The sequence below is a fragment of the Ruegeria sp. AM9 genome (assembly GCF_056540565.1).
Genome location: NZ_JBQFWY010000003.1, coordinates 113,163 through 224,984, shown reverse-complemented (window position 1 = coordinate 224,984; position 111,822 = coordinate 113,163). Strand labels below are relative to the sequence as shown.

General features: G+C 60.5%; 109 protein-coding genes, 3 tRNA genes and 2 riboswitches (2 of these 114 running past the window's edge). Of the genes, 49 read left to right on the top strand and 63 right to left on the bottom strand.

Annotated elements, in window-relative coordinates; genetic code table 11:
• Positions 1 to 404, top strand: partial view of a HigA family addiction module antitoxin gene (locus ACR0DO_RS08325; protein WP_480557839.1) — the 3' end only. Its footprint begins 730 nt before the window's first position; 404 of the gene's 1,134 nt are visible here — the last part of the coding sequence; the start codon falls outside the window, past its left edge; it ends in the stop codon at positions 402 to 404.
• 398 nt (positions 405 to 802) lie between these two features.
• Here ACR0DO_RS08325 and ACR0DO_RS08320 read toward each other — a convergent pair.
• A tRNA-Lys gene (locus ACR0DO_RS08320) sits at positions 803 to 878 on the bottom strand.
• Positions 879 to 1,099: 221 nt separating this feature from the next.
• Between ACR0DO_RS08320 and dapF the strand changes: the two genes are divergently transcribed.
• Together dapF and mtaB are read left to right on the top strand one after the other, a co-directional pair.
• The gene (gene dapF / locus ACR0DO_RS08315; RefSeq protein ID WP_480557837.1) at positions 1,100 to 1,933 is read left to right on the top strand and encodes a diaminopimelate epimerase; all 834 of its coding nucleotides are present in this window, start codon (positions 1,100 to 1,102) and stop codon (positions 1,931 to 1,933) included.
• Entirely contained in the window at positions 1,930 to 3,186 is a 1,257-nt protein-coding gene (mtaB, locus tag ACR0DO_RS08310) for a tRNA (N(6)-L-threonylcarbamoyladenosine(37)-C(2))-methylthiotransferase MtaB (RefSeq protein ID WP_480557835.1), read from the top strand. Before dapF ends, mtaB begins: the two co-directional genes overlap by 4 nt.
• A 201-nt stretch (positions 3,187 to 3,387) precedes the next feature.
• On the opposite strand, the gene ACR0DO_RS08305 is transcribed toward mtaB, so the two are convergent.
• The 3 genes from ACR0DO_RS08305 to petA are packed head-to-tail and all read right to left on the bottom strand — an operon-like array spanning position 3,388 to position 6,118.
• Positions 3,388 to 4,173, bottom strand: a complete 786-nt coding sequence (locus ACR0DO_RS08305) for a cytochrome c1 (RefSeq protein ID WP_170444405.1) — start codon at positions 4,171 to 4,173, stop codon at positions 3,388 to 3,390.
• A 17-nt stretch (positions 4,174 to 4,190) separates the two neighbouring features.
• Positions 4,191 to 5,522 carry a cytochrome b gene (gene petB, locus ACR0DO_RS08300; RefSeq protein WP_170444408.1) on the bottom strand — a complete coding sequence of 444 codons (1,332 nt, stop codon included), beginning with the start codon at positions 5,520 to 5,522 and terminating at the stop codon, positions 4,191 to 4,193.
• Positions 5,523 to 5,533: 11 nt separating this feature from the next.
• Positions 5,534 to 6,118, bottom strand: a complete 585-nt coding sequence (gene petA / locus ACR0DO_RS08295; protein ID WP_170444411.1) for a ubiquinol-cytochrome c reductase iron-sulfur subunit — start codon at positions 6,116 to 6,118, stop codon at positions 5,534 to 5,536.
• A 485-nt stretch (positions 6,119 to 6,603) separates the two neighbouring features.
• Here petA and ACR0DO_RS08290 point away from each other — a divergent pair, with 485 nt between their 5' ends.
• On the top strand, positions 6,604 to 7,050 hold the full coding sequence (locus ACR0DO_RS08290) for a c-type cytochrome (protein ID WP_480557832.1): 447 nt from the start codon (positions 6,604 to 6,606) through the stop codon (positions 7,048 to 7,050).
• Between the two features lie 53 nt (positions 7,051 to 7,103).
• Here ACR0DO_RS08290 and ACR0DO_RS08285 read toward each other — a convergent pair whose 3' ends face one another.
• Positions 7,104 to 7,712 (bottom strand): glutathione S-transferase, encoded by a 609-nt coding sequence (locus tag ACR0DO_RS08285; RefSeq protein WP_480557830.1) that lies wholly within the window; start codon positions 7,710 to 7,712, stop codon positions 7,104 to 7,106.
• A 113-nt stretch (positions 7,713 to 7,825) separates the two neighbouring features.
• Positions 7,826 to 8,024, top strand: a riboswitch (FMN riboswitch).
• A gap of 72 nt (positions 8,025 to 8,096) precedes the next feature.
• Here ACR0DO_RS08285 and ACR0DO_RS08280 point away from each other — a divergent pair.
• From ACR0DO_RS08280 to cobO, 5 genes are all read left to right on the top strand, one after another.
• Positions 8,097 to 8,537, top strand: coding sequence for a 6,7-dimethyl-8-ribityllumazine synthase (locus tag ACR0DO_RS08280; RefSeq protein WP_480557828.1), 441 nt, complete (start codon positions 8,097 to 8,099; stop codon positions 8,535 to 8,537).
• 125 nt (positions 8,538 to 8,662) lie between these two features.
• Positions 8,663 to 9,763 (top strand): chorismate synthase, encoded by a 1,101-nt coding sequence (aroC, locus tag ACR0DO_RS08275; RefSeq protein WP_480557826.1) that lies wholly within the window; start codon positions 8,663 to 8,665, stop codon positions 9,761 to 9,763.
• Positions 9,747 to 10,421: an HD domain-containing protein gene (locus ACR0DO_RS08270; RefSeq protein WP_480557824.1), complete on the top strand. Its 675-nt coding sequence runs from the start codon at positions 9,747 to 9,749 to the stop codon at positions 10,419 to 10,421. Before aroC ends, ACR0DO_RS08270 begins: the two co-directional genes overlap by 17 nt.
• Before the next feature lie 32 nt (positions 10,422 to 10,453).
• Positions 10,454 to 11,389 (top strand): DMT family transporter, encoded by a 936-nt coding sequence (locus tag ACR0DO_RS08265; RefSeq protein ID WP_480557822.1) that lies wholly within the window; start codon positions 10,454 to 10,456, stop codon positions 11,387 to 11,389.
• 58 nt (positions 11,390 to 11,447) lie between these two features.
• The gene (cobO, locus tag ACR0DO_RS08260) at positions 11,448 to 12,047 is read left to right on the top strand and encodes a cob(I)yrinic acid a,c-diamide adenosyltransferase (protein WP_480557820.1); all 600 of its coding nucleotides are present in this window, start codon (positions 11,448 to 11,450) and stop codon (positions 12,045 to 12,047) included.
• A gap of 34 nt (positions 12,048 to 12,081) precedes the next feature.
• Here cobO and ACR0DO_RS08255 read toward each other — a convergent pair whose 3' ends face one another.
• The 5 genes from ACR0DO_RS08255 to ACR0DO_RS08235 form a co-directional block, all read right to left on the bottom strand.
• Complete coding sequence (locus tag ACR0DO_RS08255; RefSeq protein ID WP_170672726.1) at positions 12,082 to 12,276, bottom strand: hypothetical protein; 195 nt, start codon at positions 12,274 to 12,276, stop codon at positions 12,082 to 12,084.
• Between the two features lie 194 nt (positions 12,277 to 12,470).
• Entirely contained in the window at positions 12,471 to 14,039 is a 1,569-nt protein-coding gene (locus ACR0DO_RS08250) for an alkaline phosphatase D family protein (protein ID WP_480557818.1), read from the bottom strand.
• A 133-nt stretch (positions 14,040 to 14,172) separates the two neighbouring features.
• Positions 14,173 to 14,538: a hypothetical protein gene (locus tag ACR0DO_RS08245; RefSeq protein ID WP_480557816.1), complete on the bottom strand. Its 366-nt coding sequence runs from the start codon at positions 14,536 to 14,538 to the stop codon at positions 14,173 to 14,175.
• Between the two features lie 109 nt (positions 14,539 to 14,647).
• Positions 14,648 to 15,598: an AraC family transcriptional regulator gene (locus ACR0DO_RS08240; protein ID WP_170444440.1), complete on the bottom strand. Its 951-nt coding sequence runs from the start codon at positions 15,596 to 15,598 to the stop codon at positions 14,648 to 14,650.
• 124 nt (positions 15,599 to 15,722) lie between these two features.
• Positions 15,723 to 16,589: a branched-chain amino acid aminotransferase gene (locus ACR0DO_RS08235; protein WP_480557814.1), complete on the bottom strand. Its 867-nt coding sequence runs from the start codon at positions 16,587 to 16,589 to the stop codon at positions 15,723 to 15,725.
• Between the two features lie 159 nt (positions 16,590 to 16,748).
• Here ACR0DO_RS08235 and ACR0DO_RS08230 point away from each other — a divergent pair, with 159 nt between their 5' ends.
• The 7 genes from ACR0DO_RS08230 (at position 16,749) to ACR0DO_RS08200 (ending at position 22,688) form a co-directional block, all read left to right on the top strand.
• Entirely contained in the window at positions 16,749 to 17,261 is a 513-nt protein-coding gene (locus tag ACR0DO_RS08230) for a MarR family transcriptional regulator (RefSeq protein WP_170444446.1), read from the top strand.
• Positions 17,258 to 17,959 (top strand): response regulator, encoded by a 702-nt coding sequence (locus ACR0DO_RS08225; protein WP_480557811.1) that lies wholly within the window; start codon positions 17,258 to 17,260, stop codon positions 17,957 to 17,959. Before ACR0DO_RS08230 ends, ACR0DO_RS08225 begins: the two co-directional genes overlap by 4 nt.
• A 66-nt stretch (positions 17,960 to 18,025) precedes the next feature.
• On the top strand, positions 18,026 to 18,952 hold the full coding sequence (locus ACR0DO_RS08220; protein WP_480557809.1) for a histone deacetylase family protein: 927 nt from the start codon (positions 18,026 to 18,028) through the stop codon (positions 18,950 to 18,952).
• Positions 18,949 to 19,191 carry an exodeoxyribonuclease VII small subunit gene (locus ACR0DO_RS08215; RefSeq protein WP_058272726.1) on the top strand — a complete coding sequence of 81 codons (243 nt, stop codon included), beginning with the start codon at positions 18,949 to 18,951 and terminating at the stop codon, positions 19,189 to 19,191. Before ACR0DO_RS08220 ends, ACR0DO_RS08215 begins: the two co-directional genes overlap by 4 nt.
• Positions 19,192 to 20,058: a polyprenyl synthetase family protein gene (locus ACR0DO_RS08210; protein ID WP_480557807.1), complete on the top strand. Its 867-nt coding sequence runs from the start codon at positions 19,192 to 19,194 to the stop codon at positions 20,056 to 20,058. It begins immediately after the preceding gene.
• Positions 20,059 to 20,074: 16 nt separating this feature from the next.
• On the top strand, positions 20,075 to 22,003 hold the full coding sequence (gene dxs, locus ACR0DO_RS08205) for a 1-deoxy-D-xylulose-5-phosphate synthase (RefSeq protein ID WP_480557805.1): 1,929 nt from the start codon (positions 20,075 to 20,077) through the stop codon (positions 22,001 to 22,003).
• A 250-nt stretch (positions 22,004 to 22,253) separates the two neighbouring features.
• Positions 22,254 to 22,688: a hypothetical protein gene (locus ACR0DO_RS08200; RefSeq protein ID WP_480557803.1), complete on the top strand. Its 435-nt coding sequence runs from the start codon at positions 22,254 to 22,256 to the stop codon at positions 22,686 to 22,688.
• Between the two features lie 47 nt (positions 22,689 to 22,735).
• Here the strand turns inward: ACR0DO_RS08200 and ACR0DO_RS08195 are convergent.
• Positions 22,736 to 22,811 (bottom strand) — tRNA-Thr (locus ACR0DO_RS08195).
• 205 nt (positions 22,812 to 23,016) lie between these two features.
• Between ACR0DO_RS08195 and ACR0DO_RS08190 the strand changes: the two genes are divergently transcribed.
• From ACR0DO_RS08190 to arsJ, 3 genes are read left to right on the top strand one after another with little or no spacing between them, the layout of a single operon-like run.
• Positions 23,017 to 23,850 (top strand): arsenate reductase/protein-tyrosine-phosphatase family protein, encoded by an 834-nt coding sequence (locus ACR0DO_RS08190; RefSeq protein WP_480557801.1) that lies wholly within the window; start codon positions 23,017 to 23,019, stop codon positions 23,848 to 23,850.
• Entirely contained in the window at positions 23,847 to 24,845 is a 999-nt protein-coding gene (locus ACR0DO_RS08185) for an ArsJ-associated glyceraldehyde-3-phosphate dehydrogenase (RefSeq protein ID WP_480557799.1), read from the top strand. The genes ACR0DO_RS08190 and ACR0DO_RS08185 overlap by 4 nt, the downstream gene beginning before the upstream one ends.
• Positions 24,842 to 26,107: an organoarsenical effux MFS transporter ArsJ gene (gene arsJ / locus ACR0DO_RS08180; protein ID WP_480557797.1), complete on the top strand. Its 1,266-nt coding sequence runs from the start codon at positions 24,842 to 24,844 to the stop codon at positions 26,105 to 26,107. Before ACR0DO_RS08185 ends, arsJ begins: the two co-directional genes overlap by 4 nt.
• 12 nt (positions 26,108 to 26,119) lie before the next feature.
• On the opposite strand, the gene ACR0DO_RS08175 is transcribed toward arsJ, so the two are convergent.
• Entirely contained in the window at positions 26,120 to 26,671 is a 552-nt protein-coding gene (locus ACR0DO_RS08175; RefSeq protein ID WP_480557795.1) for a substrate-binding domain-containing protein, read from the bottom strand.
• Positions 26,672 to 26,975: 304 nt separating this feature from the next.
• On the opposite strand from ACR0DO_RS08175, the gene ACR0DO_RS08170 reads away from it, so the two are divergent.
• From ACR0DO_RS08170 to ACR0DO_RS08160, 3 genes are all read left to right on the top strand, one after another.
• Positions 26,976 to 27,743 carry a hypothetical protein gene (locus ACR0DO_RS08170; protein ID WP_480557793.1) on the top strand — a complete coding sequence of 256 codons (768 nt, stop codon included), beginning with the start codon at positions 26,976 to 26,978 and terminating at the stop codon, positions 27,741 to 27,743.
• Between the two features lie 182 nt (positions 27,744 to 27,925).
• Positions 27,926 to 28,492, top strand: a complete 567-nt coding sequence (locus ACR0DO_RS08165; protein ID WP_480557791.1) for a metallophosphoesterase — start codon at positions 27,926 to 27,928, stop codon at positions 28,490 to 28,492.
• 1 nt (position 28,493) lies between these two features.
• Complete coding sequence (locus tag ACR0DO_RS08160; RefSeq protein ID WP_480557789.1) at positions 28,494 to 28,721, top strand: hypothetical protein; 228 nt, start codon at positions 28,494 to 28,496, stop codon at positions 28,719 to 28,721.
• Between the two features lie 398 nt (positions 28,722 to 29,119).
• Here the strand turns inward: ACR0DO_RS08160 and ACR0DO_RS08155 are convergent, their stop codons facing one another.
• Together ACR0DO_RS08155 and ACR0DO_RS08150 are read right to left on the bottom strand one after the other, a co-directional pair.
• Positions 29,120 to 29,440, bottom strand: coding sequence for a hypothetical protein (locus ACR0DO_RS08155; protein WP_480557787.1), 321 nt, complete (start codon positions 29,438 to 29,440; stop codon positions 29,120 to 29,122).
• A 302-nt stretch (positions 29,441 to 29,742) separates the two neighbouring features.
• A tRNA-Arg gene (locus tag ACR0DO_RS08150) sits at positions 29,743 to 29,819 on the bottom strand.
• A gap of 115 nt (positions 29,820 to 29,934) precedes the next feature.
• On the opposite strand from ACR0DO_RS08150, the gene ACR0DO_RS08145 reads away from it, so the two are divergent.
• Positions 29,935 to 30,960, top strand: coding sequence for a LacI family DNA-binding transcriptional regulator (locus ACR0DO_RS08145; protein ID WP_480557785.1), 1,026 nt, complete (start codon positions 29,935 to 29,937; stop codon positions 30,958 to 30,960).
• Positions 30,961 to 30,964: 4 nt separating this feature from the next.
• Complete coding sequence (locus ACR0DO_RS08140) at positions 30,965 to 32,173, top strand: winged helix-turn-helix domain-containing protein (RefSeq protein ID WP_480557783.1); 1,209 nt, start codon at positions 30,965 to 30,967, stop codon at positions 32,171 to 32,173.
• A 3-nt stretch (positions 32,174 to 32,176) separates the two neighbouring features.
• Here ACR0DO_RS08140 and ACR0DO_RS08135 read toward each other — a convergent pair whose 3' ends face one another.
• Positions 32,177 to 32,875, bottom strand: coding sequence for a fumarylacetoacetate hydrolase family protein (locus ACR0DO_RS08135; protein WP_480557781.1), 699 nt, complete (start codon positions 32,873 to 32,875; stop codon positions 32,177 to 32,179).
• Positions 32,876 to 33,406: 531 nt separating this feature from the next.
• A complete protein-coding gene (hpaR, locus tag ACR0DO_RS08130) occupies positions 33,407 to 33,841 on the bottom strand; it encodes a homoprotocatechuate degradation operon regulator HpaR (RefSeq protein WP_480557779.1) in 435 nt (144 codons plus the stop codon).
• Positions 33,842 to 34,076: 235 nt separating this feature from the next.
• Here hpaR and ACR0DO_RS08125 point away from each other — a divergent pair, with 235 nt between their 5' ends.
• Positions 34,077 to 35,489, top strand: a complete 1,413-nt coding sequence (locus ACR0DO_RS08125) for a pyridoxal phosphate-dependent decarboxylase family protein (protein WP_480557777.1) — start codon at positions 34,077 to 34,079, stop codon at positions 35,487 to 35,489.
• Positions 35,490 to 35,499: 10 nt separating this feature from the next.
• Entirely contained in the window at positions 35,500 to 36,270 is a 771-nt protein-coding gene (locus tag ACR0DO_RS08120) for an HpcH/HpaI aldolase family protein (protein ID WP_480557775.1), read from the top strand.
• Positions 36,271 to 36,274: 4 nt separating this feature from the next.
• Here ACR0DO_RS08120 and ACR0DO_RS08115 read toward each other — a convergent pair whose 3' ends face one another.
• Complete coding sequence (locus ACR0DO_RS08115; protein ID WP_480557773.1) at positions 36,275 to 37,417, bottom strand: DUF3095 domain-containing protein; 1,143 nt, start codon at positions 37,415 to 37,417, stop codon at positions 36,275 to 36,277.
• A gap of 142 nt (positions 37,418 to 37,559) precedes the next feature.
• Between ACR0DO_RS08115 and ACR0DO_RS08110 the strand changes: the two genes are divergently transcribed.
• The 3 genes from ACR0DO_RS08110 to ACR0DO_RS08100 all read left to right on the top strand — a co-directional run bounded on the left by ACR0DO_RS08110 (position 37,560) and on the right by ACR0DO_RS08100 (position 40,924).
• Entirely contained in the window at positions 37,560 to 38,732 is a 1,173-nt protein-coding gene (locus tag ACR0DO_RS08110) for an MFS transporter (protein WP_480557771.1), read from the top strand.
• A 23-nt stretch (positions 38,733 to 38,755) separates the two neighbouring features.
• On the top strand, positions 38,756 to 39,790 hold the full coding sequence (locus ACR0DO_RS08105; RefSeq protein ID WP_480557769.1) for a glycosyltransferase family 4 protein: 1,035 nt from the start codon (positions 38,756 to 38,758) through the stop codon (positions 39,788 to 39,790).
• A 111-nt stretch (positions 39,791 to 39,901) separates the two neighbouring features.
• Positions 39,902 to 40,924, top strand: coding sequence for an aspartate-semialdehyde dehydrogenase (locus ACR0DO_RS08100; protein ID WP_480557767.1), 1,023 nt, complete (start codon positions 39,902 to 39,904; stop codon positions 40,922 to 40,924).
• A gap of 596 nt (positions 40,925 to 41,520) precedes the next feature.
• Here ACR0DO_RS08100 and ACR0DO_RS08095 read toward each other — a convergent pair.
• The 8 genes from ACR0DO_RS08095 to ACR0DO_RS08060 all read right to left on the bottom strand — a co-directional run bounded on the left by ACR0DO_RS08095 (position 41,521) and on the right by ACR0DO_RS08060 (position 50,250).
• Complete coding sequence (locus tag ACR0DO_RS08095; protein ID WP_480557765.1) at positions 41,521 to 42,567, bottom strand: ABC transporter ATP-binding protein; 1,047 nt, start codon at positions 42,565 to 42,567, stop codon at positions 41,521 to 41,523.
• The gene (locus ACR0DO_RS08090; protein WP_480557763.1) at positions 42,567 to 43,814 is read right to left on the bottom strand and encodes an MGH1-like glycoside hydrolase domain-containing protein; all 1,248 of its coding nucleotides are present in this window, start codon (positions 43,812 to 43,814) and stop codon (positions 42,567 to 42,569) included. Before ACR0DO_RS08090 ends, ACR0DO_RS08095 begins: the two co-directional genes overlap by 1 nt.
• Before the next feature lie 5 nt (positions 43,815 to 43,819).
• Complete coding sequence (locus ACR0DO_RS08085; RefSeq protein ID WP_480557761.1) at positions 43,820 to 45,028, bottom strand: carbohydrate ABC transporter permease; 1,209 nt, start codon at positions 45,026 to 45,028, stop codon at positions 43,820 to 43,822.
• Positions 45,028 to 46,260 (bottom strand): carbohydrate ABC transporter permease, encoded by a 1,233-nt coding sequence (locus tag ACR0DO_RS08080; protein WP_480557759.1) that lies wholly within the window; start codon positions 46,258 to 46,260, stop codon positions 45,028 to 45,030. The genes ACR0DO_RS08085 and ACR0DO_RS08080 overlap by 1 nt, the downstream gene beginning before the upstream one ends.
• A 57-nt stretch (positions 46,261 to 46,317) precedes the next feature.
• Complete coding sequence (locus ACR0DO_RS08075; RefSeq protein ID WP_480557757.1) at positions 46,318 to 47,673, bottom strand: ABC transporter substrate-binding protein; 1,356 nt, start codon at positions 47,671 to 47,673, stop codon at positions 46,318 to 46,320.
• 17 nt (positions 47,674 to 47,690) lie between these two features.
• The gene (locus ACR0DO_RS08070; RefSeq protein ID WP_480557755.1) at positions 47,691 to 48,827 is read right to left on the bottom strand and encodes a LacI family DNA-binding transcriptional regulator; all 1,137 of its coding nucleotides are present in this window, start codon (positions 48,825 to 48,827) and stop codon (positions 47,691 to 47,693) included.
• Positions 48,828 to 48,957: 130 nt separating this feature from the next.
• On the bottom strand, positions 48,958 to 49,494 hold the full coding sequence (locus ACR0DO_RS08065; RefSeq protein ID WP_480557753.1) for an SRPBCC family protein: 537 nt from the start codon (positions 49,492 to 49,494) through the stop codon (positions 48,958 to 48,960).
• 105 nt (positions 49,495 to 49,599) lie between these two features.
• Entirely contained in the window at positions 49,600 to 50,250 is a 651-nt protein-coding gene (locus ACR0DO_RS08060) for a carbonic anhydrase (RefSeq protein ID WP_170444539.1), read from the bottom strand.
• A 146-nt stretch (positions 50,251 to 50,396) separates the two neighbouring features.
• Between ACR0DO_RS08060 and ACR0DO_RS08055 the strand changes: the two genes are divergently transcribed.
• From ACR0DO_RS08055 to ACR0DO_RS08045, 3 genes are all read left to right on the top strand, one after another.
• Positions 50,397 to 50,786, top strand: coding sequence for a hypothetical protein (locus ACR0DO_RS08055; RefSeq protein ID WP_421597780.1), 390 nt, complete (start codon positions 50,397 to 50,399; stop codon positions 50,784 to 50,786).
• 63 nt (positions 50,787 to 50,849) lie between these two features.
• Positions 50,850 to 52,232 (top strand): leucyl aminopeptidase family protein, encoded by a 1,383-nt coding sequence (locus tag ACR0DO_RS08050; protein WP_480557751.1) that lies wholly within the window; start codon positions 50,850 to 50,852, stop codon positions 52,230 to 52,232.
• A complete protein-coding gene (locus ACR0DO_RS08045) occupies positions 52,229 to 52,966 on the top strand; it encodes a C40 family peptidase (RefSeq protein ID WP_480557749.1) in 738 nt (245 codons plus the stop codon). Before ACR0DO_RS08050 ends, ACR0DO_RS08045 begins: the two co-directional genes overlap by 4 nt.
• On the opposite strand, the gene ACR0DO_RS08040 is transcribed toward ACR0DO_RS08045, so the two are convergent.
• Together ACR0DO_RS08040 and ACR0DO_RS08035 are read right to left on the bottom strand one after the other, a co-directional pair.
• On the bottom strand, positions 52,963 to 53,313 hold the full coding sequence (locus tag ACR0DO_RS08040) for a DUF2794 domain-containing protein (RefSeq protein WP_170444551.1): 351 nt from the start codon (positions 53,311 to 53,313) through the stop codon (positions 52,963 to 52,965). The genes ACR0DO_RS08045 and ACR0DO_RS08040 overlap by 4 nt on opposite strands.
• Positions 53,314 to 53,389: 76 nt before the next feature.
• A complete protein-coding gene (locus ACR0DO_RS08035; protein ID WP_480557747.1) occupies positions 53,390 to 55,054 on the bottom strand; it encodes an ABC transporter permease in 1,665 nt (554 codons plus the stop codon).
• A gap of 185 nt (positions 55,055 to 55,239) precedes the next feature.
• Between ACR0DO_RS08035 and ACR0DO_RS08030 the strand changes: the two genes are divergently transcribed.
• Positions 55,240 to 55,704, top strand: coding sequence for a hypothetical protein (locus tag ACR0DO_RS08030; RefSeq protein ID WP_480557745.1), 465 nt, complete (start codon positions 55,240 to 55,242; stop codon positions 55,702 to 55,704).
• 67 nt (positions 55,705 to 55,771) lie between these two features.
• Here ACR0DO_RS08030 and ACR0DO_RS08025 read toward each other — a convergent pair whose 3' ends face one another.
• The 11 genes from ACR0DO_RS08025 to ACR0DO_RS07975 form a co-directional block, all read right to left on the bottom strand.
• Positions 55,772 to 56,998, bottom strand: a complete 1,227-nt coding sequence (locus ACR0DO_RS08025; RefSeq protein ID WP_480557743.1) for a phenylacetate--CoA ligase family protein — start codon at positions 56,996 to 56,998, stop codon at positions 55,772 to 55,774.
• Between the two features lie 13 nt (positions 56,999 to 57,011).
• Positions 57,012 to 57,845, bottom strand: coding sequence for an ABC transporter ATP-binding protein (locus ACR0DO_RS08020; RefSeq protein WP_170444559.1), 834 nt, complete (start codon positions 57,843 to 57,845; stop codon positions 57,012 to 57,014).
• Positions 57,846 to 57,916: 71 nt separating this feature from the next.
• Positions 57,917 to 59,200 (bottom strand): ABC transporter substrate-binding protein, encoded by a 1,284-nt coding sequence (locus ACR0DO_RS08015; protein WP_480557741.1) that lies wholly within the window; start codon positions 59,198 to 59,200, stop codon positions 57,917 to 57,919.
• 74 nt (positions 59,201 to 59,274) lie between these two features.
• On the bottom strand, positions 59,275 to 60,351 hold the full coding sequence (locus ACR0DO_RS08010) for a branched-chain amino acid ABC transporter permease (RefSeq protein ID WP_480557739.1): 1,077 nt from the start codon (positions 60,349 to 60,351) through the stop codon (positions 59,275 to 59,277).
• A gap of 3 nt (positions 60,352 to 60,354) precedes the next feature.
• Positions 60,355 to 60,612, bottom strand: a complete 258-nt coding sequence (locus ACR0DO_RS08005; protein WP_170444568.1) for a hypothetical protein — start codon at positions 60,610 to 60,612, stop codon at positions 60,355 to 60,357.
• 3 nt (positions 60,613 to 60,615) lie between these two features.
• Positions 60,616 to 61,602: a branched-chain amino acid ABC transporter permease gene (locus ACR0DO_RS08000; protein ID WP_480557737.1), complete on the bottom strand. Its 987-nt coding sequence runs from the start codon at positions 61,600 to 61,602 to the stop codon at positions 60,616 to 60,618.
• Between the two features lie 29 nt (positions 61,603 to 61,631).
• Entirely contained in the window at positions 61,632 to 62,450 is an 819-nt protein-coding gene (locus tag ACR0DO_RS07995) for an ABC transporter ATP-binding protein (RefSeq protein WP_170444577.1), read from the bottom strand.
• A 78-nt stretch (positions 62,451 to 62,528) separates the two neighbouring features.
• Positions 62,529 to 64,472: an AMP-binding protein gene (locus ACR0DO_RS07990; RefSeq protein WP_480558169.1), complete on the bottom strand. Its 1,944-nt coding sequence runs from the start codon at positions 64,470 to 64,472 to the stop codon at positions 62,529 to 62,531.
• 879 nt (positions 64,473 to 65,351) lie between these two features.
• A complete protein-coding gene (gene mutT / locus ACR0DO_RS07985; protein ID WP_480557735.1) occupies positions 65,352 to 65,750 on the bottom strand; it encodes an 8-oxo-dGTP diphosphatase MutT in 399 nt (132 codons plus the stop codon).
• Positions 65,747 to 66,973, bottom strand: coding sequence for a bifunctional glutamate N-acetyltransferase/amino-acid acetyltransferase ArgJ (argJ, locus tag ACR0DO_RS07980; RefSeq protein WP_480557733.1), 1,227 nt, complete (start codon positions 66,971 to 66,973; stop codon positions 65,747 to 65,749). Before argJ ends, mutT begins: the two co-directional genes overlap by 4 nt.
• Positions 66,974 to 66,979: 6 nt before the next feature.
• Positions 66,980 to 67,828, bottom strand: a complete 849-nt coding sequence (locus ACR0DO_RS07975; RefSeq protein WP_480557731.1) for a peptidylprolyl isomerase — start codon at positions 67,826 to 67,828, stop codon at positions 66,980 to 66,982.
• Between the two features lie 176 nt (positions 67,829 to 68,004).
• On the opposite strand from ACR0DO_RS07975, the gene secA reads away from it, so the two are divergent.
• From secA to ACR0DO_RS07960, 3 genes are all read left to right on the top strand, one after another.
• On the top strand, positions 68,005 to 70,722 hold the full coding sequence (secA, locus tag ACR0DO_RS07970; RefSeq protein WP_480557729.1) for a preprotein translocase subunit SecA: 2,718 nt from the start codon (positions 68,005 to 68,007) through the stop codon (positions 70,720 to 70,722).
• A gap of 100 nt (positions 70,723 to 70,822) precedes the next feature.
• The gene (locus ACR0DO_RS07965; RefSeq protein WP_480557727.1) at positions 70,823 to 71,746 is read left to right on the top strand and encodes a hypothetical protein; all 924 of its coding nucleotides are present in this window, start codon (positions 70,823 to 70,825) and stop codon (positions 71,744 to 71,746) included.
• Between the two features lie 25 nt (positions 71,747 to 71,771).
• Positions 71,772 to 73,325, top strand: a complete 1,554-nt coding sequence (locus ACR0DO_RS07960; RefSeq protein ID WP_480557725.1) for a substrate-binding domain-containing protein — start codon at positions 71,772 to 71,774, stop codon at positions 73,323 to 73,325.
• 4 nt (positions 73,326 to 73,329) lie between these two features.
• Here ACR0DO_RS07960 and radC read toward each other — a convergent pair whose 3' ends face one another.
• The 13 genes from radC to dnaK all read right to left on the bottom strand — a co-directional run bounded on the left by radC (position 73,330) and on the right by dnaK (position 85,049).
• Positions 73,330 to 74,085 carry a RadC family protein gene (gene radC / locus ACR0DO_RS07955; RefSeq protein ID WP_480557723.1) on the bottom strand — a complete coding sequence of 252 codons (756 nt, stop codon included), beginning with the start codon at positions 74,083 to 74,085 and terminating at the stop codon, positions 73,330 to 73,332.
• Between the two features lie 35 nt (positions 74,086 to 74,120).
• On the bottom strand, positions 74,121 to 74,855 hold the full coding sequence (locus ACR0DO_RS07950) for an ABC transporter permease (RefSeq protein WP_480557721.1): 735 nt from the start codon (positions 74,853 to 74,855) through the stop codon (positions 74,121 to 74,123).
• Positions 74,852 to 75,580 carry an ABC transporter ATP-binding protein gene (locus ACR0DO_RS07945; protein WP_480557719.1) on the bottom strand — a complete coding sequence of 243 codons (729 nt, stop codon included), beginning with the start codon at positions 75,578 to 75,580 and terminating at the stop codon, positions 74,852 to 74,854. The genes ACR0DO_RS07950 and ACR0DO_RS07945 overlap by 4 nt, the downstream gene beginning before the upstream one ends.
• Positions 75,577 to 76,251: a thiaminase II gene (gene tenA / locus ACR0DO_RS07940; RefSeq protein WP_480557717.1), complete on the bottom strand. Its 675-nt coding sequence runs from the start codon at positions 76,249 to 76,251 to the stop codon at positions 75,577 to 75,579. The genes ACR0DO_RS07945 and tenA overlap by 4 nt, the downstream gene beginning before the upstream one ends.
• Complete coding sequence (locus tag ACR0DO_RS07935; protein ID WP_480557715.1) at positions 76,248 to 77,183, bottom strand: ABC transporter substrate-binding protein; 936 nt, start codon at positions 77,181 to 77,183, stop codon at positions 76,248 to 76,250. Before ACR0DO_RS07935 ends, tenA begins: the two co-directional genes overlap by 4 nt.
• Before the next feature lie 20 nt (positions 77,184 to 77,203).
• Positions 77,204 to 78,169, bottom strand: a complete 966-nt coding sequence (locus ACR0DO_RS07930; protein WP_480557713.1) for a ThiF family adenylyltransferase — start codon at positions 78,167 to 78,169, stop codon at positions 77,204 to 77,206.
• Positions 78,166 to 78,762, bottom strand: a complete 597-nt coding sequence (locus ACR0DO_RS07925) for a thiamine phosphate synthase (protein WP_480557711.1) — start codon at positions 78,760 to 78,762, stop codon at positions 78,166 to 78,168. Before ACR0DO_RS07925 ends, ACR0DO_RS07930 begins: the two co-directional genes overlap by 4 nt.
• The gene (locus ACR0DO_RS07920; protein WP_480557709.1) at positions 78,759 to 79,523 is read right to left on the bottom strand and encodes a thiazole synthase; all 765 of its coding nucleotides are present in this window, start codon (positions 79,521 to 79,523) and stop codon (positions 78,759 to 78,761) included. Before ACR0DO_RS07920 ends, ACR0DO_RS07925 begins: the two co-directional genes overlap by 4 nt.
• 2 nt (positions 79,524 to 79,525) lie before the next feature.
• Positions 79,526 to 79,720, bottom strand: coding sequence for a sulfur carrier protein ThiS (thiS, locus tag ACR0DO_RS07915; protein WP_480557707.1), 195 nt, complete (start codon positions 79,718 to 79,720; stop codon positions 79,526 to 79,528).
• Entirely contained in the window at positions 79,704 to 80,681 is a 978-nt protein-coding gene (locus ACR0DO_RS07910; protein ID WP_480557705.1) for an FAD-dependent oxidoreductase, read from the bottom strand. The genes thiS and ACR0DO_RS07910 overlap by 17 nt, the downstream gene beginning before the upstream one ends.
• Positions 80,678 to 81,481 carry a bifunctional hydroxymethylpyrimidine kinase/phosphomethylpyrimidine kinase gene (thiD, locus tag ACR0DO_RS07905; RefSeq protein ID WP_480557703.1) on the bottom strand — a complete coding sequence of 268 codons (804 nt, stop codon included), beginning with the start codon at positions 81,479 to 81,481 and terminating at the stop codon, positions 80,678 to 80,680. Before thiD ends, ACR0DO_RS07910 begins: the two co-directional genes overlap by 4 nt.
• A gap of 45 nt (positions 81,482 to 81,526) precedes the next feature.
• Positions 81,527 to 81,633: riboswitch (TPP riboswitch) on the bottom strand.
• Positions 81,634 to 81,909: 276 nt separating this feature from the next.
• On the bottom strand, positions 81,910 to 83,064 hold the full coding sequence (dnaJ, locus tag ACR0DO_RS07900) for a molecular chaperone DnaJ (protein WP_480557701.1): 1,155 nt from the start codon (positions 83,062 to 83,064) through the stop codon (positions 81,910 to 81,912).
• Between the two features lie 74 nt (positions 83,065 to 83,138).
• Positions 83,139 to 85,049: a molecular chaperone DnaK gene (dnaK, locus tag ACR0DO_RS07895; RefSeq protein WP_480557699.1), complete on the bottom strand. Its 1,911-nt coding sequence runs from the start codon at positions 85,047 to 85,049 to the stop codon at positions 83,139 to 83,141.
• 213 nt (positions 85,050 to 85,262) lie between these two features.
• Here dnaK and ACR0DO_RS07890 point away from each other — a divergent pair, with 213 nt between their 5' ends.
• Positions 85,263 to 85,865 (top strand): alpha-ketoglutarate-dependent dioxygenase AlkB family protein, encoded by a 603-nt coding sequence (locus ACR0DO_RS07890; RefSeq protein ID WP_480557697.1) that lies wholly within the window; start codon positions 85,263 to 85,265, stop codon positions 85,863 to 85,865.
• Here the strand turns inward: ACR0DO_RS07890 and ACR0DO_RS07885 are convergent.
• Positions 85,862 to 86,683 (bottom strand): ABC-2 transporter permease, encoded by an 822-nt coding sequence (locus ACR0DO_RS07885; RefSeq protein WP_170444642.1) that lies wholly within the window; start codon positions 86,681 to 86,683, stop codon positions 85,862 to 85,864. The genes ACR0DO_RS07890 and ACR0DO_RS07885 overlap by 4 nt on opposite strands.
• 122 nt (positions 86,684 to 86,805) lie before the next feature.
• On the opposite strand from ACR0DO_RS07885, the gene cysQ reads away from it, so the two are divergent.
• The 7 genes from cysQ (at position 86,806) to ACR0DO_RS07850 (ending at position 94,800) form a co-directional block, all read left to right on the top strand.
• A complete protein-coding gene (gene cysQ / locus ACR0DO_RS07880; protein ID WP_480557694.1) occupies positions 86,806 to 87,603 on the top strand; it encodes a 3'(2'),5'-bisphosphate nucleotidase CysQ in 798 nt (265 codons plus the stop codon).
• Positions 87,603 to 88,403, top strand: coding sequence for a 3-deoxy-manno-octulosonate cytidylyltransferase family protein (locus tag ACR0DO_RS07875; RefSeq protein ID WP_170444649.1), 801 nt, complete (start codon positions 87,603 to 87,605; stop codon positions 88,401 to 88,403). Before cysQ ends, ACR0DO_RS07875 begins: the two co-directional genes overlap by 1 nt.
• A gap of 66 nt (positions 88,404 to 88,469) precedes the next feature.
• A complete protein-coding gene (galE, locus tag ACR0DO_RS07870; protein WP_480557692.1) occupies positions 88,470 to 89,453 on the top strand; it encodes a UDP-glucose 4-epimerase GalE in 984 nt (327 codons plus the stop codon).
• Positions 89,454 to 89,460: 7 nt separating this feature from the next.
• Entirely contained in the window at positions 89,461 to 90,498 is a 1,038-nt protein-coding gene (locus ACR0DO_RS07865; RefSeq protein ID WP_480557690.1) for a glycosyltransferase family 2 protein, read from the top strand.
• A gap of 166 nt (positions 90,499 to 90,664) precedes the next feature.
• Positions 90,665 to 91,651, top strand: coding sequence for a glycosyltransferase family 2 protein (locus ACR0DO_RS07860; protein ID WP_480558167.1), 987 nt, complete (start codon positions 90,665 to 90,667; stop codon positions 91,649 to 91,651).
• The gene (locus ACR0DO_RS07855; RefSeq protein ID WP_480557688.1) at positions 91,648 to 93,348 is read left to right on the top strand and encodes a DUF5927 domain-containing protein; all 1,701 of its coding nucleotides are present in this window, start codon (positions 91,648 to 91,650) and stop codon (positions 93,346 to 93,348) included. The genes ACR0DO_RS07860 and ACR0DO_RS07855 overlap by 4 nt, the downstream gene beginning before the upstream one ends.
• A gap of 6 nt (positions 93,349 to 93,354) precedes the next feature.
• Positions 93,355 to 94,800 carry a nodulation protein NodH gene (locus ACR0DO_RS07850; RefSeq protein ID WP_480557686.1) on the top strand — a complete coding sequence of 482 codons (1,446 nt, stop codon included), beginning with the start codon at positions 93,355 to 93,357 and terminating at the stop codon, positions 94,798 to 94,800.
• Here the strand turns inward: ACR0DO_RS07850 and ACR0DO_RS07845 are convergent.
• The 8 genes from ACR0DO_RS07845 to hslO form a co-directional block, all read right to left on the bottom strand.
• Positions 94,784 to 95,302 (bottom strand): L,D-transpeptidase family protein, encoded by a 519-nt coding sequence (locus ACR0DO_RS07845; protein ID WP_170444665.1) that lies wholly within the window; start codon positions 95,300 to 95,302, stop codon positions 94,784 to 94,786. The genes ACR0DO_RS07850 and ACR0DO_RS07845 overlap by 17 nt on opposite strands.
• 56 nt (positions 95,303 to 95,358) lie before the next feature.
• Positions 95,359 to 96,144: an ion transporter gene (locus tag ACR0DO_RS07840; protein ID WP_170444668.1), complete on the bottom strand. Its 786-nt coding sequence runs from the start codon at positions 96,142 to 96,144 to the stop codon at positions 95,359 to 95,361.
• A gap of 20 nt (positions 96,145 to 96,164) precedes the next feature.
• Entirely contained in the window at positions 96,165 to 97,394 is a 1,230-nt protein-coding gene (locus tag ACR0DO_RS07835) for a class I SAM-dependent RNA methyltransferase (protein WP_480557684.1), read from the bottom strand.
• A 48-nt stretch (positions 97,395 to 97,442) separates the two neighbouring features.
• Entirely contained in the window at positions 97,443 to 99,275 is a 1,833-nt protein-coding gene (locus ACR0DO_RS07830; RefSeq protein WP_480557682.1) for an ABC transporter ATP-binding protein, read from the bottom strand.
• On the bottom strand, positions 99,272 to 101,110 hold the full coding sequence (locus ACR0DO_RS07825) for an ABC transporter ATP-binding protein (protein WP_480557680.1): 1,839 nt from the start codon (positions 101,108 to 101,110) through the stop codon (positions 99,272 to 99,274). Before ACR0DO_RS07825 ends, ACR0DO_RS07830 begins: the two co-directional genes overlap by 4 nt.
• Before the next feature lie 199 nt (positions 101,111 to 101,309).
• The gene (locus ACR0DO_RS07820) at positions 101,310 to 102,464 is read right to left on the bottom strand and encodes a CCA tRNA nucleotidyltransferase (protein WP_480557678.1); all 1,155 of its coding nucleotides are present in this window, start codon (positions 102,462 to 102,464) and stop codon (positions 101,310 to 101,312) included.
• Entirely contained in the window at positions 102,461 to 103,066 is a 606-nt protein-coding gene (locus ACR0DO_RS07815) for a CoA pyrophosphatase (RefSeq protein ID WP_170444683.1), read from the bottom strand. The genes ACR0DO_RS07820 and ACR0DO_RS07815 overlap by 4 nt, the downstream gene beginning before the upstream one ends.
• Positions 103,050 to 104,027 carry an Hsp33 family molecular chaperone HslO gene (gene hslO, locus ACR0DO_RS07810; RefSeq protein WP_480557676.1) on the bottom strand — a complete coding sequence of 326 codons (978 nt, stop codon included), beginning with the start codon at positions 104,025 to 104,027 and terminating at the stop codon, positions 103,050 to 103,052. The genes ACR0DO_RS07815 and hslO overlap by 17 nt, the downstream gene beginning before the upstream one ends.
• A gap of 76 nt (positions 104,028 to 104,103) precedes the next feature.
• Here hslO and ACR0DO_RS07805 point away from each other — a divergent pair, with 76 nt between their 5' ends.
• On the top strand, positions 104,104 to 104,547 hold the full coding sequence (locus ACR0DO_RS07805; RefSeq protein WP_170444689.1) for an NUDIX hydrolase: 444 nt from the start codon (positions 104,104 to 104,106) through the stop codon (positions 104,545 to 104,547).
• On the opposite strand, the gene ACR0DO_RS07800 is transcribed toward ACR0DO_RS07805, so the two are convergent.
• Positions 104,544 to 105,839: a PP2C family protein-serine/threonine phosphatase gene (locus tag ACR0DO_RS07800; protein WP_480557674.1), complete on the bottom strand. Its 1,296-nt coding sequence runs from the start codon at positions 105,837 to 105,839 to the stop codon at positions 104,544 to 104,546. The two genes, ACR0DO_RS07805 and ACR0DO_RS07800, sit on opposite strands and share 4 nt — an antisense overlap.
• A 131-nt stretch (positions 105,840 to 105,970) precedes the next feature.
• On the opposite strand from ACR0DO_RS07800, the gene ACR0DO_RS07795 reads away from it, so the two are divergent.
• Complete coding sequence (locus ACR0DO_RS07795) at positions 105,971 to 106,300, top strand: Hpt domain-containing protein (protein WP_480557672.1); 330 nt, start codon at positions 105,971 to 105,973, stop codon at positions 106,298 to 106,300.
• Here the strand turns inward: ACR0DO_RS07795 and ilvA are convergent.
• A complete protein-coding gene (ilvA, locus tag ACR0DO_RS07790) occupies positions 106,297 to 107,523 on the bottom strand; it encodes a threonine ammonia-lyase IlvA (RefSeq protein WP_170672609.1) in 1,227 nt (408 codons plus the stop codon). The genes ACR0DO_RS07795 and ilvA overlap by 4 nt on opposite strands.
• A gap of 58 nt (positions 107,524 to 107,581) precedes the next feature.
• Positions 107,582 to 108,361, bottom strand: coding sequence for a hypothetical protein (locus tag ACR0DO_RS07785; protein ID WP_480557670.1), 780 nt, complete (start codon positions 108,359 to 108,361; stop codon positions 107,582 to 107,584).
• Positions 108,362 to 108,502: 141 nt separating this feature from the next.
• Between ACR0DO_RS07785 and ACR0DO_RS07780 the strand changes: the two genes are divergently transcribed.
• The 3 genes from ACR0DO_RS07780 to ACR0DO_RS07770 all read left to right on the top strand — a co-directional run.
• A complete protein-coding gene (locus tag ACR0DO_RS07780; protein ID WP_170444704.1) occupies positions 108,503 to 109,726 on the top strand; it encodes an argininosuccinate synthase in 1,224 nt (407 codons plus the stop codon).
• 140 nt (positions 109,727 to 109,866) lie between these two features.
• On the top strand, positions 109,867 to 110,934 hold the full coding sequence (locus ACR0DO_RS07775) for a YjgN family protein (RefSeq protein ID WP_480557668.1): 1,068 nt from the start codon (positions 109,867 to 109,869) through the stop codon (positions 110,932 to 110,934).
• A 3-nt stretch (positions 110,935 to 110,937) separates the two neighbouring features.
• Positions 110,938 to 111,822 carry the 5' portion of a M48 family metallopeptidase gene (locus ACR0DO_RS07770; RefSeq protein WP_480557666.1) on the top strand. Its footprint extends 159 nt past the window's final position, so the window shows 885 of its 1,044 coding nt (coding positions 1–885); the start codon lies at positions 110,938 to 110,940; the stop codon falls past the right edge of the window.

Below are 111,822 nucleotides of genomic sequence, written 5' to 3'. Positions count from 1 at the left end.
GGGCGACAAAAGACAAAGCAGTAATAGTTCTCAGTGATCGCCTAAAGCGTGAAGCAAATGTTTGGTTCTCATTCTTTCACGAGGCGTGCCACATCTTAGAGCACAGCAAAAAAGCGGTGTTTATCGACCAAGAAGATAGTGGAACCGGAGGACGTGACATTGAGGCCGAGGCGGATCAGTTTTCGGCTGAAATATTGGTCCCAGAGGATGTTCTAGAGAGCTTTGTCAGCAAATTCGGAAACTACGTCCCTAGAATGAAAGCCGAAACTTTCAAAGGTTTCGCACGCCAACACGCCGTTCCTCCAGGGTTACTTCTGACCAGGTTGCAGCATCACAAAATTATTCCTCAAAGAACTTCATTGGTGAGCGTTAAGCGCAAGGTCGAGTTCACAGTCGTAGACTAATACTCACTTCGGAGTAACGACTTTGAGCACTTTGCTAACATGCTATGACGCTGACAAATACTGAGATGTTGAGCATACAACAATTCTCTTCGCCCCTCTCCTTGAGCAATTCTGCGGTAGCGTTCGTGCCGGGCGTGTCGGACTCGCTGTTCAAGCACTGCGGTTCCCACCCTAAGGGCGCGTTTCGCTGGGAAGACTAACCCGGCAAGAAAGCTGGCTAAAACTATCAAACTCATGACCTGCGAGGGCAAAGGGCAAGAACCTCAGCAATCGTGACCCCAAAGGCTACGTAGTAAGTTTGTTCACGTTCTGATCTCAAGAGCCGCCTTCAGGCGAGCGAATTCGCAAGCTTATGCTCCAAATTCGCACTCTTATGGTTCATTCACAATCGGTTAAAGTGGTGAGCCGTGCAGGATTCGAACCTGCGACCCACTGATTAAAAGTCAGTTGCTCTACCAACTGAGCTAACGGCCCACTCTTTTGTCTGGATCTTGTCGATCCGTGGCGCTCTCTAAGGCATTTTCCCAACTGGGTTCAAGCCCTTATTTTGCACCTCGTTTCGCCTTAACCTAACTTGTTTCCGGCGCCCCGATAGGCGGCCTAATTAGGCAGGTGGCGCGGGGGGGTCAACCCCTTTTTTCAGGAATCTTCTCCGCAGGGTGGATTCCTTTCCAACGCAGGGTTATACGCGCGCCATGCAACGAATACTGACCTCGGGTTTGCCCTTCATGAAGATGCACGGGCTGGGCAATGACTTTGTCATTGTCGATGCGCGCACGCAAAGCGTTGAGATTACGCCTGCCCTGGCGCGGGGAATCGGGCATCGGCAGTTCGGCGTCGGATTCGACCAGTTGGCAGTGATCGAAAGCGGCGAATCGGATGCGCATCTGGTGTTCTACAATGCCGACGGGTCGACCTCGGCCGCGTGCGGGAATGCCACGCGCTGTATTGCACGGTTCCTGATGGAGGAAACCGGCAAATCCGAGCTGACCCTGACCACAGAACGCGGCACCCTGTACGCTTGCGATGCGGGTGAGGGGCTGACCTCGGTCAACATGGGGCCGCCGCAGTTGGACTGGCAGGAGATCCCGCTGGCCGAAGAAGCCGACACGCTGGAACTGCCGATTGAAGGCGGACCAACCGCCACCGGCATGGGCAACCCGCACTGCACCTTCTTTGTCGAGGATGCCGAAGCCATCCCCTTGACGGAATTTGGCGCGCGCTACGAATACCACCCGCTGTATCCCGAACGCACCAATGTGCAGGTGGCACAGGTCGTAGGCCCCGACCACATCCGGATGCGTGTCTGGGAGCGGGGCGTGGGCATCACGCTGGCCTCGGGGTCGTCTTCCTGCGCAACCGCCGTTGCCGCTGCACGACGCGGCCTGACCGGGCGCAAGGTGCAGATCGATCTGGACGGCGGCACGATCTGGATTGACTGGCGCGAGGACGGCGTCTGGATGACCGGACCCACCTGCCAAGTGTTTTCGGGCACCCTGACCCCGGAATTCCTGAGGACGCTGAGATGAGCGCGCCCAAATTCACCACTCTGGGCTGCCGCCTGAACGCCTATGAGACCGAGGCGATGAAGGAGTTGTCGCAACAGGCCGGCCTGACCGATGCCGTTGTGGTAAACACCTGCGCAGTGACGGCCGAGGCGGTACGCAAGGCTCGGCAGGAAATTCGCAAGCTGCGCCGTGAAAACCCGAATGCACGGCTGATCGTGACCGGCTGTGCAGCACAGACCGAACCCGAAACCTTTTCCGGAATGGAAGAGGTCGATGCCGTTATCGGCAATACCGAGAAGATGCAGCCCGACACATGGAAAGGCATGGCGGCGGATTTCATCGGCCAGACCGAAGCCGTACAGGTCGACGACATCATGTCGGTCACCGAAACCGCCGGACATCTAATCGATGGATTCGGTACCCGTTCACGCGCCTATGTGCAGGTCCAGAATGGATGCGATCACCGCTGCACCTTCTGCATTATCCCCTACGGCCGCGGCAACTCGCGCAGCGTCCCTGCGGGCGTGGTGGTGGATCAGATCAAGCGGCTGGTGGACCGGGGCTATAACGAGGTCGTTCTGACCGGCGTGGACCTGACCTCATGGGGCGCGGATCTGCCCGCGCAGCCCAAACTGGGCGATCTGGTCATGCGTATCCTGAAACTGGTGCCGGACCTGCCGCGCCTGCGGATCAGTTCCATCGACTCGATCGAAGTGGACGAGAACCTGATGCAGGCCATCGCTACCGAGCCGCGCCTGATGCCGCATCTGCACCTGTCGCTGCAACATGGCGACGACCTGATCCTGAAACGGATGAAACGCCGCCACCTGCGCGACGATGCCATCCGATTTACCGAAGAAGCTCGCAAACTGCGCCCCGAGATGACCTTTGGTGCGGATATCATCGCCGGGTTCCCAACCGAATCCGACGCGCATTTCGAGAACTCGCTGAAACTGGTCACCGACTGCGATCTGACCTGGTTGCACGTCTTCCCCTATTCCAAGCGTGAAGGCACCCCAGCGGCCCGGATTCCACAGCAGATCAACGGCAATATCATCAAAGCCCGTGCCGCCCGCCTGCGCGCCGCAGGCGATGCTCAGGTCGCCAAACACCTGACCGCCCAGATCGGCAAAACCCATCACATCCTGATGGAAACCCCCCATATGGGCCGCACCGAGCAATTCACCGAGGTTACTTTCACCACCCCCCAGCCTGAAGGCCAGATCGTGACCGCCAAAATCATAAGCGCCACCGCGACTCAGCTCACAACCTGATCCGCACTTCATCTGGCCAAAAAATTCCCGGCGGAGTGAGCGGTGAAAAAGAAATCGTCCAGTGGACGATTTCAACCGCGAGCGGGCGGAGCCCCGGAATTGGCCGCAGGCCAAGAAGGGGCTGGCCCCTTCACCCCTCGAAAACAAAAAACCCCCGCAGCCGATGGCGCGGGGGTTTTTTGTTTTTAGGAAGATCAGCGCTTAGTGCTTCTTCTTGCCCTTCACAGCAGCCCACAGGCGCTTGTTGACCAGATACAGCAGCACCGACAGCACCGACAGGAAGATCACGCCGACGAAGCCCGAGTATTTGCGCTCCATCATCTTCGGCTCGGCTGTCCACATCAGGAAGGCGGCGACATCCTCGGACATGGCCTCGACCGTGGCCGGGTGACCATCGGTGAACTCGACCTGATCGTCGGACAGCGGCGGTGCCATCGAAATCCAGCCGCCCGGGAAGGCGGTGTTTTCGTACAGGACCGTGCCGGCCTCTTCCTTTTCGTGGCCGGTATAGCCATCCAGCAACGAGGCTATGTATTCCGCACCACCCATGCCTTTGAACAGCTGGTTGATACCCAGACCGTAGGGGCCGTGGAACCCGGCGCGGGCCTTGGCCATCAGGCTCAGGTCCGGTGCGCCGACACCGTCATTGGCCGGGAAGTGATCGGTCGGGATCGCCGGGCGGAAATCGTCCAGCTCGGGATCGAACACTTCAAAGTTGCCCGCCGCGTAGGCGATGACTTCTTCTTCCGAATAACCCAGCGCCTCAAGATCGCGCAGAGGCACGTATCTCAGACCGTGGCAGGCTGCACAGACCTCGGTATAGATCTGAAGGCCGCGCTGCAGCTGGTGCTTGTCCCAGGTGCCGAAGGGCCCCTCGAACGAAAAGTGGAAGTCCTCGATATGCTGCTCGCCGCCACCTGCTGCGAAAGACGCAGCAGGAGCAAGGGCCAGAGCAAACGCGGCACCGATTGCAAGTTTCTTGAACATGTTTCCGGTCCCTCTTCTTACTCGGCCGGCGTGGCGTCGGCGTCAGCCTTGCCATAATGCGCGTTGAAGTCTTCTTCGATGGTCTCGGGCTGTGCCAGAGGTTTCTCGATCACACCGAGGATCGGCAGGATCACGAAGAAATAGGCGAACCAGTAGGCGGACGCGATCAGCGAGAAGGTCGCATAGGGCTCCTCGGCAGGCATCGCACCCAGCCACATCAGGGCAAAGAAGTCGATGATCAGCAGGTAGAACCACCATTTGAACATCGGACGGTACTTGCCCGAACGCACGCTCGAGGTGTCCAGCCATGGCGCCAGGGCCATGGCCAGGATCGCACCGAACATCGCGATCACACCAAAGAACTTGGCGTCGACGATGCCGCCGGTGATGAAGCTGGCGAACTGAACGACCCAGACCTCACCGGTGAAGGCGCGCAGGATCGCGTAGAACGGCAGGAAGTACCATTCGGGCACGATATGCGCAGGTGTCACCAGCGGGTTGGCTTCGATGTAGTTGTCCGGGTGGCCCAGATAGTTCGGCATGAAGCCGACAACTGCCCAGAACACGACCAAGATCACGGCCAGCGCGAACAGGTCCTTGATCACGAAGTAAGGCCAGAACGGCAGCGTGTCTTTCTCGGCCTCGGCTTTCGAGCCACGGCGCACTTCAACACCCGTGGGGTTGTTGTTGCCGGTGGTGTGGAAAGCCCAGATGTGCACGATCACCAGCGCCGCGATAACGAACGGCAGCAGATAGTGCAGCGAGAAGAAGCGGTTCAGCGTGGCGTTGTCCACCGCGGGTCCGCCCAGCAGCCAGGTCTGGATCGCGTCGCCTACGAAGGGGATCGCGCCAAACAGGCCGGTGATCACGGTCGCGCCCCAGAAGGACATCTGACCCCAGGGCAGAACGTAGCCCATGAAGGCGGTGCCCATCATCATCAGGTAGATCAGCATCCCGATGATCCAGGTGATCTCACGCGGGGCTTTGTACGAGCCGTAGAACAGGCCACGGAAGATGTGGATGTAAACCGCAACAAAGAACAGCGACGCGCCGTTCATGTGCAGGTAGCGCAGCATATAGCCGCCATTCACGTTGCGCATGATGTGTTCGATGCTGGCGAAGGCCAGATCAACATGCGGGGTGTAGTGCATCACCAGAACGATACCGGTGACGATCTGCAGCGCCAGGCAGAACGCCAGGACGATGCCCCAGATCCACCACCAGTTCAGGTTCTTGGGGGTGGGGATCATGATGGTGTCGTAAATCAGGCCGACGATGGGCAGGCGGCTGTTCAGCCACTTCTCGCCGTTTGTCTTCGGCTCGTAATGATCGTGGGGAATTCCGGACATCTGGGTCTCCCTTAGCCGAGCTTGATGGTTGTCGCATCCACCCATTCAACGGGCGGAACGGGCAGGTTTTCAGGCGCGGGGCCTTTGCGGATACGACCGGCAAGGTCATAGTGCGAGCCGTGGCAGGGGCAGAACCAGCCGCCGAAATCACCGGCATCGCCCAGAGGTACGCAACCCAGGTGGGTGCAAACGCCCATCTGGACGATCCATGCACCGGGCGCTTCGCCTTCGGGCGACGGCATCACGCGGTTGGCGTCGGTCGCAGGGGCATCGGCAGGCAGGTTGAAGTTGCGCGCCAACGGATCAGGCAGCGCATCTACGCCTTCAGCGTCCTGCTCCTTGGCCTCTTGAATCTCGGCACCGGTACGGTGACGGATGAATACGGGCTTACCCAGCCATTTCACCGTCAGCTGCGTGCCCGGCTCGACACCGCTGACGTCCTGGCGAATCGAGGACAGCGCCTGAACGTCTGCCGATGGGTTCATTTGGTTGATCAGGGGCCATACGGCTGCACCCGTCGCAACGACACCTGCGCCGCCAGCGACGTAGTAGAGGAAATCTCTGCGGGTGCCTTCGTTGTCTTCTGCGTGGGACACGAGGTTTTCTCCGATTCCGGCGCCCGCGATTGCGGGCAAACATGCATCAGCACCGCATCAAAGCGGCGTCTCATCGCGGCTATCTAGCCGGGAGAAATCGGTTCGTCCAGCGGTCATAGGCGCGCACTACGCCGCATCTGGGCATTCATGTCACAACGAAGGGGTGATTTTTCAAGTTTTGGACAGGTTTAAGCGGGGAAATCCGCCGGTCACCGGCCATCGGGGCCAATGTGATTCGCGTCAGATGCGCCTCGCCGGAAAAACCCGCGCCGGGCCGGATTCCACCTGACTGGCGATGCCGGATCTGCAAGATTCTGACCCAGTTTCGCCACGCAATTTTCACCTTTCGGGAAATCCGTGGCCCCGAAAAAACTGAGTTGAAAATAGATATTTTGTAGCGGCTTATGCGGGTTGGTTTTCGATTGCACTTTTAACGGGAATCTACCAAGGGCCGGAGTAAGCCCAACCTCAGCAGGACATTTCCCATGCCAAAGTTCATTCCAATTGCGCTGACCCTCACCCTAACCCTTGCGTCCCAGGCGTCGGCCGCCGGTGACCCGGCCAAAGGTGAAAAACTCTATAACCGCTGCTCGTCCTGCCACGCGATCATCAAAGATGGCGAGGTTCTGGTCAAAGGCGGCATTACCGGACCGAATCTGTACGGTGTGGTGGGCCGCGTCGCAGGAGCCGAAAATGATTACCGCTATGGCAGCGAGCGCCTGCCGGTCGGCATGTTCACCGACGACATGATCCGCGCCGGCGATGAAGGGCTGGTCTGGACCGAAGATAACATTGCCGCCTATTCGAAAGACCCGATCGGTTTCATTCGGGAATTTCTCGATGACGAAAGCGCGCGCCCGAACATGAGCGTGAAGCTGAAAAAAGGCGCCGACGACATCGCCGCCTATCTCGCCACGTTCAGCGCCCCCTGATCAACCATGCGCTGGCCCTGCTCGTCACCACGGCCAGCGCATCTGAATCAGGCTCAGCCCTCGGGGCGGGTCGCAACCATGCTGGGCCGTTCGTTGAACGCAGCAAACCAGTCACTCAGCGCGTCATTGCCCTTGCGCCAATTCCGCGCATCGTGGCGCAGGTCCAGATAGCCCAGCGCACAGGCCACGGCCACCTGCCCCATATCCAGCGGCCCCGACAGATGCGCCATCCAGCGCTGGTTCAGCGCGGCACAAGCCCGGTCGATCTTGCCCCATTGCGCATCCAGCCAGGTGTCCCACTGCTTGTCCTCGGGACGCAGGCGCGCCTCATAGGCCATCCCCACCGCCGAATCCAGAATACCGTCGGCCAGCGCCTCCAGCGTCAGCACGTCCCAGCGCCCGGCCCCCTCGGGGTACATCCCCGCCTTGGCCCGCGCATCCAGAAACGCGCAGATCACGCGGCTGTCGAACAGGGTCGGACCATCCGACCGCTCCAGCGCCGGAATGCGTCTCAGCGGCACCTTGCCCTGCAGCTCGTCCGCCGGAGCCAACGGAGTGGTGGCGACGTTTAACACCTCGACGTCCTCAAGCTGGCCGGTTTCGTGCAGCAAAACCATCACCTTGCGCACATAGGGCGAGGTTGGACTGTGATAGAGTTTCATTCGCGCTCTCCTTAGGTTGCAGCGACCTTACAGGACGGTCATGGAAACAAAACCCGTCAATTGGGTGGGGCGCAAAGCCTCTTGCACAAGTGACCGGGCCTTGGCACAGTCCACCCCGTTCTCAGGGCGGGGTGAAATTCCCCACCGGCGGTATGCGGGCATGATCCGTAAGCCCGCGAGCGGCCCCGCAGTGTCCACGATCCGAAAAGTGGGAACCGGTTTTCGGACAAATCGTGAAACCACCAAAGGGTGTCAGCAGATCTGGTGAGAGGCCAGAGCCGACGGTTACAGTCCGGATGAAAGAGAACGTGCAGCGTGCCGGTGATGCGGCGCGCCTGCCCGTGATCGCCTTGGGTGACGTGTCTGTTACGAAAGGAGATCATGATGACACACACCCGCTATGCTTTTATCAAAGCCAACTGGCATTCCGATATCGTGGACCGTGCGCTGGACGGGTTTCTTGAACTTATCCCCGCCGAGCAAGTCGATGTCTTCGACGTCCCCGGCGCGTTCGAGATGCCCTTGCTGGCCCGCGATCTGGCCCAGACCGGCCAATACGCTGCCATCGCCTGTGCCGCTTTTGTGGTGGATGGCGGCATCTACCGGCACGATTTTGTGGCCCAAGCCGTGGTCGATGGGTTGATGCGCGCAGGCATGGATACCGGCGTTCCGGTCCTGTCGGTGTCGCTGACCCCGCATCAATATCAGGAAACCGAACACCACAACGCAATCTATCGCGCGCATTTCGTGGAAAAGGGGCGCGAGGCCGCGCAGGCCGCGCTGACGATCACCAAAACCCGCGCAAAAGTCGCGCAGGCGGCCTGATCTTCATCTTTTCACAAATACTCAAACGCGCTGCCCACCGGGCAGCGCATCCCGCCCCAAACCGCAAATCCGCTTGAGGCCCCGGGCCTTGCCCGCTAATCACAACCCTCAAAGGAGCACGCCCCATGTCGATGAACAGCTTTGGACACCTCTTCCGCGTCACCACCTGGGGTGAAAGCCACGGGCCCGCTTTGGGTGCGACCGTCGACGGCTGCCCGCCGGGCGTTGCGATTGACGAGACGATGATCCAACACTGGCTGGACAAGCGCAAACCGGGGCAGAACAAGTTCACCACTCAGCGGCGCGAACCCGATCAGGTGAAAATCCTGTCCGGCGTGTTCGAAGGCCAGACCACCGGTACGCCCGTCCAGCTGATGATCGAGAACACCGATCAGCGCTCGAAAGACTACGGCGATATCATGGACAAGTTCCGTCCGGGTCACGCCGATATCACCTATTGGCAGAAATACGGTATCCGCGACTATCGCGGTGGCGGGCGCAGCTCGGCCCGTGAAACCGCATCGCGGGTTGCCGCAGGTGGCTTGGCGCGCGAGGCGATCAAACAAATCGCACCAAATGTGCAGATCACCGGCTATATGACGCAGATCGGCCCGCACAAGATCGACCGCGCCAATTTCGACTGGTCGCAAATTGAACAGAACCCGTTCTGGACACCTGATGCCCAAGCCGCCGAAGACTGGGCCACCTATCTGGACGACCTGCGCAAGTCCGGCAACTCGGTCGGTGCGGTGGTCGAGGTTGTGGCGCGCGGCGTCCCCGCCGGGCTGGGTGCACCTGTTTACGCCAAGTTAGACACGGATCTGGCCGCTGCGATGATGTCGATCAACGCGGTGAAAGGCGTCGAGATCGGCGAAGGCATGGCCGCCGCTGAACTGACCGGCGAGGCCAATGCCGACGAGATTTTCATGGGTCAGGACGGCCCACAATACAGCAGCAACCACGCGGGTGGCATCCTCGGCGGCATCTCGACCGGGCAGGACGTTGTGGTACGGTTTGCGGTCAAACCGACCTCGTCGATCCTGACCACGCGCAAGACGATCACCAAGTCGGGCGAAGAAACCGAGATCATCACCAAAGGCCGCCACGACCCTTGCGTCGGCATCCGCGCCGTGCCGGTGGGCGAGGCGATGATGGCCTGCGTGATCCTTGACCACCTGCTGCTGCACCGCGGCCAGATCGGAGAGAACCGTGGACGGATCGGCTGATCTGCGCACCCGCCTGCGCGCGGTGGTCGCGCAGCGGATGGAAACCGATCCGGCACATGACCTGGCCCATCTGGACCGGGTCTGGGTGAATGCTCAGAACATCGCGGATGAGGCGACGGACCGGTCCGTATTGCTGGCCGCCTGTTACCTGCATGACCTGGTCAATCTGCCGAAAGACGACCCCGAACGCCATCTGGCCTCGCGCAAGTCGGCACAGGATTCAGAGCCTATTCTGCGGGAATTGGGCTATCACGATACCCAGATCAGCGCGATTCAGCACGCCATCGAAGCGCATAGTTTCTCGGCCAATATCACGCCCGAAACGCCCGAGGCCTGCATTCTGCGCGATGCGGACCGGCTGGATGCGCTTGGGGCGATCGGGGTGGCGCGGAACTTTTCCGTCTCGGGCGCATTGGGGCGGACACTCTATGATGCGGCTGATCCCTTTGCTGCGAACCGCCCACTGGACGATCTTGCCTTTTCGATCGACCATTGGAAGGTCAAACTGTTGGCCCTGCCGGATGACATGCTGACCGAGGGCGGCTCGGCGTTGGCGCGGCGACGCACCCAACGGATGGTCCGGTTTCTGGAAGAGTTCGCCGACGAGATCGGCCACCCGTTGCCCGCAGACTGGTCGAATTCCCGCGCCGGACATTGATCTTTGACAGCCAAAGGCGCAGGGTCGCGCCGATGGCAAAACCCTTAACATCGCATCGACCTGTGCTGGCCGTATCGCTGAAACTCAGCGCGCTGGTGCTGTTCACCGCAATGCAGGCGCTGGTCAAAGCCTTGTCGGACGATTTCCCGCCCGGAGAGATGGTGTTCTTCCGCTCGCTCTTTGCGGTTCCGGTGATCATCGGCTGGCTGGTCTATCGCGGTGAACTGGCGCAGGGGTTGGTCGTCAAAAAACCGATGGGGCATTTCTGGCGCGGGGTTCTGGGCACCAGCGCCATGGGTCTGACCTTTACCGGCCTCAGCCTGCTGCCCCTGCCCGAGGTCACCGCGATTGGCTATGCCACGCCGATCTTCACCCTGATTTTGGCGGCGGTCATGCTGGGCGAACGCATCCGCATGATCCGTATCGGCGCGGTTGCCATCGGCCTGCTTGGGGTTTTGATCATGATCTGGCCCCGGCTGGGTGGCAACAACATGGACACCGCCGCCACCATCGGCGCGCTCTGCGTGCTGGCGGCGACCATGGCGCGGGGCTTCGTGCAGATTCACATCCGGCAGCTGGTGCAAGTCGATCATCCCGCCGCCGTGGTGTTCTATTTCTCGCTGACCGCCACGCTGTTGTCGTCCCTGACCGCCTTTTGGGGCTGGACGATGCCGACGTGGGAACAGGCTCTAATACTGGCCTGCATGGGGTTAGTCGGTGGCGTGGCGCAAATTCTGGTGACTTCGTCCTATCGCTTTGGGCAGGCCTCGATGCTGGCCCCATACGATTACACGACCATGCTGTTTGCCATCGTCATCGGCTATGTCTGGTTCGACGAGTTGCCGACGCTTGTGATGCTGGGCGGCGCGGCTCTGGTGATCGCAGGCAACGTGCTGGTCATCCTGCGCGAACGCCAACTGGGTGTGGATCGGGGCAAGGACAAATCGGCCCCGGACCCTAAGGCCTGATCTTTACCTTTGCCGAACTTCGCTTAGGTTGGGCGCAACATCAGGAAAGGTTCCGCGCATGAGCGACGCACAAGATCACAAGGAAAAGATGCAGAAGGTGCAGGCCCAGCACCGGAAAAAGGTCTCCGAGGCCGTCGACCCGGAGCGCGGGCTGGTGCTGATCAACACCGGCAAGGGCAAGGGCAAATCCTCGGCCGCGTTTGGCGTTGTGATCCGGGCGCTTGGCTGGGGCCAGAAGGTGGCCGTGGTGCAGTTCATCAAGGGCAAGTGGAAAACCGGCGAGCGGCGCTTTTTCGAGGAACGCGATCTGGTGACTTGGCACACGATGGGCGAAGGCTTCACTTGGGACACGCAGGACAAGGAACGTGACATCGCCGCCGCCAACGCCGCCTTTGACAAGGCCCGCGCCCTGATGGCCAGCGGTGACTATGATCTGGTGGTTCTGGACGAGATCAACATCGCCCTGCGTTATGAATACCTGACAGTGGATCAGGTGATCGACGGACTGAATGAACGGTCCAACAAGACCAGCGTGTTCCTGACAGGCCGCGACGCGCCGCAAGCGCTGCGGGACTATGCCGATCTGGTCACCGAGATGACCGAGGAAAAGCACCCGTTCCAAGCCGGGATCAAAGCCCAGCGCGGCGTCGATTTCTAAATTTTAGAGCCTGAGCAGCCCCGCCCCGGGGCTGTTACCCCATCGGATTCTCATTGAGAAACCGAACCGATCCGCGGCGGCTTGCGGCGCTGGCTGGCAGAGTTTCCGGCAGGCCACGCTCTGCTTTGGGTGTCTTGTCGACATAGGCGCAGAAGTCATCGTCACAGCAGCAGCCGCAAGCTGTGGCTGCCTCGTGCCGTGCCATGATTTCGTCCAGCGGATCGCCCATGTCTTACCCCGATCATTCGTTTCCGAGGCGGCGGCAAGCTCTCACCGTTTCATGCGCTAAGCCCGCAAACCGCCTCGAAACCCTGTGCCGGATGCCTGCGCATCTGGCGCTATGCATTATCTGACTATTTTAGTCGGAATTTTCAAGGGCAAAAACGCGCCCCAAAATTCTTCGGGGCGCGATGTGACGAGCGATCAGGTCCCCTGCGGCTGCGGGTCCAGTGTGACCGACCACAATTCGGTATCGGCACGATCCATCAGGCGCACGGTCATCTGCTGGGTCGCGCCGTCAATATCGACCAGGCCAAAGAACTGCAGACCAGCGCTGGGGGGCAGATTGGCCCCCTGTTCCTTGGTCGGCGCTTTGACGAATTTCACCTCTGGTCCAAACGTGCCGTCCAGCGCATTCGGACCAAAGGTTCCGGCATGCAGCGGTCCGGACACAAACTCCCAAAACGGCTCAAAATCCTGAAATTGCGCTTTGTTAGGGTCATAGTAGTGCGCGGCGGTATAGTGAACATCCGCCGTGAACCACACCGTGTTGGCAACCTCTTCGGTTTTGATGAAGCGCAACAGGTCGGCGATCTCCAACTCACGGCCCTTCGCCGGGCCGTTGTCGCCATTCGCGATCGCTTCGACCCCTTTCCGGTCCTTCCACCGGTCCCAGACGGTCAATCCGATCGGCATGTCTGAGGCGATGACCTTCCACGTGGCCTGAGACGCAGCAAGCGCGCGTTTCAGCCACGCCAGCTGCTCGGCGCCCAGAATGCGCGACTTGTCGGTGGTTTCATCCTCCATCGACGGACCGTTCGGCCCGCGATAGCTGCGCAGATCCAGAAAGAAAACGTCCAGCATCGGACCGTATGAGATCTTGCGATACACTCGCCCCGGCTCGGCTGGCGTGATCCGCAGCGGTGTCATCTCGTGAAAGGCACGGCCCGCGCGGGATTGCAGAACATGTACCGATTTCTCAGTATAGCGGTTGTCCGAGATCAGGTCCTTGGCATCCGACCAGTTGTTAACAACCTCGTGGTCATCCCACTGGAAGAAGGTCGGGCAGACGGCATTCATCGCACGCACATGCTCGTCCATCATGTTGTATTTCCACTGGGCGCGAAATTCGTCCAGCGTTTCGGCCACCTTGCGTTTCTCGTCGATCAGAGTGGTGTTTTTCCAGATCAGCCGGCCGTCCTTCTCGACCTCGTCCTGCATCGGGCCATCGGCATAAACCGTGTCGCCCGAGTGGATGAAGAAATCGGGCCGGTGCTGCGCCATGGTGGCATAGGTGCGCATCCCTTCGTCATCAATGCCCCAGCCCTGCCCGGCGGTATCCCCCGACCAGACAAAGCGGATATTACGACGCTCGGACGGGGCAGTGCGGAATTGGCCAATAATAGGCTCTGATACGACATTGAAGTCGCTCAGATCAGCGGCCACGAAGCGATAGAAGATATCCTGATCCGGGGGCAGCCCGTCGACCAGTCTTTTCACTGCAAAATCACTGTTCGGGATGGCGTCCATCGGGCTCAGCTTGCGGGCGTCGGCAAAGCTCTCGGTGGTCGACACTTCCATCATCACCCGCGCGGGGCGATCCGTGCGGGTCCAGATCATGCCCGAGTTCATGTCCACATCGCCGGACTGCACGCCATGTGTGAACACCGGGCGCGACGCGGCACGACTGATCGCGGGCATGGACAGAGACGCGGCAAATGCGGTGCTGCGGGCCAGAAAAGCACGGCGGTTGGGGCGAAGGATCCGGGTCATGGGGGCTCTCCTGTCTGATGACCCTTGCGGGCCACGCAATTGGTGAGCGGCAGTGAGCCGCCTGTTTGTAAAACAAGCGGCTCAGAGTCTTGAAAGCATCACGATGGTATTGTGACACCTATGGATACCCTGCTCAGGCGGCAATCCTCTGTTCCGGCGTGCTGAGCGAGATGACGGCGACCACCGCCGCGCCGTTCAGCCAGTAGTATATCGCATCCAGGCCCGAAAACCCAAACAGGCTGGGTACGGCCAGGAACACGACGCCAACCAGCAGATCGACGGCCAGATGGAACTTGTAGGGCAGCACCCGCCAGATACCCAGATGGTGATCGGTCAGCACGGTCAGCACAAAGGCCGCAATGCCGGTTACCACAGACAGCCACAGGGCCATCGGGTTGGATTGCCCCAGCCCCAGAACAAAGGGCAGCCCCATCAGCGCAAAGGCGACGGGGTAATCCAGATAGGCGTGTATGGTGCGGTTAACGAAACGAACAGACATAGAAATTTCCTTTCCTTGCTTGGTATGATCTCAAATTAGGAAAGGACGTTCGGACGTTTAATTCCGGATCGTTCGTGAAAGCTTGCAGATCGTTCAGAAACGGCCCGGATCAGTGCATGGACCGGTAGGCCGCCGGGGACAGGCCGATCTGCTTCTTGAACACCCGCGAAAACGCAGCCTCAGAGGCATAGCCGACCTCGGCCGCCGCGTCAGCCACGTTCCAGCGCGCCTCGGTCAATCCGTGGCAGGCGATCTGCATCCGCCAGTCGGTCAGGTATTGCATCGGCGTGGCGCTCATCTTTTCGGCAAAGAGCTGCGCGAAGGCGGTGCGCGACATCCCGGCCTCACGCGCCAGCGACTCGACGCTCCACTCCTGTGCGGGGGTTTGGTGAAACGCGGTCAACGCGCGTGAAATGCGGGGATCCGCAAACCCGGCAAGCGCGGATTCGCTGGGGCTTTGGTGTTCCAGATGGGCGCGGATGGCTTGTGCAAACAGCACCTCGGACAGTTTCAGCGCAATCAGATCGCCGCCGATGCGGGCGCCATTGATTTCGGACCCGATCATGCGCAGGGTGGCTTCGATCCAGGCCCCGGCTTCCTCTCCGTAGTTTTCAATCAGGATGTAAGGCGGCAACCGGTCGATCAGCATATGCCCGGTGCCCTGTCGCCCCGGTGGACCGGTGAACGAGAAATGGCCGCAGATCAGTTGCGTGTCGCGGCTTTTGTCCTCACCACCGTAAATCAGCACGCCATCGCCTTGGTATCCGGCCTCGTCCAACACCCGCTCAAGCGGCAGTGCATCCATTGGTTTGACCTCATTGCACAGCAGCGCATGGGCGGCGCCATGTGGGATCAGGATCAGGTCGCCTTGCTTCAGACGCAGGATTTCGCCTGTGTTAGAGACTGAAACCTTCAGTTCTCCCCGTTGAACAAAATGAAACCGGGCCACGTTTTCGAAAGCGGGAACCTGAACGCCGAAGGGTGGCGTGAAGGAGGTGCGGAAATAGAATGTGCCCCGCAGGGACAGGCGGGTGAGGATATCGCTGAGCAGGTCCAACATGGGGTAAACCTAACCCCGGCTGCGCATTCGTCCAGCCATCTGAACGATCTGCACAAAATCTTGAACGGCAGGCAAAGAAAAACCCCCGCGAAAGGCGGGGGTCTGGATGACGTCCCGGACCGGATCAGGCGCGGACCAGCGCCTCATATTCTGCGGCGATCTCACGGGTCAGGTCGCCGACCTCGAAGGTATAATCGCCGATCTGCCCGACCGGAGTGACCTCGGCGGCGGTGCCGGTCAGCCAGCATTGTTCGAAATCGGCCATTTCTTCGGGCTTGATGCGGCGTTCATGGACGGTGATGCCCTTGTCTTTCAGCATCTGGATCACGGTCTGACGGGTGATGCCGTTCAGGAAGCAATCCGCCAGTGGCGTGTGCACCTCACCATCCTTGACGAAGAACACGTTGGCGCCGGTCGCCTCGGCCACGTAGCCGCGCCAATCCATGAACAGCGCGTCCGAGCAGCCCTTGGCCTCGGCCTTGTGCTTGGAAATGGTGCAGATCATGTAAAGGCCCGCCGCCTTGGCGTGGACCGGGATGGTTTCGGGGCTGGGGCGTTTCCATTCCGCAATGTCCAGCTTGGCACCCTGCATCTTGGCGTCACCGTAATAGGCACCCCAGGGCCAGACTGCCACGGCCATACGCACCGGGTTCTTGGCCGATGCCACGCCCATATCCTCGCCTGAGCCGCGCCAGACCAGCGCACGAACATAGGCGTCCTGCAACCCGCTGGCTCTCAGCGCCTCTTCCTTGGCGGCCTCGATTTCGTCCACCGAATAGGGTATCGGCATGTCCAGCGCCTCAGCCGAGGCAATCAGACGTTCGGAATGTTCGCGGCTTTTGAAGATCTTGCCGTTATAGGCGCGCTCTCCTTCAAAGACCGAGGACGCATAGTGCATCGCATGGGTCAGGATGTGCACATTGGCCTCGCGCCAGGGCACAAGTTTGCCATCCAACCAGATGGTGCCATCACGATCATCATACCCCGCCATGCGAAACCTCCAGCCTTGGGTTGAATTTTCCGATTGTTGCGCCAATTAAGTCCGATGCGGACATAAAGTTGCGCAGAAACTGCGATTCGATACCTGTCCACTCTTGGAATGTCAACAACGCTGACATAAACTCGGCACGAGTAACGAATGAGGCATACTATGTCGGATACGCGTCCCGCCCAAGTCTTTGGCGGTGAAAGCCTGCTGTTTTTGACCGACGAACAGCTTCGGCAGGGGATCGAGGCGATGTTTTTCGCCTATCGCGGCTTCACCGCGGACCCGGATCGCATTCTGACGCAGATGGCCTATGGCCGGGCGCATCACCGGGCCGTCCATTTCATCAACCGCGCGCCGGGGACAACGGTGAACAACCTGCTGGCCATTCTGGGCGTGACGAAACAGTCTCTGAACCGGGTGCTGCGGACGCTGATCGAGGATGGCCTGGTCGAAAGCCGCGTCGGCACGGTGGACAAGCGGGAACGGCATCTGTTCCTGACCGAAAAGGGCAAGGCGCTTGAGGCCAAGCTGTCCGAGGCCCAGCGCGTGCGCATGCGGGCGGCGTATAAAGATGCAGGCCCCGAGGCCGTGTCAGGATTTCGTAAAGTGCTTGAAGCGATGATGGATGCTGATATGCGTCATGCTTACACGAAACTGCGGGATACCACCTCATGAGCGAAATGGACGCCCATCTGCTGATCGTTGACGACGATGAGCGTATTCGTGATCTGCTCAAGAAGTTTCTGATGCGGAGCGGTTTTCTGGTTACGGCGGCCCGTGATGCGGCACACGCACGGCGTGTGTTGTCGGGGCTGGATTTCGACATGATCGTCATGGACGTGATGATGCCAGGCGAGGATGGCGTCAGTCTGACCCGAACGCTGCGCGAGACCCACTCTACGCCGATCCTGCTGTTGACCGCACGGGGCGAGACCGAGCATCGCATCGCCGGACTTGAGGCCGGGGCGGACGACTATCTGGCCAAACCGTTCGAGCCGAAAGAGCTGCTGCTGCGGATCAACGCAATCCTGCGGCGGATGCCGGAAACGCCCGCACAGGATACGGCGACCAAGATTCTGAACCTCGGGCCGATCCGCTATGACGTGGAACGCGGCGAGATGTGGCAGGGCGAAGAGCCTGTGCGTTTGACGGCAACCGAGAGCCAGTTGATGAAGATTTTCTCGGCACAGCCGGGTGAACCGATCAGCCGCGCCAAGCTGGTTGAGGATCTGGGCCGCGACAAGGGCCAGGCGCAGGAGCGCGCGGTGGATGTGCAGATCACCCGCCTGCGGCGCAAGATCGAGCAGGATCCGAAGCAGCCTCGGTATTTGCAGACCGTTCGGGGGGCCGGGTATATGTTGGCGCCGGATTAAAGGCCGCTGCGCGGCGATTTTTGCCTTCGGCGAGGATATTTTTAGACAGATGAAGATGGGATCCTGATGAAGACCGCCCTTTTGACCCATGCCGATTGTCTTGGACATGTGACACCGGACGGGCACCCTGAGCGCGTGGCGCGGCTGGAGCATATCCTGCATGCACTTGAGGGGTTGGACCTGAACCGCAAGACGGCTCCTCTGGCGGCGGATGATGACCTGCTGCGGGTGCATCCGGAAAGCTACATTCACGATATTCGCCGCGCCCGTCCTGCCGAGGGTTTTGTGCAAATCGACGGGGATACGTTCATGTCCCCCGGTTCCCTTGACGCCGCTTATCGGGCGGCGGGCGCTGTGGTGCGGGCGGTGGATATGGTTTTGGGCGGAGAGGCTCCGAACGCGTTTTGTGCCATCCGGCCGCCGGGACATCACGCCGAGACGGACACCGCCATGGGCTTCTGCCTGTTCGGCAATGCGGCGCTGGCGGCGAAACATGCGCTGGATCATCACGGGTTGAGTCGTGTGGCGGTTGTGGATTTCGATGTGCACCACGGCAACGGAACGCAAGACCTGCTGTGGGATGAGAAGCGCGCGCTGGTAATCACCAGCCAACAGATGCCGTTGTGGCCCGGATCGGGGCGCCCGGATGAAACAGGCGCCTATGATACCATTCTCAACATCCCTCTGGCCCCCGGAACAGGTGGCGTCGAGATGCGGGCGGCTTATGAAACGCTGGCCTTCCCACGCCTGCGTGCCTTCAAGCCGGAACTGATCATCATCTCAGCCGGGTTTGACGCGCATCAGGACGATCCGCTGGCCAATCTCAACTGGTCCACCGGCGATTTCGCTTGGGTCACGGCCGAGCTATGTAAACTTGCCGATGAGCTGTGCGCGGGACGTATCGTCTCGACTTTGGAAGGCGGGTATGATCTGAACGCACTGGCCGAGGCCACCCGCGCCCATGTGGAAGAATTGATGAAGGCAGCCCGATGACCGATACCCCCGTTGATCAGATGACATTCGAACAGGCGATGAAAGAGCTGGAGGCCGTAGTCGGCCAGCTGGAACGTGGCGACGTGGCACTGGACCAATCCATCGCGCTGTATGAACGCGGGGCGGCGTTGAAGAAGCGCTGCGAGGATGAGCTGAAACGGGCCGAGGAAAAAGTGGCCGCCATCACTCTGGACGCCAATGGTCAGCCGACCGGGACGACGCCTGTCGAAGGTCAGTAAATGTTTCGCGAAAGGTTAGCGCAGGATGCGGCGCGGATTCAGGGTCAGTTCGATCTGGTTCTGGGTGCGCTGGACGATCTGGATGTGACCCGGGCGATGGCCTACGCCACCGAGGGCGGCAAGCGGCTGCGCGGGTTTCTGGTGCTGGAAAGCGCGCGCCTGCATGGTGTGGACGAAGGATGTGCGATCCTGCCCGCCACCGCAATCGAGGCGCTGCACGCCTATTCTCTGGTCCATGACGATCTGCCCTGCATGGATGACGATGATCTGCGTCGGGGGCGTCCGACCGTGCATGTGAAATGGGATGACGGCACCGCTGTTCTGGCCGGCGATGCGCTGCAAACGCTGGCTTTTGAGCTGTGCACCCGGCCCGAGGTCGGAATAGCCGAGGTCCGCGCGGCCCTGGCCCTGACATTGGCCAAGGCCAGCGGGGCGCAAGGCATGGTGCTGGGTCAGGCGCAGGATATTGCGGCGGAGTCGGCCTCTGCCCCTCTGACGCTGGAGGAAATCACGCGCCTTCAGGCGGGCAAGACCGGCGCCCTGATCGAATGGTCCGCCTGTGCGGGGGCTCGGTTGGCGCAGGCCAACCCGGACCCCTTGCGCCAATATGCCCAAGCCCTTGGCCTTGCTTTTCAGATCGCGGATGACATCCTTGATGTGGAAGGTGATGCCGAAAAGGCCGGGAAACGCCTGCAGAAGGATGCCGAGGCCGGCAAGGCCACGTTTGTTTCCCTGCTGGGGCTCAGTGCTGCCAAGGCCCGCGCCGCCGAGCTGATTGATCAGGCCTGCGCTGCGCTGGATGGGTATGGTGCCTCGGCTGAAACCTTGAAGGACGCCGCCCGCTTCGTTATTGCCCGGGACAGCTAAGCCAGGAACGCGCCATATGTCTGACCGCCCGAACACGCCCCTGCTGGACCTTGTGAACCGCCCTGCGGATCTCAAGCAGTTTTCGGACGCACAGTTGCATCAGGTGGCGCAGGAATTGCGGGCCGAGACGATCTCGGCCGTGTCCGTCACCGGCGGCCATCTGGGCGCGGGTCTGGGTGTGGTCGAGCTGACCACCGCGCTGCACGCCGTCTTTGACACGCCGCGCGACAAGATCATCTGGGATGTCGGCCACCAGTGCTATCCGCACAAAATCCTGACCGAGCGGCGGGATCGTATCCGGACCCTGCGCATGAAAGACGGCCTGAGCGGGTTCACCAAACGCAGCGAAAGCCCTTATGACCCGTTCGGCGCGGCGCATAGTTCAACCTCGATCAGCGCGGCGCTGGGATTTGCCGTCGCTCGCGATCTGGGCGGTGTGACGCCCGAAGGTCTGGGTGATGCGATTGCTGTGATCGGGGATGGCTCGATGTCGGCGGGCATGGCATTCGAGGCGATGAATAACGCAGGTCACCTGCGCAAACGTCTGATCGTCATCCTCAACGACAATGAGATGAGCATCGCGCCCCCGGTCGGCGCGCTGTCCAGCTATCTGTCGCGAATCTATACCGAGGCCCCGTTCCACGACCTGAAAGCCGCGGCCAAGGGCGCGGTGTCGCTGCTTCCCGAACCGTTCCGTGAAGGGGCGAAACGCGCCAAGGAAATGCTGAAAGGCATGGCCGTGGGGGGTACGCTGTTCGAGGAACTGGGCTTTTCCTATATCGGCCCGCTGGACGGGCACGACATGGATCAGCTGCTGCCGGTTCTGCGCACCGTCAAGGCGCGGGCGACCGGTCCGATCCTGATCCACGTGCTGACCAAAAAGGGCAAGGGATATGCCCCCGCCGAGCAGGCCCGCGACAAAGGCCATGCAACGGCCAAGTTCGATGTGGTGACCGGCAAGCAGCAAAAGGCCCCGTCCAACGCGCCGTCCTATACTTCGGTCTTTGGCAAGACGCTGGTCGAAGAGGCCGGGCGCGATGACAAGATCGTCGCCGTCACCGCCGCGATGCCCGACGGCACCGGGTTGAGCCTGTTTGCGGAACGCTACCCCTCGCGCTGTTTCGACGTGGCGATTGCGGAACAGCACGGCGTGACGTTCGCCGCTGCATTGGCGGCCGGGGGGATGAAGCCGTTCTGCGCGATGTATTCGACCTTCCTGCAACGCGGTTACGATCAGGTCGTGCATGACGTCGCCATCCAGCGCCTGCCGGTACGTTTCGCCATTGATCGTGCGGGTCTGGTTGGGGCCGATGGCGCCACCCATGCGGGGTCGTTCGACATTGCCTATTTGGCCAACCTGCCCGGCATGGTCGTAATGGCCGCCGCGGATGAGGCCGAACTGGTGCATATGGTGGCCACTGCCGCGGCCCATGACGACGGCCCCATCGCCTTCCGCTATCCGCGCGGAGAAGGCGTTGGCGTCGATCTCCCCGAACGCGGTGAGGTACTGGAAATCGGCAAGGGCCGGATGATTCAGAAAGGCGCGCGCGTGGCGCTGTTGTCTTTCGGCACGCGTCTGGCCGAGGTGCAAAAAGCCGCAGAGGCACTCTCGGCCCGTGGGATCACGCCCACCATCGCCGATGCCCGCTTTGCCAAACCGCTGGACCGTGAACTGATCCTTGATCTGGCCGCGAACCACGAGGCCCTGATCACCATCGAAGAAGGCGCGGTTGGCGGGTTCGGCAGCCACGTGGCGCAACTGCTGGCGGATGAGGGCGTGTTCGATGACGGACTGAAATATCGCTCGATGGTGCTGCCGGATACTTTCATCGATCAGGCAAGCCCGGCGGATATGTACGCCGTCGCCGGTATGAACGCCGAACAGATCGAGGCCAAGGTGCTGTCGGTTCTGGGCGTGACAACCATCGGCGAGAAACGCGCCTGAGACCCAATGGGGCGATGCGCGCATCGCCCCGGTCTGGTGCATGACCAAGGCATGACACGCACTGCCGGTTTGAAATCCCGCAGAGCCGTTCCCTGCCATAAAATCCTTGGATAACCGCTTTTGGCTGCGCGCCGGGGGTGAGTTATTGTGAACACAGGATTAACTCGCGTTTCCGGGTGATATTTCTGCCCGCCTAAGGTTCTGCTATAGATAAGAAAAACGAAAACTCCACCCTTGAGCAGGCGGGCGGATGAGAAACATGATTGCGGCGTTGGCGGCACTCGTTCTGATGAGCGTTCCGGCGACATCAAAAGAACTTCGGATTGGCAACGACCCCGGCGGGCGCATTATGGATCGAATGGTCCAGATAGAAATCGCCAATCGAACCGACGTGCAGTTCCGGATTATCGGAGATTATTGCAACTCCAGCTGCACCATGTTGCTGGGCGCCGATGATGTTTGCGTATCCCCCGAAACGGTATTTGGGTTTCACGGCCCTCGCCGGTTGGATCGGAAACAAATGGCGATCGATGAATTCGATAGGAAAAGCGTGACGCTGTCTAGTTACTATCCAGGTCCGGTCAGCACCTGGTTCATGTCCAAAGCAAGGTTTGCCGGTCCGGATGAGCTTTACTTTGTATCGGGTGAATACCTGATCGGTCTTGGCATAAAGGAATGCGTGTAGAACTGCTGTTCAGAGCAAGTGGACCGCACCTGTTTCATGAGCAACGGTGGTGCCTCAAGAGGGACTCGAACCCCCGACCTTGTCCTTACGAAGGACCTGCTCTACCAGCTGAGCTATTGAGGCAAGCGAAGGTTCGTTTAAACGGTCGGGATTGTGCGCGCAAGTCTCGATCTTTGTGATTTTCATCAGCGGGCTTTCAGCGCGTCACGGTTTCGCACCCTGATCTTTTGGCTCGGGCTGTGGCGTCCGCATGTTTCGATTGTGAATTTTTTGTAACGGCGCGTTTCCCGGATTGCTGTATATTCAATACTTCTATAATTCATGAAATATGATAGAACAAATTACCGACCAACTCGCCATCCTCGGTCACCCGCAACGCATCTCGGTGTTTCGCATGTTGATGCGACGCTTTCCTGACACTGTGCCCGCCGGAGAGCTGGCGACCGAGCTGGATATCAAAGCCAGCACCCTGTCGAACTATCTGAACGCGCTGCAACGATCGGGTCTGGTGACGCAGGAGCGGTCGGGAACGTCTCTGCTCTATTCGGTTGATATGAAGAACGTGCAGCAAATGCTGGATTTTCTGGTCCTCGATTGCTGCCGCGGCCGCCCTGATATCTGCATGCCCTCCAGCCAAGGAAATGACGCCATGACGGACCGCAAGTTCAATGTACTGTTTCTGTGCGTGGGAAATTCCGCCCGCTCGATCTTTGCCGAATCTCTGCTGCGCGAACTGGGTGGCGACCGGTTCAATGTCTATTCCGCCGGGACCCAGCCAACATCGGCGCTCAATCCTTTCGCCGTGCAGGTATTGAAGGACAAAGGGCATGATACCTCGGTCCTGCGGTCCAAACATATGTCCGAGTTCGCCGCACCGGATGCGCCCGAGATGGATTTCGTCTTCACCGTCTGCAACCAGGCCGCAAACGAAGACTGCCCCGCCTGGGAAGGCCAGCCGATCAGTGGTCATTGGGGCATGGTGGACCCGGTCAAGGCCACCGGCACCGATGCCGAGAAAAGCCTGGCCTTCCAGAACGCCTATGGTGCGCTGAAACGGCGGATCGAGGCGTTTACCTCTCTGCCGGTCAGAAGCCTTGACCGGATCGCATTGCAAACTGCTGTCGATGACATCGGCAGAACACCCGTTGAGGACCGAAAATGACGACCTACGCACTGAACGGCCTGGGCCGGATGGGAAAACTGGCCCTGAAGCCGTTGCTGGAAACGGGCGCACAGATCGCCTGGATCAATGACGGGGTCGGTGACCCCGAGATGCACGCGCATCTGCTGGAATTCGACACGGTGCATGGTCGCTGGGATGCCGAATTTTTGCATGATGCCGACAGCGTCACCATCAACGGCACCCGCCTGCCCTTTATTGGCACCAAGGACCTGAACGACCTGCCTCTGGACGGTGTGGACGTGGTGATCGACTGCACGGGTGTGTTCAAGACCGAGGCCAAGCTGGCGCCCTATTTCGCAGCCGGTGTTAAAAAGGTTGTTGTCTCGGCCCCGGTCAAGGACGGGCCCACCGCCAATATCGTGATGGGCGTGAACGAAGAGACCTATGACCCCGCCACGCATCACATCGTGACGGCGGCGTCCTGCACCACCAACTGTCTGGCCCCCGTGGTCAAGGTGATCCACGAGAACCTGGGCATCCGTCACGGCTCAATGACCACGATCCATGATGTGACCAACACGCAGACCATCGTGGACCGCCCCGCCAAGGACCTGCGCCGCGCGCGTTCGGCACTGAACTCGCTGATCCCGACCACCACCGGATCGGCCACCGCGATCACGCTGATCTATCCGGAATTGAAAGGTCGGTTGAACGGTCATGCGGTCCGCGTGCCGCTGCTGAACGCCTCACTGACCGACTGTGTGTTCGAGGTGGATCGCGAAACCACTGCTGAAGAGGTTAACGCCTTTTTCAAAGCCGCCGCCGAGGGCGAGTTGAAGGGCATTCTGGGCTATGAGACCCGGCCGCTGGTCTCGACCGATTACACCAATGATGCGCGGTCCTCGATTGTCGATGCGCCCTCGACCATGGTGGTGAACGGGACGCAGGTGAAAATCTACGCGTGGTACGACAACGAGATGGGCTATGCCCACCGTTTGATCGATGTTGCGCTGATGGTTGGACAGTCCCTGTGACTGACCGGCCCGAGGGCCTGTCGGCCTATATCGCGGTCACGGCGGCCTATTGGGCCTTTATGCTGACCGACGGGGCCCTGCGTATGCTGGTGCTGCTGCACTTTCATACGATGGGGTTCTCGCCGGTTCAGTTGGCGTATCTGTTTGTTCTCTATGAGATCGCCGGGATGGGCACCAATCTGGCCGCTGGCTGGATCGCGGCACGGTTCGGGCTGACCTCGACGCTGTATGCGGGGTTGGCGTTGCAGGTGGGGGCGCTGCTTGTTCTCACCCAACTAGACCCTAATTGGGCGATTCCGGCTAAGGTTGCCTTTGTGATGATCGTGCAGGGAGCCAGCGGGGTGGCCAAGGATCTGGCCAAGATGTCCTCGAAATCCGCCGTGAAACTGCTGGCCCCAAGCGAAGGCGGCGGGTTGTTCCACTGGGTTGCTGTTCTGACCGGGTCAAAGAACGCGGTCAAAGGCTTGGGGTTCCTGCTGGGGGCCGCCTTGCTGGCGACCCTGGGCTTTGTCTGGGCCACGCTGGCCATGGCGATTGTGCTGGCGGTCATTCTGGTGGCCGTGATCCTGTTCATGCCGCCGGGCCTGCCCAAGGGGCGCAAGGGCGCGAAATTCTCCGAGGTCTTCTCGAAATCCGCCAACGTCAACTGGCTGTCGGCGGCGCGGGTGTTCCTGTTCGGCGCGCGGGACGTGTGGTTCGTGGTCGGCATCCCGATCTATTTCTACGCGGTTCTCTCGGATGGCACCGAGGCCGGCAACCGCGCGGCCTTCTTCATGATCGGTACCTTCATGGCCGTCTGGGTCATCCTCTACGGGGCTGTTCAGGCCAGCGCGCCCAAAATTCTGCGCGCAACCGAGCGCAGCGAAGGCGACCTGATCCATGCCGCCCGCAGCTGGGCCTCCGCCCTGTTCTGCGTTCCGGCGGCATTGACGGTTGCGGTGCTACTACCCCCGGGGCCGCAGACATGGCTGACTGTCGCGCTGGTGCTTGGCCTGTTGGTGTTCGGGGCGATCTTTGCAGTCAACTCGTCGCTGCATTCCTACCTGATCCTGACCTTCACCAAGTCCGAGCGGGTGACGATGGATGTCGGCTTCTATTATATGGCCAACGCAACGGGCCGCCTTTTGGGCACCGTATTATCGGGCCTGACCTATCAGATCGGCGGGCTGCCTCTGGTTCTGGGAACCGCTGCCGTGATGGTCGCGTTGGCGGCGCTGACTTCGGGCAAGCTGACCGATCACGCATCTGAAGCCTGTTCATGAGCATATGGGCGTTCAGTGGCTCCCGCGGGGCACGAAATAGAGATCGATCAGAAGGGTTTCACTTGCCTTGCCGGGGTCAGCCAACCGGCGTTCGAGCAGATCAATGACCTGAATGACCGCCTCATCGATGGGATTGTTCACCGTGCTCAGGTTGAAGGTCGGCCATCGGGCCATCTCGATATCGTCAAACCCGACAATCGACAGCGCACCCGGCACATCCAGGCCCATTTCGCGCGCCGCGGTCAGCGCACCAATTGCGCTGGCGTCATTGGCACAGACCAGCGCATCCAGACCGTTTCCCCGCAGCAGGGTCATCGACGCCTCATACCCGGCCTCGACGGTAAACTCGCCTGCCTCTTCCGCAATCAGCGGCAGCCCGGCCCGATCCAGACCCAGTCTGCATCGGCCGGTGTACGGGGAACCCGACTGGCCTTCTTGCGTTTCCTGTCCTGCGTAATGCGCTCGTTGTTGGAATACTGCCGGACCTTGATGGCTGGCGTGCCTTGCCGTTCGTGCGCGTTGTTGATTACCGCTCGTGCCGGAGTGACAATTTCTCGCCACCATGTGTCGGTCCCAGCACGTGGTTTCAGCTTTGGTCCAAGTGACTTCAAAAATTGCCCAGCGATCTGAGTCAGCGGTTTAGAGCCAATTTCAGCGACTATAAGCAGTAGCTGCTCGGCTGCTTTTGGGTTGGCGAAATGCAGCCTAGCTTAGTTCGTGTGTAGGACCTTGCTTTTACCCAGCTGAGCTTTTTTGGCTAGCATTAAGACCGATGCATTAAGCTGGGATCGGTACAGCTCTGACTATTGCCATATCTTCGGGAGAGAGCTCAAAAAGCGAGGTTATCGCCGAGGACAATCTGGTCGCTATGGCCGCACCGGCTGACCGCCCGTATCCCTACGAGATCCTCGGGTTGCAACCCGGCGATCCCTTGGACGACATTCTTGCCGTCTACGCAGAACGCAGCGACGCTGCTCCAACAAGCGAGAGTGAGGTTTTGCGGGTGCAGTCGCCAGGCGGCAACGTCTTCGAGTTCACCTATCAGCTCTTCACCCGGATTGGTGATGTCGGCGTCAACGGACGCCTCGCGGGAGCCGCGCAGGATCAGGTGACCGCAAGACTGGCATCCGGTGTGATGGAACAGCGCCCGATGGCAATCCATCGCAGCATCCGTCAGCCGAGCGATGAACTCCCCGAGCCACTGGCCTTGAGAGCACAGGTCGAAGAAACCTATGGCCCGCCCTCTCGGGTCACGATTGACGGACCCGAGATGATCCTGACCTATGCCTGGAGCACGGACGGCTTCATTGCCGATTTGGACGCGGTCGGCTCCATTACCCATGAAGAAACAACGGCCTCCGGCGGAAAGTTGACGACAGAATATGAGCTGTGCGGCCCCGCGCGGCACTATCGCAACGACGTCGAATATCGCTTCGAATGCCCACGCGAAAAGTTGATCAGACCGGGGTGCCTTGCGACCTTTGTCGTCCGATACCGAGGCGAACCCGGCATGACGTCCATCAGCTTCTCGCTAGAAGATTATGAGCTGGCCCGTCAGCACACGACTGAGTTGGACCGTCAAATTGTCGAAGCTCTGACAGGCGAAACCGTCGAAGCCTCTGAAATGGACCTTTGATGTGGATAGCCAAATGACCTTGGAGCCGCTATGAGGTGCGCATGATCAAACAGCGCAAACATATCACCCAGATTTAGCGCCTGCATTTTGGCGGGCGGCTATGAGCCGTTCGCCTCTGATGATCATCCCATCTCCGCACTATCTCTGATGCCGCCGCCGTAGGGCATGACGGAGTTAGAGAAATGACGAATTGGTACACGGCAGACACCCATTTCGGGCACGAGAACGTCATCAAGTTCTGCGACCGCCCGTTCCGCTCGGGCAACCATATGGATGCGGTTCTGATGCAGAACCTCTGGGCCATGGTTGGCCCCAAGGATGCGCTTTGGATTATCGGTGACTTCGCCTTCGGTCAGAAAGCCAAAGACACTGAATGGCTGGGCAAGCTCTTCGGTAAGCTGCCCGGTGCGGAAAAACACCTAGTCGTCGGTAACCATGACCTGGCCCCTACACTGGCACTGCCCTGGACCAGCATTCAACACCTAGCAGAGGTCCGCGACGGCCCACAGAACCAGGCGCATACTCTGTGCCACTATCCTATGATCACCTGGAACCACGCGCGCCGCGATGCGCTTCAGATATTCGGCCATGTCCACAACAATTGGCGCGGCTCACGAAACAGCGTCAACGCGGGCGTCGATGTCTGGGATTACATGCCCGTGCGGTTCGAAGACATCGCGCACCGCGCCAAGACGCTGCCCGTGAACAAGCATTGGGCCGATGTCGAGCACAACGCGAAGGAGATATGAAGTGACTCGTTCATTCAGAAAGACACCTATCTGCGGGATCACCAAGGTGACCAGCGACAAGGCATTCAAAAAAGCTGAGCACAAGCGCGCCAGACGCGCTCTCAGCGCAGTTGATCTGGAACTCGAGGAAGCTCCGGCCGAGAAGTTGTTTGGCAATCCCTGGGGGGCTCCCAAAGATGGCAAGCAGTGGATCGATGCTGAGCGGTTCCCAGAAATCTTGAGAAAGTAAGACTGATAACTTCTTTGCACCCGATGCTGCTTATGCCGTGCCTTGATGGCGCGCCATCGACAACGCAATTACTGATAATCAAAGCCCCGGCGCTGAAGGCAACGACTTTGATGCGTTGGCTATTGGCGTCTTGTCATTTTGTTTGGAACGCTCTTGCGCTGTGGATCGTCTCGTCAGCCAGCCCGCAAAAGCTGATTTAGTTCGGACTGTTGTCGCTCCAAATTGTTCAAACGTTTCTCTAAGTCGTTCGTGAACCGTTCGAATTCTCGTTGTAAATTCGTGAACTCGCTCGGCGAAGCGCCCGCACTCTTCAAACCAGCTTCGAAGGTTGCGTTCAGATCTTCGACAGCGCGCAACAATGCTGTCTCGAAGGGCGTCAATTGATGGTGTGACATAGCTCACCTCGTTCTGGCTGTTTCGACGCAGACTTCGCCACCGCCTAGATTGATCGCCCACCAGTCAGGCGGACCGCCGCGGGCATATAGATCAATGTACTCACCTAACCCAAGAACCTGAGCAAGCCGTTCCAGCGAATGCCAGATCGCACAAATCCTGCCGTGGAGGAAATCTGACGGCTGGCAGTTATCAATAGCAAACGTGAGGTATTCCACTGCTCCTTTGGAAAGGCCAAGCGAGACCCTGGCCCGTTTGAGAAGCTGTTTCAATTGGTAAGGTGCGATATCGGCGGGCAAGCCGCTGTGTGTCGGCCGTGCAGTCATGATGCACCGCCCAATTGCAACGTCTTGCCTTGAATGATGGTTGCTTCCAAGGCTGTGCTTAAGGTAACCTCATAGAGAAAGCTGGACGCTTTTGCTATAGATCTGATCCCGGTTTCGGTTGCCGCCGAGCCGGGATTTTTCCGTTTATGGGGACTCCAAAATCTCCTGCCTGGCGGATCAGCCTGTACGGGTTTTGTACCGGTGTTCTTTACATGTTCCCGTACAGAAGCTGCAAAATCCTGCACGATGTTGCTAAGCGGGTCACCAAATAATCCGCAAAACACTGATTTTATTGGAAGTCTTGGCGACCCCGGCAGGATTCGAACCTGCAACCTGCCCCTTAGGAGGGGGCTGCTCTATCCAGTTGAGCCACGGGGCCGCGCAAGGCCCTCTGTAACGCGGTTTTTTTCGGTTGTCATGAGTTTTGCACAACAGTTGTAAAACGCGTCCTGTTCACGCTACCATCGGGCAAAACAACTGCGCAGGTGCTCTCCGTGACAACAGAAACAAAACGCCCGCTTACCCTTCGTGATGTCTCGGAAGCGTCCGGAGTATCCGAGATGACGGTCAGCCGGGTTCTAAGGAACCGGGGCGACGTGTCCGACGCCACCCGCACCCGCGTTCTGGCCGCCGCGAAAGAGCTAGGATACGTGCCCAACAAGATCGCCGGCGCGCTTGCCTCAAGCCGGGTCAACCTGGTCGCGGTGATCATCCCGTCCTTGTCTAACATGGTGTTCCCCGAGGTTCTGACCGGCATCAATCAGGTGCTGGAAGACACCGAGTTGCAGCCCGTGGTCGGCGTCACCGACTACCTGCCCGAGAAGGAAGAAAAAGTTCTGTACGAGATGCTCTCGTGGCGGCCATCGGGCGTGATCATTGCCGGGCTGGAACATTCCGAGGCCGCCCGCGCCATGCTGGATTCCGCCGGTATTCCGGTGGTCGAAATCATGGACACCGATGGCAAGCCGGTGGATGCGATGGTCGGCATTTCGCACCGGCGCGCCGGGCGCGAGATGGCCGAGGCGATCCTGAAGGCGGGATATGAACATATCGGCTTCATGGGCACCAAGATGCCGCTGGACCACCGTGCTCGGAAACGGTTCGAAGGCTTCACCGAGGTTCTGGGCAAAAACGGTGTCGAGATCGAGGATCGCGAGTTCTATTCCGGCGGCTCGGCCCTGGCCAAGGGGCGCGAGATGACGCAGGCCATGCTGGAACGCTCACCCGATCTGGATTTCCTGTATTATTCCAATGATATGATCGGTGCTGGCGGGTTGCTGTATCTGCTGGAACAAGGCATCGACGTGCCGGGGCAGATCGGTCTGGCCGGGTTCAACAATGTTGAGCTGCTGCAGGGCCTGCCCCGCAAACTGGCCACGATGGATGCCTGCCGGTTGGAAATCGGACGCAAGGCGGCCGAAATCATCGCCGGACAACTGGCCGAACCGGAAGCCGAGATCGATACCCGCGTCACCCTGACCCCCAAGATCAGCTATGGCGATACGCTGAAACGGCGCTGAACCAGTGGCACTACAACGGCTGGACAACAAGGCGGCCCGTGCTCTGTTCATGGACCGCCATGCGCTGGCCGAACAGCCTGCGGGCGGGTCCAAAGGGGCTGACCTGCTGGATATGATCCATCGGCTGGGTTTTGTGCAGTTGGACAGCATCAACACGGTGGCCCGCGCCCATGACTTGATCCTGTTTTCGCGCCGACCGTCCTACCGTGCGAAAAACCTCAAACACCTGTACGAGCGCGACAAGGCGCTGTTCGAGCATTGGACTCATGACGCCGCAGTCATTCCGATGGAATTCTACCCGCACTGGCACTTACGATTTCAGCGGGATGCCGATCTGCTGAAATCCCGCTGGAAAAACTGGCGTCGGGACGGGTTCGAACAGCGATTTGCATCCGTCCTTCAGCATATTCGCGACCATGGGCCAGTGTCTTCTTCAGATGTGGGCAAGGATGAAAAGAAAGGGTCCGGCGGCTGGTGGGACTGGCATCCCTCCAAAACCGCGCTGGAATTCCTGTGGCGGTCGGGTGCGCTGACGGTGATTGGCCGCAGCGGGTTTCAGAAACGTTATGACCTGACCGAGCGGGTGATCGACACCCATCTGTGTCCGGGCAATATGACCTGCGACGCCGAGGCAACCGTGAACTGGCTGTGCAATGCCGCGCTGGACAGGCTGGGCTTTGCCACCTCCGGAGAGCTGGCGGCCTTCTGGGATACGGTGAGTGTGGCCGAGGCGAAGAAGTGGTGCGAAAAGGGTCTAACACAGGGGTTTTTGGAAGAAATAGAAATCACCTGTGCCAATGGGCAAGTGCGGAAATTGCTGGCCCGGCCCGGCCTTGCCACCGCTGACCTGCCCGCACCGCCGGGGCGCATCCGGGTGCTCAGCCCGTTTGACCCGATGCTGCGCGATCGCAACCGGGCCGAGCGACTGTTCGGCTTCCACTATCGGATCGAGGTTTTCGTCCCTGCCGCCAAACGCATCTATGGCTATTACGTCTTTCCCCTGTTGGAGGGCGACCGGTTTATCGGCCGCATCGACATGAAGGCCCAACGCGATCGGGGCGTCCTGCAAGTCAGCGCGCTGTGGCCGGAACGGTCCGTGCGCTGGTCCGAGGCCCGAACCCGGCGACTGCAATCGGAACTGGATCGGGTCCGTCGTTTTGCCGGGCTGGACGGTGTGGAATTTGCGAAAGACTGGCTGAAAGACCCCAAATAGGGTCTATTCCGCATCTGCCAGCGTCAATTGGATCGACTGCAGCCCATCAATGCCGCCCTCGATCACATCCCCGGCCTGCACTGCGCCAACACCGGCGGGCGTGCCGGTCAGGATCAGGTCTCCGGGCCGCAGGTGGTAATAGCCAGACAGATGGCTAATGATCTCGTCAATCTTCCAGATCAACTCATTCAGCGTTGCATCCTGACGGACCTCGCCATTCACGCTCAGATGGATGCGGGTGTCATCCGTCGGCGACCAGTCAGCGGCACGGGTCAGCGGCGCAAAAACCGCTCCGGCCTCCAGATCCTTGCCCAGATCCCAGGGGCGCTGCTTGTTGCGCTCGCGGATTTGCAGGTCGCGGCGGGTCATGTCCAGCGCACAGCCATAGGCGTAGACCGCGTCCCAGGCCTGCGCACGGGTGGCGCGGAATGCGGGTTTGCCGATGGCCACAGCCAGTTCCATCTCGTGATGAAAATCCCCGGTGCCCGGCGGATACGGCACGGTTGCCCCACTCAGGACCGCGTTTGGCGCGGATTTGGTGAAATAAAACGGAGCCTCACGATCAACCTCGTGCCCCATTTCGGCCGCGTGCGCCGCATAGTTGCGGCCGACACAGAAAATCCGGCCCACCGGATACGCCGCCTGCTGCCCCTGAACCGGAATTGCAACCGGCTCGGGTAAAGAAAACACAGTGTCTGGCATCGCGGCCCCCTTTTGTTTCAGCCAGCCCGCATCTTAGTGCCGCAATCGGGCGGTACAAGGCACCCGGTGCGACAACGATCCGGTAACATGCTGCAAGAATCGCAAAAACCCGAACACGGCCCGATCACAATCCGGACGCCCAGCCTTGGAAAACACCGCAACAGTTCTAAATTGAGCAATGGCAGAGCGAAAGGCGCCGGTAAATCGGGGTTCGGCGCGCTCTGGCCACCGCTCGCAAGTACGACGGGTAAACATGCATCCGTCTGGACGTGAAGACATCCCGTAAGCCCGCGAACCAAGCGGTGTTATCGGATGCGAATACTTCGGAGAACTACGGCCAAAGACTTTACCCCCAAAGACTTTGCGCCAGAGAGCCGGTTTATTTCGAACCGGCACGTTTTCTGAAGCGCAGGCCGGACCGTCGGAACCTATTCGGCGCAACCGGCCTCGGGCCAGGCCCATAATCCAGTACATGTCTGGCCACCCCGCCGGAGAGAATGCCTACCTCCGGCGGGGTTCGATTGTGGGGTGTCACGTTTCCAGGTTGCGCAGCTCAGTCAGCAGATCCAGCAGCGCCTCATGCCGATCCGGGCCCAGCTTGGTACGCAAATCCTCGGCCAGATGAATGGTCACCTGAATGTTGTCATGGATAATCTGCTTTCCCCTGGCCGAGATGTCGACAATCTGCCTGCGCTTGTCGCCGGGGTGGGTTTCCCTGACGATCAGCCCCTTGGCCTCAAGCTTTTGCAGAATGCGGGTGAGGCTGGGCAACAGCAGGCACGCCCGGTCCGCGATATGGGTCGGCTCTTGCGGGCCTTCCTCGTCCAGAACGCGCAACACGCGCCATTGCTGTTCGGTTACACCGGCATCCGCCAGCATCTTGCGAATGGGTCCCATGACCCGTTCCCTGGCCCGAAGAAGTGCAATGGGCAACGAACGTGACGTCAATGGTACTTCATTGGTCATAAGGAATTTTCACCGAATTCACGCGATACTGCAACGGGCCAGTCTATTCCTCGTTGTAATGTTACCTGTTGCCCTTATTAGAGTCTTTCGAGTTGGCGCGCTTTGGGTCAGTGCAATTCAAATTTAGTAAACATAGCAATTAATATTGACCTTTGGCGCTGAATAGCCATGACTGGCACAATGAAGAAATTCAGCTCGGGGAAAACCCGGGTCTGACAGATATCCGAGGTTTGGCATGAAGTGGGACGAGTTCACCGACTGGGGTAAGAAAATATCCGAATGGGCGCAGGATTACCACCTGACCGTGGGGGACAAACCGGTACGCGCCCGGACCGAGCCGGGCGAGATTCTGGACGCCCTGCCCGCCCATCCCCCGGAACAGGCACAACCGATGGAGGATATCTTTCGCGATTTCGAAGATATCGTGATGCCCGGGATCACCCATTGGCAGCACCCCCGGTTTTTTGCCTATTTCAACGCGAACACGTCGCCCCCATCGATTCTGGCCGAGTTTCTGACCAGTGCCATCGCACCGCAATGCATGTTGTGGCAGACCTCGCCCGCGGCGACCGAGATGGAAACGCGGATGATGGATTGGCTGCGTCAGGCGCTAGACCTGCCCGAGGAGTTTACGGGCGTCATTCAGGACTCTGCCTCGTCTGCGACGCTGGCGGCGGTGCTGACCATGCGGGAAAAGGCATTGAACTGGCACGGGAACAAGCAGGGGCTGTTCGGACAGAAGCCGCTGCGCGTCTATTGCTCGGCCGAGGTGCATACTTCGGTGGATCGCGCCATCTGGGTGGCCGGAGTCGGCCAAGACAATCTGGTGCGTATCCCGATCAAAGGCGACTGGCGCGGCATGGATCCCGAGGCGCTGGAAACGGCGATTCAAGCTGATTTAGACTCTGGTCTACAGCCCGCGGGCATCATTCTGTGTGTCGGAGGAACCGGTACCGGGGCAACCGATCCGGTGGATGAATGCCTGAAGATCGCGCAGAAATACGGGCTGTATTCCCATGTAGACGCGGCCTGGGCCGGGTCGGCAATGATCTGTCCGGAATACCGCCACTATTGGCCCGGGATCGCGCAGGCTGACAGCATCGTGTTCAACCCGCATAAATGGCTGGGCGTGCAATTCGACTGCTGCGCGCATTTCCTGAAAAACCCCGACGATCTGGTGCAGACACTGGCGATCAGCCCCGAATACCTTAAGACCCACGGCAAGGACGGGATCATCAACTATTCGGAATGGTCGGTACCTCTGGGCCGCCGGTTCCGGGCGCTGAAACTGTGGTTCGTATTGCGCGCCTATGGGCTCGAGGGGTTGCGCGAACGGCTGCGCAACCATGTGAACTGGTCCGTGGACCTGCATGACCGGCTGGCGACCGCGCCGGATTTCCAGATTGTCACCCCGCCGATGTGGTCGCTGTGGACCTTCCGCTACACGCCTGCAGGGCATACCGATCTGGACGATCTGAACTTGCGCCTGGTCAATGCGATCAATGATGATGGCCGCATCTATCTGACCCAAACCCGCGTCGATGGCGATCTTGTGATCCGCTTTCAGGCCGGTCAGTTCGAAACCACCGAGGATGACGTTCGCATGGCCTATGATGTCATCACCGAAATCGCCCGCTCCCTGTCATAGAGGTACTCAAATGACTGCGCCCATAAACTTGTTCAAACAGGCTCTAACCAAAGGAAACCGCCTAATTGGCTGTTGGAGCAGCTTCGCCGAGCCCGTCGCGGCCGAAATCATGGGCACCGCCGGGTTCGACTGGCTGGTGATCGACGGGGAACACGCGCCGAATGACATCCGTTCGCTGCGGGATCAGTTGATGGCGCTGGCCGCCAGCCCCTCGCACCCGGTGGTGCGCGTGCCTGTGGGTGATACGGCATTGATCAAGATGGTGCTGGATATCGGCGCACAAACCGTTCTGGTGCCGATGGTCAACAGCGCCGAACAAGCACGTGAACTGGTGCGGGCCTGCCGCTATCCGCCCGAAGGGCTGCGCGGTGTCGGTGCCGGGGCCGCGCGGGTCACAGGCTATGGCTCGGTCGCGGATTACATTCAGACCGCCGATGAACAGATTTGCTTGCTGGTGCAGGTGGAAAACCGCGCCGGGATGGCGGCATTGGACGATATTCTGCAGGTCGAGGGCGTCGATGGCGTGTTCATCGGCCCTGCGGACCTGTCCACCGATATGGGCTTTCAGGGCAACAGCGCCGCCCCCGAGGTGCGCGCCACCATCGCCGATGCCATCACCCGGATAAAAGCGGCGGGCAAAGCGCCCGGCATTCTGGGCACCAATGATGAGGCCAACCAAGCCTATCTGGACATGGGCGCGCAATTTCTGGCGGTGGGGATCGACGTGATGCTGCTGGCGCAAGCCGCGCGGGCACTGGCGGCAAAATGGAAAGCGAAATAACGCCCTAACCCTGCATTGCGGCGGCGGCCTGTGCGTATCCCCCCGAGGCGCCGTCGACGAAATGCACATGGTCGTCCCGCATGGCCGAGGGCACAAAGCAGGTCATCATCGCCTCGTCCTGCGCATGCAGCCCATAGCGGACCTTGCCCTGTTCGCGCGCCTGTTCCAGCATGATCCTGATTTGCTTCAGCGTGGCCGGGTCGCAATCCAGCGTCATCTTCAGCCCGTCATCGAACTTGCGGAAATCGGCGTTGCGACTGACCATGTGTTTGTAATGACCGGGATCGAAATCGCCCAACCGCTTGCCGGTTTTGAACAACAGCGCGATCAGCAGGTTTTGCCCCAACAGCTTTATCCTTTGCCCCAGCAAGTTGCGCCCCGCGCGCGAGACACGGGCGTCCAGCTCTACATCCGGCGGCGGCCAGCTGATCGGCGGACCGTTTTCCGGCACCGGGTGGCCTGCGCGTTCCAACCGTTCCGAGGCAGTCAGAACCGACCGCGCCAGATCGGCAAAATCGCTCTCGGTCGCTTTCTGCGTCGGCTGGATCACCAGCGAGACGATCTGACCATGACGCGCCTTGCTGTTGGACCAGCGGCAGGACAGACCGGTCAGATCAGGCAGCGCGCCCGGATCGGCGGGCGGCACCTCGAACGCGCCGGATTTCATCTGCGCTTCGGCCCAGACCAGACCCCCGCCCGAGAACATGGCGTAGTCCACCCCGTCCGAGGGCGCATAGCGCGCCACCCGCAAATCCCGGCCCGCCGAACGGATTTCGGAGACCGGCACCAATGCACCGCGCAGCGCGATCGAGAATTCTTCGTCCGCCCAGCGCCGCAGCTCGGCCAGCACCGTCCGGGCGGTGTCGACGGCGCTTGCGGGGATCGCAAAGCCAGCGCCATCGCCGCCGAAGACATAGGGAAACTCCTGCCCTTTCAGTGCGTTGATCATGGCCGAGATCACCGCCGCGCCCACCATGTTGACGGTTTTATAGCGGCCCTGTGCAATCTCACCGGTGGAATCGACGATATCGGCCACGCCCAGCGCCCAGTCACCCGGCACGGGTGTAAACCGCGCTGGCTGCGCCAGGCTGGTGAAGTCCCGCTGTCGGGGAAGGCTGTCATAAAAGGCGGCCTGTGCGTCTTTCATCGGCACCTCGGGGTGATGGGTATCGCAATAGATAGCCCGAATGTGAACGCTGTCCGGTGAAAACAGTATAGCACACAAGCTTGTGTGGCGCACCGGGACGTGCCAAGCATTTCTGCGCAACTTGGGCAGGAAGGGGCGGTTCATGAAGGCAGGTCTGGCGGTCTTATGCCTGGGCTACGTGCTCAGCCAGTTCTTTCGCGCCTTTCTGGCGGTGCTGAGCGTCGATCTGGGCCGCGATATCGGTGCCACGCCCGAGGATCTGGCCTTTGCTTCGGGGCTTTGGTTTCTGGTTTTTGCCGCCATGCAGCTGCCCGTGGGCTGGGCGCTGGATCAGATCGGGCCGCGCCTGACGGCCGCCGCGCTGTTGCTGATCGGAGGCGCGGGCGGCGCGGCGCTGTTTGCTGTGGCCAGCACGCCGTTTCATGTCGCCATTGCCATGGGGTTGATCGGGGTCGGGTGCTCTCCGGTGCTGATGGCATCGTATTACATCTTTGCACGAGAATACCCGCCCGCGCGGTTTGCGACGCTGGCGGCGGTGATGCTGGGGGTTGGATCGGTGGGCAATCTGGTGGCCTCCTACCCCACCGCGCTGGCGGTCGAACTGATGGGATGGCGCGCGACGATGTGGGTGCTGGCGCTGTTCTCGGGGGCTATTGCGCTGGGCATCTGGGTCACCGTGCAGGATCCCAAACGGGTTGAGACCGAGCACCGGGGATCTGTGCTGGACCTGCTGAAAGAGCCTGCGCTTTGGGCGATCCTGCCGCTGATGCTGGTGGCCTATGCACCTTCGGCCGCGACGCGCGGATTGTGGGCCGGGCCGTATCTGAGCGATATCTTCGCCCTCAGCACCACCCAGATCGGCACCGCGACCCTGATCATGGGGGCCGCAATGATTGCCGGCACCTTCGCCTATGGTCCGCTCGACCGGATGTTGGGCACGCGGAAATGGGTGATCTTCGGCGGCAATGCGCTGAGCACGGCGGCGTTGGTGCTGCTGTGTCTTTGGATCAACAACGCGGTCTGGCTGTCGGTGGTGCTGATGGCGGTGATCGGCTTCATGGGGGCCAGCTTTCCGGTCATCATGGCCCATGGCCGGGCTTTTGTGGCTCCGCATCTGGTCGGGCGCGGCATGACGCTGTTGAACCTGTTTGGCATCGGCGGCGTCGGCATCGCGCAATTCGTCACCGGACGCATCCATGCGGCCACGGTGGACATCAGCCCGACCGCGCCCTACACAGCGATATTCGGCTTTTTTGCGGTCACGCTTGCCATCGGCTGCGTGATCTATCTATTCAGCCGCGACAGCGTCGACTGATGCTGTAACCGTCAGGAGAGCCCATGTCCGACCCGCGCGTCATTGCCCCCAATCTCAAACGCCGGCTTTCGGGCGTGACCGCGACGATTGCCCGGCTGGTGCCTTTGCAAGTGCAATGGATCGACATCGCCGCGACCGGGCCGGGCCTGCCGTCGGACATCCCGCATATCCCGCTGGGCCGCCTGCCCTTTCTGTCGCGAAAAACCCTGCGCGTCTGGCACGCTCGCCGCAATACCGAGATGCTGCTGGGCCTGTTCCTGCGCAACATCCTGCGGCTGCGATTGAAACTGCTGTTCACCAGTGCCTCGCAACGGGCGCACACGGGCTATACCAAGTGGCTGATCGACAAGATGGATGCCGTGGTCGCCACTTCGCGTAAAACCGCCGGATATCTGGAACGGGACGCGCAGGTGATCATGCATGGCATCAACCTACAGGATTTCACCCCGCCCAAGGACAAAGCGGCAGTGTGTGCCCGGCTGGGCCTGCCCGATGGCCTGTTGCTGGGCTGTTATGGTCGCATTCGCCACCAGAAAGGCACCGACGCCTTCGTTGATGCTATGATCGACCTGTGTGGCCGCTTTGACGACGTGCACGGCATCGTCATGGGCCGCGCCACCGAGAAGCACACCGGTTTTTTGACCGAGCTGAAAGACAAGGTTGCCAAAGCAGGCCTGTCCGACCGCATCCTGTTCATGCCCGAGGTCACCGTCGACCAGATCGCCGAATGGTATCAGGTGCTGGACCTGTTCATTGCCCCGCAACGGTGGGAAGGGTTCGGCCTCACCCCATTGGAAGCAATGGCCTGCGGCGTACCGGTCGTGGCCACCGATGTGGGTGCGTTTTCCGAGATTGTCACCGACCTGTCGCTGGGCCGCGTGGTGGAGCCCGGTGATATCCCCGCCCTGGCTGATGCCGCCGCTGAAATGCTGGCCGACCGCGATTCCCTGACGCAATCCGGCGTCGCCGCCCGCACCCATGTCGAGCAGAATTTCGACATCAATGGCGAGGCCAGGACCCTTGTGGCGCTCTACGAGAGGCTTCTGAACGACACCTGACGCCATTTGCCGCGTAAAATCGGTGTCATCGCGGCAAATATACCCCGAAAACCCTTTTTTCTTCGCTGCAACGCGGCTATGAACGCGCGTCCTTAACTTTGGAGACATGAAATGGGCTATCGCGTCGTTGTCGCCGGCGCCACGGGTAACGTGGGCCGCGAAATGCTGAACATCCTGGCGGAACGCCAGTTCCCGGTCGATGAACTTGCCGCCCTGGCAAGCCGTCGTTCGCTGGGTACCGAAGTAAGCTTTGGCGACAAGACACTGACCACCCAGGACATCGACACCTTCGATTTCACCGGCTGGGACATGGCGCTGTTCGCCATCGGCTCGGACGCAACCAAGGTCTACGCCCCCAAGGCGGCGGCAGCTGGCTGCGTGGTGATCGATAACTCGTCGCTCTATCGCTATGATCCGGAGATTCCGCTGATCGTGCCGGAATGTAACCCGCAGGCGATTCACGACTATAAAAACAAGAACATCATCGCCAACCCCAACTGCTCGACCGCGCAGATGGTTGTCGCGCTGAAACCGCTGCATGACCGCGCCAAGATCAAGCGCGTTGTCGTGTCGACCTATCAGTCAGTGTCCGGCGCTGGCAAAGACGGCATGGACGAGCTGTGGGATCAGACCAAAGCGGTCTACAACCCCACCACCGAGGTTGAACCGAAGAAGTTCCAGAAGCAGATCGCCTTTAACGTCATTCCGCAGATCGACGTCTTCATGGAAGACGGCTCGACCAAGGAAGAATGGAAGATGGTTGTCGAGACCAAAAAGATCGTCGATCCGTCGATCAAGGTCACGGCCACCTGCGTCCGCGTTCCGGTCTTCGTCGGTCATTCCGAGGCAGTGAACATAGAATTTGAGGAATTCCTGGACGAAGACGAAGCCCGCGACATCCTGCGCGAAGCACCGGGCATCATGGTGATCGACAAGCGTGAGGCCGGCGGCTACGTCTCGCCGATCGAATGCGCGGGCGATTTCGCCACGTTCATCAGCCGCATCCGTCAGGACTCGACCGTTGAGAACGGCATCAACCTGTGGTGCGTCTCGGACAACCTGCGCAAAGGTGCCGCCCTGAACGCCGTCCAGATCGCCGAACTGCTGGGCCGTGAGGTTCTGAAAAAGGGCTGAGGTCGACTAAGACAATTAGAAACCCCGCTGCGTCCCCAGCGGGGTTTTTTTGTTTCGGCCAGTTGTATCTCGCAAACCTAAAAAACGAAATTGCTTCAACCGGCTGTCCACAGTTTTCCAGCACCTTAGTTTTGCCAGATTGCTCTGGCCTACTGACCGAACTTAGTTGTGGAATTTCATTGTGTTCGGCGATTTGAAATTTTTGACCCGAAAAGAAAACACCAAATTGACTTTGATGCGCGTCGCTGAAGGTTCGGCTATCGTGGCGCTTTTCCTTATTCTGGTCCTTTTGCTCGAAGGGTTGGTTCTGGCGGTTGAGTACCGCAAGGTTGACGTGATCAGCGTGATCCATGTGCCAGGTGCCGATGCAAGTAAAAGGTTGGTGGTTGTCGACCTCGGAGACCGTCACTTTCCAATTCGGACCTCGGACCGGCTTTTGACCGTTGCTCCCGGAAAATGGGCATGTGTCTCAAAACGCCACGTGCTGTTGCGCAGGTGGTACCTCTATAAGCTTGAGCTTCCGGGATATTGCAGAAATGCCCTGCCTGTTGGGTCCTATTCAGGCCCGTATGATCCAAGGTCCCTGCCCCGACGACCTACAACGCCTGCCCCTCCCTATCAAAAAACTGCAGCTTCTCCGGCGCGAAATGCAGGCCAATCTTTGCACCAGCCTTGATCTCGGTATCGCCGCCAAGGCGGACGGTGACTTTCTCCTCGGTGCCGCAATCGACGATGACGAACATGTCGGCGCCCAGGTATTCGACCACCTCGATCATGCCGTCGCTGTGGCCCGCGCCCGGGTCGACCACACTGATGTGTTCCGGGCGGATGCCCAGCATCGTGGCCGTGCCAGTGCGGTTAAACGGACCGCTGCCGCCGTTTTCCAGTTGGAACTGGTCACCTGACACGGTGCAAGGAATGACGTTCATCTTCGGGCTGCCGATGAACTGCGCCACGAACAAGTTGGCCGGGCGTTCGTATAACTCACGAGGCGTACCGACCTGAGCAATCTTGCCGAACTCCAGCACCACAATGCGGTCGGCTAATGTCATCGCTTCGACCTGATCGTGGGTCACATAGATCATGGTGCGGTTGAGGCTCTGGTGTAGCTTGGCGATCTCGTACCGCATCTCGACCCGCAGGGCGGCGTCGAGATTGGATAACGGCTCGTCAAACAGGAACGCGGTGGGGTCGCGCACGATGGACCGCCCGATGGCCACACGCTGCCGCTGGCCGCCGGACAGATCCTTGGGGCGACGTTCCAGATAAGGTTCCAGTTTGAGCACCTCGGCAGCCTTGCCCACACGCTCGGCGATCTCGGCCTTCGGAATACCTGCCACTTTCAGCGAAAAGCCCATATTCTCGGCCACGGTCAGGTGGGGGTACAGAGCATAGGACTGGAACACCATGGTCAGCCCGCGTTTTGACGGCGGGTGATCGGTGACATCCTTCCCGTTGATCAAAAGCGACCCGCGCGAGATATCTTCGAGCCCGCCGATCATCCGCAACAGGGTGGATTTGCCACAGCCCGAGGGGCCGACGAAGACGACAAACTCACCCTCTTCGATCTGCAGGTCGATGCCTTTGATCACCTGCACTTCGCCGAACCATTTTTCGACGGATTTAAGCTCGATGCTGCCCATCAGTTCCTCCCTGCCCAATGCAGCCAGACGGCGGCTGTCCATGTGAACGAATTGCCCCCGGCCGGGCTGCCGGTGATCGGGTCGTAATACTCGGCGAACCCGTGCCCCGCGATCAGACGCGCGGTTTTCAGGCGCAGGGTTTCTGCTTCGACGCCGTGGCCCATTTCCGCCAGTCCGAACCCGGCCAGCATGTTCATGAACGCCCAGGTCGGCCCGCGCCAATAGCGGCGCTCATCAAACTTGGGCATGTTCGGATCATAGCTGGGGATCGGATGCGGCACGGTGATCAGAACGGTTTTCACACGGTCCAACATCTGCGGGGAGTCAATCCCCCCATACCAACACAAATAGCTCGCGTTAGAGACACTTTCGGCCCATTCACCCGTATGCGCATCGCGGGCGTCAAAGGCGCCCGGCGCCTCGTTCCACAGCGACTTTGCACCAGCCTCAAGCCGGGCTACATCGGCGCTGAGACCCTCAGCCTCGATCCCAAGTTCCTGGCTGATCGCCAGCAGATCGCGGGCGGCGCGCAGGGTAGTGAAGCTCATTGTCGGGTCGGCCACGCGGAACGGGTTGAGCTCCAACAGTTTCTGCTGATCCCAGCCGACCTCACGCCCGATCTGCACCAGTTTGATATAGCGGTCATAGTCGTATTTGGTGGGCCGGTCGGCACTGTTCACATGGCTTGTGTCCCGGCGCTGATATTCACCCACATCCGAGGCGTCGATCCTCGCCATCGCACCATCCCAATCCGGCGCATTGTCACGTCCGGCCTCCCAGGGATGGGTTGTGCAGACGGCACCGTGTTCGTCCAGACGCCATTTCATGAACCAGCGATGCCAAGCCAGCATGGCCGGGAACAGGGCGCGAATGCGCGCCTCACCCGCCGCGCGGTCCTTGTCCCAGACCCGCCGTGCCATGGTGGCGGCCAGCGGCGGTTGGGTTATGCCCGAGGACGCAATCGGTCCGGTGCCGCCCCAGACATCCGGCCCGGGAAAATACCCCGGATCGGGCTTGTGGAACAGGATATGGGGCACCATGCCGTCCGCCCACTGGCCCGAAAACAACGTCTCAAGCTCGACCCAGGCGCGGTCGATGTCGAACTCGGCAAAGCCCAGCGCCGCAACGGCACTGTCCCAGTTCCACTGATAGGGGTAAAGGCCGCTGGTCGGGATCGTATAGCCGCCCCGGTCATTGGCGATCAGGATGTTGCGGGCCGATTCACTCGGCGTCGTATAGTAGTTCATGTCTGTCATCCTTTGACCGAGCCAGCCGTCAGGCCCTTGGTCATGAAACGTTCAAGCCCCAGGAACAGGGCCATGATCGGAACGGTGGCTATCACCGCCCCGGCCATCAGATGTTGGCGGGGAATTTCCGAGGAATTCAGCATCGTGACACCTCGGGTCAGGGTGAATTTCGACGGGTCGTCCAGCAGCATGAAGGCCAGCAGGAATTCATTCCAGGCGATCATGAAGACATAGAGCGACACCGACGCCAGCGCCGGCAGGCTGAGCGGCAGGGTGATCTTCCAGATCACTGCCAGCCGTGACAGGCCATCCATCAGACCGGCCTCTTCGACTTCGGTCGGCAAGCCGCGGAAGTAACCTTGCAGCATGTAGAGCGCGACCGGGATCGTTGTGACCGGGTAGATCATCACGATGCCAAGGATCGAGTTGCGCAGACCCGTCAGCGAGAACGCGATATAGATCGGCAGCGCCAGCACGATCATCGGCACCATGTAGATCAGCAGAACCGAGCGTGAGAACGCCTTTTGCCCCTGAAACCGGAACCGCGCCACCGCATAGGCGCCGGGGACGCTGAACAGCAGGGTGATGAACACGGTCAGGACCGAGACATAGAAAGACGTCCACAGGTAGCTGCCGAAATTGAAATCCCGGAACAGTTCCGTGTAGCTGCGGAACAACGCCGCGCCCTGGCTCAGATCAACCGAGAAATCCAGCGGGTTCTGCAACAGCGCCTGCTGCGATTTCAGGCTGGTCATCACCATGACATAGAAGGGGATGAGCACGATGGCCGTGAAGAAGATGTAACCAAAGCCGGTGCAGAAGCGGATCACTGCGTCTTCGAATTCATGGCGGGTCAGTTCCGCAAAGGGCAGATCCCTGAGGATCTCGGCCAGTGACAGATGTATCACCACGGCGACCGCAATCACGGTGATCAGAACCGCCTTAAATGTGGTGTCCGACCCGATCAGGACCGGGCCAAAACCGGTCAGGCAGGACAGGCCCAGCAGGGCCGCCACGCCCAGACGGGCAGGCGCAAGGCGGGCGGGAAAACGAACATAGACCAGCCCGGCCACTGCGCCCCAGATCAGGCCCAGCAGGACCTGCGGGCGGAAGGCCGCGCCGGTGGCGAAGGACATGGTGACCGCGATGGTGGTGGCGATCACCACCATCCACAGCGCGCCCAAAACCGGGCCGGTGATATACCCTTTGCGCATCACAGGCCCTCCTCGCGGCTGATGAAACGGAAGAAGACAAAGCTGAAGGCGATCAGGCACATCAGGATCACCACGGCCACCGCCGCGCCCGCCCCGATGTTTGAGACTGCAAAGGCCTGTTCATAGACATTCACGGTCAACGTGCGGGTGCCCGCATTGCCGCCGGTCAGCAGGAAGATGTCGTCGAACTTGTTGAAGGTCCAGATAAAGCGCAGCAGGAACAGCACCGACAGGATGCCCAGCAATTGCGGGATGCTCAGCAGCCAGAATTTCTGAAACGGCGAGGCGCCATCCATATCCGCCGCCTCATACATGCTGCTATCGATGGACTGCATCCGGGCGAGAATGAACAGGAAGGACAGCGGGAAATAGCGCCAGATCTCGAATACGGTGACCATGATCAGCGCCAAGGGGCGTTCCCCGAAGAAGTTGATCGGTTCACTGCTTAACCCCATCTGCACCAGCAGCGCATTGGCCGAGCCCGAGAACGGGTCAAACAGCGTAACCCATGTAAAGGCTACTGCAATAACGGGGGCAACGTAGGGAAACAGGTAGAGGCCGCGGATGAAGCCTTGCCCCTTGAAGCTTTTGTTCAGCAGCAGCGCGGCAAACAGCCCCATGACCAAAGCGCCGATTGTGCCAAAGACGGTATAGAACAGGGTGACCCCAAGCACGCCCCAGAATTCATCGCCGTCAAATACACGGGCGAAGTTTTCCAGGCTGAACTCGAAATTGGTCAACACGCTGGGGCCGCTGCCGGTCACGTCGGGCTCGGATTCTTCAACCAATTCCTCGAACGCATCCGGGTCGCCATCGACCTCGATCGGAATGCGGATACGCTCCCGCTGACCGCCCTCAAGGGCGCCGAAGTCGCAAAACAGATTCTGCCCGTTCAGAACACAGGGCGCGGCGACCTCTCCGGCGATCACGCCGTCGGGCAGCACGTCACTCAGGGTCACGCCGTCGATGGCGATTTCCTGGCTGGAGTTGCGCAGGCGGTATTCGATCCGCAGATCGTCGCCCGATCCGCGCAGGCTTTCACGGACAACCGGCGCAGGGGGGCGCAGGTCCGAGAGGGTAAAGGGCTTGAAGCTGATCCAGATAATTGCCAGCAGGGGCAGGATCACCACAAGCGACACGCTGATCACGGTCGGAGCCAGCAGCGCCCAGGCCAGACGCGCCTCGCGTTTGGCAAGCGCCCCGGTTCCGGTCGGTGGGGTGGCCGAAGACATGGGATACCTCAAAGGGTTGCGCGCAGCGGCGTGGACGCCGCTGCTGATGCTGGTGGACTACTGAACCTTGGCCAGCTCTTCGTTCATGGCCGCAACGGCGGCGGCGGCGTCAATCTCGTCATCGATATACTGACGCACGATCCGGTTGATGGCCTGAGAATTGATCATCTTCGAGGCCAGCGACAGCTGCCCCTCGGCCACACCCCAGCGCTGAGCCACGTCCAGACCGCCGACGATCTCGTCGATCATCGCCTGTTCGTAAAGCTCACCCAGCGGCGCCTTTCGGTCCACGCCCACAGGCAGCTCGGCCCAGGCTTCGGCAAAAGCGGTCGGGTTGTCGGCATTGCCGCGACGAACCGGGAATTTACCCTCGGGCGCGATGGCCAGCGTCTGGGTATAGCCCTGATCCATGGCGTATTTCACAAACTCCATCGCCGCATCGGTATCGGCATCGTTGGTGATGCCAAAGTAACGCACGTCACCCCAGGCCGCGCCATCGGGGTTCGACGGGCCGGACAGTTTGGTCACGATGCCGGTCTTGCCCGCCAGATCGCGCGAGGTCGGGTCGTCGGTGATGGTCGGCGGGGCGCTGTCGCGCAGACCGGCCAGTTCGTCCAGAATGAAAGGTGACCAGATGATCATCGCGGCCTTGCCGTCAAAATACAGCTCGCGCGATTGCTTCCAGTACAGCTCACCCGGAGGCGATGCCTTGGAGATCGCCTTGTAGAAATCCAGAACTTCGGTGGTTTTGGCTTCGTCCAGCGGATGGAACCCGTCGGGGCCAACCGGGCTTACACCATTGGCGAGGAAGACATGTTCCAGCACCTGGCTCATGAAGTTTTCGTCAACCTTTGTGGCCGAAACAAAGCCGTACATCTCGGGCGGGTTATGCAGCGCCTCGAGCGCGGCCTGAATGTCGGCAAAGCTGTCGGGCGCGTCCAGACCAGCCTCGTCGAACAGGTCCTTGCGGTAAACCACCATCTGGGTCCAGCCATCCACAGGCACGGACGCGGTTTCATCGTTGAACGCGGCCATCGCCAGCGCGCCGGGGGCAAAGGTATCGGCGCCCAGTTCCTCGATCACTTCGGTGGCGGCTTCGGTGTCCAGAATCCCCGCTTCGGCCCAGGGCAGCGCGTATTGCAGCGTGTGATAGACCACGTCGGGCAGGTCACCAGCGGCAAAGGCCGCGGTGGCACGGGTGCCCAGATCGCTTTCGGTGACGGGGATCACCTCGACCGTTGTGCCGCTTTCGGCCTTGAACTGATCGGCCATCTCCTGCTGTTTGGCCAGACGCTCAGGCTGTTCCTCGGTGGTCCAGAACCGGATCGTGTCGGCCTGCACGGACAGCGCAGTCAGCGCCAGGGCCAGCGACGATCCAAGCATCAGCCTTGCGGCTTTGGGTGTCAGTTTCATTTGTGGTCTCCTCCCGGTCATTCTTTGTTGATTTGCGTGCGTTTCACCGCCAGCTCCGTCGGCGTCAGATGCGGCGGCCCGTCCGATCCCCCTTCGACCAGAGTCGCTTCGGTCAGTTCACGCAGGGTCGCGGGGTCCTCGCCCCGGATCTGGCGGATCAGCAGGGTTGCCAGCCGCTGCCCTGCCATGCGGGAATCGACGGCGAACGTGGTCAGCGCCGGGCGCGCGTAGCGGCATTCAGGAATACCGTCATAGCCGATGACCGACACGTCGCGGCCAATCTCAAACCCCAGATCTTGCGCGGCTGCGCAGAACCCCAACGCGGCCAGATCGGTGGCAAAAACAATCGCGGTGGGCGGCAGATCCTGCTGCATAAGCACCATCGCCTGCGCGGCACCGTCTTCGCGCGTCCGGGCGCCCTCGCGGATCAGATCGGGATCAAGCAGCAGGCCCGCCTCGTGCAAACCTTCGGTGTATCCGTCGCGGCGCAGGTGGCTGTAGTTGAACTTGGGATCACTGCCGACATAGCCGATGCGCGTATGCCCGAACCCAGCCAGCCGCAGCACCGCCTTGCGCATGGCGGTTTCACCCGCGATGTCGAACCACGAGGTCTCCTCGCGCGTGTTCGGCTGCCCGTACCCAGTGCGACCATAGAGGATATGCGGCACTTCGAGATTGCGCAAAAGCCCGGCGCGGGCATCCTTGACCATCGTTCGCGGCAGGATGAAACCGTCCGCCTTGCGTTCCTCGAACAGACGGCTGAGCACTTTCAGCGTGTCACGTTCCGAGGTTGCCGTGGAAATCGTCATCGTCCAGTCCAGATTACTGGCAGCCTCGCAGGCTCCAGCCAGAAAATCCTGAAGGAACGGGTTGTGCTGATCGGGCTCGTCGCTGTTCAGCACCATCGCAATGGCGCGCACCTGCCCGGTCCGGATTGCCTGCGCATGGCTCAGCGGGCGGTACCCCAGCTTGCGGGCGGCGGTCTGAACCCGGTTCCGCGTCACCTCGGAAATATCGGAGTAACCGTTCAGCGCCCGCGATACCGTGCTCTTCGACAGGCCCAGATGCGCCGCCAGTTCGTCCAGCTTCACCCGGCCAGAGACCGAAGTGCGATTCGCGGACGTGCGCGATGGATATGAGAGATTCGTAGCCATTTTTTTCATTTGTTTGCTCCGAAACCGGTTTCGGCAACGAAAAAGTTAAAAAAGATGCAAACTGGTCATTTTTTAGCGCCTTTGAAGATTTTTCATTCCAACGCCACGACTTACCGAGGGGCGGAGTCCGCTAACTCTGCGTTTCGACCAGCACTTTCAGGTTGGAGAGGCCCCGTTCGTAGTCGCCGCCGACCCATTCATCCATCATCAGCCCCATCCACCGCGCCATCGGATTCAGGCCCAGATCTGTAACGAATCCCCAGGTCACCTGCGTCTGATCCCCCCGAGGCACCAGATCAAACGACGCAACGGCGGTTCCCATCGACCCGAAATCCAGCGCCGTTCTGACCGCCTGATCGGGGATGCTTTCAATGATCTCCTGCGATCCGGTCCCGACCTGCGGATGCTCCGAGCTCCAGTTCAGGGTGTTGCCCACCCCGGCCTCGGGGCCGCTATAGGTCAGTTGCGTCGCGGGATCACGCTCCAGCCAGGGTGACCATTTCTCGGTCTCCTGCATCGAGTTCACATAGGGAAAGATGGCAGTGGGCGGGGCGTCGATGACAATGCTGCGCGCCACTTCGGCCCGACCGGGCAACAGGTAGGAAACCCCGATCAGCAGCAAAACAAGCACAAGCAGAGCCAGAAGAATGCGTTTGATGAATCGCATGAAACGTCTCCGATCCAAACCCGGATACGGCGACTATAGCAAAAAATAGCGCGGAATCAGAGACCTGATCCCGCGCCTGTCAAAACTACGGACTGTTCCGACGGGTCAGACGATCACGAATTTCTTGTCCTGCGGGTCATAACATTGCAGCCCGCCCTCACCGATATCGGTCCACAGCCCATGCAGGCTGAGCGAGCCGTCCTGCACCGCCGAGGACACGAACGGGAAGGTCATCAGGTTTTCGAGCGAGGCGACAACGGCCTGCCGTTCGAACTGCCGCGCCTGATCGACGCTGTCTTCGATATCGGCGACCAGCTCGTATTTCGGCTTCAGGATATCCATCCAGCGTCCGACAAAGCTGTCCTTGGCTTCCAGTTGCGGGGCCTGACCTTTGCACATGTCGATGCAGCCCTGAACCCCACCGCATTGCGAATGGCCCAGCACGATCAGATGCGCCACCTTCAGCGCAGTCACGGCGTATTCGATCGCCGCACTGGTGCCGTGGTGATCACCGTCGGGCGCGTAAGGCGGCACCAGGTTGGCGATGTTGCGGTGGATGAAGAAATCGCCCTGATCCGCCCCGAACATCGAGGTCACATGCACACGGCTGTCGCAACACGATATCACCATCGCACGCGGGCGCTGCCCCTCGTTTGCAAGGCGGCGGAACCAGACCTGATTTTCAGAGTAGGTGGTGGCTTTCCAGCCGTGATACCGTTTGACCAAATAGCCCGGCAGAGGTTTTGCTAAGTCCATTCTTCTGTCCATTTTTTCGAGTTCCCAAGGGCTGCTCTACCCCGAATTCGCAGAAAATTCGAGCAATTATCCTGCGCGGACGCAAGGTTTTGCAAAGGAATTCGCGATCAAAGTCGATCCATGCCGTGGGGGCATAGAGAATTGGGGTGAACGTGGTGGAAAAGATACTCACGCTTGAACACAAGGAAACCGTCCGGCTGGACCTGGACCAGCTGAGCGGGCTGTACCGGCAATTGGGCGACAAGAACGCGCTGGATGTACTGTGCCGCACGGTCGAGGAACTGGCCGTACGCCTGTCGAACTGTGAACGGTTCTGGCGGCAGCGCGACTGGGCGGGACTGCGCAAATGCGCGCGGTCGCTGGTGGCGATTGCCGATCAGATCGGCATGGTCGCGCTGGCGCGGGTTGCCGGGGATGTGGCGCAAACCGTGGATACGGGCGATGCGGTGGCCACCGGTGCCACCCTGTCACGGCTGATCCGGGTCGGAGAAAAATCGCTGACCGTGATCTGGGACCAGCAGGATCTTTCCGTCTGACGGGGCTTGCGGACGGGCCGTGGGCGGATAGGCTGGGCGCAAACCGAACCAGCCGAGATTTCCATGACCCTGTCCTTTGCTTCACCCTCTGACCCTTCGCTGCCGCTGCACGTCATCGCGCAACCCGATCTGGACGACTGGCTTGCCGGCCAACCGGATCACGTGTCGAACTGGGTGCAGGCCAGCGGCTTTACCGGCGCGCTGGGGCAGGTCGCCCTGATCCCCGGCCCGGACGGAACGCCGCAATTTGCCGTGGCAGGCTATGGCACAGGCGCAGGCCGCACGCGCAAGCGGTTTCCGCTGGCCGCCGCCGCCGAATCCCTGCCCGAAGGCACCTATCACATCACGTCGGGCGTGCCTGCGGATGCGCTGGCAACCGAATGTCTGGGCTGGCTTCTGACCGGCTATGCGTTTGATCGTTATGCCGCGCAATCCGGGGCCAAGGCCCGTCTGGTTGCCCCGGAAGGAATTGACGCGGCGCGGATCGAGGTTCTGGCTCAGGCCGAGGCCCTGACCCGCGATCTGGTCAACACGCCTACCGAAGATATGGGCCCCGACCAGTTGCAAGCCGCCACCGAGGCGCTGGCACAGGAATTCGGCGCCTCCTGCAACGTGATCAAGGGGCAGGCCTTGCTGGATCAGAACTTTCCGATGATCCACGCGGTTGGCCGCGCCGCCGCGCAGGAACCACGCCTGATCGAGATGAACTGGGGCAGTTCCGGCCCCAAGCTGACTTTGGTCGGCAAAGGCGTGTGTTTCGATACCGGGGGGCTGAACCTGAAGCCCGGCAACTCGATGGCGCTGATGAAAAAGGACATGGGCGGATCGGCCAATGTGCTGGGTCTGGCGCGGATGATCATGGCGCTGAAACTGCCGGTTCAGCTGCGCGTGCTGATCCCGGCGGTTGAGAACTCGGTCGCCGGAAACGCCTTTCGGCCCGGTGACATCCTGACCTCGCGCAAGGGTCTGACCGTCGAGATCAACAACACCGATGCCGAGGGACGGCTGGTGCTGGCCGATGCGCTGACGCTTGCGGATGAGGGAACGCCCGATCTGGTGATCTCGATGGCCACGCTGACCGGCGCAGCGCGGGTGGCCGTTGGCGGCGATCTGGCGCCGTTTTACACCGATGATGACAGCGCTGCCGATGCCTTGGCGCGGGCCGGACAACAGGCCGCCGACCCGGTCTGGCGGATGCCGTTCCACGAACCCTATGAGGCGATGATCGAACCGGGCATTGCCGATCTGGACAACGCGCCCTCGGGCGGGTTCGCGGGATCAATCACCGCCGCGCTGTTCCTGCGCCGGTTTGTGGGCGACAGCCGCTATATGCATTTCGACATCTATTCCTGGCAAGCCAGCAAAGCGCCGGGCCGCTGCAAAGGCGGACTGGGACAAGGCCCGCGCGCACTGCTGACCGCCCTGCCCGAGATACTGGACCTATGACCAAACAGCGCATCATAAACCCCGTGGTCGACCTGCGGCGCCACCCCGATGGCCCGCGGGACCGGCAGGTGTTGTTCGGTGACACGGTCGCCGTGATAGAAACCCAAGGCGGCTGGAGCCGGATCATCGCTGACAAGGACGGCTACTCTGGCTGGGTCGCCTCGGAGCAGTTGGGGGCAGCGGTTCCCGATACACATTGGATCACCGCCCCCGCGACCCATGCCTATGCAGAGCCGGATATGAAAAGCCCTGACCGGGTCTCGCTGAGCTTCGGCAGCAAGGTTCAGGTCTTGTCGGAACAGGGCCGGTTTCTGGAAACGGAACTGGGTTTCATCCCCGCCGTCCATGCCAAGCTAACGGCCACCCATCTGACCGATCCGGTTGCCGTGGCCGAGCTGTTTCTGGGCACGCCCTATCTGTGGGGCGGCAACAGCCGGTTCGGGCTGGATTGCTCGGGTCTGGTGCAGGCCGGGCTTTTGGCTTGCGGCATCCCCTGCCCTGGCGACAGCCGTGACCAGGAACGGGAGCTGGGCCAGGCCCTGCCCGCAGGGACGGATCCGAAACACGGTGATCTGCTGTTCTGGAAAGGCCATGTCGCCTGGGTCTATGACGACAACATGCTGCTGCACGCCAATGCCTATCACATGGATGTAACATTCGAGCCGATGGATCAGGCAATCGCGCGCATTCTGGATCAGGGCGACGGGCCTGTTACATCCCACAAAAGGTTTTAATCAAGATCGACCGAGCGGATCAGCTTGCGCTCCAGCACCCGCAGCACGGTGCGCAGGTCATGGCCGCGTTTCAGGATGCGGCCATCCATGCCAATCACCGAGTACATCCCCTGCCTTTGCCGCAGACGCGGATGTTTCTCGACCCGGTAGATCGGATGCTCGGCCGTACGGCGAAAGATAGAGAAAACCGCCATATCCCGCAGGTTCGAAATACCGTAATCGCGCATTTCCCCGGCGGCGACCATCCGACCATAGACGGACAGGATATGGGACATCTCGTGCCGGTTAAACGCGACGGGCATCTGTGCCGAGTTAGCAGAAAACCGGCTGGGAGGCTGCATGTTCATACCCTCAGCCTTGCCGGAAAACGCGTTTGAATCAAGCCCGAGCACGACAAGGTGTGGTTTTTTGGTCGATTGTGACCTAGCGCCGCCCGACCTGACGACAAATCAGAATCACCGGCAATAGCCCCACCGCAAGGATCACCAGCGAAGGTACGGCCGCCCCTTCGAGCCGCTCATCCGAGGCCAGCCGATAGGCCTGTACCGCCAATGTGTCAAAGTTGAACGGGCGCATGATCAGGGTGGCGGGAAGCTCTTTCATCACATCGACAAAGACGATCAGAAGCGCGGTCAGAAGTGATGGTGTCAGAATAGGCAGATGCACCCGGCGCAGCGTGCCCAGCGGCGTCTGCCCCAATGATCGCGCGGCCGCGTCCATATTGGCGTGAACCGTGCTCTGGCCGCCTTCATAGGCGCTGAGCGCGGCAGCCAGAAAACGCACCATATAGGCCGCGATCAGCAACCAGATCGACCCCGTCACCAACAGCCCGGTCGAGATATCGAAGGTCTGCCGCATCCACGCATCCAGCGCGTTGTCAAAGCTGGCGAAGGGCACCATCAGTCCCACCGCGATCACCCCGCCCGGCACCGCATATCCCAGCCGCGCCAGATAACCTGCGGTGGCCGATCCCCTGCCAGGGCGCAGCCGTTGAAAGAACCCCACGCAGATCGCCGCAAACACCGTGACCACCGCCGCCGTGCCTGCCAGCGTCAGTGAGTTCTGGATGAACCCGATATAGCGCCGCGACAGCAGGTTCTGTTCCGACTGCAGGCCCATCTGGATCAGGATGAAAACCGGGAGCAAAAAGCCCAGAAAGACCGGAACAGCGCACAGCGTGAACGCCGCCACGGATTGCCAGCCCTTCAACTGCGCAGAAGGCAAGGAGGCATGGCTTTTGCCCGCCTGATAATATTTCGCCCGGCCCCGCTGTATCCGCTCGGCCATCGCCATGACCAGCGCGAACCCCAGCAGGCACAGAGCCAGCTGCGCGGCGGCGGCGCGGTCTCCGATCGAGAACCAGCTGGTATAGATACCGGTGGCAAAGGTCTGCACACCGAAATAGGCCACCGTGCCGAAATCGGCGATGGTCTCCATGATCGCCAGCAGAACACCGCCCGCAATGGCCGGTCGTGCCATCGGCAGCGAGACATGCCAGAAGGCCAGCCACGGGCTTTTGCCCAGCGCGCGGGCGGCCAGAAAAGCGGTGGCGCTTTGCTGCAGGAACGCCGCGCGGGCCAGCAGATAGACATAAGGATACAGCACGAGGATCAGCATCACCGCCGCGCCCTCGGTTGAACGAATCTCGGGGAACCAATAGTCGCGCGGCCCCCAGCCTGTTACCTCGCGCAGGGTGGTCTGGACGATGCCGGGATGATCCAGAATGAAGGTATAGGCATAGGCCAGAACATAGGCCGGGAAGGCCAGAGGCAGGACCAGCGCGATCTCAAGGAAGCGCACGCCGGGAAAACGACACATCGTCACCAGCCACGCCGCGCCCACCCCGATGGAAAAGGTGCCCGCTGCCACCAGAACCACCAGGATCACTGTTGTCAGCGCATAGCGCGGCAGAACCGTGTCCAGCAGATGCGAGATCGTGTCCGTCCCGCCCGTCACCGCCGCCAGAACAACCGCCACCATCGGCAACAGGCAGGCGGCCGCCACCAGACAGGCCACCGTGCCGACCAGCCGGGTACCAAACACGCCCCGATGGCGCGTTCCATGTTCTGACAATTCGATTTCGGCCATGCGGGTTCTTTGCTTGGTGTTAGATTGCCTTTTCGACTAAATTTGTCGGAATTTCCAGCACCAATAAACAGCCACCGGGCCTCAAGAAGATCAAACCGTGGCTTGGGCGTTCGTAGGAATTCCAGACTTGCCGCGATCATTGGGATCAGCTCCAACTCATTCAAAGGCTCAGAGTTGGGAATTCGATGAAAATCAAAGTGCTTCTCTTTTTGTCACTTGTTGCCTTCCAATGCTCGTCGGCACATGCGGGTACGAGTAAAGATATAGAGTTTGCGGCAAAATGTCTGGAAACGGGCAAAACCGAATTGGAAAACTCAACGCTGAATTGGAAGGAAATCAGATTTCTGGAAGAGCTGGATTTTTGTCTGCTTTCAGTGGCCGAAAGATTGTCAAACCCCGACAAACTGATGGGCTGGATGGCAGCAAGCGGGTTCCGCGTGCTAGATCCGGTTGCTCAGCCCAATGTTGTTATGAGGTTATACGACTACGACGGCGAAGGGGTGATTATTGGCGGATTGATCCCGAAGGGCGAGCTTCAATGGAGTATGCACCCAACCCACTCGTTTTTGGCTTACAGCCTGTATTCAGGTGTCGTGCTGCAAGATGATGGTATTCCGGTTCATGTGACCAGCGTCTTGAATCGCAATTGATCACTGGCGTCAAAAACGAAGCATTTAACGTTGGCGAGCGGCGCAAGATACGCCGCCCTCGGATTTTTCATTCGTAAACGCGCTGATCCTCGATCACCAAACCGTCCTTGGGCAGCGATCCGGGGGCCACCACCTCGATCGCGCCTTTCAGCTTCAGGACTTCGATGACAGATTTGGCATAGGCCACGTCGTCGTCGCGGGGGCTTTCGATCTGAACGGTCATGGTGTCCATCTCACCCTGGCGGGCGGCGATGACGCGGGCCTTGACGATCTCGTCATGCTTGTCGACCAGCGCGGCCACTTGTTCGGGGCGCACGAACATGCCCTTGATCTTGGTGGTCTGATCGGCCCGCCCCATCCAACCCTTGATCCGCAGATTTGTGCGGCCACAGGGGGATTGGCCCGGCATGATCGCCGAAAGATCGCCTGTGGCAAACCGGATCAGCGGATAGTCGGGGTTCAGCGAAGTCACCACGACCTCACCCACTTCACCCTCGGCCACGGGGATTCCGGTGCCGGGTGTGACGATTTCGACAATGACATGCTCGTCGATGATCATCCCCTCCATCGCGGGGCTTTCATAGGCGATATTGCCCAGATCGGCAGTGGCATAGCATTGCAGGCACGCGATGCCCCGGTCGGCATATTCCTGACGCAAGGACGGGAACAGCGCACCACCGCCAACTACGGCCGCGTTGAAGCCCAGCGCCACGCCCATCTCATCCGCCTTGTCCAGAATGACCTTCAGGTAATCCGGGGTACCGGCATAGGCGGTGCAGCCCACGTCGCGCGCGGCGGTCACCTGCAGCTCGGTCTGGCCGGTGCCGGCGGGCAGCACGGCGGCCCCAACGGCCCGCGCACCGCTTTCAAAGATCATACCGGCAGGGGTCAGGTGGTAGCCAAAGCAGTTGTGGACAATATCGCCCGGACCCACGCCTGCCGCGTGAAGAAACCGCCCCATGCGCCACCAATCCGGGTCGGTGCTGCCGGGCTCATAGATCGGGCCGGGGGATTGAAACACATGGTGGAAATGCCGCGCCGGTTTGACGGTAAAGCCGCCGAACGGGGGCCGCGCCGCCTGCGCCTGCGCCAGATCGGCTTTGCGCAAAACCGGCAGTTTCACCAGATCGTCCACCGAGGCGACAGCGTCGGTGTTCACACCGGCCAGATGTGCCTCGAACCCCGGTGCGGACAGCGCCCGCTGAAGCTGAACACGCAGGGCCTGCGCCTGATCGGAGGCACGCTGGTCGGCTGAGCGGGTTTCGAGCGCGTCGTAGTACTTCGTCATGACCATATCCTCCATCCGCTTACAGCCACCTCTTGCGGCGGCGATACGAGCGCACGTCACGGAAGCTTTTGCGCCCCTCATCCGACATGCCGAGATAGAATTCCTTCACGTCCGGGTTTTCGCGCAGCTCAGCCGCCGGGCCATCCATCACCACGCGGCCTGATTCCAGAATATACCCGTAATGGGCAAATCGCAGCGCCACATTGGTGTTCTGTTCGGCCAGCAGGAAGGACACGCCCTCTTTTTCATTCAGGTCTTTGACGATGCCGAAAATCTCTTCGACCAGCTGCGGCGCCAGACCCATCGAGGGCTCATCCAGCAGAATCGTCTCGGGGCGCGACATCAGGGCCCGGCCCATCGCAACCATCTGCTGTTCACCGCCCGAGGTATAGCCCGCCTGAGACCGGCGGCGCTCCTTGAGGCGGGGGAAATAGGTATAGACCAGATCAAGATCCTGTTGGATCGCGGCCTTGCCGTCCTTGCGGGTATAGGCGCCGGTCAGCAGGTTTTCCTCGACCGTCAGGTGTTCGAAGCAGTGGCGGCCTTCCATCACCTGGATGACGCCCTTTTCCACCAGATCGGCCGGATCGCTTTCATGCACACTGGTGCCGCGGTATTTGATCGACCCTTTGGTGACCTCGCCGCGTTCCGAATGCAGCAGGTTCGACACCGCCTTGAGCGTTGTCGTCTTGCCCGCCCCGTTGCCGCCGAGCAGAGCGGTGATGCCCCCTTTGGGCACGGTCAGGCTGACACCCTTCAGAACCAGGATGACGTGGTTGTAGATCACCTCGATATTGTTGACCTCAAGCAGAGTGTCTGCCGCAACGTCCGTGGTTTGTGCCGTATCCAGCATCTGCGCGTGTCCTTGTGCGAGTGTGGGGTTCGGGGCGGCAGTTCACCGCCGCCCCGGTGTATCAAAGCGCCTTAATTGCAGCGCGGTTCGATCTTGTTTTCCGCAGCATAGGCCCCGGAGTCCTCGTCGATCAGCGCACCGATCACGTCACCATCGGTCGGTTTGAACTCAGAGATAACGTTCCACGACTGGGCCGATGCATCCCATTGCGTGACACCGACCAAACCGGGGCCACCATGGTTTTCACAGGAAACATCGAATGTCGGGCCAAAACCGCTCATCCCAAGTTCGGCCATTCTTTCCTCGGTAATGCTGAGCGCTTCCATCCCATCCCGCATCATTGGTGGGGTGATATCCGCAACACCATGAATTTCCTGAGCAGTCCGGATAGCTTCAGCCGCCAACATGGCCGCATAGACCGCACGGTTATACTGAACAGTACCGACCTTGTCGCCAGCGCCGGCTGCTTTTCCCGCGTCGTGAACATATTTCTTTATGTCATCGAATACGGGAAAATCATCACCTGTCGCGGTAAATGCCAACGCCTTGTACCCGTTGGATGCCTCGCCAGAGGGGATGACGTCCGGTTCCGCGCCGGACCACCAGATGCCCATCATGTTTTCCATCGGAAAACGGATGTTCGCAGCCTCCTGAATGGCGACCTGGTTCATCACGCCCCAGCCCCACAGAATGACATAATCGGGACGGTCACGGCGGATTTGCAGCCACTGGGATTTTTGTTCCTGCCCGGGCGAATCCACCGGCAACAGCGCCAGTTCATAGCCGTGCTTTTTGGAAAGCTCCTCAAGCGTCCGAATGGGCTCTTTCCCGTAGGCCGAATTGTGATAGACCAACGCCACTTTTTTGCCGGTCAGGTCGCCGTCATTGACTTCCAGCAGGTGATTGATCGCACCCGAGGCGCCGTTCCAGTAATTTGCGGGATAATTAAAGACCCATTCAAAGACCTTGCCATTTGCGGCTGAAGTTCTGCCATACCCCATCGTGTGCAAAGGAATCTGGTCAGCGGTCACTTTGGGTATCAGCTGATACGTAATACCTGTCGACAGCGGTTGATAGACCAGCGAGCCTTCGTTCTTTGTGGCCTCGTAGCATTCAACGCCCTTTTCGGTGGTGTATCCGGTTTCACATTCGACCATCCGAATGGGAACGCCGCCGATACCGCCGTCCCGCTCATTGAGCATTGTGAAATAGTCGTTATACCCATCCGAGAACGGAATGCCGCCTGCCGCGAACGGTCCGGTGCGATAGCTCAGATCGGGGATCACCAGATCCGCCAGAGCCGGCCCTGCGGCCATCAGGGCGCCAAGCGCCGCGGTTGCCAGTTTCAATTTCATCGGGTGTCTCCTCCCTTGGTTGGTCCGATGTTGGGGTCGGGCTTTTGCACCCGTTTTCTGATTGGGCCTGCCCCTTAGTGCGGGAACGGCCAGAGTCTGAGTTTTTCTTTCGCCACGCGCCACAGCTGCGCCAGGCCATGCGGTTCAAGGATCAGGAACAGGATGATCAGCCCGCCGACAATCACCAGCTGCAGATGCGCCACGATATCCGTGGGCCAGCCCAGCCAGTTGGCGCCGACCACTTTCAGCCCCACCGGCAGCAGCACCAGGAACGCCGCCCCCGCGAAGGAACCGAAGATCGAGCCCAACCCGCCAATAATGATCATGAACAGCACCAGGAACGATTTCTGGATGCCAAAGGCCTCACCGACCTCGACCGCGCCCAGATAAACCGCAAAGAACAGTGCGCCCGCGATGCCCACAAAGAACGAGCTGACGGCAAAGGCGGTCAGTTTCGCCTTCAGGGGATTCACCCCGATGATCTCGGCGGCGATATCCATGTCGCGGATCGCCATCCAGGTACGCCCGGTGGTGCCGCGCGTCAGGTTCCGCGCAATCAGGGCGCACAGGGTCAGGAAGATCAGGCAGAACAGATAGGTCGCCCAGGCCGGAGCATTCGGCCCGGTGATGATGATGCCGAACACGTCACGCTCGGGCGCGTTGATCTGACCAGAGGCCGAGTAATTGTAGAACCACGGCACCCGGTTGAACAGCCACACCAGGAAGAACTGCGCCGCCAGCGTCGCCACCGCCAGATAGAACCCCTTGATCCGCAGGGATGGCAGGCCGAACAGCACGCCGACGATGGCCGTGATGCCTCCGGCCAGAATGACGTGGATGAACATGGACACATCCGGAAAGGCGGTCATCAGCTTGTAGCAGGCATAAGCCCCCACGGCCATGAACCCTCCGGTGCCCAGCGAGACCTGACCGCAATAGCCCACCAGAATATTCAGCCCGATCGCCGCAATCGCGTAGATCAGGAACGGCAGCAGCAGCGCATTGGCGACGTAGTCGTTGATCAGGAACGGAACGATCCCAAACGCCACCACCAGCACGACATAGTACCGATACCGGTCGAACTTGATCGGGAAGGTCTGGCTGTCATCAATGTACGAGGTTTTGAAGTCCCCGGCCTCACGATAGAACATGTCTTACTTTCCCCATTCTTCCTGCGCTTTGTTGCGGGCTTCAGAGTCCAGTTGGTTGGACCCTTTGGCATATCCGCTCGCCTCGGAGGCGCGCACCAGTTTCAGATAGGCCAGAACGCCCATGATTAGTCCGGCAAAGGCCAGAATTGCGGCGATGGTCAGTTGGCCGTCGGTCAGATCGTCCGAGGTGAGCGCGATGTATCCAAAGGCCCAGAACCCGGCCCATGCGATCACGTTGATGATGGCGATGAATTTGGTCATGCCCTATACCCTCTCGATGATTTTCTCACCGAACAGACCCTGCGGCCGGAACACCAGAAAGATCAAGGCCAGCACATAGGCGAACCAGTTCTCGGTCGCGCCACCCACCAGCGGGCCGATGGCGAACTCGAACAGTTTCTCACCGACGCCGATGATCAACCCGCCGACGATGGCGCCGGGGATCGAGGTGAACCCGCCCAGCATCAACACCGGCAGCGCCTTGAGCGCGATCAGCGAAAGCGAAAACTGCACGCCCGACTTGGTGCCCCACATGATGCCAGCAACCAGCGCGACAAAGCCTGCCACCGACCAGACCATGATCCAGATAAAGTTCAGCGAAATGCCCACCGACAGCGCCGCTTGGTGGTCATCCGCCACCGCGCGCATCGCCCGGCCCTGCTTGGTGTACTGGCTGAACGCGACCAATGCCGCCACCAGCAGCGCCGCGATCACCGTCGCCACGATGTCCAGATTGTCGATGAAGAAGCCGTAGCCGAAGATGTTAAAGGTCGTCTCGTCGATCCACAGGTTGATGCCCTGCGGCAGACCCACATCCAGCGTCTTGATCTCGGACCCCCACATCAGGTCGGCCACGCCTTCAAGGAAATAGGCCAGACCGATGGTGGCCATGAACAGAATGATCGGCTCCTGCCCGACCAGATGCCGCATGACGAACCGCTGCACCGCCCAGGCCAGCAGCACCATCACGCCCATGGTCAGGATGATCGCCAGCAGCGCCGGCACATTCCAGCCGAAATAGTGGATATGCGTACCGAAGGTGGCGTTGATCAGATGCGCAAACGGCACCTGACCGCTCATGATCCCGACCAGCGTCATCGCCGCAAACAGGGCCATAACGCCTTGGGCATAATTGAAAATCCCCGAGGCCTTGTAGATCAGCACAAAGCCCAGCGCGACCAGCGCATAGAGAACCCCGGCCATCAGACCGTTGAGGATGACCTCCATCGCGAATACGAGTTGTTCAGGCATTTGCGCCTCTCCCCATGTCTGTCCGATGCTCAGTCATGACTGACCCCCAGATAGGCGTCGATCACGTCCTGATTGCTGCGCACCTCGTCGGGGGTGCCGTCGCCGATCTTCTTGCCGTAATCCATCACGACCACCCGGTCGCTCAGGTCCATGACCACGCCCATATCGTGTTCGATCAGGGCGATGGTGGTGCCGAACTCGTCATTCACATCAAGGATAAAGCGGCTCATGTCCTCTTTCTCTTCGACGTTCATGCCAGCCATCGGTTCATCCAACAGCAGCAGCTTGGGTTCGGCCGCCAGAGCGCGTGCAAGTTCGACCCGCTTTTTCAACCCGTAAGGTAGGCGCGAGACCGGCGTCTTGCGGATGTGCTGGATTTCCAGAAAGTCGATGATCTTTTCGACGGCTTCGCGGTTTTCCACCTCTTCCGCCTCGGCTTTGCCCTTCCACCAGGCCTGCTGAAACATGTTGGTCTTCATGTAGTTCAGCCGCCCGGTCATGACGTTGTCCAGCACGCTCATGCCTTCGAACAGGGCGATATTCTGGAACGTCCGCGCAATGCCCTGCCGCGCCACCTCATAAGGGCGCATCGGCGGGCGCTTTGACCCATGAAACCAGACCTCGCCCTCTTGCGGGACATAGAATCCCGAGATCACGTTCAGCATCGAGGACTTGCCCGCCCCGTTCGGCCCGATGATGGCGCGGATTTCGCCCTCGCGAATGTCGAACGAGATATCCTTGATCGCCACCACACCGCCAAAGCGCAGGGTGATGTTCTTCATCTCCATCACCACACCGCCGATTTTGCGGCCGTCTTCGGTGACATATCCTTCGGTACTATCCAGCATCAGCCTCTCCCTGACTTATGCAAACACGGGACGGCGGGCGGGGCGATGACCGCAGGTCGAGCGGCGCGCGACCGGCCTTCATTCCGCCGCCACCTTGTGCTGAGCGACCGGCACAACCGGCGCGTCCACAATCTCCAGCGTCGCCGAGATCGACCCCTTGCGGCCGTCCTCATAGGTCACCTCGGTCGTGGTCGAGACAGTTTCGGACCCGTCATACAGTGCCGCGATGATGTCGCTGAATTTCTCCTCGACGAACCCACGCCGCACCTTCCGCGTACGCGTCATCTCACCATCATCGGCGTCCAGTTCCTTGTGCAGTACGACAAAGCGATGCACCTGACAGCCCGACAGCATTTCATCGGCGGCAACGGACTTGTTCACTTCTTCCACGTGGGACTTGATCGTCTCCAACACACGCGGATGTCCCGCCAGTTCCTGATAGGACGCGTAGGCCACGTTGTTGCGTTCCGCCCAGTTACCCACCGCGGTCAGGTCGATATTGATGAAGGCCACGCAATGATCCCGGCCACTGCCGAACAGCACGACCTCAAGAATATCGGGATAGAATTTCAGCTTGTTCTCGACATATTTCGGCGCGAACATCGACCCATCGGCCATCTTGCCCACGTCCTTGGCGCGGTCGATGATCCGCAAATGACCCGAGCCTTCCTCGATGAACCCGGCATCCCCGGTGGCCACCCAGCCCTCGGCATCCTTGGTCGAGGCTGTCGAGTCCGGGTTGTTGTAATACTCGACGAACACACCGGGCGAGCGGTAGTGGATCTCGCCATTGTCGTCGATTTTCAATTCAACCGCCGGCGCGGGCACACCAACCGTATCGGCGCGCACCTCACCATCAGGTTGAACGGTAATAAACACGGTGGCTTCGGTCTGACCGTAAAGCTGCTTCAGGTTGATGCCCAGCGAGCGATAGAAATCAAAGATCTCCGGCCCGATGGCCTCACCCGCTGTATACCCCACGCGGAACCGGCCATAACCCAGCGTATCCTTGAGCGGACCGTAGACCAGCAGATTGCCCAGCGCGTATTTCAGCTTGTCGCCGAAACCCACCGGCTTGCCGTCCAACAGCAGGCCACCGACCTTCTTGGCGTGCGCCATGAAGTGATGGAACATGCGCCGCTTGAACTTACCCGCATCCTCCATCCGGATCATGACGTTGGTCAGCTGAGTCTCGAACACCCGCGGCGGGGCGAAGAAATAAGTCGGTCCGATCTCGCGCAGGTCAGTCATCATCGTATCGGCGCTTTCGGGGCAGTTCACGCAGAAACCGCACCAGTAGGCCTGTCCGATGGAAAAGATGAAATCCCCGACCCAGGCCATCGGCAGGTAAGACAGGATGTCCTCATTCCGGGTCAGGTGATCGAATTCGGCCGAGTTCTTGGCGCTTTCGATCACGTTGCGGTTCGACAGAACCACACCCTTGGGCTTGCCCGTGGTGCCCGAGGTGTAAAGCATCACGCAGGTATCGTCATAGGTGATCGCAGCGGTCCGCTTGTCCAGTTCCGCATCGAACCGCTGATGACCCGCGCGGCCCTCGGCCATGATGTCTTCCAGCGCGTTCATCTGGGAATGGTCGTATTTCCGCATCCCGCGCTTGTCGGTATAGAAGATGTGTTTGACCTGATGCAGGTTTTCCTGAATCTCGATGACCTTGTCGACCTGCTCCTGATCACCGCAGACGACGTATTTCGCGCCGCAATGCTCCAGCACATAAGCCATCTCTTCGGCCACCGAATCCTGATACAGAGGCACCGGCACCGCGCCCACCATCTGCGCCGCGACCATCGACCAGTAATGCGCAGGACGGTTGCGGCCGATCACGGCAATATGATCGCCCTTTTCAACGCCGATCTCGAGGAAACCAAGCGCCAGCGCGCGGACCTCGGCAGCGGTTTCCGCCCAGGTCCAGCATTGCCAGATGCCGAATTCCTTTTCCCGATAGGCCGGGACATCCCCGAACTGTGTCGCATTGCGATGTAGCAGCGCCGGAAGGGAAGCCATCCCGTCCGCGCCCGACTGCGTCTGAGCCAATCTCTCTCTCCTCCCCATCCGGCCCCTCCCCGGGCCGGAAATGGCGGGTCCGGGTCAAAGGCCCGAACGCCAACGCCCCGATAAGGGACGCGAGAAAGATCAGCGTCAACTTTTTCCTGATGTTTTCTCAATTCTTACGAATTGTAACAGCCCTGACTCGGCAAATGTTCAGCCCGATCTTACTGCACGAAAGCACCGCCAAACCCAATCCTGTTTAAACGCGAAACGACGGGTTGCCTGGGCCTGCGTGCTATTCATCAAATCCAAGGGCACGTGGCACTCAGACCCGAAAAGCCGCTTTGTTACCTTTTTCAGGCCGGCGGCCTAACACGATTCGTCAGATTAAAAAGGTCTCAGAAAATCAGATATTGATGGAAACCAACTACAACGAATGCCGACACTGCGACGACAAGTACAGACGCGTAGTACCCGATGTTATGTCGCTGTTTTTTGGGTTGCATACTCCATTTGGCCCACTTTTCTTGCATTGCGTTGTCGGCTGAACCCACGTCGTGTTTCATAGTAACCCCACTCCGATTGGCACCGTTTAAACGGCTAAATCCCACCCCGCCCGGTCCTTTGACCAAATTTGTGAGAACCGGCGCGTCTGCGCATATACTTCAATTCGACTCTCGATGAGCGGTTCGAGCTTGCATCATCAACACTGAACCCAATGGGAACACATTGTTCATGTTGCGTTAACATATCCGCCGTGAACAGCAGAGCCATCGACGCATGGACCTGTTCTACCTTGAACAGCGGCCAACTGCCCCGGATGGGTTCTGGAAACTCAGTGAGCTGGTCCGACGAGAACTGTGCGCCAAAGATTCTAAACTAGGCAGCAGAATGTTACAGCCAGTCGCGCAATATTGGGATCAGCGGCACATCGGCCGCAGGCATCGGATAGCTGCGCAGATCGTTCGCCCGCACCCATTTCAGCGCCTGACCTTCCTTCGACTGCGGAATACCCTCCCACTTGCGACAAGCAAACAGTGGCATCAACAGGTGAAAATCATCATAGCTGTGGCTGGCAAAGGTCAGCGGGGCGAGGCACGAGGCCCAGGTGTCGATGCCCAGTTCCTCATGCAATTCGCGGATCAGCGCGACCTCGGGGGTTTCGCCGGGTTCGATTTTGCCGCCGGGGAATTCCCAAAGACCGGCCATCGACTTGCCCTCGGGGCGCTGCGCCAACAGGACCCTGCCCTCGATATCGATCAGGGCAACGGCAGAAACAAGGATAGTTTTCACGAGCGATAATCCGCGTTGATCTCGATATATCCATGGGTGAGGTCACAGGTCCAAACTGTGGACTTGCCCGCTCCCAGCCCCAGATCGACGGTGATCACCAGATCCTGACCTTTCATATAAGCGGCGGCGTCTTCCTCGCGGTAATCGGGGCTGACCCAGCCTTTCTCGGCCACAAGGATGTTTCCGAAAGAGATGCTCAGCAGATCCCGGTCCGCCGCAGCGCCGGATTTGCCGATGGCCATCACAACGCGGCCCCAGTTCGGGTCTTCGCCCGCAATTGCCGTTTTCACCAGCGGCGAGTTCGCAATCGCCAGACCATGCACCTTGGCGTCAGCGTCCGAGGCGGCCCCGGTCACGCGGATTTCCACGAATTTCGTAGCGCCTTCCCCGTCGCGCACCACCTGCTGCGCGAGGTCCAGCATCACAGCCTCCAACGCCTCGGCAAAAGCCGCGTTGCCTGTGGCGTCCACGCCCGACGCGCCGGTGGCACACAGCAACAAGCTGTCAGAGGTCGAGGTGTCGCTGTCCACGGTGATGCAGTTGAAGGTCCGGTCGGTCTGGGCCCCCAGCATCGCCTGCAATGCCGATTGTTCGACCTGCGCATCGGTGAAGATATAGACCAGCATTGTCGCCATATCGGGCGCGATCATGCCGGACCCCTTCGCAATCCCCGCAATAGAGACTGTTTTGCCGTCAATCTCGACCTGTGCCGATGCCCCTTTAGGGAACGTATCGGTGGTCATGATCGCCCGCGCCGCGTCTTCGATGGCATGACGGCTGAGGCCCGATTTCAGCGCCTCAAGCTGCGCAACGATACGCTCATGCGGCAGCGGTTCACCGATCACGCCAGTCGAAGAGGTAAAGACCCGCTCGACCGGAACGCCGGTGGCTGTCGACACGGCCTGCGTCACCTCGGCCACCGAGGTCTGACCGTAATGCCCGGTGAACGCGTTGGCATTGCCCGAGTTCACAAGGACCGCCGCAGGCCCATCGCTGGGTCCGCCGATCTTGTCCTGACAATCCAGCACCGGGGCCGCGCGGGTGGCGGACCGGGTGAACACCCCGGCGACCGAGGTGCCGGGGTCCAGCACGGCCAGCATGACGTCGGTGCGGCCCTGATAGCGCACACCCGCCTCGACGGTGGCAAAGCGCACACCGTCAATTGCAGGCAATTCGGGAAAGCCCGCCGGGGCCAGCGGAGAGACCTTGGTGATCGTGGCCACGGGCGTTTACTCCTGAATCAGGTCAGTCTGACGCAGAACTTCGGGGCCAGCGCCTTCCAGTGCCGGGCGCTCGATCTCGGCCTGCTGAGTCAGTTCGTCGATGCGGGCCTGAATGACCTCTTGCTGCAAGGTCTGGGTCAGCTCGGCGCGGACCTGATCCAGCTCGGGCGCCTCGGATTTGCGCTTGTCGTTCAGGGTGATCACATGCCAGCCGAACTGGGTTTTCACCGGCTCGGACACCTGACCTTTTTCCAGGCCGATCACGGCCGCCTCAAAAGCCGGAACCATCTGGCCCGATCCGAACCAGCCCAGCTCACCCCCATTGGGGCCTGACGGGCCGGTCGATTTTTCCTTGGCCAGCTCGGCGAAATCGGCGCCGTCGTCCAACTGCGCCTTGATGTCCTTGGCCTCTTCTTCGGTTTTCACAAGGATGTGGCTGGCGTTGAATTCATCCGCGCCCTGGAAATCGGCATATTTCGCGTCATAGGCCGCCTGGATCGCGTCATCCGTCAGCTTTTCCTCGAGCAGCGTATTCACCGTCTGAACCGCCAGCAGCGAGCGCGTCTCATTGTCCAGCGCCAGTGTGTTCAGCTTGGACAAGGCGTCCTGCTGCTGGCCCAGCAGCACCTGCTGGATCAGCTGGTCGACGATCAGCTCGTACAGGACGTCGTCTTCGATCTGTTGGTACTGCTCGGGCAGGGCAGCCCCGGTGGCAATGACGTGACCCAATGTGATCTCATCCCCGTTCACACGCGCGATGACAGTGCCGGCGTCGGGTTTGGTTTCAGCCGCCAATGGCAGGGCCATCACCGCAGCAAGCGCCAGCGATGGCAGAAAAGTGAGGCCTTTGGGCATGGAATCATCCTATTTCTTTGCCGCGACAGGGCGTGGCGTTGACACTCTGGGACCTGCCGCTTACATCGCTTTGAAGCCTTGGACAGGGCCACCTTTCACCCCCCGTATCTATGGGTTGCGCGCAAGGTGGGCAAGCCTGTCGCAACCACGATAAGAACAGATCCGCTGGAGTGAACATGCTGGGACTCGGAACGCTCGCCAAAAAGGTGTTCGGAACACCGAACGACCGCAAGATCAAGGCGACCCGCCCCCTGATCGAAAAGATCAACGCGCTGGAACCCGAGTTCGAGAAGCTGTCCGATGAGGGCCTGATCGAAAAGACCGCAGAACTGCGCAAACGCGCGCTGGACGGTGAAAGCCTGGACGCGCTGCTGCCCGAAGCCTTTGCCAACGTCCGCGAAGGCGCCAAGCGCGCGCTGGGTCTGCGCGCCTTTGACGTGCAGCTGATGGGCGGCACCTTCCTGCATCAGGGCAATATCTCGGAGATGAAGACCGGTGAGGGCAAGACGCTGGTCGCCACCTTCCCCGCCTATCTGAATGCGCTGACCGGCAAGGGCGTGCATGTGGTCACGGTGAACGAATACCTGGCCAAACGCGACTCGGAATGGATGGGCAAGGTGTTTGCCGCCGTCGGCATGACCACCGGAGTGATCTGGTCGGGCCAGCCGGATGCCGAGAAGATGGCCGCCTATAAATGCGACATCACCTATGCCACCAATAACGAGCTGGGGTTCGACTACCTGCGCGACAACATGAAGGCCGATCTGGAGCAGGTCTATCAGAAGTACCACAATTTCGCGATTGTGGACGAGGTGGATTCGATCCTAATCGACGAGGCGCGTACGCCGCTGATCATCTCGGGGCCGTCGCAGGACCGGTCGGACCTGTATACCGCCATCGACGGGCTGATCCCCTCGCTGAGCGACGATCACTACTCGCTGGATGAGAAATCCCGCAACGTGACCTTCACCGACGAGGGCAACGAGTTTCTGGAACAGCAGCTGATGGCCGCCGGCCTGATCCCCGAAGGCCATTCGCTCTATGATCCCGAAAGCACCACGGTCGTGCACCACGTGAACCAGGGTCTGCGCGCGCACAAACTGTTCACGCGCGACAAGGATTACATCGTGCGTGACGGCAATGTCGTACTGATCGACGAATTCACCGGCCGCATGATGCCGGGTCGCCGCCTGTCGGAAGGCCTGCACCAGGCCATCGAAGCCAAGGAAGGCGTCCAGATCCAGCCCGAGAACGTGACGCTGGCCAGCGTGACCTTCCAGAACTATTTCCGCCTCTATGACAAGCTGAGCGGCATGACCGGTACCGCCCTGACCGAGGCCGAGGAGTTTGCCGAGATCTACGGTCTGGGCGTGGTCGAGGTTCCGACCAACAAGCCAATCGCCCGGGTGGACGAGGACGATCAGGTCTATCGCACCGGCGCCGAGAAATACGGCGCGATGATTGAACAGACCAAGGAAGCACAGGAAAAGGGCCAGCCGGTCCTGCTGGGCACCACGTCGATCGAGAAATCCGAACTGCTCAGCCAGCTGCTGCAAAAGGAAGGTATCGCCCACAATGTCCTGAACGCCCGCCAGCACGAGCAAGAGGCGCAGATCGTTGCCGATGCGGGCCGTCTGGGCGCGGTGACCATCGCCACCAACATGGCCGGTCGCGGCACCGACATTCAGCTGGGCGGCAATGTGGAAATGAAGGTGCTGAAGGCGCTGGCTGAAAACCCCGAGGCTGATCCCTCGGAACTGCGTGCCGCGGAAGAAGCCAACCACGCGGCAGAGAAGGAAAAGGTTCTGGCCGCCGGTGGCCTGTATGTGATGGCGTCCGAACGCCACGAAAGCCGCCGTATCGACAACCAGTTGCGTGGCCGCTCGGGCCGTCAGGGCGATCCGGGGCGCACGGTGTTCTACCTCAGCCTCGAAGACGACCTGATGCGCATCTTCGGTTCGGAACGGCTGGACAAGGTTCTGACCACTCTGGGCATGAAAGAGGGCGAGGCCATCGTCCACCCCTGGGTCAACAAGTCGCTGGAACGGGCGCAATCCAAGGTCGAAGGCCGCAACTTCGACATGCGCAAGAACGTTCTGAAATTCGACGACGTGATGAACGACCAGCGGAAGGTTGTCTTCAGCCAGCGGCGCGAGATCATGTCCTCGGATGACCTGTCCGAGATCGTCTCGGACATGCGCGAGCAGGTGATCGACGACCTGATCGACGAATACATGCCGCCCAAATCCTATGCCGATCAGTGGGACACCGACGGCCTGCACGAGGCGATCAAGGACAAACTGACCATTGACGCCCCGGTTCAGGACTGGGCCGCCGAGGAAGGTGTGGATGACGAACAGGTGCGCGAACGCCTGATCAACGCCGCCGACGAGATGATGGCGCAGAAGGCCGCCGCCTTTGGCCCCGAAAACATGCGCAACATCGAAAAGCAGGTGCTGCTGAACACCATCGACAGCAAGTGGCGCGAGCACCTGCTGACGCTGGAACATCTGCGTTCGGTCGTGGGTTTCCGCGGCTACGCGCAGCGCGATCCGCTGAACGAATACAAGAACGAAAGCTTCCAGCTGTTCGAAGGAATGCTCGACGGCCTGCGCGAAACCGTGACCCAGCAATTGTCGCGCGTGCGTCCGCTGACCGAGGAAGAGCAAAAGGAAATGCTGGCGCAGATGGCGGCACAGCAGGCACAGGCGCAACAGGCGGTCGATCAGGCCTCGGACCGCGCCGAGGCGGTGGCCGAGGCCGAAGCCTCGGGCGATGCCCGCCCCGGTTTTGTCGAGGACGATCCCAGCACCTGGGGCAACCCGTCGCGCAATGACCGGTGCCCCTGCGGGTCGGGCAAAAAGTTCAAACATTGCCACGGGCGTCTGACCTAACGTCACCCGATTGCAGACACATTGAGTCCCTGTCACGGCCACATATTGGCCGTGTTTCTTAATCAATATGCGACTCGCTCCTTCAACTGGGGAGGGTGTCTTGTTTGTAATTAAGAACTACGTGACCACCGGCGGCACAGTCGTTTGTGCGCTGGCGATTGGTTACCTGATGCAAAACGGAATTCCTGCGGGACTGAACGGTTCGCAGGACGCTGAAATTGCGGCCGCCGCCCCGAACGCAGGTGTGTCCGGGCTGGAGGGTATTGTCCTGACCTCCTCGACCCCCACCACGGGAACACACCAGATCACGTCATCGACGCAACGCAGGCTCAAACCCAACCGGTCAACCCCCTCTGACCGCGCCGATTGTGGTCTCAGCGCCCGGGCTCGTGCCGTCCCCGGTGCCGCCGCCCGCCTGATCGTCAAAGCCCCCTGCCACGGCAATGAACGGATCGAGGTGCATCACAGCGGCCTGACCGTCACGCAAGAGACGGACGCAAACGGCACATTGGATCTGACCATACCGGCCCTGTCGGAATACGCGATCTTTCTGATCTCGCTTGACGATAAGAAAGGGACCGTAGCCACCACTCACATTCCCGACATCGGCCAGTATTCCCGCGTCGCCCTGCAATGGCAGGGTGAGACCGAGTTGCAGCTACATGCGCTGGAATTCGGCGCCGGCTATGGCGACGCGGGTCATGTTTCTGCCGGGTCAGGCACGCAAGGCGCGGGCAGCGTCGTGCATCTGTCCCAGCCCACGCTCCAAGATGCCCGCAACATCGAGGTCTATTCCTTTCCCGCGGCACAATCGCACCAGTCGGGGTCGATCGCATTGACGGTCGAGGCCGAAGTGACCGAGGCCAATTGCGGCCAGGACCTGAGCGTGCAGTCGATGGAATTGCAATATGACCGAAGCCTGCGCTCACGCGACCTGACACTCAGCTTTCCGGATTGTTCCAAAACCGGAGAGTTTCTGGTGTTGAATAATCTGCTCCAAAACCTGACAATCGCGGCAAACTAAACCCGCAGGCAGGCTCGAACTTCCAATGACATTCCTTCGTGTGGCGGCAGCCGCACTGTTTTCGGCGCTATTGGCCCCGGCCGTTCAGGCGCAGGACATCACGCTCACCTCTCATGACGGCAAAGTCGAGGTGGCCGGGACCCTTCTGGGGTTCGACGGTGAGTTCTACCGCATCGACACGCAATTCGGCGAACTGACCGTGGACGGCTCCGGCGTGACCTGCGACGGACCCGCCTGCCCCAACCTGACCGATTTCGTGGCCGAGCTGCGGTTTTCCGGGTCATCGGTCATGGCCCAAAAGGTGCTGCCCGCCCTGCTGATGGGCTTTGCGGAACAGGAGGGGCTGTCCGCGACCGCCCTCGTGACCCAAAACAACACACTGGTTTATGAGCTGCACCAGCCCGGGCGCAAAGCCCCGCTGGGGCGGTTCTTTTTCGACATTGGCAACACAGGTGGCGGTTTTACCAACCTGATCGCAGGGCAAACCGATATCGTGATGGCCCTGCGCGAAATCCGCCCGTCGGAACAAGAGGCTGCCGAGGCCGCCGGTTTGGGCGATCTGACCCAGGCGCGCCGGTCTCGGGTTGTTGCCTTGGATGCGCTGGTTCCCATTGTGGCACCCAAAAACCCGGTGCCGTATATTTCCCTGTCCGATCTGGCGCTGGTGCTGTCCGGTGAGATCGACAACTGGTCCGCCCTGGGCGGACCGGACGCGCCAATTGCGCTGCACCTGCCCGATGCCGGGTCGGGGCTGGCGCAAGGGGTCGAGGATCGGTTGCTGACGCCCGCAGCCGCCTTGCCAGACGCCGTCCTGCGACATGCGCGCGGCAGCGATCTGGTCCGCGCCGTGGTCGATGACCCCTTTGCCATCGGCATCGCCAGCGAGGCCGAGGTCGAAACAGCCCGCGCCCTGCCGTTGGCCGGGGGGTGCGGCCATGCGCTGATGGCCACACGGCAAACAATCAAGACCGAGGATTACCCGCTGACCTCGCCCATGTTCCTGTATCTGCCTGATCGCCGCCTGCCCCGCATCGCCCGTCAGTTCCTGGCCTATACCCAAAGCGCTGACGCCCAGATGGCAATCCGCGACGCGGGCTTTGTCGATCAGGCGCCCGAAAGGATGCCCATCGAGCTACAGGGAAACCGGTTTGCAAATGCCGTGGCTTCAGGCGGTGCCGAGGTCGGGCTGGAAGAACTCCAACGCATGGTCACCACATTGCGGCCATTGTCCCGCCTGTCGCTGTCTTTCCGGTTCGAGGCCGGGTCCTCGCGGCCGGACGCGCAATCGCGGTCGAACATCCAGCACCTGGCCCAGCAGCTTGAAGCGGGAACGCTCGATGCGCGCCAACTGGTCTTTGTCGGTTTCAGCGACGGCGACGGTGACGCAGCAGCCAATGCGCGGATTGCGCTGCTGCGGGCAAAAACGGTGCGCAATGCGGTGCTGGCGGCGGTGGAAACCGCGATCCCCGGCAGCATTAAGCTTGACGTTGACGGGTTTGGCGAGGCTATGCCGATGGCCTGCGACGACACCGATTGGGGCCGCAAGGTCAATCGCCGGGTCGAGGTCTGGGTCCGGTAACCCGCTACAGATACCCTTCGGACCGAAAGCTCAGCTCATTCGATTTGCCGATGATCAGGTGATCGTGCAACGTCAGGCCCAGCGCCAGACAGGCGTCCTGAATCCGGTTGGTCATGTCGATATCAGACTGTGACGGGGTCGGATCGCCGGACGGGTGATTGTGCACCAGAATAAGCGCCGAGGCATTCAGTTCCAGCGCCCGTTTCGCCACCTCACGCGGGTAGACCGGCACGTGATCGACGGTGCCCTTGGCCTGTTCCTCATCCGCGATCAGTACGTTCTTGCGATCCAGATAGAACACCCGGAACTGCTCGGTTTCACGGTGCGCCATGGTGGTGTGGCAATAATCCAGCAAAGCATCCCAGCCCGAGATCACGTGCCGCTGCATCACCCGCGCGCGGGCCATGCGGTGGGCGCAGGCCTCAAGGATTTTCAGGTCGGTGATCACCGTATCGCCAACACCCTTGATCTGGCGCAGCCGTTCCTCGGGCGCGGTCAGCACGCGGTTGAAATCGCCGAACGTGTCCATCAGCGCCCGCGCCAGCGGTTTGACGTCCTGCCGGGGGATGGACCGGAACAGGACCAGCTCCAACAGCTCATAATCCGGCATCGCCGCCGAGCCACCGGACATGAACCTTTCGCGCAGCCGTTTGCGATGATCCTTGATGTAGGACGGCAACCGCCCCGATGGCAGCGGCTGCACCGGGGCTTCGTCAGTTTCAAACAGCGTCGGGGCTTCGGCAAAGGCGTCCTGGGTCATGGCCCAAGACTGGCGCAGAATCGGTTTCTGAAAGGTTAACGCGCCTCACCCGCCATGCGGGCCGTGGCGCGGCGGACAAGCATGTGCAGCAAGACCGAGAACACTCCCAGCGTCAGCATCGCCGCAAACATCAGATCGGTCTTGGCCCGGCCATTGGCCAGCAGCATGAGATACCCCAACCCCTGCGAGGACCCGACCCATTCGCCGATCACCGCCCCGATCGGCGCGTAAACCGCCGCCAGACGCATCCCCGACGCCAGTGAGGGCAAAGCCGCCGGTATCCGGATATGCCACAACACCGCGCGCGGGCTGGCCTGCATGGTGCGCGCCAAATCCAGATAACCCGCTGGCGTCCGCATCAAGCCATCAAAAAAGGATGAGGTGATCGGGAAATAGATGATCAGCACCGCCATCGCGACCTTGGACCACAGCCCATAGCCCAGCCACAGTGTCAGCAGCGGCGCCAGCGCAAAAACCGGCAGCGCCTGCGTGAACACCAGCATCGGCTGCACCAGAACTCTCGCGGCACGCGAATTGGCCAGTTGCAGCGCGGTGACAACTCCAAGAACCGTGCCGCAGGCCAGCCCGACCACTACTTCAATCGCGGTGATCCACGTGTGTTCGGCAATCAGCCAGCGGTTCTGCCACCATGTCTCCGCCACCAAGGCGGGTCCGGGTAGGATGAATTTCGGAAGGCCGGTCAGAGAGACAATCGCCTGCCAGACCGCCAATGCGAACAGGGTCGCGGCGAGAGCCGAGAGGTATTTCACGCCGCCTCCTCTCGCAGCAACCGCAGCAGCGCGCCTTGGGTCTCCAGTGACCCAAGGTCATCCACCTTACGCGGGGCAGGCGCAGCAGGAGGCTGACAGGGGGTCAGGCCGTGTTGCGTCATCACCACGATGGACTGACCCAGCCGGGCGGCCTCGGCCGGGTCATGGGTGACCAGCAGAACGGTGCGGCCCTGCAAAGCCTCAGCCGCCAGATCCTGCATGTCGGCGCGGGTGCGGGCGTCGAGGGCCGAAAACGGTTCGTCCAGCAACACGATAGGGCGATCTTCCATCAGCGTCCGGGCCAAGGCGACGCGCTGCCGCTGACCGCCGGACAATTCGCCGGGTTTCTTGGTCAGATGGTCTCGCAGGCGCATCCGTTCGATCAGGCGGTCGCGGCGGGCAAGATCCGATTTTTCACCCCGCAATCGCGCGCCCAGCAAAACATTCTGCGCAACGGTCGCCCAGGGCAACAGCAGATCGTCCTGCGCCATGTAAGCGACACGCTGGGTCACCGGTTGACCATCGCCGGCGGTGATTTGGCCAGTGAACTCAGCCCCCGCATCCAGCCCCGCGATCAGGCGCAGAACGGTGGTTTTCCCAACACCTGAGCCACCCAGCAGGCAGGTCCATTGCCCCGCGCCAAGCGTTAGGGACAGCGGCGCAAACAGCGGTGTGCCATCAATGCTGGCCGATCCGCTGATTGTCAGGCCGGGTGCCGGGGTCATGGGGTCAGGCCCATCTGCCAGAAATTGACCTCAAGTTCGGTCGCGGTGCGGAAGGTTTGGCACAGGCGCTGCCAACGCGGTGATGTCTCAAAACCTGCACCAATACGCCGTGTTAGAGCTACATCAAGCATTTCTCCGACCGCCAGACACGCCGCCTGGTAGTCAGGGCTGGCATAGGTGCTGATCCAGTCGCGATAGGTGTCAGACGTGGCCTCGGACGCCAGCCGAGCGCCAATCTCACCATACCCCATCACGCAAGGCGCCAGCGCGGCCAACAGATCCAGCAGATCGCCGCTATACCCGGCCTCGAGCACAAAGCGGGTATAGGCCAGATTCTCGGCCCGTTCCCTGGTCGCGAACAGCTCTTCGCCCGAGATGCCTTCGGCCTCGCAAATCCCGATATGCAGCTGCATTTCTTCAGCCACCAATGCGTTGACGGTCGCAACCGCAGTCAGCATCTCGGAATGGGTTTCGGACTTGACCACCGCCAACGCCCAAGCGCGCGAAAAGTGGATCAGGAACACATAATCCTGCCGCAGATAGTGCAGAAACGCCGCACGCGGCAGGGTGCCGTCCTTCATCCCTTCGACAAAGGCGTGGCGGGTGTACTCCCGCCACGGCCCCTGCGCCGCATCCCGCATCAGCGTGAACGCTTTGCCGTATGCGCTCATTGCACGGTCACGTCGATTGTGATGTCGCTGACTGGGTTGATGCTGTCGATCATGCCGCTGTCTTTCAGGAACGCCTCGAACCGGGCATAGCGACCCGCATCAAAACCCGCCGGACGCAGGGCAAAGCGGGGCAGCGTGTCGACCCAGGCGCGGGCGTTCAACTCATCCTGCAATTCCGGCGAGGTAGCGGCGAAAATCTCCCAGCTTTTTTCCGGGTTGTTGACGATGAACTGGGTCGCCTTTTCCGTCGCGGCCAGAAAACGGGCGACCTTGTCGGCATCCATCGTTTCAGGGTTGGCGACATAGATCAGCTCATCATAAGGCGGCACGCCTTCTTCCTCGATATAGAAACACCGGCCCGCGACGCCCTCGATATCCATCTGGTTCAGTTCAAAGTTGCGGAAAGCCCCGATCACCGCATCCACCTGACCGCTCATCAGCGACGGCGACAGCGAGAAGTTCACGTTGATCATCTCGATATCGTCCAGCGCCACATCATGGGTGTTCAGCATCGCGGACAGAACCGCCTCTTCCACACCAGCGACCGAGAACCCGACCTTCTTGTCCTTGAGGTCGGCCAGCGTTTCGATCGGGCCATCCTCAAGCACCAGCAGGCAGTTCAGCGGGGTGGCAACCAGCGTGCCGACACGTTTCAGAGGCAGGCCTTCGTGGATCTGCAGGTGCAGTTGAGGCTGATAAGACACGGCCAGATCCGCCTGACCGGCAGCCACCAGACGCGGCGGGGCCGAGGGGTCAGCGGGCGGGATGATTTCGACCTCAAGCCCTTCATCAGCGAAATACCCGTTTTCCTGCGCCACGATGATGGGGCCGTGGTCGGGGTTTATGAACCAGTCCAGCAGAACGGTCATCTTATCCTCAGCCCAGGCGGGCGCGGCGGCCAGCAGGGCAATGGCTGTGATCAGTTTCTTCATGTCTCGCGTTTCCTTTTCACTCACGAGGTTGAGGCCGCGACGAGGACAATCTCGCCCGGCCAATCCGGTTGAATTTTTTCCGCTGCGCGCCATGCACGCAGGCCGGTGGCGCAGCAGAGCGCCAGTCTTTTGTCTTTGTTAGGGTCTATTTCTTGCAGCCTATCAGGTGAGATTCGCACCGCACTGGGGTGCGCAGGAATAGGCGCTTCATCGGCGCTGCGCAGTTCGACAATCTGGTCATCCGCCGTCAGTTGGGTGGCAGAGAGAAAACGAAAACAGGTGCTCGGCTCGGGCGCGTCGTCAAAGCGGAAACTGCTGCTGCGCAAGGTGCGGCCATCATAGCGCACCATTTGACCCAGAGGTGACGGGTCGATGCCCAAGATCAGATTCAGCGCCATCTGCGCCTGTATCGCTCCGATCGTTCCGACCACGGGGCCAAGTACCCCTGCGGTCGCACAACTTGCTGCACTGTCCGGGGCATCAGGAAACAAGGCGCGCAGGGACGGAGCCCCGCAACAGAACCCGCCGACGTAACCCGACAGGCCCAGCACCGAGGCGCTGATCAGCGGTTTGCCCTGCGCCAGACAGGTATCCGAAAGGATATAGCTGGCCGCATAGCTGTCGGCGCAATCGAGGATCACATCCGCCTGCGCCACCAGGCTGGCGGCGTTTTCGCTTGTTAGAGCCTGTTTTTGACCGATGACCTCGATCTCACCATTCAGAGCGCGACACCGATCGGCGGCGATTTTGGCTTTGGGCAGGCCGCAATCCGCCTCGGTGAACAAGGTCTGCCGGTGCAGGTTCGACAGAGCGACCTCATCGCGGTCCATGATCGTCAACTGCCCGACCCCGGCCCCCGTGAGCAGCGGCAGCGCCGGAGCAGCCAGCCCCCCGGCCCCCACCACCAGAACCCGCGCCGAGGACAGGCGTGCCTGCCCCTCGGGCCCGACCTCAGACAGCAGGGTTTGGCGGGCATAGCGGCTCATCTCGTGACCTCGATCCATTCGCGTACGCGGGCCTCTGGATCGGTGTTCAGCGTAATGTCGGTGACGACCGAGACGATATCAGCCCCCGCCTGCAGCACCCCCGGCGCGCGTTCGACGCTCATGCCACCTATGCCGACCAGAGGAATATTGCCCACACGCGCCTTCCATTCGGTGACCCGGGGCAAGCCCTGCTGGTGCCATTTCATCTTTTTCAGGATCGTCGGATAGACCGGACCCAACGCCACATAATCCGGGTCCATCGCCAGAACCCGCTCCAGCTCATCATCGTCATGGGTGGAAACACCCAGCTTAAGCCCTGCCTTGCGGATGACTTTGAGATCGGCCTCATCCAGATCCTCCTGCCCCAGATGGATCCAGTCACAGCCCAGATCGATAGCGTCTTGCCAATAGTCATTCACCACCAGCACCGCGCCATGTTCGCGGCACAGATCGCGTGACAGGGCAATCTGGTCGCGCACCACCGCGTCGGGCTGATCCTTGATCCGCAACTGCACGAGTTGCACACCCAAGGGCAGCATCCGGCGCAGCCACTCCGAATGACCGAAGATCGGGTAGAACCGGTCGAGCCTCATGACAGGAACGCCTTTCCGATCACCGGGGTGGAAGGTTCGGCCATATCGCGTGCCTCAATCGGGTCGGCCTGATGGGCCAGTTGCCCCGCCTCGATCGCCAGCATCATTGCGCGTGCCATGGCTGCGGGGTCTCCGGCCCGGGCCACAGCTGTGTTCAGTAGGACCGCGTCATATCCCAACTCCATCGCCTGCGCCGCGTGGCTGGGCAAACCGATCCCGGCGTCGATCACCAGCGGCACGTCCGAGAACTCAGCCCGCATCGCGCGCAGAGCGTATTCGTTGCTCAGCCCCCGTCCCGATCCAATCGGCGCGCCCCAGGGCATCAGTACCTCGCACCCAGCTTCAAGCAGGCGCTCGCCGACGATCAGATCATCGGTGGTGTAGGGAAAGACCTGAAACCCGTCCTCGGTCAGAATGCGGGCGGCCTCGACCAGTTGGAACACATCCGGCTGCAGGCTGTCGGTATGGCCGATCAGTTCCAGCTTGATCCATTTGGTATCGAACACCTCCCGCGCCATATGGGCGGTGGTCACGGCCTCTTTGACCGTGTGACACCCGGCGGTATTGGGCAGGACCAGCACGCCCAATGCGCGGATCATCTGCCAGAATGTCTGCCCCGCCCCGGATTCGCGCCGCAGTGATACCGTGGCAACCCCGGCTCCACTGTCCCGAAACGCCTGTTCCAGAGTCGCGGGGCTGGGATATTGCGCCGTACCCAGCATCAGGGGGTTGGGCAGAGAGGTGCCGTAGAAACTCTTCATCTTCAGCCCCCCTGCATCGGCGCGACAACTTCGATCCGGTCGCCGTCGGTCAATGTGTGGGCCATGCGCAGACCCAAGGGCACGAAATCCTCATTCACGGCCGTTGCCACCCGCCCCGAGAATCCGCATTCGACCAGCAGCTCCGTAAGAGTTTCAGCCCGCACTTCGCGCGGTTCGCCATTAAGCACGATCTTCATCGACCATCTCCGAATGTTTGTTGTCCAGCGCCAGATCCGCCACGCCCTGCGCCAGCGCCGGGGCCAGCAGATAGCCGTGGCGATAGAGGCCATTGGCATAGATCGTGCGCCCCAGCCGTCGAATACGCGGCAGGTTGTCGGGAAAGGCCGGGCGCAGATCGACGCCAATCTCCAACACTTCGGCCTCACCAAAAGCAGGGTTCAGCGCATAAGCGGCGCTGAGCAGTTCCAGCATCGACCGCGCGGTGATGCGGCTGCTGTCCTCGCTTTCGATCATCGTCGCGCCCAGCATGTAGACGCCGTCCCCGCGCGGCACGATGTAAAGCGGCATCCTCGGGTGCAGCAGACGCACGGGCCGGGTCAGGGTCACGTCCGGGCAGCGGATCACCAGCATCTCACCCTTCACGCCGCGCAGATCATGCAGCACCTCGCGGGCGTGCAAACCCCGGCAGTCAATTGCATTTTCAAGCCGTGAAGGGGCAAGTTTGCGGTGGAATTCGACGCCCTGGTCCAGCAGTTGCCCATGAAGGTCCCGCAAGGCCCGGCGTGGGTCCAGATGGGCTTCATTCGTGAAATGAAGACCCTTGGCGAATCCGTGCAAATCAGGCTCTAATTGAGCGATTTCGGGTTGAGTGACCTCGCTGTACCCCTCAGTCCGGCGGGCAAACCGGCGCAGATCAGGCAGATCGCGCGGGTTGGCCACAACCAGCGTTCCCTGCCGCTCCACTGGCGTGCGCGCCGCCCACCAATCCAATGCAGCTTGCCCCAACCGCAGCACAGGTTCCTCGGCGTTTTCATACTCACACCACGGGGCCAGCATGCCGCCCGCCCACCAGGAACACCCATGCGGACCCGGAGGGCCTGCGGGATCAAAAACCTGAACCTTGGCGCCCCGCGAGACAAGCTCGCTGGCCACTGCCAATCCGGCCACCCCGGACCCTATGACCGACCAGACCGTCACGCGGGCCAGACCCGGTGGAAGTGATGCACCGGCCCGTGCCCCTGCCCGATCATCAAACCGTCCGCCCGGGCGATCGCCCCCTGCAGGTAGTCATGCGCCTGCGCAGCGGCATCAATCAGGCCAAGCCCCCGAGCCAGCCCCGCCGCAACCGACGACGACAAGGTGCACCCTGTACCATGCGTGTTTCGCGTCTCGCGTCGGGGGGCGGTGAACTCGGCCACCAGACCAGCGGCATCGACCAGCATGTCACGGCAGACATCCCCGCGGCCATGTCCCCCTTTCATCAGCACCGAACCTGCACCCAGCCCGCACAAGGCCAGCCCTTGCGCAACCATCTGGTCAGACGTTTCGGCCTCGGCACTCTCCAACAAACAGGCGGCCTCGGGCAGGTTCGGGGTCAGCAACGTAGCTTGTGGTACAAGAATATCGCGCAAGGTCTGCACCGCGTCCTGCGCCAGCAATGCATCCCCGGATTTGGCAATCATCACCGGGTCCAGCACAACCGGGCCATCAAACCGGGCAATAGAGTCCGCAACCGTCTGTATGATCTCTGGTGTCGCCAGCATCCCGATCTTGATCGCACCGACGTCCAGATCGGTCAGAACCGCCTCGATCTGGGCGGACACCACATCCAGCGGAATCCCATGCACCGCTGTCACGGCCCGGGTATTCTGCGCCGTCACCGCCGTGATCACGCTGGCGCCGTATACGCCCAATGCGGACATCGCCTTGAGATCCGCCTGTATCCCGGCCCCGCCGCCACTGTCCGAGCCCGCAATAGTCAGGGCAATATGCGCCATATCGTTGCTCCATCATCAATGGGCAACGCAGCATGGAAAACGTCTGTAGTGTATACGACCGTTCCCTACGCCGGTATTGCCCGGATCAGGTTCGATGGGTTAGCGCATTCACGCCTCTCAGCCCCTTGATCGGGGCACCCCAACGGTTGGGCGGACAATCTCAGGCAAGGGGGAGAAAATCAAGCGGCAATCTTCGGATCGTAAGACCACATCCGGCAGGTAAATAAGACCAACCTATACGCGCGCAATGAATTGAAGGAATTTAGCGAGGCTCTGCCTCGCGCTCCGGGATATTTTCAGACAGATGAAGTCCGGATCCCCTGCTTCATCTGTCTATAAATATCCCGGGGGAGTCGCCCAAAGGGCGGCGGGGGCAGAGCCCCCTTAAGCGAAAGGCCGCCCCAATCGGTGCGGCCTGTTTTGTTGTATCAGCCTTTCATCCCGTCCCAGAAGGACTTGACGGATGAGAAAAAGCTATTTGATTCCGGATGGTTATCTTCACCCAGATCATCGAACTCTTTCAGAAGTTCTTTCTGGCGGCTGGTCAGGTTGACCGGTGTTTCCACGGCCAGTTCGATGAACATGTCACCAACACCGCCACCGCGCAGGGCAGGCATACCCTTGCCGCGCAGACGCATCTGACGGCCCGATTGGCTGCCGGCCGGTATCTGCACGCGACCGCGCCCACCGTCGATGGTGGGCACTTCGATCGATCCGCCCAGCGCGGCTTTGGCCATGCTGACCGGCACGCGGCAATAGAGGTTTACACTATCGCGCTCGAACAGTTTGTGATCGGACACTTCGACAAAGATATACAGATCACCCGGAGGGCCACCGCGCATCCCGGCCTCACCCTCGCCTGCTAAACGGATACGGGTGCCGGTTTCGACACCGGCAGGGATGTTCACGGACAGGGCGCGTTCTTTTTCCACGCGGCCTGCGCCACCGCAGGATTTACAGGGGTTCTTGATGATCTGGCCCAGACCCGAACAGGTAGGACAACTGCGTTCGACGGTGAAAAATCCCTGCTGCGCGCGGACCTTGCCCATGCCTGAACAGGTCGGGCAGGTGGTCGGCTCCACGCCGCCTTCGGCACCCGAACCGTCACAGGCCGAACAGGCCACGGCCGCAGGCACGCTGATGGTTTTCTGCAGGCCCGAGAACGCCTCTTCCAGCGTCACACGCAGGTTATAGCGCAGGTCGGACCCGCGCGCGGCACGACGGCCGCCACCGGCGCCACCGCGCTGGCCACCCATGAAATCGCCAAACAGATCGTCGAACACATCCGAGAACGCGCTGGAAAAATCGCCCTGACCAAAGCCGCCACCGGGACGACCTCCGCCACCGCCCATGCCGTTTTCAAAGGCAGCATGGCCAAAACGGTCATAAGCGGCCTTTTTGTCGGCATCGCGCAGCACGTCATAGGCTTCGTTCGCTTCCTTGAACTGGGCCTCGGCGTCCGGGTTGTCCTTGTTGCGGTCGGGATGCAATTCCTTGGCTTTCGTGCGAAAGCCCTTCTTGATCTCGTCCGCCGATGCGCCCTTGGACACGCCGAGCACATCGTAGTAGTCGCGTTTTGACATCAGTGTTTCCTTCTGCCTCAACGTAATCGGGCCGGCCCGGCAACCGGACCGGCCCGCATTGGCCCGGTTACCCGTTAGTTACGCTTGTCTTCGTCCAGGTCTTCGAACTCGGCGTCGACAATGTCGTCATCACCAGCCGGAGCGGCATCCGCCGCCGCGGGCTCATCCTCGGCCTCATCGGCTTGCGCCTTGTAGATGGCTTCGCCCAGCTTCATCGCGGCTTCGGTGACGTTCTGGATGCCCGACTTGATCTTGTCGGCATTTTCGGTTTCCAGCTCGTCCTTCAGCGCGGCAATCGCCAGCTCGATAGCTTCGATGGTGGTCGGGTCGACCTTGTCGGCGTGCTCTTCCATCGACTTCTCGGTCGAGTGGATCAGGCTTTCCGCCTGGTTCTTGGCGTCGACCAGCTCGCGGCGTTCCTTGTCGGCTTCCGCGTTCTCTTCGGCGTCCTTGACCATCTTTTCGATATCGTCATCCGACAGACCACCCGAGGCCTGGATGGTGATCTTCTGCTCTTTGCCGGTGCCTTTGTCCTTGGCCGAAACCGAGACAATACCGTTGGCGTCGATGTCGAAGGTCACCTCGATCTGAGGCATACCGCGCGGCGCGGGCGGGATGTCTTCGAGGTTGAACTGACCCAGAATCTTGTTGTCCGCAGCCATTTCACGCTCACCCTGGAACACGCGGATGGTCACGGCGTTCTGGTTGTCTTCGGCGGTCGAGAAAACCTGAGACTTTTTCGTCGGGATCGTGGTGTTGCGGTCGATCAGGCGGGTGAACACGCCACCCAGCGTTTCGATACCCAGCGACAGCGGGGTCACGTCCAGCAGAACCACGTCTTTGACGTCGCCCTGCAGAACACCGGCCTGAATGGCGGCGCCCATGGCGACCACTTCGTCCGGGTTCACACCCTTGTGCGGCTCTTTGCCGAAGAACTTGGTGACCTCTTCGATGACTTTCGGCATCCGGGTCATACCACCGACCAGAACAACCTCGTCAATGTCACCCGCCGACAGACCGGCGTCTTTCAGAGCAGCCTGGCAGGGCTTCATCGACTTCTTGATCAGGTCCGACACCAGCGATTCCAGCTTGGCACGGGTCAGTTTCATGACCATGTGCAGCGGCTGACCGTTCGAACCCATCGAGATGAACGGCTGGTTGATTTCGGTCTGCGAGGTCGAGCTGAGTTCGATCTTGGCTTTCTCGGCGGCTTCTTTCAGACGCTGCAGAGCCATCTTGTCGGCAGACAGGTCGACGCCGTGTTCCTTTTTGAACTCGTCCGCCAGGTAGTTGACGATGCGCATGTCAAAGTCTTCACCACCCAGGAAGGTGTCGCCGTTGGTCGATTTGACCTCGAACAGGCCGTCGTCGATTTCCAGAATGGTCACGTCGAAGGTACCGCCACCAAGGTCATAAACCGCGATGGTTTGGGTCTCTTCCTTGTCCAGACCATAGGCCAGAGCGGCAGCTGTCGGTTCGTTGATGATCCGCAGCACTTCCAGACCGGCGATCTTACCGGCGTCTTTGGTGGCCTGACGCTGTGCGTCGTTGAAGTAGGCCGGAACGGTGATAACCGCCTGCGTGACTTCCTCACCCAGATAGCTCTCGGCGGTTTCCTTCATCTTGCCCAGAGTGAAGGCCGAGATCTGGCTTGGGGAGTACTTTTCGCCGCGGGCTTCGACCCAGGCGTCGCCGTTGCCGCCATCGACGATGGCGTACGGCACCATTTTCTTGTCTTTTTCGACTTCTGCATCATCCACACGACGACCGATCAGACGCTTGACGCCAAAGATCGTGTTGTCGGGGTTGGTGACCGCCTGACGTTTTGCAGGCTGACCGACCAGACGCTCATCTTCGGTGAAGGCGACGATCGAGGGCGTGGTCCGCGCCCCTTCGGCGTTTTCGATGACCTTCGGCTGCGAGCCGTCCATGATGGCCACACACGAGTTGGTGGTTCCGAGGTCAATCCCGATTACTTTTCCCATATGTTCAATCCCTTTCTCTTCAAGGCGATGTCCGAGGTCCGGACCCGTTATGGCACCCGGCCCCGATCTGATATGCGCGAACGGCCCTACACCATCGCGCGTCCCGGCGTATATAAGGGCGGGATGAGAGGCCTGCAAGCGTTGTAAAACGCAGGTTTTCGGGAATCTGGCGCCTTTTTTGGCAAGGTTTTGGCAAGGATTGGGGAATCTTGAATGGCGCGGCTGTTTTTGCGCGGATTTGATATCAGAAAAGCCTGGCTGGATGCCTCTGCACAGGCGCAGCTGATCGAGCTTTTGCGCCCGATTCTGAAATCCGCCCCTTTGTTCCGGCCGGTGACACCGTCGGGCAAGGCGATGTCGGTGCGCATGACCTCGGCCGGATCTTTGGGCTGGGTGACCGACAAGGCCGGGTACAGGTACCAGCCGCAGCATCCCAAGGGGGCCGACTGGCCCGCGATCCCTGATGCTGTGCTGGATATCTGGCGGGATCTGGCCAGCCCGGATCGAGACCCGGACTGCTGTCTGATCAACTATTACGGCGAAGGCGCCCGGATGGGGCTGCATCAGGACAAGGACGAGGCCGATTTTTCCTGGCCCGTGCTGTCAATCTCGCTAGGCGATGACGCGCTGTTTCGCATTGGCAACCAGACCCGCGGCGGCAAGACCGAGTCGATCTGGCTGAGCTCGGGCGATGTGGTGATCATGGGCGGTCCGGCCCGGCTGACCTATCACGGGATCGACCGTATCCGGTTCGGGTCCTCGAAACTGCTGCCCAAGGGCGGTCGGATCAACCTGACCCTGCGGGTGGCAGGCTAGCGGCGCGCGCTCCAGCTTTGCGATACGTGCTGGCGCGAGAAGAAGATACCAAGCAGCCCGATCAGCAACAGCGCAACCCCCACCCAAAGCGCATATTCCCAACTGGTGTTGCGCGGATAGTAGTTGCGGAACACGAAGCCCCGGCACTGGTCGATGATGTGAAACAGCGGGTTCCACGCAAACATGGCCAGCGTGGCACCGCCCAGCGCGTTGGCGACGAACATCTTTCCCGAAAAAATCATGTTCAGACGCCGATATATGTTGTTCAGAATCGTGGAAACCGTCGGCAACCAGGGTTTCAGGGCCATGAACACCACGCCAACGGAACAGCCGGTAAACCAGGCCAGTATCAACATCGCAAACGCGCCGCCGGGGTCCTGAATCTCGAGCGGGGCTACTGTGACACTGTAGAGAAACAGGATCACGATGATCGTGACAACCTGCGTATAAAGCGCACCGAAGGCGGTCGCCAGCAACATGACCATCATGTTCATCGGCGAGTGCAGCATCATCGGATTACCCCCGGTACTGACCCCCGCCACAATGCCGACCGATCTGATATGCGTCAGGAACAAAAACACGCCGGACAGAAGATACAGAACAAACTCTCCGCGGATTCTGGCAATGCGCGGACCCAGGAAGGACATGATCGTGTAAAACACGGCCACCAGCGCCAGCACTTGCAGGATATTGATCAGGATCGCCAGCACGGCGTTGTGATGCTGTGATCGCACGCTGCGGACAACCGCATGGAAAATAAGCTCGGCGGTTGTGAACGCGCCGCCCAGTAGTGTCCGGTTTCGCTTGAAATAATACACCCGAAGCGTCTTTCCCGTTTTTTCGCCTGCAATCTGCCACGAATTTCTTGCCGATCCGTAACCGGCACATCATAAGGCCGTCAGGATATTCGATCAACAAATCACAGGAACGGAGCATTTTTGTGACCTACGACGCCCTCATTCCCGTCATTCGACGTCTGGCCCTGGAAGCGGGCGACAAGATCATGGAGATTTACAATTCGGATGATTTCGACGTCAAAGTCAAATCCGACGCCAGCCCCGTGACCGAAGCGGATGAGGCCGCAGATGCCCTGATCTCGGCCGGTCTGCGCGATGCCTTTCCCGACATTCTGCTGGTGACCGAGGAACAGGCCGACTCGCATTCGGAAAAGGGTGATACGTTCCTGATCGTCGACCCGCTGGACGGCACCAAGGAATTCATCAACCGCCGCGGCGATTTCACCGTGAACATCGCGCTGGTGGAAAATGGCGTTCCGACCCGCGGCGTAGTGTACGCTCCGGCCAAGGGGCGGATGTTCTATACCCAGGCCGATGGTCAGGCGGTCGAGGAAACCGGAGCGCTGGACAAGGCACAGGCCGGGGATGTGACGCCGATTTCAGTCTCTGAACCGGACAATTCCGCGCTGTTGATCGTGGCGTCCAAATCACACCGGGATCAGGCGACCGAAGATTACATCAACAAGTACCAGGTGCAGGACAGCAAGAGCGCGGGATCGTCGCTGAAGTTCTGCCTGGTCGCCACCGGCGAAGCGGATCTGTATCCCCGCGTCGGCCGCACGATGGAATGGGACACCGCCGCAGGCCACGCCGTTCTGGCCGGTGCCGGCGGCAAGGTGATCCGGTTCGACAACCACGAACCGCTGACCTATGGCAAGGACGGCTATGCAAACCCGTTCTTTATCGCCTACGCTCCGGGCGTTGAGCTGAAGGAGGCCTGATGTCTGTTCTGATCGCCATTCCCGCCCGCTACGCCTCGACCCGCTACCCGGGCAAACCGCTGGTGCCGCTGACCGGCGCCACTGGCAACGCCATGACCCTGATTGAACGGTCCTGGCGCGCGGCCTGTTCGGTTTCGGGCGTCGACAAGGTGGTTGTCGCCACCGATGACGACCGCATCCGCGAGGTGGCCGAAGGATTCGGCGCCGAGGTGGTGATGACCTCGGAAACCTGCGGCAATGGCACCGAACGCTGCGCCGAAGCCCATGAGGTGCTGGGCGCAGGGTATGACATCGTGGTCAACCTGCAGGGCGACGCGCCGCTGACCCCGCACTGGTTTGTCGAAGATCTGGTTGCCGGTCTGCGCGCGGCCCCCGATGCCGGTGTGGCCACGCCGGTTCTGCGCTGCGACGGCGACGCCCTGAACAGCCTGCTGAACGACCGCAAGAACGGGCGTGTCGGTGGCACCACGGCCGTTTTCGCCGCCGACAACAGCGCCCTGTATTTCTCGAAAGAGGTCGTCCCCTATACCGCCGAAACCTATGGCGGAGACGACGCGACCCCGGTTTTCCACCATGTTGGCGTCTATGCCTATCGACCCGATGCGCTGGCCGCATATCCCGCATGGCCCGCTGGCCCGCTGGAAAAGCTGGAAGGGCTGGAACAGCTGCGCTTCATGGAGAACGGCCGCACCGTTCTGTGCGTCGAGGTCGAGGCCAAAGGCCGCCAGTTCTGGGAGTTGAACAACCCGCAGGACGTGCCCAAGCTCGAGGAAATGATGGCCGCAATGGGGTTGGAGTGAGGTCTTCGCCCCAACCGACGCAAGCCTGACGGCAGGTCCGTGCACATTTTTAGTCTGGAAGAATAAATGACCAACATTCTTGTAACCGGCGGCGCTGGATATATCGGATCGCACGCGTGCAAGGCGCTGGCGCAATCTGGCTATACGCCTGTGACCTACGACAATCTGGTCACCGGCTGGCAGGACGCAGTGAAATTCGGTCCGTTCGAGCAGGGCGACCTGCTGGACCGCGCCCGGTTGGACGAGGTCTTTGCCAAATACAAACCCGCCGCCGTGATGCATTTCGCCGCCCTCAGCCAGGTCGGTGAGGCGATGTCGGAACCCGGCAAATACTGGTCCAACAACGTCGCCGGATCGCTGTCCCTGATCGAGGCCGCCGTCGCCGCGGGCTGCCTGAACTTCGTGTTCTCATCGACCTGCGCCACCTATGGCGAGCATGACAATGTGGTGCTGGACGAAGACACGCCGCAGGAACCGCTGAACGCCTATGGTGCCTCGAAACGAGCCATCGAGGATATCCTGCGCGATTTCCAGGCCGCGCATGGGCTGAACCACGTGATCTTCCGCTATTTCAACGTCGCCGGGGCCGATCCGGAGGGCGAGGTGGGCGAATTCCACCGTCCCGAGACCCATCTGGTGCCGCTGATGCTGGACGCCATCGACGGCAAGCGCGCCGGGCTGACCGTGTTCGGCACCGACTACGACACGCCGGACGGCACCTGTATCCGTGACTATGTGCATGTCTGCGATCTGGTCGACGCACATGTGCTGGGCCTGAACTGGCTGGAACAGGGCAAGGGCAGCCGGGTGTTCAATCTGGGCACCGGCTCGGGCTTTTCGGTGATGGAGGTGATTGGCCATTCCAAAGCCGTCACCAACCGCGAGGTCCCCTATTCCATCGGCCCCCGCCGCGCCGGAGATTGCACCAAGCTGGTCTCGGGCTCGGTCCGCGCCGGGGACGAGTTGGGCTGGACCCCGAAAAGGTCTACGCTTGAGACGATGATCGGCGATGCCTGGCGCTGGCACCAGAGCGGCAATTACGAGAAGTGAGCCTCAGATGATGCACACCGCAACCGATACGCTTCCCCCCATCGGATGGGTGCAGCAGTACCGGTTGCGGCTGAAACGACGGCGGTTGCTGTGGCGATCCTTTCGCAGCCGCCACCAACTGACTTGCCTTCAGGATCAGACCACGCAGATCAGGCCCGGTGCCATTTTGGCCTTCACCACGCTGCGCAACGAAATCACCCGTCTGCCATGGTTCTTCCGCCATTACCGCGCGCTGGGTGTCGATCATTTTCTGATCGTGGACAATGGCAGCGACGACGGCTCGGTCGAGTTTCTGCGCGATCAACCGGATGTGTCGCTGTGGCAGACCCCCGCCAGCTATCGCGCCGCACGATACGGGCTGGATTGGCTGACCTGGCTGCAAATGCGCTATGGGTCCGGTCACTGGACCCTGATGGTGGATGCCGATGAGCTGCTGATCTATCCCGAGCACGACAGCAAATCCCTGCAGAACCTGACCGCCGAGCTGGACCAGCAAGGCCGCACCGGTTTTGGCGCGCTGATGCTGGACCTCTATCCCAAAGGCCCGCTGGGCATGCAAAGCTATGACCCCGAGACCGACCCGACCGAGGTTCTGAACTGGTTCGATCCCGGCCCCTATCGGGCACAGCGGCAAAGCCCGCTGGGCAATCTGTGGGTACAGGGCGGCGCGCGCGAACGTATGTTCTTTGCCGATCGACCGCGTCACTCACCGACGCTGAACAAAATCCCTCTGGTCCGGTGGTCGCGGCGCTATGCCTTTGTGAACTCGTGCCATTCCGCCCTGCCCCGGAATCTGAACGCGGCCTATGACGGGCCGGACGGTGCGATCCCGGCGGGCGTGCTGCTGCACACCAAATTCCTGCCGGAGGTGGTGGGCAAGTCGAAATCCGAGAAAGCGCGGCGCCAGCATTTCCACGATCCCGACCAGTTTGCGACCTATTATGATTCCATCGCCAACGGCCCCGACATGTGGACCGCCCGATCGGTCCGCTATGAGGGGTGGGAACAGCTGCAGCAGTTGGGGCTGATGGGGAAAGTTTGCTGAAAAGCCGCATATGTGACTAACGACTTTTAAAGGCGTTGCCACGAAAGATGCAAAGGTGGCATAAATCGGCAATTGCCCGGCACCACTCTGGATCATCCAGCCCCCGGGCATGCTCGCGTAACAAAAAGGGCAGAGCAACCGCGTGAGCCTGTTGGATTCATACCGGATGAGATTGCGGCGCAAGCGTCGCCTTGCGCGTTGCCTGCTGAAACGGCGGCAGCTGACGCCGGTAACCGACAAGACCGCCAATATCCGACGCGGCGACGTGTTGTTGATGAGTGTGCTGCGGAACGAAAAAATCCGCCTGCCCTATTTTTTGGACTATTACCGCAAGCTGGGCATCACCCATTTTCTGTTCGTCGACAATGACAGCGATGACGGCTCGCGCGAGTATCTGGCCAGTCAGTCCGACGCCTCGGTCTGGCACGCACAGGCCAGCTACAAACGGGCCTCGTTCGGGCTGGACTGGTCGAACTATCTGTTGCGCAAATACGCGCATGGGCATTGGGTTCTGACCGTCGATCCGGATGAGTTCTTCATCTACCCGTTCTGCGACACCCGCCCGATCCGCGCCCTGACCGACTGGCTGGACGGCTGTGCGGTGCGCAGTTTCGGCACCATGCTGATCGACATGTACCCGCAGGGGCCAGTGGACGCGGAACCTTATCGCGAGGGGCAGGACCCTTTCCAGATCGCCCGCTGGTTCGATTCCGGCAACTACATGATCACGAAGAACCCGGATTACGGGAACCTGTGGATTCAGGGCGGCCCGCGCGCCCGTGTGTTTTTCCGCGACGCCCCCTCGAAGGCGCCGGCGCTGAACAAGATCCCGCTGGTCAAATGGGACCGGCGCTATGTCTATGTCAGCTCGACCCATTCGCTGCTGCCGCGCGGGTTGAACCAGGTCTATGACGAATGGGGCGGCGAAAAGACCAGCGGCGCATTGCTGCACGCCAAGCTGATCAGCACGCTGGGCGAAAAAGCCCGGGAAGAGATGCTGCGCCGCCAACATTTCCGCCGCTCGGGCGAATACCGGGCCTATGCCGAGGGATTGGAGGATCAGCCGGTATTCTGGTGCGACCGGTCCGAGAAATTCATCAACTGGCGACAGCTTGAGATTCTGGGCATGATGTCTAAAGGAAACTGGGCATGAGCCGCCTGGGCGTCATCATGCTGGTCCACACGGCGCTGCACCGGGCCGGACAGGTGGCGCGGCACTGGACCGGTGCGGGATGCCCGGTGGTGATCCATGTGGACCGCAAAGTACCCGCTCGGGTCTATTCCGAATTCGTCACCTCTTGCGCCGACGATCCTCTGATCCGGTTTTCCGACCGCCATGTCTGCGAATGGGGTGGGTGGGGCATCGTTGCCGCGTCGCAATCCGCAGCGGAATTGATGCTGAACACCTTTCCGGACGTGCATCATGTCTATCTGTCTTCGGGCGCCTGCCTGCCGTTGCGCCCGGTGGAGGAACTGACCGGATATCTTGCGGACCGGCCCCGCGTCGATTTCATCGAAAGCGCCACCACCGCCGATGTCAGCTGGACCATTGGCGGGCTGGATCATGAACGGTTCACCCTGCGGTTTCCGTTTTCCTGGCGCAAGAACCGCAAATTGTTCGATGCCTATGTGAAGCTGCAGCGCGCCACCGGCATGCGCCGCAAAATCCCCGACGGGCTGGTGCCCCATATGGGCAGCCAGTGGTGGTGCCTGACCCGCCAGACCCTCTCGGCCATTCTGCAGGACCCCAGGCGACAGACCTATGACCGCTATTTCCGGCGTGTCTGGATTCCGGATGAAAGCTATTTCCAGACGCTGGCGCGGCTGTATTCCACCCATATCGAGAGCCGGTCCCTGACCCTGTCCAAATTCGACTATCAGGGGCGGCCGCATATCTTCTATGACGACCATCTGCAGCTGCTGCGGCGGTCCGACTGTTTCGTGGCGCGGAAAATCTGGCCGCACGCGGACCGGCTGTATCAATCCTTTCTGACCGATCAGAACAGCGCCATGCGACCGGCCGAGCCCAATCCGGGCAAGATCGACCGCGTATTCTCGAAAGCGGTCGAGCGTCGGACCCGCGGGCGCGACGGGCTGTATATGCAAAGCCGCTTTCCCCGCCACGGCAGCGAAAACGGGCTGACCTCATTCCCCTATTCGGTGTTTCAGGGCTTTGCCGAACTGTTCGAAGGGTTCGAGCCGTGGCTGGCGGAAACCATCGGCGCGCGGGTGCATGGACATCTGTTCGGCCCCGAGCGTGCCGAATTTGCCGACGGCGAAACGATCACCAACGGGGCCCTTAGCGATTGCGCCGTTCTGCGGGATTACAATCCGACGGCCTTTGTCTCGAACCTGATCTGGAACACGCGAGGCGAGCGGCAGTGCTTTCAGTTCGGCCCGGCGGACACCCAGCAGATCAACTGGTTTCTGGCCCGCGACAGGAACGCGCAGATCTCGGTCATCACCGGCGCCTGGGCGATCCCGCTGTTTCGATCGAACAGGAACTTTGCCGATATCCGCAACGAGGCCGCCCGCCTGCAGCAGATCGAAACCAAACAGCTTGAGGTTCTGAACTCGGTCTGGACCAAGGCACAGGTGCGCACCTGGTCGCTGGCAGAGTTTGTCGAATCTCCGATGGAGCCCCTGCAGACGGTGATCGAAGAAATCGGCACCCCGCGCGCCAGCCATCTGACCGAAGCGCCGGTGATGGTGGATCTTTCGGGCTTCGGCAAGTTCCTGCAAAACCTCAAGAACCAGGGTATGCATCCCTATCTGATGGGCGATTTTCCCTCCGATGACGTGTTTGGCGCGCGCAGCCGGCCGTTCAAGAAACCCTATCTGGTGCAATAGCCTGTGATGACTACCCGTTTTGACTATTTCATCATCCTTGCCGCGATGCGTACCGGGTCCAACCTGCTGGAGTTCAACCTGAACGCACTGGACGGCGTCACTTGTCATGGTGAGGCGTTCAACCCGCATTTCATCGGCCGCCTCAAATCTGACAGCCTGCTGGACGTGACGCTTGAGGAACGGGACGACGATCCGATGAAACTGGTTCAGGCGATCCGGTCCGCGCCGGGTGAGATCAACGGGTTTCGGTTCTTTCAGGGGCACGATCCCCGAGTGTTAGAGCCTGCTTTGTCCGACCCTCGCTGTGGCAAGATCATCCTGACGCGCAATTCGCTGGACAGCTATGTTTCGCTGAAAATCGCGCGCGAGACCAAGCAGTGGCAGCTGAAGAACATCAAGCGCCGCCGCGAGGCGCAGGTTGAATTCGAAGCGCAGGAATTCGAAAAATACCTGGACCAGCAGCAGGAGTTTCAACTGCTGCTGCTCAACGCGCTTCAAACCACCGGGCAGACCGCGTTTTACATCGCCTATGATGATCTGACCAATCTGGAGGTTCTGAACGGTCTGGCCGCCTGGCTGGGGGTTTCGTCCCGGCTGACCTCAATCGACGACACGATCAAGCCGCAGAACCCCGAACCGGCCCTGTCAAAGGTGACAAATCCCGCAGAGGCCGAGCAGGCGCTGGCCCGGATCGACAGTTTCAACCTGCACCGCACCCCGAATTTCGAGCCCCGGCGCGGGCCTGCGGTTGCCGCCTATGTCGCGGCACCTGACACGGCGCTGATGTACCTTCCGATCCGCGGCGGAATCGAGGGACCGGTGACACAGTGGCTGGCCGATCTGGATGCGGTCGGTACCGACCAGCTGATCACCAATCAGAACCGTAAACAGACGCGGCGCTGGCTGCAGACCCATCCGGGGCATCGCAAATTCACCGTGCTGCGGCACCCTCTGGCGCGGGCGCATTCGGCTTTTTGTTCCTATATTCTCAGCACCGAACCCGGCGCCTATCTGAAAATCCGCAACATGCTGCGCAATCGGTTCAAGATTCCGATCCCCGGCCAGCTGCGCCAGGACAATTATTCGCGCGATCAGCATCATCAGGCGTTTTCGGCCTTTCTTACCTTTCTGCGGCAAAACCTGGCCGGACAGACGCCGGTGCGGGTGGATGGGGTATGGTGCGGTCAATCTCAGGTGCTTGCGGGGATGGCATCCTTTGCGTTTCCCGACCTGATCCTGCGCGAGGATGAAATCACCGCTGCGCTGCCGGATTTGGCGCGCCGGATGGGGCATGACCAGCCGCCGACCCCCGGTCCAAGCGCACCGGATGTCCCGTTCACGCTGGCCGAGATTTATGACGACACGCTCGAAGCGCTGGCGGCGGAGGCCTACCAGCGCGACTATATGCAATTCGGGTTTGGGCCGTGGAAACCGCTTACGGGCGCAGCGTGATCAGCGTGCCCCGGTTCACCATCGCATAGATTTCTTCGATCTCTTCATTCTTGACGGCGATGCAGCCTGCGGTCCAATCCGGCGTCTTTTTGGCGCGTTTCAGTTCCGACCGCTTTTTCGGCTGACCGTGAATGAAAATATCACCACCCGGATCAACGCCAGCCGCCTTGGCCTGCGCGATGTCATTCGAGTTCGGATAGGAAATCCCCAGCGACAGGTGATAGCGGCTGTTGGGGTTGCGGCGGTCGATCAGGTAGCTACCCTCGGGCGTGCGGCCATCGCCGCGCTTGGTCTTGGTGCCATTCGGCGCAAAGCCCAGATCAACCTTGTATTCCTTGAGGATGGTTTGATTGTGCAGAAGATACAACTTCCGCGCGCCCTTGTTGATGACCAGTGAGGTCACCTCGGGGCCATCATAAGTCAGAAATCGTGGGCTGGCCGAGGCACAGGCCGAAAGACCCAGCGTTGCCATCGCGCCCAATCCAAATGCTCGACGATCCATGTTTCACTGCCTGCTCTTTTTTTTCTGCATTATGCCAGAAATCGGGAAAACTGAAATCACTTTTTGCTGTGTGATTGCTCGGTCAGGCGGCGTTCGATGCTTTCCAGCCGTTCCAGCACCTCGTCACGATAGGCGTCGGTTTTCACCTCATCCTCGGCGTGATGTGCGTCCTGCATCGAGTTCACGATCAGGCCCACCAGCAGGTTTACCACCGCAAAAGTGGTGACCATGATGAACGGCACAAAAAACACCCAGGCGTAAGGGTACACCTCCATCACAGGACGCACGATACCCATCGACCAGCTTTCCAGCGTCATGATCTGGAACAGCGTATAGGCCGATTGGCCCAAATCGCCAAACCATTCCGGGAACGAGCCCGAGAACAGCTTGGTCGAGATGACCGCACCGATATAGAACAGGATCGCCATCAGCAGGAACACGCTGGCCATGCCCGGCAGGGCCGAGATGAAGCCCTCGACCACGCGGCGCAGGCGGGGCGCCACCGATATGACGCGCAGCACCCGCAGAATCCGCAGCGCCCGCAGCACCGATAGCCCTCCGGCGCTGGGGATCAGGGCGATGCCAACCACGATGAAGTCAAAGACGTTCCAGCCGTTCAGGAAGAACCGCCGCCCTGTTGCCAGCAGTTTCATCGCGATCTCGGCCACGAAGATGGTCAAGCAGATGCTGTCCAGCGTCACGATCAGAGGGCCGGCGGCCTCCATCAGGGTGGGGGATGTCTCCATCCCCAGCAAAATGGCGTTGAAGATGATGACCCCGGTGATGAACCGGCCAAAGATGGGATGTTCAATGATGCCCAGCAGGCGTTGATTGAATCCCATAGTGATTTTCTCCTGTGTGCTCATGCTGCGGACCCCAAGACAAACCGTGCGGCCAATTCCGTGTGTGATGACCATCGAAATTGGTCCACCACCTGTACCCATTCAAGGGTGTAGCCCGCGTTAACCAGCGTTTTTGCGTCCCGTGCGAAGGTGACCGGGTTGCACGAAACATAGGCAATCACCGGACGCTGCGCCTGCGCCAGTTCTGCAATTTGCGCCTCGGCCCCGGCGCGGGGCGGGTCGATGACCACGGCATCGAAGTTTTTCAACTCATCGGGCATCAAGGGTCGGCGGAAGAGGTCGCGGGCCTCGGTCGTGACGCGCTTGAGGCCTTGTGCACGGCGCCAGCCCTGATCCAGAGCGCCGGTCATCGCGGCCTCACCTTCCACCGCGTGAACCTCGGAGGTTTCGGCAAGGGGTAGCGAGAACGTTCCGCTGCCCGCGAACAGGTCAACAACCCGCTTTGCGCCCTGCGTGGCTTGCAAAACTGCCTGTAACAGAGCCTGTTCTCCGTCTTTCGTCGCCTGCAGGAACGCGCCCGGCGGCGGCACCACTCCGGCCGCTCCGAACTGCTGCACCGGAGGCTGCCGCATGGCGATCACCTCACTATCCCAGCTGAGCCGGGCCAGCCCGTGTTTCTCGGTCGCCTGCGCCAGCGCCAGTTCCAGCGGACCGTCCAGCGGCTTGCCGCCTTTGACCGCCACATCCACCCCGCCTTCGGACAGGGTCAGCGTCACCGCCAGCACACCCTTGCGGCTGCCGCCCAGAACCGCCAGCGCCTCGGCCACGGGGATGGCGGCGATCAGGGCCGGGTCCAGCAAATGACAGTCAGGGATTTCGGTGATCGTATCCGAGGCACGTCCATGAAATCCGGCCAGTGTGCCCTTTTTTGTCCGCCGCACCGCAATAGTCGCACGACGACGGGACCGGTCCGGCGAGGTGTGAATGGGCCGCATCGGGGCATCGAGCCCCTGCGCGGCCAGCGCGTTACGCACCACCGAAACCTTCCAATCAGCCACTAAATCATCTGCGGCGTGCTGCAACTGACACCCGCCGCAGGCCTTGTAATGGCGGCACGGCGCTTTGACCCGCTGGTCCGAGGGCGTTTCGACCCGGATATCGGTCAACAACTGGCCAACCAGCGTGCCGCTGACCACCTCTCCCGGCAGGGTGCGGGGTGCGTAAACGGGACCGTCGGCGATACCGTCGCCCTGATGGCCCAGACGGGTTATGGTGAACTGCTGCGTCATAGGCCGCCTGATACCGGGGCTTTGCGCGCAACAAAACCCCCGAGAGCGTTATTCCGCCGCTTCGGCCTGAATGAACCCGCCGGACTGGCGATGCCAGAACCGGGCATAGAGCCCGCCCTGCTCCAACAGCGCATCATGGGTGCCGGTTTCCACTATCCGCCCTTGATCCAAAACGATGATCCGGTCCATTTCGCTGAGCGTGGACAGGCGGTGCGCAATCGCCAGCACGGTCTTGCCCTGCATCACCCGGTGCAACGCCGCCTGGATCGAGGCCTCGACCTCGGAATCCAGCGCCGAGGTCGCCTCGTCCAGCACCAAAATCGGCGCATCTTTCAGAATGGCACGCGCCAAAGCGATCCGCTGCCGCTGTCCGCCGCTGAGTTTCACGCCGCGCTCGCCCAGATGTGCATCATAGCCCTTGCGACCATGGGCATCCTGCAGGCTGAGGATAAACTCATGCGCTTCGGCTTTTTTGGCGGCAGCAATCATCTCGTCCTCGGACGCATCGGGGCGGCCATACAGGATGTTCTCACGCGCCGAGCGGTTGAACATCGCGGTTTCCTGCGTGACCATACCGATCTGCCCGCGCAGACTGTCCTGTGTCACTTGATCGACATCCTGCCCATCGATACGAATTGCGCCTTTTTCCCCGTCATAGAGCCTGAGCAGAAGCGACACCAAGGTCGATTTCCCCGCCCCCGAGGCGCCAACAATGCCCAACTTTTCACCCGGATGAACGGTCATGGTGACATCGGACACACCGCCGACATCGCGGCCATAGGCAAAGCTGACATGGTCGAAATCGATCTGGCCTGCCGTCACTTTCAGGGCAGCCGCGTCCGCCGCATCCTCAACCCGGTCGCGCTTGGCGAGCGTCTTCATGCCATTCTCGATCTCACCCACATTGGCATAAAGCCCCATGAGCGTGAAACTGACCCAGCCGGTCATCTGCGATACCCGGATCGAAATCGCGCCCGCCGCCACGATATCCCCCGCCGTGGCGATGCCGTTGCGCCACAGCAGCAACGTCGCGCCAATCAACAGAACCGGCAGAACGCCGGCCAGCACCATCAGGATAAAGCGGAAGCTGGCAGAGAGTTTGCCGAAGGCCAGCATCTTCTCGCGCAGATCAACCATGGAATTCCGCGCGGCCTGATCCTCGAACGCGGAATGGGCGAACAGCTTGACGGTCTTGATGTTGGTGATGGTATCGACCACCTGCCCCGACACCATCGCCCGCGCCCCGGCCCGCGCCGAGGACCGCACACGGATGCGCGGCAGATACCAGCGGATCAGCAGGAAATAGACCACCAGCCAACCGGCAAAAGGCAGGATCACCAGCGGATGAATAGACCCTAACAAAAGCAAAGAGCCCACAAGCGAGGCCAGAGCAAACACAATCGCGCTGATCGTTTCCGACACCACCGAGGCCATCGCGTTTGATGTCTGCATCTGTTTCTGCGCGATCCGGCCCGCGAAATCGTCATCGAAATAAGTGACCGACTGGCCCAACGTCCAGCGGTTCAGCTTGGCCAGAACCAGCGGTGGGATATTGGGCATTACGACATAGTTGTTCGAAAACGCCGAAAACCCGAAAAGCACCGGGCGCAGCAGCATGAAGAACGCCGCCACGCCGAGGATCGTCCACAGGCTATTGCCGGTCAGGATGCCTTCCGGCCCGCTCTCGGTCGCCAGATCGATCACCAGACCCAGCATCCACGCGGTGCCAGCCTCCATCGCGCCTGCCGTGGCCGAGAAAAACGCCGCGACAAAGATCATCGGCCAGGCCCCCGACAGGCACCAGCGAATAAACGCCCCCAGCGTTTGCGGCGGGGGCGTTTCGGTGTTCTTGAATGGATCAATCAGGTCGGCAACCTTCATTCTGCGGCCTCCGGGTTCAGGAAGCCTCCAGATTGCCGCGCCCAGAACTGGGCGTAAAGCCCGCCATGCGCCAATAGCTGCGAATGGCCGCCCTGTTCCACGATGCGGCCTCCATCCATGACCAGAATGCGATCCATCTGGGCAATGGTGCTCAGCCGGTGGGCAATGGCGATTACGGTTTTACCTTGCATCATGCCGTAGAGGGTCTCTTGAATCGAGGCTTCGACCTCGGAATCCAGTGCAGATGTCGCCTCGTCCAACAACAGGACCGGCGCGTCCTTCAGGATCACCCGCGCCAGTGTCACCCGCTGCCGCTGGCCACCGGACAGCTTCACCCCCCGTTCGCCCACATGCGCGTCATAGCCGGTGCGTCCCTGCGGGTCTTGCAGGTCGAGGATGAACTCATGCGCCTCGGCCTGTTTGGCGGCGGCGATCATCTGCTCCTCAGTCGCCTCGGGACGACCATAAAGGATGTTGTCGCGCACCGAACGATGCAACAGGGCGCTGTCCTGCTGCACCATACCGATATGGCTGCGCAGACTGTCCTGGGTGACGCTTGCGATGTTCTGATCGTCGATCAGGATCGCGCCCTGTTCCACGTCGTAAAACCGCAAAAGCAGCTTGACCAGGGTCGATTTCCCCGCACCGGACCGTCCGATCAGACCGATCTTTTCGCCGGGGTGAATGGTTAGGTTGATGTGATCCAGACCACCGGTCTTGCGCCCGTAATGGTGCGACAGATCGCGGATGTCGATCTGACCTTTGGTCAGGTGCAACGGCTTCGCCTTCGGCGCGTCCAGCAGGTCGATGGGCTGGGCTATGGTCTCCATCCCTTCGGCCACGACGCCAAGTTGGCGGAAGAAGCTGGTCAGCGCCCACATGATCCAACCGGTCATCGCGTTCAGCCGCAGGGTCAGTGCGGTGGCCGCCGCGACCACTCCGACCGAGGCGCTGCCCTGCATCCACAGGGCAATCGCCCAGCCGACAACGCCGACGATCAGCAAACCGTTCAGAGCGACCAGAACCGCATCCATGATGGTGAAGATCCGCATCTCGATCTGGAAAGTACGGCGGGTTTCCTCGATGGCTTCGCGGGCATAGTCCAGTTCCTGATCGTCATGCGCGAACATCTTGACCGAGTGGATGTTGGTATAGCTGTCCACCACACGACCCGTCACCGCTGAACGCGCGTCTGAGGCCGCCTGCGACGCCGGACCAACGCGCGCCACCGTCCAACGCACCAGCAAGCCGTAAAGCACCAACCAGATCAGCAGTGGCAACAACAGACGCGGATCAGCCGCCATCAACAGAATCGCGGCCCCGATCAGGTAGGCGATCGAAAAGGAGATGGCGTCAAACACCTGAAACACCGCCTCACCGGCGGCAGGTGGGGTCTGCATGATCCGGTTGGCGATGCGACCGGCAAAGTCATTCTCGAACCACCCTACCGACTGCCGCAACACGTGCTTATGCGCGCGCCAGCGGATCAGGGTGCCAAAATTCGGCAGGATCGTGTTGTTCAACAACAGCACATCGACCACATGCAGCATCGGGCGTAGCAACAGCACAAAAACTGCCATTAGGATCAACTCGGTGCCATGCGCCTGCCAGACCTCGGCAGGAGGGCCGGACAACAGATCAACGACGCGGCCCATGTAATAGATCAGACCGACCTCAACCGCCGCAACGATGACCGAGATCAGCGCCGCCCAGAAGAACACCCGCATGAACGGCCGCGAGTAATCCAGCATGAACGGCCACAGCCGCGTCGGCGGCGTGTCGGTTTCCTCATAGGCAACAAAAGGGTCAACGAGGTTTTCGAAATAGCGAAACATGGAGGGTGCTCCGATTGAGCAGGAAAATTCAGGACGTGCGAAAAAAGATGGCGCCAGAACACCACCCTTACGGGTCAAAGTGCTCCGGCCTTAGCCGAACCAGATCCCGTAGTACATTCGCATGCCTCCCTCCAAATCAGGTAACACGCGAACGTAACCACACTATTCTTTATTTGTCATCCCTTTTTGAGACTTCGTCTCAGTCGCCCAGCAGGTCTTCGCGGGTCAGAGAAAAGCCCGAGGCGATCCAGCGGGCCTCAAGCTCGGCCAGTTTCTTGCCCAGCGCGGGGCCGGTGAAACCGGGGATCAGGTCGGTGGCCTGAACCGGAAAATCAGCGGCCGCACCCTTGCGCAAATCCTGACGCATGTCTTCGGACCATGACTGCTCCAAAAAGGCGCAGCGCAGCAGAGTTTCGTGCATCCCACCCTTTTCGCCATAGCGAAAGCCCAGTTCGGCAATGCTGGCGGTGCCTGAGGCCTCATCCCGCATCCGGGTCAGCCGCTGCAACTGTGCCTTGCTCAGGCGCAAGGTTTTGGCGATCTCGGGCGTGACAATGGCAGCCAGACGGCGGATCGGCTCGGGCGCGGCCCCGGCTTGGTGTTCCAACGCGACCAGAGGCGCCAGAGACCGGTCCTCGGCCCCCGGAACCAACCGCGCAAGCACGCCAGCCTGACGCATGGCCGCGACCGAGGGCGCGGGGTCTGGCGCGCTCAGCAGTTTCAGCAGCTCGGCCCCGACCCGTTCGCGGGACAAACAGGCCAGACCGTCCAGATTGGCGGCAATCGCCGCCAACGCATCCGGATCGAACCCGGCCTCGGCATCTCCATACCAGGCATGGAACCGGAAATAGCGTAGCGAACGCAGGTAATCCTCGCGAATGCGGTTTTCAGCGGTACCGATGAACCGCACCCGCCGCGCCTGCAGGTCCGGTAATCCGTTCAGCGGGTCCAGCACGGTGCCGTCAGGCCGGGCATAGATTGCGTTCATGGTGAAATCGCGGCGCGCAGCGTCTTCTTCGACCTTGTTTGAAAAGGCCACCACGGCCCGGCGCCCGTCGGTTTTGACATCGCGGCGAAAGGTGGTGATCTCATGCGGGGCACCGCCGCTGACCACGGTGATGGTGCCATGCTCGATCCCGGTGGGAATGGCCTTGAAGCCCGCCGCCTGCGCCAGTTCCATCACCCGCTCGGGGTGGGCATCGGTGGCAATGTCGATATCCGAGACCGGCGCGCCCAGCAGCGCGTTTCGAACGCAGCCACCGACAAACAGCGCCTGCGCCCCGGCCCCGGTCAGGGCCGCGCAAACCTTTTGAGTAGCCGGATCAGACACCCAGCTTTCCGAAATCTGCGTCATTCACTCACCCGCGCTGCCAACCCCCGCAACATCCGGGCCGTCGCGCCCCAGATGTAATAAGGACCGAACGGCACGGTGTAATAATACCTTTTGTGACCCCGCCAGCGGCGCGATTCAACGATATAATTCGCAGGGTTGAGCACATGTGCAAGCGGAACCGAGAACACCTCGTCAACCTCACCCGGTTCCGGGATCAGCTGGAACGGCGCTCGCAGGATCGCCACCACCGGTGTCACGGTGAATGAGGTGACGGTTTCATGGGTCGGCAGGTGCCCCAATATCTCGGGCAGGTCGGGCGGCAGGCCGATCTCCTCCTGCGCCTCGCGCAGGGCGGTGGCGGTGACATCCGCGTCGCCCTCATCCTGCTTGCCGCCAGGAAAGGCGATCTGGCCTGGATGGTGTTTCAGCGCCGATGACCGTTTGGTCAGGATCAGCCGCGGCGTGCCGGTCGCAACCGAGATCGGCACCAGCACGCCCGCCGGGCGCAGTTTGCGGCCAGCAGGCAGAACGGTTTCGGGGTTCAGGTCGAAATCGCTCGAGCCGGGACCGGGGCGGCTAAGCACCGCCCGCAGCTGTTCGGTTGGATCAGGCGTCGTCCGCATCAAAGCCGACCGAGCCCGGTTCCAGCACGTAATGGGCACCGCAGAACTGGCAGTCGGCGGTCACCTTGCCCTCGGGCGTGGTCATCTTTTCGATGTCCTTGGCCGAATAGATCGACAGGCTTTGCCGCACGCGGTCCTCGGAACAGGTGCAGCCGAACTGCACCGGCTGCGCGTCATAAACCCGCGGCTGTTCCTCGTGAAACAGGCGGACCAGCAGGTCGGTGGGTGCAATCGACGGCCCGATCAGCTCCAGATCTTCGACCGTATCCAGCAGGATGTTGACGCGGCCCCAGTTTTCACCCTCTTCGCCATCTACCAGGTCTTCGGCGGTCAGGATTTGGCCTTCACCCTCGCTGTTCGCCACAAAGGGCGAGGCTTTGGGCATGTGCTGCAGCATGACCCCACCGGCGCGCCAGTGTTCGCCGACGCCCGGCTCGGTCGATTTACCGAAGCTCAGCGAGAACCGGGTCGGCAACTGTTCGGACTGCGCAAAATACGCCTCGGCGCAGGCAGAGATCGACCCACCGGCCAGCGGGGTGATCCCCTGATAAGGCTGCGAGCCCTTGCCCTGGTCGATCATGATGGCGAAATAGCCCTCGCCCACCTGATCGAACGGTGCACCATCGGTCAGGCGCTCGCGGTCGAAGCTGGCATAGGCGCGGATGCGGGCCGGTTCGCCCTCTTGCTTGGGCGCATAATAATCGGTTGCAATCATGCGCACCGGGCCCTTGGACTGAACCTGTAGCGACAGTTTCCAGCGCAGCGAAATGGTCTGGCCGATCAGCGCGGTCAGCAGGGCCATCTCAGCCACCAGCGCCTCGACCTTTTCCGGATAATCATGCTGTTTCAGGATGCCGTCGAGCACACCATCCAGACGGGCCACGCGGCCGCGCATATCCGATACATCAAGTTGAAAGGGCAGGACGGTATCGTCCCACGCGATTTTCGTTCCAAGAGACATGGGGTTTCCTTACACGCCACAGGTTGGCATACCGCCAGCATATAGGTCGAACAATTCGGGTTGTAAGGGGCCATACATGATCAGACGGTTCGGTGAAACCCCGCAAGCGGGGCAGAAATACATCAGACGCGTGGGTGTTTACGCGTTATTGCCACGTGGCCGGCATCTTTTGCTGACCTGTCAGATGGAGCCCGGCCCCGATCTGCAACTGCCCGGCGGCGGGATCGATCCGGGCGAATCACCCGTGACCGCCCTGCACCGCGAGGTGTTCGAGGAAACCGGCTGGCTGGTTGCCAATCCCCGTCGTATCGGCGCGTTCCGGCGGTTCACCTTCATGCCCGAATACGATCTGTGGGCTGAAAAGGTCTGCCTGATCTACCGCGCCCGCCCCGTGCGCCGCATCGGCCCGCCGACCGAGCCGTTTCACGAGGCGTTGTGGATGGATACCGCAGATGCCTGTCAGATGCTGGGCAATGCGGGCGACCGCCACTTTGCCAGCCAACATCTGAACGCCCTTTAAGGTCCGTCATATTCGAAGAACACGGCAGACACGTCGTCATCCATGCCGCTGCCGGGGGCCATGACCTGTGTCAGGCGCCAGAACATGTCGTCCAGAAACTCGGTTCCGCTGCGGCCGGGCGCGCACTCGACAGCCATCTGGCGCAGGCCGTCTTCCTCCAGCAATCCGCCCCCCTCCAGGCCGCATTCGGTAAAGCCGTCCGAATACAACAGCAGCTTGTCGCCGGGCTGCAGATAGGTTTCGATCTGCTGAAACGAAACATCCGGCAGTAACCCGATGGGCAGCCCGCCTTCGCCCAGAAATTCGGTACGGCCGTCGTGGCGCAGCACCAGCGGATGCGGATGCCCGGCCTGCACCATCTTCAGATGCCCGTTGCGCAGGTCGACGATGGCGTAAACCATGGTGAAATACTCTTCGACCCCCGCATCCGCCATCAGGCGGCAATTGAGCATCTCGGCCACCTGTTCGGGCGGCAGCAGCGCGTAGAATTTGTCGAACCGCTTTTCCATCGCCACGTTCTGTTCGAAATGCTTGCTGGACAGATAGCCGCCCAGCCGCGCCGTCATCATCGCCGAGGTGATACCATGACCCGACACATCGATGCTGTAGAACCCCAGCCGGTTAACCCCGGGCGAGAACATCCCCACCAGATCGCCGCCGATATGACCGCAGGGTTTCAGCAACATGCTGACCCGCGACTTGCCGAATTCACGCGTCAGTTCCGGCACCAGCGAATCCTGAATTTTCCGGGCCTGCATCAGGTCCTTGTCGATGGCGTCATGCGCCACGCGCAGCTCTTCCAGCGCGGTTTCGATCATCCGGTTCTTCTCGGACAGCTCGCGCTGCATGTCCAGGATACGCGCCCCGGCCGAAATGCGCGCGCGCAGTTCATCCGCCTCAAGCGGTTTGATCAGAAAGTCGTCGGCGCCGGCATCCAGCCCCTTTGCCACCTCCTGCTTTTCACTTTTCGAGGTCAGCAGGATGAAATAGCTGTACTGCTCGCTGTCCAGCGCCCGGAACGCGCGGCAGAATTCCAGCCCGCTCATCCCCGGCATGACCCAGTCGCTGACCACCAGATCCGGGGGGTTGGTCTGGCAGATCTCGATCGCGACGGCACCGCTGTCGGCCTCAAGCACGTCAAAGCCCCATTTTTTCAGCGAGGCCACCAGAATCCGCCGTTGCAGGCGACTGTCATCGACGACAAGCACCTTTTGGATCGCGCCAAAATCCAGCTCTGTCCTGGCCTCTGCCTGACTGCCTTCTGCCACTTGTACCCTCTGCACTGCGACCATACTGAACGCACCGACCCTAGCGCGCGGCGGTTTAACATCCCGTGAAGGCGTTCTGTTGGTGTTGCTTAACTCCCTCTTTACCGGCCTTGGGCTACGCAGGTCATGTCGCGATATGTGTGGAGGCGCCGAACATGATCGACTGGTCCAGGGTCAGACAGCTGCGGGATGAGGTGGGCGCAGATGAGTTTGACGAGGTGGTGCAAATCTTCCTGGACGAGGTGCAGGAAACCATCGAACGGGTGCACCGGGACGCAACCCGGACCGAGTTCGAGCAGAACATGCATTTCCTCAAGGGCAGCGCGCTGAGCCTTGGGTTCAACCGCTTCTCAAGCCTGTGTCAGGATGCCGAACGAAACGCCGCCGCTGGAAAAGCGGCCGAGGTTGATCTGCCCGCGATCCTTAAAACCTATGACGAATCCCGCACCGTGTTTCTGACTGACAAGGCCGCGAACCTGACCTAGATCACGAACTGCGCCAGTGTCTCGTCTTCGGTAATGTCGGTGTAGGTGAAGCCGGCCTCATCCAGATGCGCAAACAAGCGAGCGAAGTTCTCAGGCTTGCGGGTTTCGATACCGATCAGGACCGAGCCGAAATTGCGCGCCGATTTCTTCATGTATTCGAACCGGGCAATGTCGTCCTCGGGGCCGAGAATGCCCAGAAACTCTTTCAACGCGCCGGGACGCTGCGGCAGGCGCAGGATGAAGTACTTTTTGACGCCGGAATAACGTTGTGCCCGCTCCTTGACCTCGGGCAGACGTTCGAAATCGAAATTGCCGCCCGAGGTGACACAAACCACGGTCTTACCACGGATAAAGCTCTGAATATCGCCCAGCGCCTCGATCGCCAGCGCACCGGCGGGCTCCAACACGATGCCTTCGACATTCAGCATCTCGATCATGGTGGTGCAGATGCGGTCTTCGGACAGAACATACACGTCGGACAGATGCCGGTCCTTCAACAGCGCGAACGGTTTCGCACCTATTTTCCCCACCGCCGCGCCATCGACAAAGTTGTCCACCTGATCCAGCGCCACCGGATGCCCCGTCGCCATCGCCGCGTGCAGGCAGGCCCCGCCCTTGGGTTCGACAAACAGGCAATGGGTCCGGTCCCCGAACCATGTCGCCACGCCCGAGGACATGCCGCCCCCGCCCACTGGCAGGATCACGTGATCGGGCAGACCGCCCAGTTGCGCCTCGATCTCAACCGCCAAGGACGCCTGCCCTTCGATCACATCCTCATCGTCGAAGGGTGACAGGAAATGCCCGCCCTGCTGTGCGCACCACGCTTGGGCCGCGGCCAGAGTGTCGTCGAAATAGTCGCCGATCAGGTGGATCTCGATATTGTCGCCACCAAAGATGCGGGTTTTCTGGATTTTCTGCTGCGGCGTCGTCACCGGCATGAAGATCACACCCTTAACGCCCAGATGCTTGCACATATAGGCTACGCCCTGTGCGTGGTTGCCCGCGCTGGCGCAGACGAACAAGTCCTGCCCCTGCTGCTTGCGCATGGCGTTGAACGCGCCACGGATTTTATACGACCGCACCGGGCTGAGGTCTTCCCGCTTGAGCCAGATATCGGCCCCGTAACGATCAGACAGATGGGCGTTGCGCTGCAGAGGCGTAGCCGGAAACACAGAGCGCATCGCCTGTTCGGCAGCGCGGGCGCGGGTCATGAAATCAGTCATGGCCCGTTCACTGGCCGATCCTGACTAAAAGAGCAAGGAATACATATGTGTACGCGGGTCAGGCGAGTTCACGTTTTTCGATGAAGACGCCGTACATAGTGGTCCAAATACTGACATATATTAATGAGAAGAACAATTGCACCAGAACTTCTGTGGCTATCGAAAACGCAGGAAGTGTGATGGCGACACCACCGATAACAGCTGAGGTGAGCAACATCCCAAAAATTTGAATGATTGCCAAAAACAGCAAGGTTCCGATTTTGCCACTAGTCAGTTTGATTACGTCTTTTATTTTCAATACTTGACCTATCGCGGTTGCTGGAAACGCTAGGCCCAAACGGAAGACAACAAAGAACGAGATAAAGGCCGAAACAAGTGGTGGCAGGTTCAGGACTGCACGCGGCGCCAATGACGCGTTCGTCAGGAATACCAATACTACCAGCAGTGCCAAACTGACCGAGAAAGACACTAAGAAAGCAATCGCTAGAACCTTCATACCCTGCGTAAAGTATTGAAGAATATAGTTGGTTTTCAGGGGCGGTATCCATCCGCGCGGATACTCCTCCAGCAACACAAATCTGTGCCAGGCCACAAATATCCATATGATAACAAAAAGGTTGGCGACGACTATCAATAGAAATCCAATTTGTGAGACAACGCTCATCGCGGCGATCCAATCTACCCAGGATTGGTTCTCAACCTGAGTTCCGCGAGATTCAAAAAACAAAAAGGTGGCAATCGCGACTACTGTCGAGGGTATCAAACCGATGCGAATTGCTTGACGCCAGTTGCGAAAAACCATCCGCACCGAATGCACAAAAATCTGCCAACCCAACATCCGAAAACCGCCCTCTCAACCGTTCCTTGTTCTCTTTGCACCCGTTTCACCGCAATTCCCACGCCTCGTCAACGCAGATAACTTGCCCCCGCTTTCAAAACCCGTTAGGGGCCAAGCGTTCTACGCATAAGGGGAAGTCAGATGTCCGCGCCCAAGAAAGTTGTTCTGGCCTATTCCGGTGGCCTTGATACCTCGATCATCCTGAAATGGTTGCAGACCGAGTATGGCTGTGAGGTCGTGACCTTTACCGCCGATCTGGGTCAAGGTGAGGAACTGGAGCCCGCCCGCAAGAAGGCCGAGCTGCTGGGGATCAAGCCCGAGAACATCTATATCGAGGATATCCGCGAAGAGTTCGTCCGCGATTTCGTCTTCCCCATGTTCCGTGCAAACGCGCAGTACGAAGGCCTGTACCTGCTGGGCACCTCGATCGCGCGTCCGCTGATTTCGAAACGTCTGGTCGAGATTGCCGAAGAAACCGGTGCCGATGCCGTCGCCCACGGCGCGACCGGCAAGGGCAATGACCAGGTGCGGTTCGAACTGGCGGCCTACGCGCTGAACCCCGACATCAAAGTGATTGCGCCCTGGCGTGAATGGGACCTGACCAGCCGCACCAAGCTGCTGGAATTTGCCGAACAGAACCAGATTCCGATTGCCAAGGACAAACGCGGTGAGGCTCCGTTCTCGGTCGATGCCAACCTGCTGCACACCTCGTCGGAAGGTAAGGTTCTGGAAGACCCCGCTGATATGGCGCCCGATTATGTCTATCAGCGCACCGTCCACCCCGAGGACGCCCCGAACGAGCCCGAATTCATCGAAATCGGCTTTGAAAAAGGCGACCCGGTCAGCATCAATGGCGAGGCGATGAGCCCCGCGACCATCCTGACCAAGCTGAACGAATATGGCGGCAAGCACGGCATTGGCCGTCTGGACCTGGTCGAAGGCCGTTTCGTCGGTATGAAATCGCGCGGCATCTATGAAACTCCGGGCGGCACCATCCTGCTGGAAGCCCACCGCGGTATCGAGTCGATCACCATGGACCGCGGCGCGATGCACCTGAAAGACCAGCTGATGCCGCAATATGCCGAGCTGATCTATAACGGTTTCTGGTACTCGCCCGAGCGTGAGATGCTGCAGGCCGCGATCGACAAAAGCCAAGAGCATGTCACCGGCACCGTGAAGGTGAAACTCTATAAAGGTCTGGCCTCGACCGTGGGCCGCTGGTCGGATCACTCGCTGTATTCCGAGGCGCATGTGACCTTCGAAGAGGACGCCGGTGCTTATGATCAGACAGATGCGGCCGGCTTTATCCAGCTGAACGCGCTGCGCCTGAAGCTGCTGGCCGCACGGGACAAGCGCCTGAAATAACGGCTCTGCCGCACGAAAAAGTTGAATTGACCGAACAGGTCGCAACTTTGCCGCAGAATTGCCCGGTTGGTTGAACACATAGACCGGGTCGGCCCTTCAAAGGTCCGGCCCGTTTTTCATTCAATCCAATTGAGGCATTCATGCAGGCAGAACAGCTACAGGAACCCCCGGCAGAGTTTGAGTTTCGGGGATCGGCCTCGGAATATTTCGGCATCTGGATCGTCAACCTGCTGCTGTCGCTATTGACCTTTGGCATCTACAGCGCCTGGGCCAAGGTGCGCACCAAGAAATATTTCTATCAGAACACCTATGTCGCCGGACGCAGCTTTGATTACCACGCAACCGGGCTGCAGATTCTGATCGGGCGGATCATCGTGATCGCCGGGATCGTCGCCTACACCATTCTGGGTGCGATCCCGCTGGTGAACCTTGTGATGATTTTGGGGCTGATTTTCCTGATCCCCTACCTGCTGGTGCGCTCGCTGCGGTTTCAGGCGCGGATGTCCAGCTGGTCCAACGTCCGGTTTGATTTTCAGGGCAGTTGGGGGTCGGCGGCGGCCAACTATTTTCTGTATCCCTTTCTTGCCGCGCTGACGGCCTATACCACATGGCCGTTTGTCACCCGCTCGATCCAGCGGTTTCATGTGAACGGGCATACATTCGGCCAGACCAAAATGTCCTTCGACAGCCCAATCGGGCCGTTTTACAAGGCATTTCTGTGCGCCGCCCTTTGGGTGATCGTTGGGCTTTCGGCGCTTTTGGCGATTGTTGGCGTGAATGTCGGAACCCTGGAAGCCTTCAAATCACTGGAAAGTGGCGACGCGGATATTGCCGCGCTGATGATTATCCTGTCGCTTTACGGTTTCCTGATCGTGGTGATGGTGCCAGCGCTGATCATCTATCACGCCATGGTGCGCAACACGGTCTACAACTACACCATTCTGGGCGACGGGCACCGGTTCTATTCGGATGTAAGCGCCCTGCGTCTGCTGTGGATTTCCGTGTCGAACGCAGCGGTTATCGGCGTGACACTGGGCCTGATGCTGCCCTGGGCGCATGTACGCCGGGTGCGCTATCTGGCCAATCACACCACCTTTATCCCCGCCGGCCCGCTGGATGATTTCGTGGGCGATGTCAGCGCGCAAGTCAGCGCCATTGGCGACGCTTACGGAGATATCGAGGGCTTCGATATCGGCATTGCGGTCTGACCTTTGGGTACGCTGCCTGATGATATCGGCGCGCCTGTCCACGGGCGCGCCTATCCGCCTCTCAGCTCGCGCGAGATCCCGGTGCGGCTGGCGGTGGGCGCCAATACCGTCTGGCTGATTGACGAACAGGGCCAAATCCAGACCCGCTGCACCCCCGAGGAGCTGTCGGTCGAGACCCGCGTCGGCGCGACTGAACGGCGGGTGAAATTCCCCGATGGCACCCTGTTTCTGACCGACCAACACGCCGCACTTGAACATCTGATCGCCGACACCAGCGGATCGCGGCTGCACCACGCCGAAAAGTTTCACCCCCGTCTGATCGTTGTCACGCTGGCCTGTCTGGTCGCGGTCTGGGGTGTATGGAAATACGGGCTGGCGGTGCTGGTGGCGCTTGCGGTGTGGATGACGCCCCCGCCGCTGGTCGCCGCGATTGATGCAGGCGTAATGCAGGCGCTGGATCAGATCATGACCGAGCCCAGCGCGTTGAGCGACAGTGACAAAGCCGAAGTAAAGGACAGTTTTGACCGGGTTCTGGCAGCACTGGGTCCCGCGGCCGAAGACCACGACTACACTCTGGAATTCCGCGACCTTCCGGGCATGGGCCCGAATGCTTTTGCACTGCCGGGTGGAACGATTGTGGTAACCGATGATCTGGTGCGACGGGTCTCGACCGATGCGCTGGCCGGGGTGATCGGGCACGAGATCGGGCATGTGGCGGAACAGCACGGGCTGACGCAGATTTACCGCTCGCTCGGGGTGTTTGTACTGATCGGGATGATGGCGGGTGACACCGGTCCGGTGCTGGAACAGGTGCTGCTGGAAGGCAACTTGATCCTGTCCCTCTCCTATTCCCGCCAGCACGAGCTGGCCGCCGACCGGTTTGGCGTT

What these genes read in the sequence shown, in the direction of transcription:
- ACR0DO_RS08155 (WP_480557787.1), bottom strand. Translation starts at nt 29,440, where the DNA reads ATGACTGCACGGCCGACACACAGCGGCTTGCCCGCCGATATCGCACCT.
- ACR0DO_RS07945 (WP_480557719.1), bottom strand. Translation starts at nt 75,580, where the DNA reads ATGACCCCGGCACCCGGCCTGACAATCAGCGGATCGGCCAGCATTGAT.
- ACR0DO_RS08020 (WP_170444559.1), bottom strand. Translation starts at nt 57,845, where the DNA reads ATGCTGGATACGGCACAAACCACGGACGTTGCGGCAGACACTCTGCTT.
- ACR0DO_RS08075 (WP_480557757.1), bottom strand. Translation starts at nt 47,673, where the DNA reads ATGAAACTGACACCCAAAGCCGCAAGGCTGATGCTTGGATCGTCGCTG.
- radC (WP_480557723.1), bottom strand. Translation starts at nt 74,085, where the DNA reads ATGACCCAGGACGCCTTTGCCGAAGCCCCGACGCTGTTTGAAACTGAC.
- ACR0DO_RS07925 (WP_480557711.1), bottom strand. Translation starts at nt 78,762, where the DNA reads ATGAGGCTCGACCGGTTCTACCCGATCTTCGGTCATTCGGAGTGGCTG.
- ACR0DO_RS08010 (WP_480557739.1), bottom strand. Translation starts at nt 60,351, where the DNA reads ATGTTCTATCGTGAGGCCGGGGACTTCAAAACCTCGTACATTGATGAC.
- ACR0DO_RS08120 (WP_480557775.1), top strand. Translation starts at nt 35,500, where the DNA reads ATGACTGCGCCCATAAACTTGTTCAAACAGGCTCTAACCAAAGGAAAC.
- ACR0DO_RS07935 (WP_480557715.1), bottom strand. Translation starts at nt 77,183, where the DNA reads ATGAAGAAACTGATCACAGCCATTGCCCTGCTGGCCGCCGCGCCCGCC.
- ACR0DO_RS08235 (WP_480557814.1), bottom strand. Translation starts at nt 16,589, where the DNA reads ATGGCGGGGTATGATGATCGTGATGGCACCATCTGGTTGGATGGCAAA.
- ACR0DO_RS08030 (WP_480557745.1), top strand. Translation starts at nt 55,240, where the DNA reads ATGAAAATCAAAGTGCTTCTCTTTTTGTCACTTGTTGCCTTCCAATGC.
- mtaB (WP_480557835.1), top strand. Translation starts at nt 1,930, where the DNA reads ATGAGCGCGCCCAAATTCACCACTCTGGGCTGCCGCCTGAACGCCTAT.
- ACR0DO_RS08165 (WP_480557791.1), top strand. Translation starts at nt 27,926, where the DNA reads ATGACGAATTGGTACACGGCAGACACCCATTTCGGGCACGAGAACGTC.
- ACR0DO_RS08135 (WP_480557781.1), bottom strand. Translation starts at nt 32,875, where the DNA reads ATGCCAGACACTGTGTTTTCTTTACCCGAGCCGGTTGCAATTCCGGTT.
- ACR0DO_RS08250 (WP_480557818.1), bottom strand. Translation starts at nt 14,039, where the DNA reads ATGACCCGGATCCTTCGCCCCAACCGCCGTGCTTTTCTGGCCCGCAGC.
- ACR0DO_RS08280 (WP_480557828.1), top strand. Translation starts at nt 8,097, where the DNA reads ATGACACACACCCGCTATGCTTTTATCAAAGCCAACTGGCATTCCGAT.
- ACR0DO_RS07845 (WP_170444665.1), bottom strand. Translation starts at nt 95,302, where the DNA reads ATGGATCGTCGAGCATTTGGATTGGGCGCGATGGCAACGCTGGGTCTT.
- ACR0DO_RS08105 (WP_480557769.1), top strand. Translation starts at nt 38,756, where the DNA reads ATGTCCGACCCGCGCGTCATTGCCCCCAATCTCAAACGCCGGCTTTCG.
- ACR0DO_RS08230 (WP_170444446.1), top strand. Translation starts at nt 16,749, where the DNA reads ATGTCGGATACGCGTCCCGCCCAAGTCTTTGGCGGTGAAAGCCTGCTG.
- ACR0DO_RS07775 (WP_480557668.1), top strand. Translation starts at nt 109,867, where the DNA reads ATGCAGGCAGAACAGCTACAGGAACCCCCGGCAGAGTTTGAGTTTCGG.
- ACR0DO_RS08095 (WP_480557765.1), bottom strand. Translation starts at nt 42,567, where the DNA reads ATGGGCAGCATCGAGCTTAAATCCGTCGAAAAATGGTTCGGCGAAGTG.
- ACR0DO_RS07850 (WP_480557686.1), top strand. Translation starts at nt 93,355, where the DNA reads ATGACTACCCGTTTTGACTATTTCATCATCCTTGCCGCGATGCGTACC.
- ACR0DO_RS08015 (WP_480557741.1), bottom strand. Translation starts at nt 59,200, where the DNA reads ATGAAATTGAAACTGGCAACCGCGGCGCTTGGCGCCCTGATGGCCGCA.
- ACR0DO_RS07830 (WP_480557682.1), bottom strand. Translation starts at nt 99,275, where the DNA reads ATGAAGGTTGCCGACCTGATTGATCCATTCAAGAACACCGAAACGCCC.
- ACR0DO_RS08285 (WP_480557830.1), bottom strand. Translation starts at nt 7,712, where the DNA reads ATGAAACTCTATCACAGTCCAACCTCGCCCTATGTGCGCAAGGTGATG.
- ACR0DO_RS07820 (WP_480557678.1), bottom strand. Translation starts at nt 102,464, where the DNA reads ATGACGCAGATTTCGGAAAGCTGGGTGTCTGATCCGGCTACTCAAAAG.
- ACR0DO_RS08110 (WP_480557771.1), top strand. Translation starts at nt 37,560, where the DNA reads ATGAAGGCAGGTCTGGCGGTCTTATGCCTGGGCTACGTGCTCAGCCAG.
- ACR0DO_RS08200 (WP_480557803.1), top strand. Translation starts at nt 22,254, where the DNA reads ATGAGAAACATGATTGCGGCGTTGGCGGCACTCGTTCTGATGAGCGTT.
- ACR0DO_RS08170 (WP_480557793.1), top strand. Translation starts at nt 26,976, where the DNA reads ATGGCCGCACCGGCTGACCGCCCGTATCCCTACGAGATCCTCGGGTTG.
- aroC (WP_480557826.1), top strand. Translation starts at nt 8,663, where the DNA reads ATGTCGATGAACAGCTTTGGACACCTCTTCCGCGTCACCACCTGGGGT.
- ACR0DO_RS08115 (WP_480557773.1), bottom strand. Translation starts at nt 37,417, where the DNA reads ATGAAAGACGCACAGGCCGCCTTTTATGACAGCCTTCCCCGACAGCGG.
- ACR0DO_RS08060 (WP_170444539.1), bottom strand. Translation starts at nt 50,250, where the DNA reads ATGGACTTAGCAAAACCTCTGCCGGGCTATTTGGTCAAACGGTATCAC.
- ACR0DO_RS07835 (WP_480557684.1), bottom strand. Translation starts at nt 97,394, where the DNA reads ATGACGCAGCAGTTCACCATAACCCGTCTGGGCCATCAGGGCGACGGT.
- ACR0DO_RS08125 (WP_480557777.1), top strand. Translation starts at nt 34,077, where the DNA reads ATGAAGTGGGACGAGTTCACCGACTGGGGTAAGAAAATATCCGAATGG.
- ACR0DO_RS08290 (WP_480557832.1), top strand. Translation starts at nt 6,604, where the DNA reads ATGCCAAAGTTCATTCCAATTGCGCTGACCCTCACCCTAACCCTTGCG.
- ACR0DO_RS07930 (WP_480557713.1), bottom strand. Translation starts at nt 78,169, where the DNA reads ATGAGCCGCTATGCCCGCCAAACCCTGCTGTCTGAGGTCGGGCCCGAG.
- dxs (WP_480557805.1), top strand. Translation starts at nt 20,075, where the DNA reads ATGTCTGACCGCCCGAACACGCCCCTGCTGGACCTTGTGAACCGCCCT.
- hpaR (WP_480557779.1), bottom strand. Translation starts at nt 33,841, where the DNA reads ATGACCAATGAAGTACCATTGACGTCACGTTCGTTGCCCATTGCACTT.
- ACR0DO_RS08035 (WP_480557747.1), bottom strand. Translation starts at nt 55,054, where the DNA reads ATGGCCGAAATCGAATTGTCAGAACATGGAACGCGCCATCGGGGCGTG.
- ACR0DO_RS08255 (WP_170672726.1), bottom strand. Translation starts at nt 12,276, where the DNA reads ATGGGCGATCCGCTGGACGAAATCATGGCACGGCACGAGGCAGCCACA.
- ACR0DO_RS07785 (WP_480557670.1), bottom strand. Translation starts at nt 108,361, where the DNA reads ATGTTGGGTTGGCAGATTTTTGTGCATTCGGTGCGGATGGTTTTTCGC.
- hslO (WP_480557676.1), bottom strand. Translation starts at nt 104,027, where the DNA reads ATGTCTCTTGGAACGAAAATCGCGTGGGACGATACCGTCCTGCCCTTT.
- ACR0DO_RS07855 (WP_480557688.1), top strand. Translation starts at nt 91,648, where the DNA reads ATGAGCCGCCTGGGCGTCATCATGCTGGTCCACACGGCGCTGCACCGG.
- ACR0DO_RS08090 (WP_480557763.1), bottom strand. Translation starts at nt 43,814, where the DNA reads ATGAACTACTATACGACGCCGAGTGAATCGGCCCGCAACATCCTGATC.
- ACR0DO_RS07800 (WP_480557674.1), bottom strand. Translation starts at nt 105,839, where the DNA reads ATGGTCGCAGTGCAGAGGGTACAAGTGGCAGAAGGCAGTCAGGCAGAG.
- ACR0DO_RS08225 (WP_480557811.1), top strand. Translation starts at nt 17,258, where the DNA reads ATGAGCGAAATGGACGCCCATCTGCTGATCGTTGACGACGATGAGCGT.
- ACR0DO_RS08070 (WP_480557755.1), bottom strand. Translation starts at nt 48,827, where the DNA reads ATGGCTACGAATCTCTCATATCCATCGCGCACGTCCGCGAATCGCACT.
- ACR0DO_RS07780 (WP_170444704.1), top strand. Translation starts at nt 108,503, where the DNA reads ATGTCCGCGCCCAAGAAAGTTGTTCTGGCCTATTCCGGTGGCCTTGAT.
- ACR0DO_RS08025 (WP_480557743.1), bottom strand. Translation starts at nt 56,998, where the DNA reads ATGGTCATGACGAAGTACTACGACGCGCTCGAAACCCGCTCAGCCGAC.
- dapF (WP_480557837.1), top strand. Translation starts at nt 1,100, where the DNA reads ATGCAACGAATACTGACCTCGGGTTTGCCCTTCATGAAGATGCACGGG.
- ACR0DO_RS07840 (WP_170444668.1), bottom strand. Translation starts at nt 96,144, where the DNA reads ATGGGATTCAATCAACGCCTGCTGGGCATCATTGAACATCCCATCTTT.
- ACR0DO_RS08245 (WP_480557816.1), bottom strand. Translation starts at nt 14,538, where the DNA reads ATGTCTGTTCGTTTCGTTAACCGCACCATACACGCCTATCTGGATTAC.
- ACR0DO_RS08050 (WP_480557751.1), top strand. Translation starts at nt 50,850, where the DNA reads ATGACCCTGTCCTTTGCTTCACCCTCTGACCCTTCGCTGCCGCTGCAC.
- ACR0DO_RS07805 (WP_170444689.1), top strand. Translation starts at nt 104,104, where the DNA reads ATGATCAGACGGTTCGGTGAAACCCCGCAAGCGGGGCAGAAATACATC.
- ACR0DO_RS08265 (WP_480557822.1), top strand. Translation starts at nt 10,454, where the DNA reads ATGGCAAAACCCTTAACATCGCATCGACCTGTGCTGGCCGTATCGCTG.
- ACR0DO_RS08210 (WP_480557807.1), top strand. Translation starts at nt 19,192, where the DNA reads ATGTTTCGCGAAAGGTTAGCGCAGGATGCGGCGCGGATTCAGGGTCAG.
- ACR0DO_RS07815 (WP_170444683.1), bottom strand. Translation starts at nt 103,066, where the DNA reads ATGCGGACGACGCCTGATCCAACCGAACAGCTGCGGGCGGTGCTTAGC.
- petB (WP_170444408.1), bottom strand. Translation starts at nt 5,522, where the DNA reads ATGTCCGGAATTCCCCACGATCATTACGAGCCGAAGACAAACGGCGAG.
- ACR0DO_RS08000 (WP_480557737.1), bottom strand. Translation starts at nt 61,602, where the DNA reads ATGCCTGAACAACTCGTATTCGCGATGGAGGTCATCCTCAACGGTCTG.
- ACR0DO_RS07795 (WP_480557672.1), top strand. Translation starts at nt 105,971, where the DNA reads ATGATCGACTGGTCCAGGGTCAGACAGCTGCGGGATGAGGTGGGCGCA.
- secA (WP_480557729.1), top strand. Translation starts at nt 68,005, where the DNA reads ATGCTGGGACTCGGAACGCTCGCCAAAAAGGTGTTCGGAACACCGAAC.
- ilvA (WP_170672609.1), bottom strand. Translation starts at nt 107,523, where the DNA reads ATGACTGATTTCATGACCCGCGCCCGCGCTGCCGAACAGGCGATGCGC.
- ACR0DO_RS07890 (WP_480557697.1), top strand. Translation starts at nt 85,263, where the DNA reads ATGGCGCGGCTGTTTTTGCGCGGATTTGATATCAGAAAAGCCTGGCTG.
- ACR0DO_RS07865 (WP_480557690.1), top strand. Translation starts at nt 89,461, where the DNA reads ATGATGCACACCGCAACCGATACGCTTCCCCCCATCGGATGGGTGCAG.
- ACR0DO_RS07825 (WP_480557680.1), bottom strand. Translation starts at nt 101,110, where the DNA reads ATGTTTCGCTATTTCGAAAACCTCGTTGACCCTTTTGTTGCCTATGAG.
- ACR0DO_RS07860 (WP_480558167.1), top strand. Translation starts at nt 90,665, where the DNA reads ATGAGATTGCGGCGCAAGCGTCGCCTTGCGCGTTGCCTGCTGAAACGG.
- ACR0DO_RS07960 (WP_480557725.1), top strand. Translation starts at nt 71,772, where the DNA reads ATGACATTCCTTCGTGTGGCGGCAGCCGCACTGTTTTCGGCGCTATTG.
- ACR0DO_RS08190 (WP_480557801.1), top strand. Translation starts at nt 23,017, where the DNA reads ATGATAGAACAAATTACCGACCAACTCGCCATCCTCGGTCACCCGCAA.
- ACR0DO_RS07995 (WP_170444577.1), bottom strand. Translation starts at nt 62,450, where the DNA reads ATGCTGGATAGTACCGAAGGATATGTCACCGAAGACGGCCGCAAAATC.
- ACR0DO_RS07920 (WP_480557709.1), bottom strand. Translation starts at nt 79,523, where the DNA reads ATGAAGAGTTTCTACGGCACCTCTCTGCCCAACCCCCTGATGCTGGGT.
- ACR0DO_RS08040 (WP_170444551.1), bottom strand. Translation starts at nt 53,313, where the DNA reads ATGAACATGCAGCCTCCCAGCCGGTTTTCTGCTAACTCGGCACAGATG.
- ACR0DO_RS08305 (WP_170444405.1), bottom strand. Translation starts at nt 4,173, where the DNA reads ATGTTCAAGAAACTTGCAATCGGTGCCGCGTTTGCTCTGGCCCTTGCT.
- tenA (WP_480557717.1), bottom strand. Translation starts at nt 76,251, where the DNA reads ATGAGCGCATACGGCAAAGCGTTCACGCTGATGCGGGATGCGGCGCAG.
- ACR0DO_RS08085 (WP_480557761.1), bottom strand. Translation starts at nt 45,028, where the DNA reads ATGCGCAAAGGGTATATCACCGGCCCGGTTTTGGGCGCGCTGTGGATG.
- dnaK (WP_480557699.1), bottom strand. Translation starts at nt 85,049, where the DNA reads ATGGGAAAAGTAATCGGGATTGACCTCGGAACCACCAACTCGTGTGTG.
- ACR0DO_RS08100 (WP_480557767.1), top strand. Translation starts at nt 39,902, where the DNA reads ATGGGCTATCGCGTCGTTGTCGCCGGCGCCACGGGTAACGTGGGCCGC.
- ACR0DO_RS08045 (WP_480557749.1), top strand. Translation starts at nt 52,229, where the DNA reads ATGACCAAACAGCGCATCATAAACCCCGTGGTCGACCTGCGGCGCCAC.
- ACR0DO_RS08240 (WP_170444440.1), bottom strand. Translation starts at nt 15,598, where the DNA reads ATGTTGGACCTGCTCAGCGATATCCTCACCCGCCTGTCCCTGCGGGGC.
- galE (WP_480557692.1), top strand. Translation starts at nt 88,470, where the DNA reads ATGACCAACATTCTTGTAACCGGCGGCGCTGGATATATCGGATCGCAC.
- ACR0DO_RS08175 (WP_480557795.1), bottom strand. Translation starts at nt 26,671, where the DNA reads ATGGTGGCGAGAAATTGTCACTCCGGCACGAGCGGTAATCAACAACGC.
- ACR0DO_RS08220 (WP_480557809.1), top strand. Translation starts at nt 18,026, where the DNA reads ATGAAGACCGCCCTTTTGACCCATGCCGATTGTCTTGGACATGTGACA.
- ACR0DO_RS08065 (WP_480557753.1), bottom strand. Translation starts at nt 49,494, where the DNA reads ATGCGATTCATCAAACGCATTCTTCTGGCTCTGCTTGTGCTTGTTTTG.
- ACR0DO_RS07875 (WP_170444649.1), top strand. Translation starts at nt 87,603, where the DNA reads ATGTCTGTTCTGATCGCCATTCCCGCCCGCTACGCCTCGACCCGCTAC.
- ACR0DO_RS07975 (WP_480557731.1), bottom strand. Translation starts at nt 67,828, where the DNA reads ATGCCCAAAGGCCTCACTTTTCTGCCATCGCTGGCGCTTGCTGCGGTG.
- ACR0DO_RS07990 (WP_480558169.1), bottom strand. Translation starts at nt 64,472, where the DNA reads ATGGCTTCCCTTCCGGCGCTGCTACATCGCAATGCGACACAGTTCGGG.
- thiS (WP_480557707.1), bottom strand. Translation starts at nt 79,720, where the DNA reads ATGAAGATCGTGCTTAATGGCGAACCGCGCGAAGTGCGGGCTGAAACT.
- ACR0DO_RS08005 (WP_170444568.1), bottom strand. Translation starts at nt 60,612, where the DNA reads ATGACCAAATTCATCGCCATCATCAACGTGATCGCATGGGCCGGGTTC.
- ACR0DO_RS08080 (WP_480557759.1), bottom strand. Translation starts at nt 46,260, where the DNA reads ATGTCTTCGGCCACCCCACCGACCGGAACCGGGGCGCTTGCCAAACGC.
- ACR0DO_RS08185 (WP_480557799.1), top strand. Translation starts at nt 23,847, where the DNA reads ATGACGACCTACGCACTGAACGGCCTGGGCCGGATGGGAAAACTGGCC.
- ACR0DO_RS08215 (WP_058272726.1), top strand. Translation starts at nt 18,949, where the DNA reads ATGACCGATACCCCCGTTGATCAGATGACATTCGAACAGGCGATGAAA.
- dnaJ (WP_480557701.1), bottom strand. Translation starts at nt 83,064, where the DNA reads ATGTCAAAACGCGACTACTACGATGTGCTCGGCGTGTCCAAGGGCGCA.
- thiD (WP_480557703.1), bottom strand. Translation starts at nt 81,481, where the DNA reads ATGGCGCATATTGCCCTGACTATTGCGGGCTCGGACAGTGGCGGCGGG.
- cobO (WP_480557820.1), top strand. Translation starts at nt 11,448, where the DNA reads ATGAGCGACGCACAAGATCACAAGGAAAAGATGCAGAAGGTGCAGGCC.